The sequence below is a fragment of the Treponema sp. OMZ 838 genome (assembly GCF_000775995.1).
Classification (GTDB): domain Bacteria; phylum Spirochaetota; class Spirochaetia; order Treponematales; family Treponemataceae; genus Treponema.
Genome location: NZ_CP009227.1, coordinates 57,672 through 173,014, shown reverse-complemented (window position 1 = coordinate 173,014; position 115,343 = coordinate 57,672). Strand labels below are relative to the sequence as shown.

97 protein-coding genes, 2 tRNA genes and 1 pseudogene (2 of these 100 cut by a window edge) are annotated in these 115,343 nt (G+C 45.3%); 66 read left to right on the top strand and 34 right to left on the bottom strand.

From position 1 onward, the window contains the following. The 12 genes from QI63_RS00745 to QI63_RS00695 all read right to left on the bottom strand — a co-directional run. On the bottom strand, positions 1–1,551 hold the 5' portion of the coding sequence (locus tag QI63_RS00745) for a transglycosylase domain-containing protein (RefSeq protein WP_044012999.1). 1,077 nt of this gene lie to the left of the window's left edge; 1,551 of the gene's 2,628 nt are visible here — the first part of the coding sequence; the start codon lies at positions 1,549–1,551; its stop codon lies beyond the left edge, outside the window. Next, a complete protein-coding gene (locus QI63_RS00740) occupies positions 1,548–3,401 on the bottom strand; it encodes a glycoside hydrolase family 2 protein (protein WP_044012996.1) in 1,854 nt (617 codons plus the stop codon). The genes QI63_RS00745 and QI63_RS00740 overlap by 4 nt, the downstream gene beginning before the upstream one ends. Further along, on the bottom strand, positions 3,398–4,777 hold the full coding sequence (locus QI63_RS00735; protein WP_044012994.1) for an MFS transporter: 1,380 nt from the start codon (positions 4,775–4,777) through the stop codon (positions 3,398–3,400). The genes QI63_RS00740 and QI63_RS00735 overlap by 4 nt, the downstream gene beginning before the upstream one ends. Before the next feature lie 594 nt (positions 4,778–5,371). Beyond that, positions 5,372–6,073, bottom strand: coding sequence for a DUF2715 domain-containing protein (locus QI63_RS00730; protein ID WP_044012991.1), 702 nt, complete (start codon positions 6,071–6,073; stop codon positions 5,372–5,374). A 355-nt stretch (positions 6,074–6,428) separates the two neighbouring features. Next, the gene (locus QI63_RS00725; RefSeq protein ID WP_255347313.1) at positions 6,429–6,782 is read right to left on the bottom strand and encodes a transposase; all 354 of its coding nucleotides are present in this window, start codon (positions 6,780–6,782) and stop codon (positions 6,429–6,431) included. Positions 6,783–6,924: 142 nt separating this feature from the next. Further along, positions 6,925–7,035 carry a hypothetical protein gene (locus QI63_RS13175; protein WP_235619816.1) on the bottom strand — a complete coding sequence of 37 codons (111 nt, stop codon included), beginning with the start codon at positions 7,033–7,035 and terminating at the stop codon, positions 6,925–6,927. 472 nt (positions 7,036–7,507) lie between these two features. After that, the gene (locus QI63_RS00720) at positions 7,508–7,720 is read right to left on the bottom strand and encodes a DUF3791 domain-containing protein (RefSeq protein ID WP_044012986.1); all 213 of its coding nucleotides are present in this window, start codon (positions 7,718–7,720) and stop codon (positions 7,508–7,510) included. Continuing rightward, on the bottom strand, positions 7,714–8,214 hold the full coding sequence (locus QI63_RS00715) for a DUF3990 domain-containing protein (RefSeq protein ID WP_200877761.1): 501 nt from the start codon (positions 8,212–8,214) through the stop codon (positions 7,714–7,716). The genes QI63_RS00720 and QI63_RS00715 overlap by 7 nt, the downstream gene beginning before the upstream one ends. Beyond that, entirely contained in the window at positions 8,196–8,429 is a 234-nt protein-coding gene (locus tag QI63_RS00710) for a DUF3791 domain-containing protein (RefSeq protein ID WP_044016858.1), read from the bottom strand. Before QI63_RS00710 ends, QI63_RS00715 begins: the two co-directional genes overlap by 19 nt. A 20-nt stretch (positions 8,430–8,449) precedes the next feature. Beyond that, positions 8,450–10,063: an ATP-binding protein gene (locus QI63_RS00705; RefSeq protein WP_044012983.1), complete on the bottom strand. Its 1,614-nt coding sequence runs from the start codon at positions 10,061–10,063 to the stop codon at positions 8,450–8,452. 74 nt (positions 10,064–10,137) lie between these two features. Then, positions 10,138–16,224: an Ig-like domain-containing alpha-2-macroglobulin family protein gene (locus QI63_RS00700; RefSeq protein WP_044012980.1), complete on the bottom strand. Its 6,087-nt coding sequence runs from the start codon at positions 16,222–16,224 to the stop codon at positions 10,138–10,140. A gap of 229 nt (positions 16,225–16,453) precedes the next feature. Then, positions 16,454–16,527: transfer RNA gene (locus QI63_RS00695), tRNA-Arg, on the bottom strand. 48 nt (positions 16,528–16,575) lie between these two features. Between QI63_RS00695 and QI63_RS13395 the strand changes: the two genes are divergently transcribed. The 3 genes from QI63_RS13395 to QI63_RS00680 all read left to right on the top strand — a co-directional run bounded on the left by QI63_RS13395 (position 16,576) and on the right by QI63_RS00680 (position 18,319). Continuing rightward, positions 16,576–16,707, top strand: coding sequence for a hypothetical protein (locus QI63_RS13395; protein ID WP_255347312.1), 132 nt, complete (start codon positions 16,576–16,578; stop codon positions 16,705–16,707). A 186-nt stretch (positions 16,708–16,893) separates the two neighbouring features. Then, the gene (locus tag QI63_RS00685) at positions 16,894–17,523 is read left to right on the top strand and encodes a TlpA family protein disulfide reductase (protein ID WP_200877760.1); all 630 of its coding nucleotides are present in this window, start codon (positions 16,894–16,896) and stop codon (positions 17,521–17,523) included. Next, entirely contained in the window at positions 17,516–18,319 is an 804-nt protein-coding gene (locus QI63_RS00680; RefSeq protein ID WP_044012971.1) for a cytochrome c biogenesis protein CcdA, read from the top strand. The genes QI63_RS00685 and QI63_RS00680 overlap by 8 nt, the downstream gene beginning before the upstream one ends. A gap of 44 nt (positions 18,320–18,363) precedes the next feature. On the opposite strand, the gene QI63_RS00675 is transcribed toward QI63_RS00680, so the two are convergent. Both QI63_RS00675 and QI63_RS00670 read right to left on the bottom strand, forming a co-directional pair. Next, entirely contained in the window at positions 18,364–19,275 is a 912-nt protein-coding gene (locus tag QI63_RS00675) for a selenium metabolism-associated LysR family transcriptional regulator (protein ID WP_044012968.1), read from the bottom strand. A 28-nt stretch (positions 19,276–19,303) separates the two neighbouring features. Next, a complete protein-coding gene (locus tag QI63_RS00670) occupies positions 19,304–20,122 on the bottom strand; it encodes a M23 family metallopeptidase (protein ID WP_044012966.1) in 819 nt (272 codons plus the stop codon). Positions 20,123–20,245: 123 nt separating this feature from the next. Between QI63_RS00670 and QI63_RS00665 the strand changes: the two genes are divergently transcribed. Both QI63_RS00665 and QI63_RS00660 read left to right on the top strand, forming a co-directional pair. Continuing rightward, a complete protein-coding gene (locus QI63_RS00665; RefSeq protein WP_044012964.1) occupies positions 20,246–20,812 on the top strand; it encodes a redoxin domain-containing protein in 567 nt (188 codons plus the stop codon). Positions 20,813–21,116: 304 nt separating this feature from the next. Continuing rightward, a complete protein-coding gene (locus QI63_RS00660; RefSeq protein WP_044016856.1) occupies positions 21,117–22,421 on the top strand; it encodes an OmpA family protein in 1,305 nt (434 codons plus the stop codon). A gap of 134 nt (positions 22,422–22,555) precedes the next feature. On the opposite strand, the gene QI63_RS00655 is transcribed toward QI63_RS00660, so the two are convergent. Beyond that, on the bottom strand, positions 22,556–22,882 hold the full coding sequence (locus tag QI63_RS00655; protein ID WP_255347311.1) for a GNAT family N-acetyltransferase: 327 nt from the start codon (positions 22,880–22,882) through the stop codon (positions 22,556–22,558). Positions 22,883–22,935: 53 nt separating this feature from the next. Here QI63_RS00655 and QI63_RS00650 point away from each other — a divergent pair, with 53 nt between their 5' ends. From QI63_RS00650 to QI63_RS00635, 4 genes are read left to right on the top strand one after another with little or no spacing between them, the layout of a single operon-like run. Beyond that, positions 22,936–23,193, top strand: a complete 258-nt coding sequence (locus QI63_RS00650; RefSeq protein WP_044012959.1) for a hypothetical protein — start codon at positions 22,936–22,938, stop codon at positions 23,191–23,193. 23 nt (positions 23,194–23,216) lie between these two features. Further along, positions 23,217–24,188, top strand: a complete 972-nt coding sequence (locus QI63_RS00645) for a TRAP transporter TatT component family protein (RefSeq protein WP_044012956.1) — start codon at positions 23,217–23,219, stop codon at positions 24,186–24,188. Positions 24,189–24,226: 38 nt separating this feature from the next. Further along, the gene (gene dctP, locus QI63_RS00640; protein ID WP_044012953.1) at positions 24,227–25,258 is read left to right on the top strand and encodes a TRAP transporter substrate-binding protein DctP; all 1,032 of its coding nucleotides are present in this window, start codon (positions 24,227–24,229) and stop codon (positions 25,256–25,258) included. Positions 25,259–25,273: 15 nt separating this feature from the next. Beyond that, on the top strand, positions 25,274–27,100 hold the full coding sequence (locus tag QI63_RS00635; protein WP_044012952.1) for a TRAP transporter large permease subunit: 1,827 nt from the start codon (positions 25,274–25,276) through the stop codon (positions 27,098–27,100). Here the strand turns inward: QI63_RS00635 and pcnB are convergent. Continuing rightward, complete coding sequence (gene pcnB / locus QI63_RS00630; protein ID WP_044012949.1) at positions 27,081–28,262, bottom strand: polynucleotide adenylyltransferase PcnB; 1,182 nt, start codon at positions 28,260–28,262, stop codon at positions 27,081–27,083. The genes QI63_RS00635 and pcnB overlap by 20 nt on opposite strands. 127 nt (positions 28,263–28,389) lie before the next feature. Between pcnB and trxB the strand changes: the two genes are divergently transcribed. The 7 genes from trxB (at position 28,390) to QI63_RS00590 (ending at position 35,316) form a co-directional block, all read left to right on the top strand. Next, positions 28,390–29,343 carry a thioredoxin-disulfide reductase gene (gene trxB / locus QI63_RS00625; protein WP_044012947.1) on the top strand — a complete coding sequence of 318 codons (954 nt, stop codon included), beginning with the start codon at positions 28,390–28,392 and terminating at the stop codon, positions 29,341–29,343. 57 nt (positions 29,344–29,400) lie between these two features. After that, the gene (locus QI63_RS00620; RefSeq protein ID WP_016524044.1) at positions 29,401–29,718 is read left to right on the top strand and encodes a thioredoxin TrxA; all 318 of its coding nucleotides are present in this window, start codon (positions 29,401–29,403) and stop codon (positions 29,716–29,718) included. Positions 29,719–29,840: 122 nt separating this feature from the next. Next, positions 29,841–30,314, top strand: coding sequence for a glycine/sarcosine/betaine reductase complex selenoprotein A (gene grdA, locus QI63_RS00610; RefSeq protein ID WP_081984368.1), 474 nt, complete (start codon positions 29,841–29,843; stop codon positions 30,312–30,314). Between the two features lie 140 nt (positions 30,315–30,454). Further along, positions 30,455–32,875: a chemotaxis protein CheA gene (locus tag QI63_RS00605; RefSeq protein ID WP_044012938.1), complete on the top strand. Its 2,421-nt coding sequence runs from the start codon at positions 30,455–30,457 to the stop codon at positions 32,873–32,875. Positions 32,876–32,892: 17 nt separating this feature from the next. Then, positions 32,893–34,233, top strand: a complete 1,341-nt coding sequence (locus QI63_RS00600) for a CheR family methyltransferase (protein WP_052185570.1) — start codon at positions 32,893–32,895, stop codon at positions 34,231–34,233. Positions 34,234–34,401: 168 nt separating this feature from the next. Next, the gene (locus QI63_RS00595) at positions 34,402–34,866 is read left to right on the top strand and encodes a chemotaxis protein CheX (RefSeq protein ID WP_044012935.1); all 465 of its coding nucleotides are present in this window, start codon (positions 34,402–34,404) and stop codon (positions 34,864–34,866) included. A gap of 12 nt (positions 34,867–34,878) precedes the next feature. Further along, the gene (locus QI63_RS00590; protein ID WP_044012934.1) at positions 34,879–35,316 is read left to right on the top strand and encodes a response regulator; all 438 of its coding nucleotides are present in this window, start codon (positions 34,879–34,881) and stop codon (positions 35,314–35,316) included. Between the two features lie 96 nt (positions 35,317–35,412). Here the strand turns inward: QI63_RS00590 and QI63_RS00585 are convergent, their stop codons facing one another. Beyond that, positions 35,413–36,093: a helix-turn-helix domain-containing protein gene (locus QI63_RS00585; RefSeq protein ID WP_044012931.1), complete on the bottom strand. Its 681-nt coding sequence runs from the start codon at positions 36,091–36,093 to the stop codon at positions 35,413–35,415. 139 nt (positions 36,094–36,232) lie between these two features. Between QI63_RS00585 and QI63_RS00580 the strand changes: the two genes are divergently transcribed. The 19 genes and pseudogenes from QI63_RS00580 to QI63_RS12510 all read left to right on the top strand — a co-directional run bounded on the left by QI63_RS00580 (position 36,233) and on the right by QI63_RS12510 (position 56,085). Beyond that, the gene (locus tag QI63_RS00580) at positions 36,233–37,240 is read left to right on the top strand and encodes a GerMN domain-containing protein (protein WP_044012929.1); all 1,008 of its coding nucleotides are present in this window, start codon (positions 36,233–36,235) and stop codon (positions 37,238–37,240) included. A gap of 28 nt (positions 37,241–37,268) precedes the next feature. Beyond that, positions 37,269–38,864, top strand: a complete 1,596-nt coding sequence (locus QI63_RS00575) for a spiro-SPASM protein (protein WP_081984367.1) — start codon at positions 37,269–37,271, stop codon at positions 38,862–38,864. Further along, positions 38,836–39,801: a glycosyltransferase family protein gene (locus tag QI63_RS00570; RefSeq protein WP_044012926.1), complete on the top strand. Its 966-nt coding sequence runs from the start codon at positions 38,836–38,838 to the stop codon at positions 39,799–39,801. Before QI63_RS00575 ends, QI63_RS00570 begins: the two co-directional genes overlap by 29 nt. Next, the gene (locus tag QI63_RS13170) at positions 39,798–41,117 is read left to right on the top strand and encodes a cytidylyltransferase domain-containing protein (protein ID WP_235619732.1); all 1,320 of its coding nucleotides are present in this window, start codon (positions 39,798–39,800) and stop codon (positions 41,115–41,117) included. Before QI63_RS00570 ends, QI63_RS13170 begins: the two co-directional genes overlap by 4 nt. Beyond that, complete coding sequence (locus QI63_RS13165; protein WP_235619731.1) at positions 41,114–42,502, top strand: class I SAM-dependent methyltransferase; 1,389 nt, start codon at positions 41,114–41,116, stop codon at positions 42,500–42,502. The genes QI63_RS13170 and QI63_RS13165 overlap by 4 nt, the downstream gene beginning before the upstream one ends. 155 nt (positions 42,503–42,657) lie before the next feature. Further along, positions 42,658–44,499, top strand: a complete 1,842-nt coding sequence (locus tag QI63_RS00555; RefSeq protein WP_044012923.1) for an ATP-grasp domain-containing protein — start codon at positions 42,658–42,660, stop codon at positions 44,497–44,499. Next, positions 44,480–45,514, top strand: coding sequence for an N-acetylmuramoyl-L-alanine amidase (locus QI63_RS00550; protein WP_044012920.1), 1,035 nt, complete (start codon positions 44,480–44,482; stop codon positions 45,512–45,514). Before QI63_RS00555 ends, QI63_RS00550 begins: the two co-directional genes overlap by 20 nt. 371 nt (positions 45,515–45,885) lie before the next feature. Further along, positions 45,886–46,368 carry a GerMN domain-containing protein gene (locus QI63_RS00545; protein ID WP_044012918.1) on the top strand — a complete coding sequence of 161 codons (483 nt, stop codon included), beginning with the start codon at positions 45,886–45,888 and terminating at the stop codon, positions 46,366–46,368. A 69-nt stretch (positions 46,369–46,437) separates the two neighbouring features. Continuing rightward, complete coding sequence (locus tag QI63_RS00540; RefSeq protein ID WP_044012915.1) at positions 46,438–47,496, top strand: flagellar filament outer layer protein FlaA; 1,059 nt, start codon at positions 46,438–46,440, stop codon at positions 47,494–47,496. Positions 47,497–47,570: 74 nt separating this feature from the next. Further along, positions 47,571–48,800 carry a (p)ppGpp synthetase gene (locus QI63_RS00535; protein WP_044012913.1) on the top strand — a complete coding sequence of 410 codons (1,230 nt, stop codon included), beginning with the start codon at positions 47,571–47,573 and terminating at the stop codon, positions 48,798–48,800. Positions 48,801–48,848: 48 nt separating this feature from the next. After that, complete coding sequence (gene rpsT, locus QI63_RS00530; RefSeq protein ID WP_044012910.1) at positions 48,849–49,121, top strand: 30S ribosomal protein S20; 273 nt, start codon at positions 48,849–48,851, stop codon at positions 49,119–49,121. Positions 49,122–49,391: 270 nt separating this feature from the next. Then, a complete protein-coding gene (locus tag QI63_RS00525; RefSeq protein WP_044012908.1) occupies positions 49,392–49,730 on the top strand; it encodes an HU family DNA-binding protein in 339 nt (112 codons plus the stop codon). Next, on the top strand, positions 49,717–51,354 hold the full coding sequence (lnt, locus tag QI63_RS00520; protein ID WP_044012907.1) for an apolipoprotein N-acyltransferase: 1,638 nt from the start codon (positions 49,717–49,719) through the stop codon (positions 51,352–51,354). The genes QI63_RS00525 and lnt overlap by 14 nt, the downstream gene beginning before the upstream one ends. Before the next feature lie 61 nt (positions 51,355–51,415). Beyond that, a complete protein-coding gene (locus tag QI63_RS00515) occupies positions 51,416–51,757 on the top strand; it encodes a bactofilin family protein (RefSeq protein ID WP_081984366.1) in 342 nt (113 codons plus the stop codon). After that, positions 51,757–52,317: a CinA family protein gene (locus QI63_RS00510; RefSeq protein ID WP_235619730.1), complete on the top strand. Its 561-nt coding sequence runs from the start codon at positions 51,757–51,759 to the stop codon at positions 52,315–52,317. The genes QI63_RS00515 and QI63_RS00510 overlap by 1 nt, the downstream gene beginning before the upstream one ends. A 711-nt stretch (positions 52,318–53,028) precedes the next feature. Then, a pseudogene (rho, locus tag QI63_RS00505) lies at positions 53,029–54,294 on the top strand (transcription termination factor Rho); the annotation flags it as partial. A gap of 73 nt (positions 54,295–54,367) precedes the next feature. Then, positions 54,368–54,571 carry a 50S ribosomal protein L31 gene (gene rpmE, locus QI63_RS00500; RefSeq protein ID WP_044012901.1) on the top strand — a complete coding sequence of 68 codons (204 nt, stop codon included), beginning with the start codon at positions 54,368–54,370 and terminating at the stop codon, positions 54,569–54,571. A gap of 73 nt (positions 54,572–54,644) precedes the next feature. Continuing rightward, complete coding sequence (locus QI63_RS00495; protein WP_044016844.1) at positions 54,645–55,295, top strand: PAQR family membrane homeostasis protein TrhA; 651 nt, start codon at positions 54,645–54,647, stop codon at positions 55,293–55,295. A gap of 76 nt (positions 55,296–55,371) precedes the next feature. After that, positions 55,372–56,085 (top strand): hypothetical protein, encoded by a 714-nt coding sequence (locus QI63_RS12510; RefSeq protein WP_235619729.1) that lies wholly within the window; start codon positions 55,372–55,374, stop codon positions 56,083–56,085. Here QI63_RS12510 and QI63_RS00490 read toward each other — a convergent pair. Then, positions 55,982–56,968 (bottom strand): CobW family GTP-binding protein, encoded by a 987-nt coding sequence (locus QI63_RS00490; RefSeq protein WP_044012898.1) that lies wholly within the window; start codon positions 56,966–56,968, stop codon positions 55,982–55,984. The two genes, QI63_RS12510 and QI63_RS00490, sit on opposite strands and share 104 nt — an antisense overlap. A gap of 165 nt (positions 56,969–57,133) precedes the next feature. After that, positions 57,134–58,189 (bottom strand): NAD(P)-dependent alcohol dehydrogenase, encoded by a 1,056-nt coding sequence (locus tag QI63_RS00485; RefSeq protein WP_044012896.1) that lies wholly within the window; start codon positions 58,187–58,189, stop codon positions 57,134–57,136. Between the two features lie 206 nt (positions 58,190–58,395). Between QI63_RS00485 and glgA the strand changes: the two genes are divergently transcribed. Together glgA and ybaK are read left to right on the top strand one after the other, a co-directional pair. Beyond that, on the top strand, positions 58,396–59,868 hold the full coding sequence (gene glgA / locus QI63_RS00480; protein ID WP_044012893.1) for a glycogen synthase GlgA: 1,473 nt from the start codon (positions 58,396–58,398) through the stop codon (positions 59,866–59,868). Between the two features lie 137 nt (positions 59,869–60,005). Continuing rightward, the gene (gene ybaK / locus QI63_RS00475; RefSeq protein ID WP_044012890.1) at positions 60,006–60,476 is read left to right on the top strand and encodes a Cys-tRNA(Pro) deacylase; all 471 of its coding nucleotides are present in this window, start codon (positions 60,006–60,008) and stop codon (positions 60,474–60,476) included. 10 nt (positions 60,477–60,486) lie between these two features. Here the strand turns inward: ybaK and QI63_RS00470 are convergent, their stop codons facing one another. Beyond that, positions 60,487–62,139 (bottom strand): nucleoside kinase, encoded by a 1,653-nt coding sequence (locus tag QI63_RS00470; RefSeq protein WP_044012887.1) that lies wholly within the window; start codon positions 62,137–62,139, stop codon positions 60,487–60,489. Between the two features lie 326 nt (positions 62,140–62,465). Between QI63_RS00470 and QI63_RS00465 the strand changes: the two genes are divergently transcribed. The 3 genes from QI63_RS00465 to QI63_RS00455 all read left to right on the top strand — a co-directional run bounded on the left by QI63_RS00465 (position 62,466) and on the right by QI63_RS00455 (position 63,724). Next, positions 62,466–62,538: transfer RNA gene (locus tag QI63_RS00465), tRNA-Pro, on the top strand. A 606-nt stretch (positions 62,539–63,144) separates the two neighbouring features. Then, complete coding sequence (locus QI63_RS00460) at positions 63,145–63,336, top strand: type II toxin-antitoxin system HicA family toxin (RefSeq protein WP_044012884.1); 192 nt, start codon at positions 63,145–63,147, stop codon at positions 63,334–63,336. Between the two features lie 4 nt (positions 63,337–63,340). Then, positions 63,341–63,724, top strand: coding sequence for a type II toxin-antitoxin system HicB family antitoxin (locus QI63_RS00455; protein WP_044012882.1), 384 nt, complete (start codon positions 63,341–63,343; stop codon positions 63,722–63,724). A gap of 139 nt (positions 63,725–63,863) precedes the next feature. On the opposite strand, the gene QI63_RS00450 is transcribed toward QI63_RS00455, so the two are convergent. From QI63_RS00450 to QI63_RS00440, 3 genes are read right to left on the bottom strand one after another with little or no spacing between them, the layout of a single operon-like run. Then, positions 63,864–65,375, bottom strand: a complete 1,512-nt coding sequence (locus QI63_RS00450) for a MiaB/RimO family radical SAM methylthiotransferase (protein ID WP_044012879.1) — start codon at positions 65,373–65,375, stop codon at positions 63,864–63,866. Continuing rightward, on the bottom strand, positions 65,368–66,486 hold the full coding sequence (locus QI63_RS00445; protein ID WP_044012875.1) for a helix-turn-helix domain-containing protein: 1,119 nt from the start codon (positions 66,484–66,486) through the stop codon (positions 65,368–65,370). Before QI63_RS00445 ends, QI63_RS00450 begins: the two co-directional genes overlap by 8 nt. A gap of 37 nt (positions 66,487–66,523) precedes the next feature. After that, positions 66,524–67,210 (bottom strand): LolA family protein, encoded by a 687-nt coding sequence (locus QI63_RS00440; RefSeq protein WP_044012871.1) that lies wholly within the window; start codon positions 67,208–67,210, stop codon positions 66,524–66,526. 403 nt (positions 67,211–67,613) lie between these two features. Between QI63_RS00440 and QI63_RS00435 the strand changes: the two genes are divergently transcribed. The 4 genes from QI63_RS00435 (at position 67,614) to QI63_RS00420 (ending at position 72,375) form a co-directional block, all read left to right on the top strand. Continuing rightward, positions 67,614–68,126, top strand: a complete 513-nt coding sequence (locus tag QI63_RS00435; RefSeq protein WP_044012867.1) for a TIGR03546 family protein — start codon at positions 67,614–67,616, stop codon at positions 68,124–68,126. Between the two features lie 2 nt (positions 68,127–68,128). Continuing rightward, positions 68,129–70,303 carry a TIGR03545 family protein gene (locus tag QI63_RS00430; protein ID WP_044012864.1) on the top strand — a complete coding sequence of 725 codons (2,175 nt, stop codon included), beginning with the start codon at positions 68,129–68,131 and terminating at the stop codon, positions 70,301–70,303. Between the two features lie 64 nt (positions 70,304–70,367). After that, positions 70,368–70,952, top strand: coding sequence for a hypothetical protein (locus QI63_RS00425; RefSeq protein WP_044012861.1), 585 nt, complete (start codon positions 70,368–70,370; stop codon positions 70,950–70,952). A gap of 139 nt (positions 70,953–71,091) precedes the next feature. Next, positions 71,092–72,375: an ABC transporter substrate-binding protein gene (locus tag QI63_RS00420; RefSeq protein ID WP_044012858.1), complete on the top strand. Its 1,284-nt coding sequence runs from the start codon at positions 71,092–71,094 to the stop codon at positions 72,373–72,375. 41 nt (positions 72,376–72,416) lie between these two features. Here QI63_RS00420 and QI63_RS00415 read toward each other — a convergent pair whose 3' ends face one another. Continuing rightward, a complete protein-coding gene (locus tag QI63_RS00415) occupies positions 72,417–73,754 on the bottom strand; it encodes an MATE family efflux transporter (RefSeq protein WP_044012856.1) in 1,338 nt (445 codons plus the stop codon). Between the two features lie 304 nt (positions 73,755–74,058). On the opposite strand from QI63_RS00415, the gene QI63_RS00410 reads away from it, so the two are divergent. The 4 genes from QI63_RS00410 to QI63_RS00395 all read left to right on the top strand — a co-directional run bounded on the left by QI63_RS00410 (position 74,059) and on the right by QI63_RS00395 (position 78,678). Then, positions 74,059–75,609: an AbgT family transporter gene (locus QI63_RS00410; protein WP_044012854.1), complete on the top strand. Its 1,551-nt coding sequence runs from the start codon at positions 74,059–74,061 to the stop codon at positions 75,607–75,609. A gap of 139 nt (positions 75,610–75,748) precedes the next feature. Further along, positions 75,749–76,318: an HD domain-containing protein gene (locus tag QI63_RS00405; protein WP_044012851.1), complete on the top strand. Its 570-nt coding sequence runs from the start codon at positions 75,749–75,751 to the stop codon at positions 76,316–76,318. Positions 76,319–76,429: 111 nt separating this feature from the next. Then, positions 76,430–77,071, top strand: coding sequence for a TetR/AcrR family transcriptional regulator (locus tag QI63_RS00400; RefSeq protein WP_044016842.1), 642 nt, complete (start codon positions 76,430–76,432; stop codon positions 77,069–77,071). A 29-nt stretch (positions 77,072–77,100) separates the two neighbouring features. Further along, complete coding sequence (locus tag QI63_RS00395; RefSeq protein WP_044012848.1) at positions 77,101–78,678, top strand: L-lactate permease; 1,578 nt, start codon at positions 77,101–77,103, stop codon at positions 78,676–78,678. 18 nt (positions 78,679–78,696) lie between these two features. On the opposite strand, the gene QI63_RS00390 is transcribed toward QI63_RS00395, so the two are convergent. From QI63_RS00390 to QI63_RS00360, 8 genes are all read right to left on the bottom strand, one after another. Beyond that, positions 78,697–80,283 carry a peptide ABC transporter substrate-binding protein gene (locus QI63_RS00390; protein WP_235619728.1) on the bottom strand — a complete coding sequence of 529 codons (1,587 nt, stop codon included), beginning with the start codon at positions 80,281–80,283 and terminating at the stop codon, positions 78,697–78,699. Positions 80,284–80,316: 33 nt separating this feature from the next. After that, a complete protein-coding gene (locus QI63_RS00385) occupies positions 80,317–81,726 on the bottom strand; it encodes a TP0584 family protein (protein WP_044012842.1) in 1,410 nt (469 codons plus the stop codon). 147 nt (positions 81,727–81,873) lie between these two features. Next, on the bottom strand, positions 81,874–82,731 hold the full coding sequence (locus QI63_RS00380) for a carbohydrate ABC transporter permease (protein WP_044012839.1): 858 nt from the start codon (positions 82,729–82,731) through the stop codon (positions 81,874–81,876). Beyond that, positions 82,728–83,642, bottom strand: coding sequence for a carbohydrate ABC transporter permease (locus tag QI63_RS00375; protein ID WP_044012837.1), 915 nt, complete (start codon positions 83,640–83,642; stop codon positions 82,728–82,730). Before QI63_RS00375 ends, QI63_RS00380 begins: the two co-directional genes overlap by 4 nt. Before the next feature lie 293 nt (positions 83,643–83,935). Beyond that, on the bottom strand, positions 83,936–85,213 hold the full coding sequence (locus tag QI63_RS00370; RefSeq protein WP_044012834.1) for an ABC transporter substrate-binding protein: 1,278 nt from the start codon (positions 85,211–85,213) through the stop codon (positions 83,936–83,938). Then, the gene (locus tag QI63_RS00365) at positions 85,210–86,040 is read right to left on the bottom strand and encodes an alpha/beta hydrolase (protein ID WP_052185436.1); all 831 of its coding nucleotides are present in this window, start codon (positions 86,038–86,040) and stop codon (positions 85,210–85,212) included. The genes QI63_RS00370 and QI63_RS00365 overlap by 4 nt, the downstream gene beginning before the upstream one ends. A gap of 11 nt (positions 86,041–86,051) precedes the next feature. Next, on the bottom strand, positions 86,052–86,180 hold the full coding sequence (locus QI63_RS13390; protein ID WP_255347352.1) for a BrnA antitoxin family protein: 129 nt from the start codon (positions 86,178–86,180) through the stop codon (positions 86,052–86,054). 114 nt (positions 86,181–86,294) lie between these two features. Then, positions 86,295–86,939 (bottom strand): L-2-amino-thiazoline-4-carboxylic acid hydrolase, encoded by a 645-nt coding sequence (locus QI63_RS00360; RefSeq protein WP_044012831.1) that lies wholly within the window; start codon positions 86,937–86,939, stop codon positions 86,295–86,297. Positions 86,940–87,269: 330 nt separating this feature from the next. Here QI63_RS00360 and murQ point away from each other — a divergent pair, with 330 nt between their 5' ends. The 8 genes from murQ to QI63_RS00320 all read left to right on the top strand — a co-directional run bounded on the left by murQ (position 87,270) and on the right by QI63_RS00320 (position 99,619). Next, positions 87,270–88,172: an N-acetylmuramic acid 6-phosphate etherase gene (gene murQ / locus QI63_RS00355; RefSeq protein ID WP_044012828.1), complete on the top strand. Its 903-nt coding sequence runs from the start codon at positions 87,270–87,272 to the stop codon at positions 88,170–88,172. An 18-nt stretch (positions 88,173–88,190) separates the two neighbouring features. Further along, positions 88,191–89,108 carry an N-acetylglucosamine kinase gene (locus QI63_RS00350; protein WP_044012823.1) on the top strand — a complete coding sequence of 306 codons (918 nt, stop codon included), beginning with the start codon at positions 88,191–88,193 and terminating at the stop codon, positions 89,106–89,108. Between the two features lie 119 nt (positions 89,109–89,227). Continuing rightward, entirely contained in the window at positions 89,228–93,868 is a 4,641-nt protein-coding gene (locus QI63_RS12345; RefSeq protein WP_052185435.1) for an InlB B-repeat-containing protein, read from the top strand. Positions 93,869–93,940: 72 nt separating this feature from the next. Then, positions 93,941–94,771, top strand: a complete 831-nt coding sequence (locus QI63_RS00340) for a uracil-DNA glycosylase (protein WP_044012819.1) — start codon at positions 93,941–93,943, stop codon at positions 94,769–94,771. 3 nt (positions 94,772–94,774) lie between these two features. Next, a complete protein-coding gene (priA, locus tag QI63_RS00335) occupies positions 94,775–96,772 on the top strand; it encodes a replication restart helicase PriA (protein WP_044012816.1) in 1,998 nt (665 codons plus the stop codon). 74 nt (positions 96,773–96,846) lie between these two features. Then, entirely contained in the window at positions 96,847–97,743 is an 897-nt protein-coding gene (locus QI63_RS00330; RefSeq protein ID WP_052185434.1) for a type I phosphomannose isomerase catalytic subunit, read from the top strand. Positions 97,744–97,981: 238 nt separating this feature from the next. Continuing rightward, positions 97,982–99,085, top strand: a complete 1,104-nt coding sequence (locus QI63_RS00325) for an endonuclease/exonuclease/phosphatase family protein (protein WP_044012812.1) — start codon at positions 97,982–97,984, stop codon at positions 99,083–99,085. A 168-nt stretch (positions 99,086–99,253) separates the two neighbouring features. Further along, positions 99,254–99,619 (top strand): VOC family protein, encoded by a 366-nt coding sequence (locus tag QI63_RS00320; RefSeq protein WP_044012809.1) that lies wholly within the window; start codon positions 99,254–99,256, stop codon positions 99,617–99,619. Between the two features lie 201 nt (positions 99,620–99,820). Here QI63_RS00320 and QI63_RS00315 read toward each other — a convergent pair whose 3' ends face one another. Next, complete coding sequence (locus QI63_RS00315) at positions 99,821–100,573, bottom strand: HEAT repeat domain-containing protein (protein ID WP_044012807.1); 753 nt, start codon at positions 100,571–100,573, stop codon at positions 99,821–99,823. 243 nt (positions 100,574–100,816) lie between these two features. Between QI63_RS00315 and QI63_RS00310 the strand changes: the two genes are divergently transcribed. From QI63_RS00310 to QI63_RS00265, 10 genes are all read left to right on the top strand, one after another. Beyond that, a complete protein-coding gene (locus tag QI63_RS00310; RefSeq protein WP_044012804.1) occupies positions 100,817–101,464 on the top strand; it encodes a redox-sensing transcriptional repressor Rex in 648 nt (215 codons plus the stop codon). A 73-nt stretch (positions 101,465–101,537) separates the two neighbouring features. Next, positions 101,538–102,581: a class I SAM-dependent methyltransferase gene (locus tag QI63_RS00305; protein ID WP_044012801.1), complete on the top strand. Its 1,044-nt coding sequence runs from the start codon at positions 101,538–101,540 to the stop codon at positions 102,579–102,581. A gap of 115 nt (positions 102,582–102,696) precedes the next feature. Then, entirely contained in the window at positions 102,697–104,319 is a 1,623-nt protein-coding gene (locus QI63_RS00300) for an ATP-binding protein (protein WP_044012798.1), read from the top strand. Between the two features lie 46 nt (positions 104,320–104,365). Continuing rightward, the gene (locus tag QI63_RS00295; RefSeq protein WP_235619727.1) at positions 104,366–106,408 is read left to right on the top strand and encodes a hypothetical protein; all 2,043 of its coding nucleotides are present in this window, start codon (positions 104,366–104,368) and stop codon (positions 106,406–106,408) included. A gap of 1 nt (position 106,409) precedes the next feature. Further along, entirely contained in the window at positions 106,410–107,543 is a 1,134-nt protein-coding gene (tgt, locus tag QI63_RS00290) for a tRNA guanosine(34) transglycosylase Tgt (protein ID WP_044012792.1), read from the top strand. Between the two features lie 106 nt (positions 107,544–107,649). After that, positions 107,650–108,975, top strand: coding sequence for an ABC transporter substrate-binding protein (locus QI63_RS00285; RefSeq protein WP_044012790.1), 1,326 nt, complete (start codon positions 107,650–107,652; stop codon positions 108,973–108,975). Positions 108,976–109,007: 32 nt separating this feature from the next. Then, positions 109,008–111,137, top strand: a complete 2,130-nt coding sequence (locus tag QI63_RS00280; RefSeq protein WP_044012787.1) for a methyl-accepting chemotaxis protein — start codon at positions 109,008–109,010, stop codon at positions 111,135–111,137. Between the two features lie 259 nt (positions 111,138–111,396). Continuing rightward, complete coding sequence (locus QI63_RS00275; RefSeq protein WP_044016833.1) at positions 111,397–112,401, top strand: TAXI family TRAP transporter solute-binding subunit; 1,005 nt, start codon at positions 111,397–111,399, stop codon at positions 112,399–112,401. 12 nt (positions 112,402–112,413) lie between these two features. Continuing rightward, on the top strand, positions 112,414–112,917 hold the full coding sequence (locus QI63_RS00270) for a DUF1850 domain-containing protein (protein ID WP_235619725.1): 504 nt from the start codon (positions 112,414–112,416) through the stop codon (positions 112,915–112,917). A gap of 111 nt (positions 112,918–113,028) precedes the next feature. Then, on the top strand, positions 113,029–114,993 hold the full coding sequence (locus QI63_RS00265) for a TRAP transporter permease (RefSeq protein ID WP_044012784.1): 1,965 nt from the start codon (positions 113,029–113,031) through the stop codon (positions 114,991–114,993). Between the two features lie 79 nt (positions 114,994–115,072). Here QI63_RS00265 and QI63_RS00260 read toward each other — a convergent pair whose 3' ends face one another. Beyond that, positions 115,073–115,343, bottom strand: the final stretch of a protein-coding gene (locus tag QI63_RS00260) for a radical SAM protein (RefSeq protein WP_044012782.1). It continues 722 nt past the right edge of the window; the window shows 271 of its 993 coding nt (coding positions 723–993); its start codon lies off the right edge, out of view — the gene reads right to left on this strand; the stop codon is at positions 115,073–115,075.

Genomic DNA, 115,343 nt, shown 5'->3' with positions numbered 1-115,343 from the left:
GAGTGCAAGCGACAGTTTTACATCCGAGCCTTCCGTATCGATAGATTGAAAGCCGAGTTCCTCTAACGTGTGCAGATAGGTTTCGATGCCGAGTTCGTTGAGGAGATAGACGGCGGGGATGTTGAGGCTGGAGGCAAGCGCAATCCGTAAGCGGACGGGACCGTTAAACCGGTTATTAAAGTTGCGCGGGATATATGCTTCCTCCTTTCCGAACCGTATCGGAATATCCGGCAAGACATCCGACGGCTTCCATCCTTGTTCCAATGCGAGCGCATATAAAAATGGTTTGGAACTGCTTCCGCTTTGATTTAACGCGGTAACGCCGTCGATTTTTCCATTGCTTTCATCGTCAAAATATGAGTTCGAGCCTATCCACGCAAGAATATTTCCGGTTGCGTTTTCGATAACGAGAATGGCGCCATTGTGTACGCGGGCTTGAGGATTGCTTTTCAACTGAGCGCGGAGGAGCAGTTCAGCCTGAGCGGACAAGGCACTGTCTGCGGTTAAATACCAGTCGGGCGGCAATGCTTGAGGTGCGGCTTTGGGGGATGCCGATACGGACTGGTGCGCAGTCTGTGTTTGACTGGTCATCTGCGGGGAACTGCTGTCTTGCGTAATTTTCGGGCTGTCTTCCGGGTGCGGTTGAGTACCACCTTGCGCACCTTGTAGAACTTCCGGTTGTCGGTGAAAATCACCTGCTTTATATCGCCGCACAAGGTATTCGATGTAATGAGGCATCCCGAAGGGGTATTCAAAGCGGCGTGCGGTATGGGCAGCCTGCAGCAGCCGATCTGTAAGCAGGGTGTCTTGCTGTCCGTTCTGCCCTTCGCTTTCTTGCATAAAGACGGCGCGGTAGAGCGCGGCCGCTTTTTCGGCACAGGCTTCGGGATGCTCAAGCGGGTTGTAACCGGCGGGACGGCGGGGGATGACTGCGAGGCAGCAGAGCTGTTCCGCAGTCAGTTCCGAAAGCGGCAGTGCGAAAAAATTCCTTGCTGCCGAGGTAAGGCCTTCGGTTTGGAAGCCGAACGGAAGGCTGTTAAGATAGAGTTCAAGAATAGCCTGTTTTGAAAGGCGCCGCTCAATCCGGAGCGCGTTTCGAGCTTCGCGGAGCTTTGCAAAAAACGTGCGCCTTTTTGCCGGAACGACGAGGCGGGCGAGCTGCATCGTAACGGTAGACGCACCGCTGACCCGCTTTCCGCTGCTGATATTTTGATAAGTTGCCCGTGCAATAGCGGCAACATCGATACCGCGGTGGGCGAAAAAATCCTTGTCTTCCGCAGCGAGAAAGATGCGGACGGCATCGGGCGGGATCGCTTCATACGCCGTAAACTCACGCCGTATGCCGTCCTCCAGTGCGAGGATTTGAATAAGATTGCCGCCCCGATCATAGACGCGGGTACTCCAATCCCGCTGCATAAAAGCGTCCAGTTCCGGGAACGGCAAAAAGAGCGAAAGCCAGCCGCCGATACAGAGTACAATCAGCAACGCCGCCGTGCCGTACAGCAGCCGTTTTTTAGATAATCTGCGCGTATTACTCTGCCGTATTTTCATAACCGCTGATAATCGGCGTAGTTTTTTTTGAAAAGTCCATGTAAGGTTTCGGCAATCTGTAAGCTCAAATCTCCATCCAATTTTGTTTCTTTTCTGTCGTAAGTAAAAATACCGTTCACCTCATCTTCAACATCGCTCACTTGAGTGTAAATTGAAGCGCTCAATCCCTTTTCCATCGTCGGATATACATCGGTTTCATAGAGGTTCCGGATACCGTCGTTTAAAGATTGCGTATCCTTGAAGATTTTATAACCGTATAAAATATCGGAGGAGATATGACCGTCCACGGCCAGGCTGAACCCTCCGAATTCGGTTAAGGCTAAAATCCGATTCAACGGATCGGGTTTCGGGCGGAAGGACTTAAAATAAATATGATAGCTGTGGAAATCTCCTGCACCTTGATCAAAATAGCCGCTTGCATGATCGATGAGCCTCGTGGGATCTTGTTTATGGACGTATTCCGCCATTGAGGCTGCTTCGAATTGCCCCCATCCTTCATTAAAAGGAACCCATACCGAAAGGCTTACCGTATTGTACAGTAAATCGATGGTACATTCGGCATCGCGTAAAAATATGTTTCGACCCTTTTCGCTTTTGCGTCCGTGGAGGGCATAGCGGTTTTTCCTATCGTTAAAATTGAAGCCGAGCCACGGTGCATATTGAACGACCAACGGTTTATACGGACCGCCGCCGCTGACAAAATCCTGCCAGACAAGCATTCCGAGCCTATCACAATGATAGTACCAGCGGAGGGGTTCTATTTTAATGTGCTTCCTCAGCATATTAAAACCCATATCTTTCAGTTTTTTAATTTCCCAAATCATCGCCTCGTCGGAAGGCGGCGTATACATTCCGTCGCTCCAATAACCCTGATCCAAGAGCCCGTGATGAAAGATCGGCGCTCCGTTTAGACTGAGAACGGGACCGTGTTTGCCGTTGATGATCCCGAATTCCCGCATACCGAAGTATGAAGTTACCGTATCCTCTCCTGCACGGATTTCTACATCATAGAGGAAAGGCTGTTCGGGACTCCAACTCTTAAAATCGGCAGGCATTTTTATCCGCAGCGGATTGGTTGTGAGCGTGTCTTCCGCAATTACAGAACCGGAGTCAAAGATTTTAATGCGTATATCATTATCACGTTTAACATATCTATCATCAAGGCGATGCGAAGGGTGTCTATCGTTTCCGGTGACATCGGATCCGGTAATAAAAACCGAAATTTCAACTTCACCGGTTTGATAATGAGGCGTTATATTGATCTTTTCGATATGAGTGCCAGGAACTTTTTCGCACCATACGGTTTGCCAAATACCGCTCTGACCCGTGTACCAAATCTCTCCTCGGTTTAAGGTTTGCTTACCGTAGGCCTCATCACCGGTATCGGTATCGTCGGTAACTGCAATGACAATTTCCGTTGTATCACCGTTTAAAAAATTGCTGATATCAAAAGAGAACGGCCAGTATCCTCCCGAATGGGAACCTACTTCTTTACCGTTGACATAGACGGTACAGTGTTGATCTACCGCTCCGAAATGTAACAGGAGCCGCTCACTCAGTTTACATTGTTCAAAGTTGAATGTTCTGCGGTACCACAGCGTTTCACCCGGAAGTAACTGCCGCTGTACATTTGACAGGATTGTTTCCGGAGAGAACGGTACGATTATTTCTCCGTCCCATATTTTAGGCATCTGTTTATCGGCGGTTATCGCGTAGTCCCATGCTCCGTTTAAGCATTGCCATTCTTTCCGCGCCAACTGAGGACGGGGATAATCGTTTAAGGGCTTTCGCTTGTCGAGGGCTTCACCCCACGGTGTGAGTAAAGGTTTTATCGGTTTGTTTTTTCTCATGTTATTGTCTCGATGGTAAGGAGGTCGTTTCTGCGCCGGTTATACATTTTCGATGCGAAAAAGAGCGGAAAGAGCGCCGTTACCGCTAGAATTGCTCCCCACAGATAGATGGATTCTGCGGGAATATTTTCGATGATTCCGAATTCATTCGCGATGGAGCCTGCTCCGTTTTTAACAATAATGTTGCCTATCACGGTTCCGATAATCATCGGGGTGAGGACGAAAAAGAGAATACGGATACCTTCAAACTGACCGCGTGCGGTTTCGGGATAGAGTTCTTTAACCCAGATGGTCATCGATTGCGTAACAAGGATTTGTCCTGCACCTGCAAGGAAAACGGAAAGGAACAGCGGAATGTTTTGCACGCAGAATACCGTTTCCGTGTTAAAAGCTGCGGGCTTTGCAAAGAGCGATAAAATGCATAAGCCGACGATATTCAGAATAATTGCAAAACAGGCAAGCTGCGGAGTACGCCTCTTATTGATAATCCCGATTGCAGGAATCACCAGCAGGGACGCAGCGACTAAACTTAATCCTTGAATAATACCCATGTTCCCTGCGTTAAAGCCCATGCGGTAAATCATCCAGTTTCCCATGTGGACAAAATAAACATTGAACGAAACAAAAAAAAGCGCTGTTGTAATACACGCAAGCATCAATTCTTTTTGAGAAAAAAATCCTTCCGCTTTAAAGATCGAGCTTAATTGCTCCCAAAATGAACCCGTTTTGTAGGGTTTTAAGTTGGGAGCATCTTTTAATAGAAGAAGAGAGAGAAGCCCTGCAAGGATGACAAAGATACCCATAGACCAAAACAACCGTTGATAGTTATTTTCGCTGCCGATGAGCAAACCGCCCAATACGGTGCCGACGATGGTGCCGATTATCGGTTGAATTGCGAGCACGGCTCCGACTTGACCGCGGTTTTTATCGGTAGTCATGTCATTGCTCCATGCGTTGTATCCCGAATCGTTTCCCATAGAGCCGAAAAAGCTCATAACATCATCGGCTAAGATAACAAGAACTGCCGCCCAGATTGAAGCTTTTGCTCCGGTTCCGACCTGTCCGTGTCCTACAAATTCGGTAAGACCGAACAGAATCGTCGTCAATCCCCATACGATGTAGCCTATAGAGATAAATCTTCTTCTCGAACCTATTCTATCCGACAGTGTCCCGAATATGAAGGTTGAGAATGTTGTGACCAAAGCGCTGGTAATAACCATGAGCGTTACGATAGAGGAATCTTTTGCAATCTTTGCATACACAAAGGTATTAAACCATTGATTTTCGATATTCCAGCATAACTGCCCCGCAAGACCTAAGCCCCACATTAAAAACCAAAACCGTTTTGTTCCAATAAGACTTTTTTCAGTTTTCATCACGTCTATCCAAGATAAAGTAAGGAGTGTTAAAAGTTTGTAATTCGTGGTATGTTTAGATTAGAAAGAAAAAACAATACCACAAAAGAAATTACAGACCTAAATCAGTGTAACGCAAACTTAAGATAATTGCTATCCTTGATCAACTTTGGTGAAGTTGTTGCGGCCACTTTGAATACCTTTTGTTACGCCACACATAAAAATTGGATTATAGTGTTGAGACTATCGGGCTGATCCTCTTCGTACATCAGATTCTTAAATGGATTTCGTTCAGAATCACTCAAACGCAACAATATTATCGCACACACCTATGCTGTAAGTTTAAACCGCAAACCGGCAAGTGCTTTACGGCTATGACGGCAACCTAAATCTACAGAAAACCTCTCAAAACGGAAGTTTTTAGAGGTTTTCCTATACATCTGATTGGCAGTTTTATAGCAAAACATACGTCATAATTATGTATCCAATCAGCGATTTTGCTCATTTGTATGTTGCTGTATTTACCTATGGTAAGTTTTTCGTAAAATAAAGCTCTTGCTCAATAAAAAAGGCAGCTCATTTAATGGGCTGCCTTTTTGCGTAAAACAATTAAAATTAGAACTTTAGCGAAAGACCTAACTTTAAGTTTACACTGTTAGCAAGAATATCTTTTAGCTTATCTTTATTTGAAACATTGATGGATGTACTGCCAAGCTTGAAAGTTTTTTCAACCTTTAAGGGTACAAAATAGAAAGTATCAGCTATGCCGCCGTAAATGCCTATCATATCGGTAAAATAAAAACTTGCTAAAATATTTGCACCTAAACCGAACATAACATCCAACTTTTCGTATGATGCGTTAAGAGGTCCTATCTTCGCAGTTTCCGTCGAGCTCATCGCATTTAAACCTAAGCCGCCGCCTACAAAGAGGTTAAACCTTGATTTTTTAAAAAATGTATAACCTGCTCCAATCTGACTATCGAATATAACAGGACTCTTTTTTATAAAATTTGCTGTCTCGCTGCTTACATTATTAAACAAATCCTTATGGCTCTTTCCGGGAAAGGCAATTTGAGCCATTAGATAAAAAAATTCGGCTCTCAGATCCACTGCGATTCCAGCCGCATTGTTGCTTTCATTTGTAAGATTTTTTACTGCATTTTCTAAATTAGCTGAACCCAATGTAGCGACATCGCCTTCGTTTTTACTGTGAACAAAATAATTCGTAAAGGCAGGACCGAACGAAATCGAAAAATCTGCAAATGCAAAAACAGCAGATGCAAGCGAAAGAACCAAAACCATCTTCTTATGCTTCATAATTAACCTCCTATAAAACACATTTTTTCTATTTATAACATATATAAAATAGAACCTAGTATCATATTTTAAACTCTGATAACGGAACCTGCTCCAATTATACAAAATCTTAAAGGTAATAGCAAGCTTTCTGAAGAGTCTATTTAATTCTTATATAAATTAGAAGAAGTATTACCCCAAAAAACACGGAAATCAATTTTTGAAAAAAAGGATGTTTAAGGCTTAAAAAATATACTAAGCTGATAACCATGGGATGAGACGAATTAACAGATAGCCTTGATGAGCTGGAAACGAAGCGTGAATATGACGAATTTTTGGGCCTATCAGGAAAATTGTGTAAATGGATATATACGTATTAGCAGATTGGAACCCGTTTGTCAAATAGTATGGCAAACTGATTTACTGCTAATGCCCAATTTCTGATCGGCATCGTCCAGCGTTTACTCGCATTCCGTATCGCCAAATACATCACCTTATAAATCGAATCGTCATCTGGAAAACTTGATTTATTGCGCGTGATTTTTCTTAAGCTGAAGTTCAACGACTCAATAGCGTTTGTTGTGTAAATGGCTTTTCGTATGTCCATCGGGTAATTGAAAAACTCGATGAGCTCATTCCAGTTTCTCTCCCACGCCGCCTGGATCATCGGGTATTTGTCATCCCATAAAATTGAACAACTTCCAAAGTGTGAACTTTTGAAGTTGTTCAATTCGTGCGCGAAAAGCGCACACGTCAATAAGCGAGGTTTGCATTTATGCAAACTCGACGGTTAAGTTGGACGGCGCTATTTCAGACGGCCTACTTATACCTTCCATTTCTTCACGAATGCTTCCAATGCATCATGCCCGGCATCAGCTGTAATGGCTGAGTATACTTCTTTTAGGTCTTTGCATACTGCCTTGAGATCTGCATTGCCTAAAATAAGCGCTGTATAATCTTTGTAAAATGACGATCTTAAACATCATCACATAATCATACGCCGGTCTTCCGCCAAGACCTTTCGATTCTTTTTGTAACGCTTTCTTTAGAATCGGTCTAAATAGTTCCCAATTTATTTTTTATTTAGTCTCTCAAGGTTGTCTCCGAGCTTGCTCAATACCTTAAACCGCTCTTCTTCATCAAATAAGCCTCTGCCTTTCATGCTTCTACTTTAGCATTTTTTACATCTTTTTTAAGAGGTTTTTAGAGGTGCCCTATGGATTATTTCATGGTTCGAATTTCCGATATTCGGAATACTGTTTTTTATCGGTATTCCGGTATGTATCGTATTTGCTATCATGTATTTTACAAATACTAATCAGAAAATAAAGGATGAAAAAAAGGAGTATGAAGAATTTAAGGCGTGGAAAAAGAATCGGGAGCGTTCTAGGGAAAATAATTCTATAAACAAGTAAAATCGATTTTACAGAATATCCCTGCAAGGTAACCGGCTCACTACTTCTTTTGTATATCTTCCGCCTTCAATTCCTCCGTAAGATAGTCGTCGCTCATGCAATGCATATCGGAAATGCCGTTTTTCATCAATTTATATGTTACCGAATGATAGAATTTTTGTAAGGCTGCATCTAAACTGATATGCTCTTTTTCGGCATACAGAGCGATAACCCGTGCATATTTTTTTTGCAGCAGAACAGGATGTGCTAACATATGCTATAAAATCCTTTGTACTGTAAGTACGTATCAATAATGGACTGCGTTTTAAAGCATATCTGCCAATTCGGTTTTTCGTATTGCAGCCGTTTTAGCGCTTCTGCTTTATCAATCAATCCGTCAAAAAAAAGTTCCACCGTATTAAATACCTTATCATTTGCAATTCCGCCTTCAATTATATCATATCGATTATAATCACTTGGCATAGTACCGGCTCTGCAGTTCAAAATAAAATCAAGCCATGCTTCGGTATAGGCTTCAAAAGAGAGAACCGCGCATTCTTTATAAACAGACACATCAAGTTCGTAGTATGAGATGATCCCGTTTTTCCGCCGTGTTGTATATTTTTCGCACCACTTTTTTGCTTGCTCATAAAACGGTGTGGTATAAAATCCCTTGCCGAAATCCACTCTAAGCCGCGAGTGCTCGGTGTCAGGCTGAGCAATAATCCGATCAGAGCCGTGATACACGATTATACTTTTATCCCGCATTGATCCATCGCCTCAAGTATATCATTGATGATGTATTCCTTATCCTGAGTATGTAGTACATCATAATGTGCAACAATATAGTCGTAGAGAAAACTGCTCGACTCTGCGAGCGCCGTATAGATATGCTCGGCATCCGTTTTTAAGCGGATAGCAAGGTTCTCTATACAGAATATCGCAAATTCAAGTTCATCCGCGTTTTTAATTCGATCACTCATTTGTAACCTACTGCCACTCATTACCCATTAGCTATCTGCCAATCTCTTATTGTGCGTGCATCTTCGTCAAACGAACTTCCTATCAGCACAATCTTCTTATCGTCTACCTGATATTTTGCTGCATATTCTTTCTCTTCTATCTGATTGAGTGCGTCTTCTGCACTGCCGTTACCGGTGAGCTTAAACTCGAAGATGTAAACAGTATCGACAGTAATAACCACGGCGTCCGCACGCCCGGTAGCGCAGTGTACTTCCGTCTGTACAAACTGTCCCATCAGCGCAAAGACAAGGTAAACGGCAGTTTGATAGTTTTGTTCCCGCAGTTTCAGCTTTTCTTTCGGGAAATCATCATACGGTATGCTTGAGATAATCACTTGCATCCGCTCCATAAATTCATCCACATTGCCCTTGCGGATATCTTGTACAAAGCGTCCTACCCATACCCCTGTTTGCCCGAATGGTACGTCAGAGTATGCTGGTAAAAGGTTATGCAAAAAGCCGTACCGTACTTCATCATTCGGAAAGCCCAGCCGGTAGAGTCTTAAATCGCTGATGTATTCTTTAATCGTCAAATACCCTGCTTGAAATAGAATCGGTAATGTATCTTGTGCAACAGCCCGATAGGTTTGTAAGCCATCTTCATCAAGTTCAACATTTCCATCCAAGTCGGGAATATAATAGTGTGCTTCTTTGAGGTAATTAACTAAAAATGTCGGAGTTCCCGTGCTGAACCAGTAGCTTTTAATTTCTTTTTTGACTAATGCACTGAGTACACTATAGGGATTGTACATCCCTTCTCCTGCAGGGTGGAACAAGTAGCCGTCATACCACTGCTTTAAGGCTGCCAATGCTTCTTGATACGTGAGGTTTTGCTCATCGGCAAGTACCTGTATGTCCGGCTGGAAGTTCGTTTCAAGTTCTGTTTGTGTGATACCACAGAGACCGGCATATTGTTTTTCCATCGATATATCGCGGAGATTATTCAAATCGCTGAAAATGCTGATTTTACTGAACTTTGTTACCCCAGTTAAAAAGGCAAAACGGATATATTGATCACAGGTTTTAATCACGGAGTAAAATGCTTTAAGGGTATTGCGATAGTGTTCATTCAGTGTTTCATTTACCCCCATGGTTTGCAGCAAGGGTTTATCGTACTCGTCTACGAGGATGACGACTTGCTTACCGGTTTGTTGGCAGGCTCGTGTAATAATACCGGCAAAACGGAGTGCAAAATTTTGTTCGGATGGTTCAACCCCATATAGTTTTTCCCATTTGCAAAGATGACTATTCAGATTCATACCGAGCTCATCAGATTCTATATAGTTGCCCGTATTAAAATCCAGATACAATACCGGATATGCTTCCCATGCTGCCCGTTGTTCGAACTCCGCTTGTTCTTCCTCGGCGTTTTCAATATACAGGCCTTTAAACAGTTCTTTTTGGCCAAGAAAATATGCTGCGAGTGTTGAAAGAAAAAGGCTTTTCCCAAACCTGCGCGGGCGGCTGAGAAAATAGACTCGACCGCCGGTTACTAATCGCGCAAGATACTCTGTTTTGTCTACATAGAGATAGCGGTCATTCCGTAAGACCTTAAAGCTCTGTATGCCGACCGGCAGTTTTCGTGAAAAGTTCATACCGGTATTATAGCACGGTTATTGCCGTTCCGCAATTTACTCAGTCTGATACGTTTATCCTGCCGGTATATCCATCACTTAATCACATACAGCATTCCGCCGCTTCGCCCGAAGATTTCGTTTTCGTACATACACTCGGCGGTTGCGGGCGGGCAGGGGAATACGCCGCGGCGGGCTGCGCGGAACTTAAAGCGTACCGTGGTGCCGCCTTTGTCCCAACTGTTCCAGAAATACTGAACTTCGTTGTCGTATATCTGCTGCTTACTTGGATCCCGCCAATCAGTCCACGGCTCTTCCGTATCTTTTTCCTCGTAATCGTTTGATGCGGTGGTAACGAAGGCTGCGTCTAAAATTTCCGCGCCTGACGGAATGGGCGCCCGCAGTGCGACAAACGTATAGTCCTTTCCCGACGAGAGGCGGATTGCCATTTCGTAGGTTTTGCCGCTTTCGAGGGTGATCATCGAGCTGTTCTCCGAATTCGGCGTTACGATTTTATCTGCGGCGATGTCGCGGATAGTACAGGAAACGCCGAGTCCTTCGTCGCGCGGTTTCTGGCGTTCCTGCGGCAGTGCATACGCAAGCGAGGCTGTGTAGTAGAGCTGTCCCGTACCGGTTTTGGTAAAGCGGAGCGGCAGCAGGGTATCCCGCTTTGCTTCCGACACCGGCTGTTCTTTAAAGGAGAACATTTGGAAAGCCGGTTTTGCTGCCGCTCCTTTGAGCGCCGCGGTGAGCAGGTCTCCGCCGGGCAGTGATGCCGCAGCGGTGAGGTCGGTAGCATCAAGCTGTGCATACTGAATATATTCGTACACTGCTTCCAGTACGTGAGCGGTAGTTGCCGTATTTTGCCAATAACCGCCCTTTTGACGCTGGAGCAGGGTGTACAGCACTGCCCGTACCGCATCCTCGCGGCTATGGTCGGGCGCCGCTTTTACCAAGCTCTGCAGAATAAGCGCCAAGTCGAGGGAAAGGTCGTTCCCGTACCAGAATCGGTAGCCTTGTAACGGCGGCACCGCGAGCGATACGCTGCGGGTGGTAAAGCGGCAGGAGTTTATAATCCGTTCCGTGCACTTCGCCGCCTTCGCTGCATCTCCGGCGCGGTTCCGCTGCGTGTAGGTTAAGCTTAGCAATGCAAGGGCAGCAAGATCATTCGGCTGCGCAGTGTAGTCTTCCAGCTGAGGAATCACACGTGCCTGAACTGCCGTCAAAATGCTCTCATCAAAACCGGCGTTGTTCATTGCCAGTACAAAGCAGGCGTAGGCTTGTAAGTACGGCGAGAGTGCTTTCCTATTTGCAAGCAGCTGCGAGCGAATATAGTCGGTCAGTTTTTTTGTATTGACGGCAATATCATCTTGGCTGTATCCGCGCTGCTGTGCGGCGGCGCAGATATGCGCAATTCGTAAACTGACATAAAAATCCGTGTACCGGCCGCCCGGCCAGTAGGGGAAGCCGCCTTCGGATGTTTGTTCCCGCGCCCATGTCGCCATCGTTTTTTTGACCGTGTGCCGGACATTCGGTACCTTACTTTTAAGCGAGAATACGTCGATGTAGTTTTCAAACAGGACGAGCGGCAGAATACGGGCGGACTGCTGTTCCATGCAGAGGAACGGATAGTCGAATACGTAATCGATAGCCGATGACAGCGCACCGAGTCCGCTTGAATCCAGCGTCAGACTGAGCGATCCGGTATTTTCATCTGCCATAGACGGAATGATCAGCCCCTCAGCTGCTTCGGTTTCATCTTTTGCGATAGCGCCGGTTGAAGTTACGGTTTCAAAGACAAAGGGTCGTTCGATAACAAGCGGTTGTATCAGTTTTTCTTTGAGCGCATCGGAAGAAACGGTAAACACCGCCTCTACCGTGCCCGCCTTTACCGCTGCAATATCAAAGTAGACCGCAGCCTGCTGCCCGCCTGCAACGGTAACCGTATGCGTTGTTTCCCCGTCGATAAAGGCGTTGTCTGTCACTGTGCGATCGCCGGCAGTATCGGCCGTACCGTCTTGTGTCTGAGCAGCACGAACCGAGGCTCCTACCGTAATGGTGTGAGCGCGGGTGTCCACATTGGAAATGAGGACGCCGCATTCTGCAGTATCCCGTTCGCGGAGGCGGCGGGGCATAACCGGCAGAATGTTGACGGTGTTCTGCACGGTAATCTCTTCTTCGTGCAGGGCAAAAAGGTCGGTATGGGCTCCGACGGCGGTAAGCCGGTAGCTGGTCAGCGTATCCGGCAGCTTAAAGGTTGCCGTCACCTTACCGTTTGAATCCGTCTTTAAGATAGGAATAAATACCGCGGTCGGGTTAAAGTTGCTGCGTTCCGCTTCATCATCCCCTTTCCCGCCGTCCGAATCGCCGCCTGCAAGGGTTTTCGCTTCCTCCATAACGGGATCCATCAGCCACGCCCGGGAATCTCCGCCGATGACGTCGAGCTGGAAATTATCGGGATCATAGAAGAAATCAAGCGGATTGGGCACGTGATAATCTATTAAATCGAGGACACCGCGGTCTACGGCAAGCAGGGTGAGTTCCGCATTGGCGAGCGGCTTACCGCCTCTTGTCGCCGTTAGCGTAACGGTTGCTTCTTCTCCGGGCTTGTACACGGACTTATCCGCGGCGAGTTCGACGGAGAATGCTTTAACGCGGGCATTTACAAAGATCGGCGTCATACCGAAAATGCCTTTCGGCTTATCAAGGTCAAGTTCACCGTGCTTGTGCTGCGGCTCCTTTGTCCGTACTGAATACGACGACACCGCGACATACACCACGGGAACATAGTTGCCTGCGATGGGGATTTCCAAAACTTGCGTATTCCCGTCGAGTTCGCGGACTTCTTCCGTAAAAATACCTTCGCGCTCTACCGTGATGAGGTATCTTCCCGCAGGGAGCGGGCTTTGCATCAAAATGCGGGCGGTGTCGCCGGGGTTGTAGAGCGATTGGTCGGGCGTTAGGCGCACTGCATCTTCATAATCGCGATCCCAAAAACTCGCTCCTGATCCGGTAACATAGAAGCGGTAATCGGTTTTGAATTTCCGCCCTGCGGTATCGGTTCCGCTCATGCTCAGAATATATGAACCGGCATTTTTCGGCGTTACCTGTACCGTTCCCTTTGCAGCGGGTTTCACGGTTGCCGTATGCTCGGTGATGTTTTCTTTTTCGTAGTTTGAGTAAATGCTTCCGCCCGAACCGCGCTCCTGCACGAGTTTCCAGTTTTCCCTAATTAGCTCAACGGTAAAATCTCCCGCGGCTGGTTTGGTGTCGCCAAGCGGATTGCCGTCGGGGGAGGCGAGGATGAACGGGAAGGTGAGCTTTTGCCCCTTTTGCGCAAAGCCGGTAAGGTTTTCAGGCCGTGCAAGCCCGATGTAGAGCGCTGCCGGATGCACCATAACGGTATTCCGTGCGGAAATTTGCTGATTGCTGATGTCGGTTATCGAAACCTCGGCGCTGTAGCGATAGGGGAGGCCGATAATGCCTTCCGAAGCCGCCGCTTGGCAGGAAAGTTCCGCCGTACCCGTGTTCGACAGTTTTCCGGAAAACGATGCAACATGATCGATACCGTAGCCTTCTACTCCAAACCGATAGTCCTTTAATGCCGTATGTTGAGGGCTGAAAGAGGCGCCTTGACGCATCCAGCTTCCGCTGTATGCAGCCTTGCCAAGCCCCCCGCCCGAAAGGTACGAGGCGGATACTGCCGCTTTGACGGTATCTCCCATAATGACCGGCTGCTGCGGCATAGTTACTTCCGCCTGAAATTTCAGCTTTTCAAAATATGCGACGGTGATGGGGCATTCCTGCGTTCGGCTGTTTGCATCGTCAGCCCGCCGGTAGGTCAGGCTGTAAGATCCGGGCGCTAAATCTTCCGGTAACTCGAATGCTCCCCAAAAGCTCCCCGAATCGGTACAGGTACCTTCTTGTTCTGCAACGTCGACCTCATCACCTTCCGATGAATAACCGGATAACGTAACGATGTACTGCCCCTCGTACGGCGTGAAGGTATTGAATGTTTGTGTGCGGTCGATACCTCTGAACGAGACCGTTTCTCCGGGTTTATACAGCCCTCTGTCTGAAAAAAGGAATGTCCGCTGATGTGTTTCAGCAACTTCCGACGGATAGTACGCTGCAGGAATATCGAAGCGCCACGGGCTGTGGGTATGCGGATAGAAAACAGCTTTATCTCCGTCTTTTTCTACAAATACGGCAGCATAATTTTTCGCGTTGCGGAAGAAGCGGATACTGTTACTTCCGTATGGAAGGACGGCAAGCCCTTCTTTATCGGTGGTGCCGGAGGCAAAGGATTCTTGCGCACCTTCTTCGGGGCTGACCGCTTCATCCTTATCGGTTTTTGCGTCGTACAGGTATACCGAAGCGCCTTCAACGGGTTCCCCTGTCGAGAGCTTAGAAACCAGCACGACGGTTTTATTGAGCGCGGAACGGACGGTAATGCCGATGTCCGTTACCTGCACGGTCGAAGTTCGGCGGCTGACCCACGGTTTTTTATCTCGTGCTGAATAAGGCGGGAGCGTTACTGCCGAATCGATTCGTACAAATCCCTTGCCGTTTTCAAGGTAGGGGTCAAGGTCGGCGAGTTCAAACTGCCGTTTATTCCGCACTGATGCGTTTAAGGCTATAGCCTTTGAACGGTTGTATGCATCTCCCCAGCTGGAAAGATTAAGCGGGTTGCCGGTTTTTGCGATTGCATAGTCCGACGGGGAAAGGATATTTTGATATTCAAACAGGTATTTATGCGGATACGCCGCTTCCAGCATCAGATGTCCCGTATCGGTAAACTGCACAAAGCTCGGCGCATCGGGAACGGTAACCGTATAGGACGCTGCGGAGGCAAGAGCTCTGCCGTAGGTATCCCTTATGCCGTTTTGTACGGTAACGGTGTATGTTTCTTGGGGTGCGACCGGCAAGCCGTGAATAAGTACGGTTGAATAGTACGATGTTGCATTGTGCACTTCGATGTTTTTTTCACCGAATGTAAGCGCCGGTTTTATGGAAATATTGTTGAGTACGGTCTTTTTATCTACCGGATGGGAGAACCGGAGGGCTATCGGGTTTTTATAGCCGTAGTCGTTATGATAAACCGATGCGTCCTTGCAGGTAAACGGCTTGAGCGTATGGTATTGCGCCGTGGTGAGAGAACCGTCCGGACGCTTTGCCGCTACGGTAACCGTTGCATTAAAGGGGATTTTTCCATTGATATTCACCAATACGGTAAAGTCGTTTTCCCCTTCGGGGCGGGTGACGGTATAGCGGTATGGAACCGCTTGTTTTCCGGCTTCTTGTACCGATACGGAAAGAATCGATTGCAGTTCGGCAGGCTGAACCGGATAATTGAAGCTGAGCTGCACATCGTTTGCCGCTTCCGGAATCAGGTTGTCGGTGTTGATGGGTATCCACCGGTCGGAGTTTTTCCGCAGCATATAGCCGGGCTGAGAATAGGTGATTCGGAGCACTTCGCTGGTAACGGTGAACTGTCTTTTCCCTTCTATTTGTTTTCCGTTGAGCGCCCGTACGCTGTCTTTAACGGTTATCGTGTATTTCTGTCCGGGTTTAAGGTTTTCTTCAGGTTCAAAAGCAAGGTACCGCGAGCCGTACCAGCGGAATATGCCTTTTACGGCAGGACTAATCGATAGGTATGGAGACTCCGTTTCCGGTTTGCCGAGGGCGCCGATTGCCTTAACCGGCAGCGAGAACACGACATAAAAGGACGGCGAGGTTACCGCCGCGGGAATCTTGCCTTTTGGTCCCCAATCGGCAACCGTGAGCGCTCCGCTCTGCGGGAGATCGATGGTTTCCGCTACGCCTTTCGTTTGCTCGCCGGTCTCTGCCGTCAATTGAGGCGTATAGGAGGTTTTATATGCCGTAAGCGCCCGTACTCCGGGAATAACCGAGACATCTTTTGCCGATGATTGCGGCGCGGGCGCTTTAAACGCCGGTATCTTGGAGTTCTGTTCGGGTTCGGGCGTTTCTATTGCATACTGCGGTAAAAACTGCTTTTCAAAATCCGAAATATTCGGATCATTGTACTTGCGCTGCGTCTGTTCTTGCAGCTTTGCGATATACGCTTTTTGATTCGCATCGCCCGAACTTGAACCTTTGCCGCAGCCGGCGATAAGGGCTGCCAGGGTTATAATCATTAAAACAATACCGGATTTTTTCATCGCTCTTTGTACTCCATTCAACTCATCAGTAGTTGGGCCACTTAAAAACTAAAGGTTTATAAATGCTTCTATTATTATACAAGAGCCACAGTGAATATACAACACGGTATTTCACGGCTATTGGGATAATCGCCCGGAAGAAAATTTTGAGTTGATTATTTGTGCAGATGAAAGGTAAAAAAGATAATATGAAGTATCTTTGCTATCGGAAGCCGGCGGGATGATAAGATGAGACCGGCGGGATTCGAACCCGCCACCTACTGCTTAGAAGGCAGTTGCTCTATCCAAATGAGCTACGATCTCTTGAACTCGCAGTGTTCACTGCAAATATGTTATATGTATACAATAGGAGTGAAAAAAAGTCAAGGTTTATTTTCAGCCGCTGAAATAGCGCGGCTGAAAAACGCTGCGAGTTTGCTTACGCAAACATCGCTTATTGACGTGTGCGCTATCGCGCACGAATTCAACGGTCTCAAAAATTGATATTTTGTTCGACTGTTGAATTTTAAGGAACCTATCGTGCAAACGCATCAGACTGTTTCTAGTCGCCCCAATTATTTTGCACTTTTGCTCTACTCTACCTAATGCATTTGCCCTGCTGCTGAATTATTTAATTAAAAATCATTCCGAATATTTGACTTCTTGGCGTAAATATACTATTTTGTGTGCATGAAAATATTATCTTTATGTCTTGTTTTTAGTATTTTTGCGTTCGGCTGTTCCGCGAAACAAGCGCAGGCCGCCGCTCCTGTTACAACGCCGGATTCGAGGGCTCAGTCAAGCGCCGCTGCTTCTGCGGCAGTGCCGACCTCTGCGGCTCAACATACCGATCCCGTCTCGGCACTCAGTTCGCTCGGGTTTTATGTGTATGACCAGCCGATTGATCTGCCGATAGCGGCACCCATACCGGCACTTAAGGGTGAGTCTGTCAAAGTGAGCGATTTTATCGGTAATATCACGCTCCTCAATTTTTGGGCGACATGGTGTCCGCCGTGCCGTGCCGAAATGCCCTCTATCGAGCGTCTGTACAAGCAGATGAGCGGTACAAACTTCCGGATCGTAGCTGTCGATGCCGGTGAGCATCGTTCACAGGTGGCGTCTTTTATCGAAAAAAATAAGTATACATTCCCTATCTATTTGGATGAATCGAACGAATTGTCGTCCATTTTTGCGGCACGCGGTCTCCCTTCTACCTATCTGGTTAATAAAGAAGGAAAGGTTATTGCTGCGCGTATCGGGGCGATGGAATATGACCAAGCGGAATTGATAAAACTGCTTAAGGAACTGGCTGATGGGTAGTGCCTCTCTTCCCGGCCTGTTCGGGGCTTTTTTTGCAGGACTGCTTTCATTTTTAAGCCCTTGCGTCTTGCCGCTCATTCCGGTTTATCTTTCGTTTATTTCCGGTGAATCTTTGACCGAAATCCGTGAAGGCGGCAGCGGCCGTATGCGCCTTTTTCTGCGAAGTGTCAGCTTTGTACTGGGATTCACGGTGGTGTTTGTGCTGCTCGCTATTCTTTTCGGTACGGGTGCACGCTTTATCGGCAGTTCCGTACCGCGTATGATTATGCGGGGGGCTGGGGTAGTTGTTATTCTGCTCGGTCTTAATATGCTCTTCGATTTTATCCCTTTTTTACGCGGAGAGATAAAAGCACAGGCGCCGAACACTGCCGCAAGTTTTTCAAAGGCTTTTGTATTCGGTATGTTGTTTGCCGCCGGATGGAGTCCCTGTATCGGGCCGATATTGTCGTCTATTCTGCTCTTTGCGGCTCAGGCAGGTAATATCGCAAAAGCCGCCTTTTTGCTTGGGGCGTATTCGCTCGGGCTTGGAATTCCTTTCTTGTTGGTAGGATTGTTTTTTGATAAAGCGGAACCGGTGTTGCAGTGGTTCAAGCGGCATACGCGCGGAGTTAAGATAACTGCCGGATTGCTGATTATCTTCTTCGGTATATTGATGGTAACTGCCGGTTTAGCGAGTATTACAACCTTCTTTGTAAAGATAGGCTATGCGCTTGAAGAATATGCGCAGACGGGAACTCCTCCGTTTAGCACTATTGCCGGTGTACTTGCCCGCTGGCTGCTGTTCCAAGGTGTTTAGGGATTGTTTAAACTCAAGGGCATCCTTAAAAGAGAGAGATGCCCTCAACTTTTTGAAAACTTATTTTGAGAGTATTCAAGAGCGCAGTTTAAAAACTCCTGCAAATATGCCGGAAGCGTAATCTTTTTATTCCATACAAGATAAAGATCGCGGTATCGGTGCGGTATATGCTCAAGAGAGAATGCAAGCAGTTCTCCGCGGTCAATCATATCGTCTACGGCAATTTTGGAAATAAATGAAGTACCTGCTCCCTGCGCAACGAGCCGCTTTATCACTTCGATATTGTTAATCGAGGTGATAATATGGAGCGATTCTATAGAAATATTTGCAGCGTTGAGCATGAGTTCCATATTTTGCTTTACCGCAGATCCGCTTTCCCGTACGATGAGCGGTTCCTGTGCGAGCCGCTTTAAATCAGGCTTTGTCTGCTGTAAAGCTCGATAATAGGGAATATTGGGTGTGATAAAGACAAACTCATCCTGATAAATCGGCCGGAATTCGCAGTTTTCATCATCGGTTTTCATGCCGACAATTCCTGCATCAACCTTTCGGGCGGAAATCCTCTTAATCGTTTCGTAGCTGTTTTGTTCTTCTACTTGGATAAGAATATTGGGGTGGTCTCTTCTGAACCGGCTTAATATAAAAGGGAGAATATAGCCCGTCGGAATGGTAGATGAGCCGAGCCGTACTATCTTTCGGTTTGGATTGATAAAACGATCGATAAGCGACGAACGCTGTTGCAGCAAATCCTTTGCTTCGCGGTAGAGTATTGTTCCCTCTTCCGTAATTTTCAGCTCCCGCGTGGAACGGATAAACAGCGGCGTGTCGAGTTCTTCCTCAAGCTGCTTAATGTGCAGGCTGACCGTCGGCTGCGAAATATTCAGTTCTTCCGCCGCTGCAGAAAAGCTCAGGTTTTCGACCAGCTTTACAAATACTTCAAGGTGCTTGAATTCCATATTTTCTCCAACGGGTAACTCTACGGTTTTATTTGCCGCGCGGAGCCTTTGCAGGATCAAGCGGTTTATTGTTTGCGTATACCATAAAATAAAGACGCGGTGTACCGGTGAGGGAGTCTGCGGCAAGAGTACCGAGTTTTTGACCGACGGTAATATGCGCACCCGCTTGCGGGAGTATCTGTGCCAACCCTCCGTATACATAGACGTGTTTTGTTTTTGATTGAATAAAGATGACCTGCCCGTATCCTCGGTGCGGACCGATTGAAATGACACGCCCCGAAGCGATAGCTTGTACGGGAGCATTCGCTGTCGAATCGATAGCAACGCCGTAGAGTTTCCCGGAAAGATACGAAATATCGACAACGGAAACCGGCCACAGCAGGTTTTTATCGATTGATTTTTTTATGTAAGAGCGCGGATCCTCCCATGAAGCTTGAGCATTTTGTTGAGTGGTCGCAGTATTTTTGGGAACTGCAGCAACGGCTGTTTTTTCTCTTTCCGGCACAATCAATATTTTTCCGACTTTTAAGACGGCAGAGTCCGAAAGACTATTCGCTTTCCTCAGAGCTTCGACAGTAACGGAGAATTTTTTTGCAATACTGTAAAGTGTATCTCCTTTTTGTATTGTATATGTTTCGGGAATATAGATTTTTTGCCCAACCGTAATTTTCCCCGCATCGCTAATGTTATTCCGCTCTAGGAGGATAGCAACCGGCACCGAGTACTTGCGGCTGAGTGCATAGAGTGTTTCGCCTTTCTCCAATATATGGAGCGTATCTGATGAATGGACGGAGAACACCGCAAGAGAAAAAATAAAAAGACAGACGGAATAACAACGCTTAGGCATATTCGTCTACAATATCGGCGGATTACATAAAAAACTCAATACCGCGGTTAGCGCGTACTAGACATTTAGAGGGGCTTTCATTATCATCGTAACGATTATTATTTCAAGTTATAGGAGCATTTTATGGAAAATTTAATCGGAACAAAGATTATTGATTTTACCCTGCCTGCCTACTGCAAAGGAAAGTTTACCACGGTATCAAGTAAATCGTTGTTGGGTAATTGGTCTGTGTTTATGTTTTATCCCGCAGACTTTACATTTGTGTGTCCGACCGAATTAGCCGATTTAGGTAAGCTGTATCCCGAATTTCAAGAAATCGGATGCAAGGTATTTTCCGTCTCTACCGACAGCGAGTTTGTACATAAGGCATGGGCTGATGCAAGTGCAACAATCAGTGCTTTACCTTATGAAATGATTGCCGATAAAGCGGGTGTTTTTGCTGCTTCGTTGGGTATCCTTGTACCTGAGACATGGGTCGCACTCCGCGGTTCTTTTGTCATTGACCCTGACGGTATCATTAGAGCGTATGAAGTACACGATAACAGTATCGGTCGCGATGCTTCCGAATTACTGCGCAAGGTTCAAGCTGCTCAGTTTACTGCCGCACACGGCGATCAGGTATGTCCCGCAAAATGGCATCCCGGTGAAAAAACGCTGTATCCTTCTATTGACTTAGTTGGAAAAATCTAAAAGCGGCTGCTTGCAAACCTCTAAAAACTCAACGGTTTTTAGAGGTTTTTTATATATAACGGGTGGTGAACATTCAATTCACCTGCACTGTCAGCTTTGAAGCGAATGCTAGGTGTTCATTATCTGGAGGGCTTGAAAAAGAAAAAACCCTGTAGGCAAAAGGAGGAAAAAATCCTACAGGGCAACTGTAAAGGAGGTACATTGAATACTCTTTGATAGTACGTATCGCAATATACACCACTTAAACAGACAAAAAAGAAAGGTTACATATTTACAAAAAATTATGAAAATATTAGGGTACGGTATGCAATTACTTTTTTCTTTTTCGAGTACTATGAACAGGCTTAAACATTTTCCCCGGATGCGTTTTTCACGCCTTCTCTTTTTGAGCGTTTTTTTTGTAATAGGAGGATTATCTCCGCTGCATGCAGAAATCTTCCGGTTCAACTTTAGGGATGGGGATACCTACCGAATCAATTCTACCGTTACTGAAGATGTGTATTTGAACGGGCAATTTGCGCATCAGGCTTATATCACCAACCGTGTTACCGTGGAAGTGTCGGATGTTCAACCGGCATCAAACGGACAGCCTTCCTCCGCGCTTCATACCTGTACTTTTATGACAAGTGAGCAAAACAGCAACAGGACGTTCTCGTGGGGACGCGAATATCCGAGCGTATTCCGCCGAGATGAGTTCGGTATTTACACCATCGATGAACAGTATTTTATGCCGGTGGTGCGGAATGTGCCGGTTTTCCCTCAGCATGATGTAAAAATAGGGGAAAGTTGGCAGCACACTGCAAGCGAAGCACACGATCTGCGGGATAACTTTAATATTCAAAAGCCTTTTGTCGTTCCTATCGACGTTACTTACACATATAAAGGTCTTGCCGAGCATGAAGGAAAAACCTATCAGTTAATAGAAGTAAATTATGATCTTTATTATGATATTCCATTAAAAAATATCCAGAATAAAAGAAACGGAAGCGCAACATTGCCGATGCTGTATCCTGTCCGTACCATGGGCTATTCTAAGCAACGCCTCTATTGGGATAGCAATGCAGGTATGCTCCCCTATTATGACGAAGTATTTACCATCATGATGGAGTTAAACACGGGGGCGGTAATAGAATATCGCGGTACCGCACAGGCTGAAATTACGATGCTGCAGCGTATGAACAAGGAAAAAATAGCGGAAATGCTCGATAAACATATCCGGGATATGGGTATTTCGAATACAACCGTAGAAAAAAGTGATGAGGGGATCACGATAAGCCTTGAAAATATTCAATTTGAACCCGATTCGGCACGACTTCGTCCGTCCGAAAAAGAAAAGATTGAAAAAATAGGAAAGCTGTTGAGCGCATATCCCGATTATGAGCTATTAATTTCGGGACATACGGCGCTGGCAGGTACGGCTGAAGCAAGGCAGGTGCTGTCTGAGCAACGGGCAGCGGCTGTTGCAAATTATCTGGTAGAACTCGGTGTAAGAGAACAACACCATGTTTTTACACGCGGGTTTGGTGCGGAAAAACCGATTGCGCCTAATACTACGGAAGCGAACCGAGCACGGAATCGCCGTGTTGAAATCACGGTGCTGGAAAAATAACCGATATTTTCCGCACTGTCCTGCCGCTTAAGATTGTAGAGCATCTCTAAAAGCTATACCTGAGTTTTTAGAGATGCTCATTAATATATCTTGGAGCTCTACAACTGCCAACATATTGTGACAGTCGTTGAATTTTAATGTGCGACTAAATCCGCGTATTCCGAATGTTTATTGAACCAATCAGCTGCATACGAGCATTGAGGCCGTATTTTTTTTCCGTTCTTTTGAGCATAGTCTACGACTTCTTTAACAAGTTTACCGGCAACGCCTTGACCTCTCAACGAATTATCAACAAAGGTATGGTCGAGGCAAACCGTCGAATCACTCTCCTGCGGGAAGGTAACCTCGGCAATAACTTTTCCGGTATCGTTTTCGGCATAAATTCTATTTTCTTGGCGTATAAACTCCATCGTATTCTCCTTGCGGAAAGCAGTATGCCATAAAATAGAAAGAAATTTCAATATGTCTAGCTATCATATTGCATTCAACGATAAAAACTTCTATAATCAGCTTTATGTCCGAGATTGTTGGCTGGGAAGATAAAAAATATCAAGAGGTTTTCGATGATGAAACCCGTCTTCTTGTCAGGCGGAGAGCTGCCGATCAAAGCTGCTCCATCGACGATATACAAGGTATCCTCGACTCGCTCTATGTTTTTGATGGTAATAATGCTACAGGACGGAGTTCCGTGCAGCAAATCGTGCTTTCTGCAACCATCGCCGCTTATGAAGCCTTTATTCATCAATGGCAAAAAGAATTAACCCTTAAATAAAGACCGAGAAGGAGAGACTTCCGATGAATGTGAATTTGAAAAAGACATACGTTTACCTAATGGGATTATTTCTGCTTTTGAGCGGCTGCTCTATTAAACGTATTGCTTTCAACGGTATTGCAAATACCCTTGCACCTTTCCCTGCACCGAAAAGTGATGCTTCGGGAGGAATTGATGCTGCGGCAGCCCTCACCGGTGAAGATGATGTAAAGCTAGTCTCGGAAGTATTTCCGACAGTATTAAAAATGTATGAAACATTGCACCTCAGTAATCCTAAACACCGCGGATTGGCCGTTATGTCCGGTTCTCTCTATATCATGTATGCGAATGCTTTTGTTCAAACCCCTGCCGATTACATCCCTGAAACGCAGTTCCAAAAAAAGAATCTTGAGTATTTGCGTGCGAAAAAATTTTATCTCCGCGGAGCCGATTATGTGATGCAATCGCTTGACACCGCTTACAAGGGATTCGCAGAAGCGATGGCACATTATACGGAAGACAAAAGCGCTGCTTTCCTTACACGTTGTAAAGCCGCTGATGTTGAATCGCTGTATTGGGCAGGCTGCGGTATTCTTGGGGCGTTTGCTCTTGATCCGATGGATACGGATGTGTTTACCTCAGTGCCGGGCGCTGTAGCAATGCTTGAGCGGGCAGCAGCGCTTTACCCTGGATTTAATGCCGGTGCTATTTGGGAGACTCTTACGGCCTTTTATGCTGCTGCTCCTGAATCCTTGGGCGGAGGTGCAGATAAAGCGGAAGATGCATATCAGAGAACGCTGGAGTTGAGCGGCGGGCAGCGGCCGTCGGTATATGTCCTCTATGCACAGACCTTTTGTATTCCTGCACAGGACAGTGCCGGTTTTGACGAGGCCTTACGCAAAGCATTGGAAATTGATTCTGCAAACCAGCCGAATAATAAGCTTACTATCACCCTCAGCCAAGAAAAAGCTCGATGGCTGCAAAAAATGAAAGGTGATTACTTCTTAGGTGATTGATTTACCTGTGTATCAGTTATATTCAAGGAGAAGATACTGTGAGAAAAATTTTGACACTCTTTGTTACATTGTTTATTGCTTCAACGGCTCTTGTCAGTGCTGAAGAAATCGTATTAAAGATAGCAACCGTTGCTCCTGCCCGTTCTCCATGGGACATTGAGCTTAAAAAAGTTGCAGAAGAATGGAATCGTATTACCGACGGACAGGTAACGGTAAAAATCTATAATATGACAACCCTCGGCGGAGAAAAAGCCGGTATTCAAAAACTCAAAGCAGCGCGCCCCGGGCAGCAGGCTCCGTTGGATGGAGCAATTTTTACCATGATCGGTTTGCATGAATTAGTTCCCGATGCTTATATCTATACACTTGCACTTCCATTTTTACTCCAAAATCAGCAAGAACTCGATAAAGCACTCAGTGTATACGGTAAGAAAATAGAATCAAGAATTAACGCGGCCGGTTATGAATTGGTCGCATGGTCGAATGTCGGATGGCTTTCTTTTTATACAAAGGAACCCTACCAAACACTCGGCGAATTAAAGAAAATAAAATTGGCAGTCGCCGGTTTGGATAGTCCTATTTTAAGTGATAGCTTTAAACTGAGCGGCTTTAACGTAGTCGATGTACCTACGCAAAAATTCTCTCAAATGTTGAAAAGCAAGAACGGTATCAGCGGTTTTTTTGCCGTGCATCTTTTAGCCTATGTCGGAGGGTATTACAAAGATATAAGCTATGCGCTTGATACAAAACTGTGTCCTATTATGGCTGGTTTTGTTATTTCAAAAGCTTCATGGAATAAAATTCCTACGAAATATCATGCTGCGATGAAAGAAGCAATGGAAAAGGCAAGAAAACGTCTCAACGATGCACTTGATGATTCGGATGCCGACTGTGTACGTAAAATGGAAGCAAGCGGGGTTACGATGATTCGTCCTTCTAAGGAAGAACTGAAGAAGTGGGAAGAAGAGTTCAGTGTGAATATTAATGATATCCATCGGGCATTTCCGAATGCATTTGATATGGAGATGTATCAAAATATCCAAAAACTCATTGCTCCGATGCGTAAATAACTGTACGATAAGAATATGAGAAAGACTGTCAATATATTCGTACTTTTTCTGGTTGGTATATTAGTCGTATTGCCGATTATATTTTTTTTCATCAGCGATGTCGGCGGTATTCCGGTGTTAGATGGAGAGCGGGTGGTTATCCATGCGGTCTTTATTTTTGCGTGCTTTGCGGGTATGATTACCAGCGCGGATCACAAACAGTTGAATATCGAGGTCTTTAACCTTAAACTGTCCGATCGGCTTAAAACAATTGTCAGTCAAATCAATAACGGTATAACGGCAGCTGTTCTTACGGCAATCTTTTTTGCCTGTTTCCCGAATATATTAGTCGTAATAGACGCTTCCGATCTTTTATGGGGCCTGCCGGTACGGTTTATCTTTGCTGCGCTGCCGCTGATGTTTTTTGCCCAGCTCTTTTTATGTTTTAAAAAGCGCAGTTCTCTTGTTTCCTCTTTGGTAGGGCTTGCCGCCGGTTTGTTTATCAGTTGCGGCTCTATTGCCGTTATTGTATATACGCTCTTGGGAAAAGACATCCCGTTTTTTACTGCGTGCGCCTCATTTTGGCAGTCTTTGAGTGCTCCGTTGATGGTGCCGCTCGTTCTGGGACTTATTGTCGCAGGGCTTTTCGGATTGCCGCTTTTTATCGTATTGCTTGGAATTACATATACGGCATTCAGCCAAGGCGGCGGGTATGTCGATGTGATTCCGCTGGAAATGTATCACATTTTAACGGATACAAGTATCGCGGCCATTCCGCTTTTTACCATTGCAGGCTGTTTGCTCGCAGAAGGAAGTGCCGGAAAGCGGTTAATGGAACTTGTCCGCAATAGTGTCGGCTGGATAAGAGGCGGAGTGGTTATTGCTTCCGTACTCGTCCTCACTTTTTTTACCACTTTTACCGGCGCATCAGGGGTAACTATTTTAGCACTCGGCCCGCTTATCAGTGTTATTTTAACCGGAAACGGCTATTCAAAAGATGATTCCGAATCGCTTATTACCGCCTCCGGCTCGCTTGGCATCCTTTTCCCGCCCAGTATGGCAATTATCATCTTCGGCGTAACCAATATTATGACCATTGATATCTTCGATGTGTTTAAAGGAGCAATTTTTCCGGGGCTCTTGCTTACGTTGTCGATGATTGTTATCGGTGTAATACGGGATCGTTCAAAAACACGGATACCGTTTTCATGGGCTGTACTGAAAACAGCGTTCTTCGGCAGTTTTTTTGAGCTGTTGCTGCCGGTGTTTATTATCGTTCTCTATTTTTCAGGGCTTTTCTCGCTCCTTCAAACGGCTGCTTTCACTGTGCTTTATACCTGCGTATTGGAAGTTGTTATTCGCCGCGATTTTTCATGGAAAACGGCTGCTGCTTTTGTATTGAAAAGTATTCCTGTCGCCGGCGGGGTTCTTATTATCATTGGTGCGGCGAAGGGATTGGCCTATTATTTGATTGATGCAAATATACCGGCAATTTTAACGGACATCGTGCAGACGTATATACATTCAAAATATGTGTTTTTGCTGCTGTTAAATATACTACTGCTCTTTGTGGGCTGTATTATGGATTTATATTCTGCGATTTTGGTTGTTTCGCCGCTTATTATGCCGATTGCCGAATCCTTTGGTATTCATCCTATTCATACTGCCGTTATTTTTTTGATGAACCTTGCGCTCGGTTTTTTAACGCCGCCGATTGGGATGGATTTATTTATCGCAAGTTATACGTTCAATAAGCCGGTTATTAAGATAGTAAAGAATATTCTCCCCTTTCTTGGTATTCAAAGTATTATTTTGTTGCTGGTTACGTATATTCCGTGGCTGACTACCGCTTTGCTTCGGTAGGAGAAGATGCGGGTTTTCGCTTTCCCGATGCCCGCCCGCCTTGCTTTGTAGGAGTATTTTGGCGTATTGCGCCTCGCGGGCGGCGTTTAGGGGCTTCTTTTGTTTTTGCCGTACCGGTAAGCCGTATGTCCAAGCCGCCTTTCCTGAGGCAGTATTTTACTGCATATTCAAGCTCCGTTCGTTGCGGATTCATCGGCAGGACAAAATGGCGGCATTCGGCATATACCGCCTTATAAACCGCCCGCGGTTCTTCTTCCCAATCGGTAATCAGTTGTAAAAAATCACGGATGAGGTATACCAGTGCTTGTCCCTGCCGCTGAATTTTGTGTTCTGCAATTAATCCGTCAAGCTCTTCCATACTTGCAAAATAGTGTTCGGAAAAATGGGGCGAATCTTCGATAAATGAAAATGCAGAAGGCTGTAAATAGAGAAAAAGTTGATAATGCAGAAGCATTTTAAGAATCTCTGCTGCATGACCGCTCATGAGGATTTTGCTTATTTCCTCGGTTAAACGGGAAGGCGAGGTATATTCAATAAGCGGTGCATCGCGATGAATGCGGCAGCGGAGTAGCAATGGAATTGCAGCGCCCGTGATGGTTGCGTATTTGACGGCACGGAGCATCCGCACCGGATCTTCTGCAAAGATATGCGACAGATTGATAATCGGGTGCAGCTGTTTTTTGCGGATATCTTCCACACCGCCGACATAATCGACAATAATATTTTTTATCGGATCATAGTAGAGCGCATTTAAAGTGAAATCACGGCGCCGTACATCTTCGTCGATAGTACCGAATGTATTGCCGACGGAACCTTCTTCGATTGAGCGGAAGGTAGAAACCTCATATATTTTAGAACCGTAAAAAATATGCACCAACCGAAACCGCTTCCCGATGAGCCGGGAATTTTTAAAAATTTTGCGGATACGGGCAGGTTCCGCCGATGTCGCAATATCAAAATCCTTCGGCGTTTTTCCAATCAATAAATCACGGACAGCGCCGCCGACAATGTAAGCCTCATAACCTGCGTTATGCAGCCCGCTGATGATACGGATAGCCTCGCTATCCACCTTACGGGGATCAATAGAGTGTTCCGTTGCCGTATATATAAGCGCTTTTGATAGCTTTTTATTCGTATTATTTCGAGTATACCTTACTAACATTACAACGGTGTATTGTGCCGTGAATTTTCAATTCTGTCAATCTGATATGCGGCATCGGTTACGGCTCTGATTGCACCTAGCCAAAAGATATTTTTTGTGATAAATTGCTTCAATCATGGGGGAACCAATGAGTGAAAAGTATGATTTGATAATCGTTGGCGGCGGTCCGGCAGGGATGGCAGCCGGAATTTATGCTGCACGTTCAAAATTAAAGACCGTTGTTTTGGAACAAAAACGGAATACGGGCGGTCAGTGTTATATTACCGAAGAAATTGAAAACTATCCCGGCTTTCCCGAGGCAACCGGTCCGTCTCTCAGTGAGGCTTTCCATAAGCATGCCGAAAAGTTCGGTGTCGTATTTGTAAATACGGGAGCTGAAAAACTTGAAAAAAGCAATGACTCTCTCCATTATATCGTGCATGGAACCAATGGTACCGACTATGAAGGTCTTGCTGTTTTGATTGCAACCGGCGCCGGTGCTCGTACCCTTGGGTGTAAAGGTGAAAAAGAATTCAGCGGGAAAGGTGTTTCCTACTGCGCTACGTGCGATGGAGCTTTCTTTGAAGAATGCGAAATTGCTGTTGTCGGCGGCGGAGATGCGGCCGTTGAAGAAGCTATGTATCTGACAAAGTTTGCCGATAAGGTAACCATTATTCACCGCCGTGATGAATTGCGGGCAGCTAAGTCTATTCAGGAAAAAGCATTTGCCAATCCTAAGATGGCTTTTAAGTGGAATGCTGTTGTAGATGAAGTATGCGGCGACGGACTTGTGTCTCACTTAAAACTTCGGGATACGAAAACCGGAGAAATTTCCGATTTTAAAACCGAAGGTTTATTCATATTTATCGGGCATGATCCCGAGACTGAACTGGTAAAGGATATGGTGAAGCTTGATGAGGCGGGATATATTATTACCAACGGGCGAATGGAAACCAATGTGCCGGGCATTTATGCCGCCGGTGATGTTATCCAAAAAGAATCCCGTCAAGTAGTTACTGCAGCGGCTGATGGAGCATTGGCAGGCATTTGGGCAGGTAACTATATCGACGATATAAAAGCGCGTCAGAAGCTTTCAAAATAATGCAAGCACCACCGCTTGTCAACGTTAAACTGAGCGGCGGCGTATAGGAGGACTAAAATGGTTGAATTAACAAAAGATTCATTTGAGCAAGAAGTGCACGGATCAAAAGGCGTTACATTGGTCGATTTTTGGTCTCAGTCTTGTGTGCCGTGTAAGCAGTTGATGCCTGACGTTCATGCAATGGCAGAGCGCTATACCGGGAAGGTGAAATTCTGCTCATTCGATATCGGTCTCGGACGCAGAGTTGCGATGAAAGAGCAGGTACTTGGTCTGCCTTCAATTCTTATCTATGTTGACGGCGAAAAGAAGGAGCACCTTACCGGTGAAGGTTTAAACGCAAAACAGATTGAAGATACGCTTCAAAAATATCTGTAAAGCGTTTAGCCTAATTAATAGTGAAATATCAGAGAGAATATCTCTCTTGATAGATATGGGGAAACTCCGAAAAATCCAAGCAGGTTTTGAGAAGTTTCTATAATTTCGTTGGAGGGTATGCTATGGAATTAAAAGGCAAAAAGGTTATCATTATCGGTGACCGCGACGGCATTCCCGGGGAAGCCATAAAGCTTTGTGCTGAGACGGCGGGCGCTGAAGTTGTTTATGCGGCAACCGAATGCTTCGTCTGAACAAGCGCAGGCGCAATGGACTTGGAAAACCAAAAGCGGGTTAAAGATTTAGCTAAAAAGTACGGCTGCGAGAACACGGTAGTGCTTCTCGGCGGTGCCGAAGCTGAATCCTCAGGTCTTGCCTGTGAAACCGTTACAAACGGTGATCCTACTTTTGCAGGTCCGTTGGCAGGAGTCTCGTTGGGACTTTTGTGTTATCATGTGGTTGAACCGGAAATCAAAAATCAAATAGATCCTAAGGTCTATGAAGAACAAATCAGTATGATGGAGATGGTTCTTGATGTTTCTGCAATTGTCGCGGAAGTCAAAGAATATCGTGAGAAATACTGTAAGTTTTTGAAGTAAAAAATACTGCAATAAAAGCGTATCGGTTGCCATCTGTTAACCGGTACGCTTTTATAATAAACCTTCCTCAATCTTAAATTAGAATAAAATTCGTATAACGAGACCTTGACTAATCTTGAAAAGCAATTAGAATTATTGCTATGAGTGATTATCTGGATATCAATAATGAAGAGTTATTGAAAGACTTTTTTAGTGAAGCAGAACAGCAGGTAGAGCAGCTGGAAAGTAATATTCTTGTTATTGAACAGGATCCTACCAATAAAGAAGCTATTGATGAGATTTTCCGTGCGGCTCATACTTTGAAAGGCGGCTCTGCAACCGTTGAAATGAGTGAATTATCCGGTTTCACTCATGCCGTAGAAGATTTGCTTGATGCTATCCGGTCGAATCAAGTTACAGTTACAGAGGAAACCATTGACCTTTTGTTGCATTCTTTGGATATAATCAAGGATATGCTTGCAGCAAGATCTAATGGTGAGGTATATAGCCAAGATGTGTCTGAAACGGTTACAAAACTGCGGTCGTATATCCCTGATAAGAAAGATACTAAAAAAGCTGCTGCAAAAGCTTCTCCGCCCAAGCCTGCCGTTTCTAAGCCGGTAGCGCAGCCTCAAGCAAAAACTGTAGCTTCCGGCGACGAAGATGCCGTCGATCCGGCATCTTTACTTTCCGAATATGAAATCCTTGAATTACGCGAAGCGGTACCCGCCGGAAATAAGGTGTATGCCATTCGAGTGCAGTTTGATGAATCAAGTTTAATGAATACCGTTGGTGGTATTCAGGTGTTTGCAGCTTTAAAGCAATCTGCGATGGTGCTTAAAACCATTCCCGATTTTGATGCACTCTATGAAGATGAATTTCATTCTGAAGTTCTTTATTATGTTGCGTCAACGGCAAGCGAAAGTAGTTTGCTATCGATTGCAAATATTCCCGATGTGACGCTTAATGCAGTAATTGACGAACTAACCTTTAGTGCCGAAGGGAGCGCTTCAAAAACAAAAGCTTCAAAACCAGAAGAGCCTGCTCCAGCTGCAGAAGTACAGCCTGCTCCTGACACAGGATCGAAAGCTGAAACGCCACAGCCGGAAGCGTCCGCTCCTGCCGTGCAGGGAGATGCAGGGCATCCGAAAAAAGCTCCGGCCGCAGCCGCAAATGCCGCCCACGCATCGGGGTCGGTACTGCGCGTTGACGCAAAGCGTATTGACTACTTACTGAACTTGGTCAGCGAGACGGTTATTACCAAAGCATCACTTAACCAAAGCGCAATGGAGTTTAATGAGCTGTATGCGCTTTTCCAAAATGCGAACGGTGAATATAAAGATCGAATTCGTAAACTTTTGGATAAATTCCCGTCTTATCTTGAGAAGCTTCAACAAGGAGCAGATTTAAATACTATTAAGAAGGAACTTGCAGCAGATTATGCCGGTATGTTTGAGCTTTTTAGTCAGTTTGAAACATCCATGAAATATTCGGTTACTAAGTTCCGTTCTTCCGCACAAAACTTGGGACGTATTTCAGGTGAGTTGCAGGAAGGGGTTATGAAAATCCGTATGGTTCCCATCAGTCAGATTTTCAGCCGCTTCCCCCGCGTTGTTCGCGATCTTTCTAAATCGTTAAATAAGAATATCCAGCTTGTAATCGAAGGTGAAGATACCGAATTGGATAAATCGGTAGTCGAAGATCTTCTTGATCCGATTATGCACTGCGTGCGTAATTCGATGGATCATGGTATTGAAACTCCTGAAGAGCGGAAAGCACTCGGAAAATCCGAGCAGGGAATACTTTTGCTGAGAGCGAGCAATGAAGGTAACATGATTGTTATCGAAGTTGTTGATGACGGCAAAGGTATCGATGTTGATGCTGTAAAGGCAAAGGCCGTTGAACGTGGTCTTTTGCATCCGGGAAAAAATCTCACGGATGTTGAGGCATATCAGCTGATCTTTGCACCGGGTTTTTCAACTTCAAAAACGATTTCCAGCGTTTCGGGACGTGGCGTCGGGTTGGATGTCGTTAAGACGCATATAGAAAAGCTCAACGGAACCGTTACAGTCGTTTCGGAAAAAAACAGGGGAACCCGTTTTACTATCAAATTGCCGTTAACGCTTGCAATTATCCAAGGCTTGCTGATACGTGTCGGCGAAGAAGTGTATTCTATCCCGATTACTTCCGTTATTGAAAGTCATCGTGTGCGCAGTGAAGAAATTAACCGTATTGACAGTTATGAAGTATTTAATGTTCGCAATGAAGTTATCAGTTTGTTGCGGTTGAATAGGCTGTTCGGTGTTCCTTCTGCAGAAAAGGGCGATGACGGTCATCATTATATCGTTATTGTCGGAACAGCTGAAAAGAAAGTTGGATTAATGGTCGATAGTCTCATTGGTGAAGAAGATGTCGTTATTAAGCCTTTAAAAGATCAGTTCACCAATTCTCCGGGAATTGCTGGCGCTTCAATTCTAGGAGACGGTTCCGTTTCATTGATCATCGATGTCGGGCAATTACTTGATTTGGGCTTAAAACAGGAAATGCATGCCCGTGAACGGCGCGAGGCTTCCATCTGGTAAAAGGGGATTAAATGACTATGGAAAAAACCGAGTTGAATGCAAGCATAAATGAAGAACTGCAGGATGAGTATATAAGCGAACCTCTTTCGGTTATCGATTTTAAGATGATAACTTTTTCCCTCGCAGAAAAGGATTATGCAATCGATATTATGAAAGTAAAAGAGATAGCAAAAGCCAATAATTTTACTTATGTGCCGAATACAGCTCCTTTTGTACTTGGGGTATATAACCTGCGCGGTGATATCATTCCTATTATTGACTTGCGTATTTTTTTCAATATTCCGATTAAGCAGCGTGCGAAGGATACCGTTGAAAGTATGGTTATCATTAATGTTGATGATCAGACGTTTGGTATTGTTGTTGACCGGATTGATAAAGTAGTCGGTGTTTCAAAAAATACTATTCAACCGCCGCATCCTATTTTCGGTGATATAAATATTAAATATATTTATGGGGTTGTAGAAAATTCCGGGCAGTTGTATATTCTATTAGATGTCGATCGTATTTTTGCTTCCCGTACCGTAACGGAAACAAAAGAGACCGTTGCCGAAAGTGAGGCGCTGCCGGTTGACAATTCTGCGAAGCAAAGTCCTGGAACAGATGTTGCTCAATCAAATGATGCGCTTGATATCCGTTTTATTGGAGATACGCTTGCCGCTCTCGGTCAGTTCTATCCTTCTCCCGTCAATGCTGCATGGCTGGAAAAACGATACTATGAATGGCGGGATATGCGGGTCGCTTCAAGCATCCAAATACAATCTGAAGACCAAGCACGGGAGTTTTTGAGTAATTTTCTTTCGCCTAATACACGGCGCTTTTGGTCTGATTCATATATGAATACGGTATTGGCTGCCTTACCCGATAATGATGCGAAGATTATTACCGTTTGGAATGTCGGTTGTGATTCGGGATATGAGACATACAGCCTTGCGGTACTGTTGAAGCAAAAATATCCCCGCGCTGCAATCAGAATTTATGCCAATGATGCTGACTTGTTGGCTATTTCTAATGCGCCGATGCTGACTGTCCCTGAAGATCAGGTGATCAATAGATTTAAACCGTATTTAGTCAAAGGGGTAAATGATTCATATAGCTTCAATCAAGAAATAAAAGATATGATCTTGTTTGAATACCATGATTGTTTGCACCAAAATACCCTGCCGGATGTTGATATTATCCTTGCTCGTGATGTATTATCATTTATCAAAACGGAAAAGCAAAGCATCTTATTGGAAGAATTTAGGGATAAACTGAAAACAACCGGTGTTGTTATCTTGGGTGCAAATGAAATGATGCCGAAACAGAGCGGATGGATGCGGCAAGTGATGGGGGATATAACTACTTTCTCACGAGAGTAGATTGTAGCGGATAATCGAAGATCGATATCGATTTTTGATTATTGATAAACAGAGGGCTGGCAGCTGTTTGATAAACGGTTGTCATGCGCAGTTTGTATAAAACTGAAAACGGACCTCGTACCGTGACGGATGTTATTGTTCGTTTAATTTTTTTAGAAGGAGATTTTGATGCGTGTAGAGTATATCAATCCGTTTAGTGAAGCTGCCTATAACATCTTAGTGCAAGTGCTCGGCGGTGAAGTTAAACGCGGTGACTTGTATTTGAAATCTACTTGTATGCCTGTGATGGGCGTTGCGGCAATTGTAGGTTTGGCCGGTGATGTTGAAGGACGGGTTATTTTTGATATGACACCGGAAACGGCATTGAAGATCGCATCGGCGATGAATCAAGAAGAGTTCACCGAATTTGATGAACTGGGGCGTGCGACGATCACGGAACTTGCGAATCTCATTACCGCACAAGCAGTAACAAAACTGCATGATCTCGGGTTTAAATTCGATTTAACCCCGCCTGCTCTTTTCACCGGTGATAATATGTCAATATCGAGTAGTGATATTGAAGCATTGATTGTACCGATGGAAACGGCGCAAGGTAAAGTTGAAATAAACGTTGCTATTCGCGACAGAGCTTAAGAGGAGTAGGCTATGATTTCTAAACAAGATTTTCCGTCTATTAACGAACGTGCCCCGGGTGGTGTAAGAGCTGATGGTTCAGCTTATAAAGTCCTGGTGGTAGATGATTCTATTTTCGTTTCTAAACAGATCGGTCAGATTTTAACCAGCGAAGGCTACGAAGTTATTGCAACTGCTGCTGACGGTTTTGAAGGTGTTGAAAAATACAAAGAGTTGTGTCCGAATGTTGACCTTGTTACAATGGATATCACGATGCCCAAAATGGACGGTATTACGGCTCTTGAACAGATAATGGCCTTTGATAAAAATGCAAAGGTTGTTATGATCAGCGCACTTGGAAAAGAAGAGTTGGTAAAGAAATCTCTGCTGCTTGGAGCAAAAAACTACATTGTTAAACCGCTCGATCGCAAAAAGGTTCTTGAGCGCATCGCTGCTGTTTTATCGAAATAGTGAAAGTTTGTCATCTTACCGTAGATTGAACTCTTTCTACGGTAAGATATTGTTTTGTAGTTTTTCACGATATAGGGTGACGGTTTACAGTAATTGTCATTTATGGATACAAAATAGCTGGTAGGTGTGATTTTTATAGGAAATAATGTATTCATCGCCGAGTAGACGATTGAGCTTATTTCTAAGCCGGTAGATATGTGTTTGTGCATAGTTTTGACTGTTTTTGACCGTTTTGGCATTTAATAATTCAATAATTTCTTCTACATTTATTCCGTCTTTCTTTTCCAGTAACCTTTTAATCAGTTGTTTTTGTTTCTCTGTAAAATACTTCATGACTCGACTGACACTGCTCGCATTGGCAGAATAAGCCCTGATTGCTTGATGTTCTATTTCAGCTGCCGATTTTTCTTTTTGTTTCTTATACTTTCGAAGTCTCTTTTTAACTTTTTTAATCAGTTCTTTGTCTTTTTCGGTTGTAAATGGAAAGTAGTAATATGATGATAGGTAATGAACGGTAAAATCAAAGCTTGTTTCTGTTTCGGTATAGTCGATCACGGTAAAAGTTAAGCCGAGTTTTTCAAGTAATTCTTCAATGTCGATATTATAGTGCTGAATTCTACTGTGTTCGATAAGTAAAACTTTGAGTGACGGGCTTTTGAACTTAGAGAGAAAATCCTTTAAGCAATAAGCAGCCGCGACTTGTATGTTGGCATCTTCGAGATACCGGTGGAGACTTTTATTTCTTTGCAGATCTTGATCATATAAAAGCACTCTCATACTTTTATTTTCGGTTAAATACCCGTTATACTCAATCGTTTATCGGAAAGTGAGCAAAAACCACCCGAGTTCTTTGAGATGCACTATCTTATTTTCGGCTACTTGCATATAGGCTATAAAGTATCGTATGATATTACCTATGGCAAAACGTACAAAAAGAAAAATATCGCTCGGCTGTCTCTTTTGGATTGTATTTATTTTATTAATCGCGGTACTTTTTTTCTTGAATAAAGATACAATATCTTTTGTTTTAGATAAAACAAACGCGAGAAATATATTCTTAAAAGATAAAACCGAAACATCGCAAGAATCTTCACAAGCACTGCCTAACATTCAATCTAAAGAAGATAGCGGAGATAATGTCCCTGTAAAGGGAGACGGAAGTAAAGAACCTGAACAGGAAACCAACAGCGGATCTGCACAGCCGCATCAAGATACCCATAAGCAACCCGCTGCATCGGAAAAATCCGGAGCTTCAAATGCGCGTAATAATGAGCAAGTAAAGAAACCTCAGCCTGAAAATAATAATCGAGTTAATTCGCAGCAAAACAGCGGACAAACAACTGTACCAAGTCCGGCAACGCCCAAACCGGCTGATGAACGGACTTCGCCGCAGCGCAACAGCACTACAACCGCACAACAGCCGCAATCTATTGCTTCATCAGTCCAGAAACCTCATGCAGCAGCACCGGCAAAACCCGAAACCGATAAAAATCGATCGGCGGCGGTAAGAAAAGCGGTTATATATTGGGTACGGGTAGATGCGGACGGAAAACTCATTCCTAAAAGCGCGACCCGCTTGCTTCCTAAGTCCGATGCGCCGATGAGCGATGCGCTTGAAGCGCTTTTTGCCGCTCCTACTATGGACGAGTTAAAGCAGGGAGTGCGGACGCTTATTCCGCCCGGTACCAAGCTCCGTTCCGCATGGGTCAGAGACGGTGTCGCATTTATCAATGTGAGCGAAGAATTTCAGTTTAACCAATACGGTATCGATGGCGCCTTGGCGCAGCTCTTGCAAGTGGTATTCACGGCAACGGAGTTCTCAACCGTAAAATCGGTACAGTTTCTTATTGAAGGACAAAAGCAAGAGTATCTTGGAGCCGAAGGTGTGTGGATAGGCTCGCCGCTCTCGCGCACTTCTTTCTAGCTTGCAGCAGTTTACCGAAGGAGATTTTATGCCGATATTGGAGAGTATGAAATCTTTTGTTGTGCTGGCTGCGAACGGTATTTCCAATTATGCGCTGCGGCCGCTTACCCAAGGCGGTTGTACCGCTCTTGCTTCCGCATTGGAGCGTACAAGTCATTTCCCCGATTATGCGGGTACTATTATAACTGCAGCAGCCGAGCAATGTGCTGCAATTCAAAAATACTGCGATGATGTGTGTCCTTCCGCCCTGCCGCCGGTGCGGGTGGTTCCGGTTGCAGAGGAGACTGCTGCTGCTTTTTTTAAGGCGCTTATCCCTTTTGCAGCGGAAGCTGATCATGTCTTTATTGCATGGGCTGATGCTCCTTTTTTAGACAGCGCGGGTGCGGCGCAGCTCTATGCTCAGCATTGTACCTATAAGGCGGAATACAGCTTTGCGGATGGATATCCTGAAGGGCTGCTTCCGCAAATCGTTTCGGCAGGTCTGGTACCCATATTAGCAGCGCTGCCTTTTGCAGCTGAGGTACCGCTTAATCGCTCTTTTCTGTTTGATACCGTTAAAAAAGATATAAATTCTTACGACTTGGAAACGATGATTGCGCCCGAAGATATGCGGTACCTGCGGCTCGCTTTTTATACCGACACCAAGGCCTCATGGCTTTTGTGCAGTCATTTTACCGGCATCACTGCGGAGAACTATGCGGCATATATCACCGAGCGGCAAGAGTATCTGCGTTCATTGCCTGCCTACTACGGGATTGAACTCATTGCCTATCACCCTTTGCGTTCCATCTATCGCCCTAAGCTGTTCCCTGAAAAATTTGATGATTCTTGCTGTATGGACTTTGAAGCTGCCGCTCGGCTCATCGATGCGATTGCCGCTTTTTCCGAAAGCGCCGTTATTTCGCTGTCGCTCTATGGGGAGCCGCTCTTGCATCCTCAGTTTGTAACGATTGTGGAGCAGATATTGAACCATCGGCATCTTTCAGTCTTGATAGAAACGAGCGGTGTTGTAGAAAAAACGGCGGCTAATCTTGAGGCTTTTGACCGGCTTGCTCAAGTTTGCAGGGATGTACCGCCAAGAAGTAATGGGCGCTTGCCGATTTACTGGATTGTCGATATCGATGCGGCCGGTTCAAAAACTTATGGCACCGTGCATCAGCTTCCCGATGAGGATGCCGAACGGTGTTTAAAGCAAGCTGCGACGTTTGCCGACCACCTTGCAACAGTGTTCCCAAAGGCTGTGTGGGTACAGATGACACGTATGAACGAAAATGAAGCGGAATTGGAGCCTTTTTACCGCTTATGGGAAAAACGGGAGGCAAAGCCGCTTATTCAAAAATATGACCATCTCTGCGGGACTCTTCCAGACCGCCGTCCTGCCGATATTTCTCCGTTGAAGCGGCATCCCTGTTGGCACCTCAAGCGTGATTTGTCTATTTGTACGGATGGAACCGTTCCGCTTTGTAAAGAAGATGTCAGCCGTTCGGTTGTACTCGGTAATGCCTTTACGATGCCGCTTGAAACGATTTGGGAAAACGGCCGGCGTTTGTACTCCGATCAGATACAATCCTGTTATAAGGGGGTATGTGAACATTGTGACGAATACTATACCTACAACTTTTAACGAACGGAAAGTTTCTCATACCATTATCGGCGGTATGCAGTATCGGGGAAAAGATAAGACAGAAGACTTTTGCGTTCTAGTGTTAAACCGCGGCAGAAAGTATTATCGGCAGCTCTTTTTTGAGCAGTTGTTAGCTGAAGGATTTACCTCTGTTATTTCGATAGAGTCAAGTGCTGATGTTAGTGACATGGAAAGCCTCACGGGAAAATTTCCGCAAGTACGCTTTTTATTTCCCCAAGAAAAACTCACCGTCGGGGAGATGATTAATCTCGGCTTTGCCGAGACGTCCGCTCCATATGTTATGGTATTATGGAACGATACACGTATTCCACCGGGAAGTTTTACCGAGCGGGTACTTGAAAAGATTAAACAAGAGCATTTATTTTGTGCAGCGCCTGTATTGGCAAATGTGCGTGGTGAAGCGGTACCTAATCAAATGGTTCCCAGTCTGAATGGAAATCGATTTTCGACTGAACAGCTTTCCTGTATCAAAAATAAGACGGCAACTATTTATCCCTATGATTTTATGGGAATCTATAGTAGAAATAAGTGTATGCAGCTCGGTGGTTTCGATTATACGATTCAGAATCCGTATTGGCAAAATCTCGATTTCGGTTTTCGTGCTCACCTTTGGGGAGAGTCGATACGGATCTTTACTTCGTTCCGGATTCACTATGAGGGCGAGCCTCCTCCTGAGGATATTTCCGTTGATGCCTCGTATCGGCAGTTTTATCTTAAAAACCTTGCACCGGAATTGACGGACGGGGAGGCTGCTATTCCTTGTAAGTTATTCTGGAGCTATCTGCATAACTCAGGTTTAAATCCGCTGCATGCATGGCAGCATTTTTCTGAAGCACGGCGATGGACTCAACTGAATAAAAATCGGTTTATAACCACCGCCCGTACATTAATAGAGCATTGGGAGCCTTTTATATGAGTGTTTATTCAGGTGTTGCCGTTGTTGTACAAGCACGCCTCAATTCTTCACGGCTGCCGCGTAAAGCGCTGTTGAACCTTTGCGGCAAACCGCTTCTTGCCTATACGCTTGAAGCAATGAGGGAGATTCCGGCAGAGCGGTATATCCTTGCTTGCGACCGTGCTTCCGCGGCTGATTTTGCACCGATTGCAGAACAATTCCATTATACTCTCATCAGCGGTTCGGAGACCGATGTACTCGGCCGTTTTTGTTCGGTTATCAGGCAGTTTGAAACTTCGCTCCGTCCCATTACAACGATTATCCGTGCAACGGGCGATAATCCCTTTTTGTTTACCGAAGCCGCCGAAGCTTCCGTTAAGCGGTTTGTGGAACTTGGTGAGCCTGATTATTTTACCTTCACCGGTCTTCCGCACGGCAGCGGCGTCGAAATTATAAAGGCGAAGAGCCTTCTTACCGCAGAACGGCTTACCGATGATGCGTATGATCATGAACACGTCGGCCCCGCCCTGTATCGGCATACCGACACTTTTATCTGTGTAAAAGAAACTGCTCCATTGCAGTGGTATGCGCCGCACTTGCGGACAACAGTCGATACGCAGGATGATTTTGAATGTGCGGAATTGATGATGCAATATCTGCAAAGGGAAAAAGCCGTAATGCCTCCGTCTGCGTCCGCAGTTATGAAGGCATGCCGATATGCCGGTAGAATTGCCGTGTTTGTTCCGTCGGTACGGGAAGGGCAGGGAACGGGACATCTCCGCCGTGCGTGCAGCTTGATGCAAGAGCTTGCGCCTCAGTTGCGCTCAGTGTTGTATCTCGGTGCAGCATCTGAGCCTTCATTTGTGCAAGCTATCATTAAAAAGATAGGAAATATTGAGACCGTCAATGAAATTCCCGAGCAAACATGTGTCTTTATCCTCGATAATTTTAGGACACAGGCGGAAGAAGTGCGGCAGCTTAAAAAAATTGCACCGGTCGTCGCCTTGGATGAAGGAGGCGAGGGGAGGGCTTTTGTCGACTATCTGATCGATATTCTTCCTGCCTTACCTCATCCCATTGAGTTGTCTGACGTATCGGTGCCGAAGCCTTCGTCGGATTCATCAAGTGCTTCAAATTCTTCGCAACCATCGCGAAATCGTACCGCCGATCACTCCGAACGCATTCCAGATTATTCTGAGTCGGTTGAAGCCTTCAGGGCGAATCTCACCGAAGTCAACTTTATTGCACTGCCGCAAAAGCGGAAGCGGGACGGGGCTTTAAAAAAATACGAAAAAACGGGAAATACTTTTTTCCCATTGAAAATGCAAAGCTCTTGATTGTCTGCGGCGGCGAAGATGCCGCTCACATGGGGCTTCCGCTTGCTCATATCTTTGCCGAGCTCGGTGCGGAAGTGTCCGTTATTGAGCCCAATGAAAAGAAATATTCGCAGCAAAAGATGAACCTCTATGTCTATCCTTATTTGGAAAATCTGCGGGATAGGCTCTGCGAATGGGATATCGTAGTAACACACTACGGCTTTACCGCCTTTGAAGCGCTCGCCGCAGGTTGTGCGGTTATTCTTGTTTCTCCGACCGATTATCATTATCGGCTGGGACTCAATGCGGGATTTTCAACGATGTCCGCCGGTATGCCGGCCGCTCAGGATATTAAAGCGTTGTTCAAGGCAGGTATCGATATTCCTTCCATCGTTACACCGCAGTCAAGGGAAAAAAGCCTAGCCGAGTTTATCTTGAAGCTTTCTGCAGCAACCGCGCACCGTTGTCCGCTCTGTGATGAACCGTCTTCACTGCCTCCGGAAGGCAGGGCAGAGAATAAGACTGTTTCGCGTTGTCCCGTCTGCGGGATGTACTATCCGTCGTTTATTGCTGCAGAAAAAAAGGACTACAGCGAACAGTATTTTTTTGAAGAATATCAAGCGCAGTACGGAAAAACCTATCTGGAGGACTTTGAATCGATTAAACGGCAGGGGTTACGGCGGATGTCGATCATCAATGCAATCTATGCAAAGGTCTTTAATGGAGGCAAGGAAGAATCGCTGTTTGAAGGCCTTCATCACGGTACAAAGCGGATTCTCGATGTGGGTTGCGCCTATGGTCCCTTCCTTGCAGCTGCAAAGGAGTCCGGGTGGAATCCGGTGGGAACCGATATTTCAGCGGAAGCGGTGCACTATGTTTGCAAGACGCTGCAGCTCCCTGCGTGTCAGGCGCCCTTCCCGGTACTTCCGGCACGGTTTTCTTTTACGGTTGAAAAAACATTCACCGAACAGCATAATCAGCCGCTCAGTATTCCGCTTGAAGCAGGCGGTTTTTCTGCGGTAACGATGTGGTTTGTTATCGAGCATTTTCAGGATTTGAATTCGGTGCTGCAGAAGGTTTCCGATCTTTTGATCGGGGGCGGAATTTTTGCTTTTTCTACGCCTGCACTGTCGGGCGTTACCGGCCGGTGGAACCGCCGCCTCTTTTTTTCGCAGAGTCCGACCGACCATTATACTATTTGGGATAGACGGCAGGCAAAAAAACAACTGGAACGCTACGGTTTTACCGTAAAAAAAATTGTATCCATTGGGCATCATCCGGAGCGTTTTCCCCATGCGGCCAAGATAAAAAAAGGCGGCTTTCGCTGGAATATACTGATGCTGGTTAGTAAGCTCTTTAAGCTTGGGGACAGTATGGAAATTTATGCGGTAAAGATGGGCATGTAAACCAAAGCCGTACAAATAGCACGGCTTTGGTTTACACAAGTTTGCACAAGCGCAAACTTGTATTATTATATGCACGTTCTCACTTCGTTGCGAACGTGCGTAAAAAGTCAATCGAAAGTTGAAACTTTCTTCTTGACTTTTTATGGGAGCGTTTGATGACTAAAAAACGGGTGTTTATGCTCGGCGCAGGTTTTATGCAGGGTGTTGCGATACGTGCAGCCCGCGCACTCGGCTGCACCGTTGTTGCAGCCGACGGAAATCCGTCCGCGGTATGTGCAGCGGAAGCCGACGAGTTCGTATGCATCGATTTAAAAGATACCGCGCGCCTTATCGACTATGCGCGGTATTTACAGCAGAACGGCGGACTCGATGCGGTATTTACCGCCGCGACGGATTTCTCCGCCGCAGTTGCCGCGATTGCTGCTGCCTGCGGCTTGCGCGGGCACACGCTCGAAGCAGCGCTCAATGCGACGGATAAGGTACGGATGAGGGAATGTTTCCGCAAAGCCGGCGTACCGTCTCCCGCTTTTATCGAACTGACCGCCGCCGACCTTGCAGCTCCGGTTGGTGCTGTGGAGAATTCCCGATGCAGTGATGCGGATACAGCCGTGGCTGATGCACTTAAACGGCGGCTCGGAGAGCTCGCAGGGCGTTTTCCGCTGGTAGTTAAGCCCGTCGATAACATGGGCGCCCGCGGTTGCTCGCTGGTTCAGGAGCTTTCCGGATTGCGGGAAGCTGCGGAAACCGCATCGCGGTATTCGCGCAGCGGGCGCGTCATCGTTGAAGAATACATAGAAGGAAGTGAATTTTCGATTGAAGGGCTGGTTTTCGACGGGCGGCTGTACATCACCGCGCTTGCCGACCGGCATATCTTTTTTCCCCCGTATTTTATCGAGATGGGGCATACGATCCCGTCGGAATGCCCGCAAGAAATTGCCGATGAGGTTATATCGGTGTTTGAGCGCGGTGTTCATGCGCTCGGCTTAACCGACGGAGCAGTGAAGGGCGATATTTTGGTGCGGAACGGTAAGGCCTTTGTCGGAGAGATCGCCGCCCGCCTTTCCGGCGGCTATATGTCGGGGTGGACGGTGCCGTACAGCTGCGGCTTGGATATTACGGCGGCAGCGTTGACCCTGGCACTCGGCGGCTCGCCTCGACTGCATACGTGCGGGAAGGATTCTTTTGTTATCCCGCTTAAGCAAAACTGTCAGTTTGTGTCTGCGGAACGAGCCTGGATTTCCATTCCCGGGCAGGTGGCGGCTGTCAGCGGCTTGGAAGCCGCGCGCGCAGCGCCCTTCGTCAAAGATGTGTTTCCCCGAGCGGGTGCGGGCGATACGGTGGTGTTCCCGCAGAACAATGTAGAAAAATGCGGCAATGTGCTGAGCGCTGCGCCGAGCCGCCGGGAAGCGGTGCTGGCAAGCGAGGCAGCCTGCCGTAAAATCGTACTACGGCTTAAACCCCATGTTGCGGAAACCGATGCTTTTTTGGCGGAGCTGCGCTTCCCGGCGGAACAGCAGACCTTTCCACCGAATTTTTTGCAATTTACGGAACCGCTTGCCGGCGCCGAGTCTGCGGCAAAGGTAGCTGCCGAGGTTCTTACCGCGGCTCCTACGGCGGATTGTAAGGGGCAACGCAGCGGAGGTTTTTCAGCAGCCTCAAGCGCTTTTTTTGACCGGTTACTCGCAGATGCCGTTTATGAAGAAAAAGGAGGCTTTGTACTGCCGTACTTTTTAGCGGCAGCGCTTGGTACCGCCCGCGATCTGCAAGGCAGGCCGCTGAGGGAATTGCTGCGTCAAGCGCTTGAGGAGGAACCGGGGTTGGCTTCCTTACTGGGCGTCTCCGGTTCGCCGGAAAGGAGCGCAGTGAGTGCTGTGTCTCCGGCGGAAAGCGATGTCCCCTCCTCGGTAGATGTGCAGCGAAAGAACGAATATTGGAAGGCGCTTATCCGCGGCGGACTGCAAGGATTACTCTATCGGTATGACTGTGAAAAGGCATAACAGCACTCTTTTTATTGCCGGTATTTTCCTCTTTTTATTGGGTATTGTCCCCGCTTTCGCTGCGGAGAAAACCGTTTCCGCACTTGACGCGGCAAAGTCACTTGGCGCCGACCTGTCATGGAATCCGCTGTCACAGGAAATTACGTTTACGGTCGGAGACCATACGGCACAGTGCCGGGTTGGTATGCCGCTTGTGTTTTTTGACTACCATGAAACGATAATCACTCAAGCTCCTCTGATGGGAACAAATGCTCAGCCTCAGCTTTCCGCAGCGCTTTTTACGCAGCTGGAAGATTTTTTTAAGCAGTTTGATACCGGTTCGTTTTTCCGTGTCGGTGCAATTCTTATCGATCCCGGTCATGGAGGAAAAGATCCCGGTACCATCGGTTCTTACGTTGAAAACGGTAAAACTATCCCTGTCTACGAGAAAAATATTGCGTTAACCGTTTCGCTTTCTCTCTATGATATGTTATGCAAAACCTATCCCGATAAAAAAATCTTGCTGACTCGTTCCGATGATACATATCCCAGTTTGGAGGAGCGGGTCGAAATGGCGAATAAAGTTTCCCTCAAGAAGAATGAAGCCATCCTCTATATTTCGATACATGCAAATGCATCTCCGTTTAACAAGGCTCCTTATGGTTTTGAGATCTGGTATTTGCCTACCGATTATCGGCGCGATGTAATCGATAAAAATGCAACATCAAAAGAGATTGCTCATATTTTAAATATAATGCTTGAAGAAGAATTTTCTACCGAAAGTATTTTGATCGCCAAGAATATTTCCGACGGACTGGAGGCTCAAATCGGTAAAGAGAGTAAAAACCGCGGTTTAAAAGAAAAGGAATGGTTTGTCGTGCGGAATGCAAAGATGCCGAGCGTACTCATCGAGCTGGGCTTTGTGACCAATCCCGAAGAAGCAAAACGCCTCAACACTCCTTCCTACTTGCAAAGATGCGCACAAGGAATATATAATGGCCTCACTGCATTTATCTCTCGCTTCGAGGGGCAATAGGTAAAATCGGGTAACCGGACGAGAAATATTTGAGCGGTTACCTTCCTTTTGCACGAAATTTTTTCGAAAATTTCGTGCGGTTTATTGTTAAAAGAAGGGTAATTGCATCAGATAACTAGATAAAAATCGCAGAATAATGGACTGTTTTTGAAAATCTTTCCGTAAGCCTTTTAAAAATAGGCGGAGCAGATGCTAGGAGCCTAGCCGAAATAAAACGGAGACGTATCTGGTATACGGCGAGTATTTATTTCGGCGTAGCGACAACGCAGATGCCCTCATGTTTTTAAAAGGAACGGTTGAACAGCCTTAATTATTCTGCGGGGATTCTCAAAAAATATCTGATGCGATTGCCCTGATAGGTAAGGTATGAGATGAGTTTTTTTACAAAACCGAGGATGGTATGCTGGCTGCTGCTCAGTGTAATCGCCGGAGTGTTGTTTTTATCGTATATGACAAGTCCTAAACAAACGCGTACTTTGTTGTATTTTCCGCAAAATGATGGCGGTACCGGTATTGAAGAACGGTATTTACCGCCGTTGTCAGAGCCGGAGTTTGCAGTGTCTCTCGTAAATGAGTTGCTGCTCGGTCCTGCCGATCACCGTTTTTTACGTTTTGCCGATCCCGAACTACTACCCCGCAGCTGTTTTGTGCGTGATAAGGCATTATATGTTGATTTTCCTGCTCAAGTCTTAACGCCGAATGTTAAAACGCCCGACTTTTATACCGTTTATACTTTGTTCCGGAAAAACATTGCGGTAAACTGTAAAAATATCACTACCGTTTATTTTTATATCGATGGTATGCCGATCTATGTAAAAAATTCCCATATTTCAACCGATAATAAAAAGAGTTGACAAGAATAGGTATCTTTCGTATACTTATTTTCAACAGGGCATTCTTAACAATGGAAAAGGAGCTTTTGAATGAAAAGAACAAGCATACTTGTAGCAATTGCACTTCTCTTTATCGGTGCATTTGCGGTTGCTGAAGAAGCAATTTTGGTTGACTTTGCGTTATTGAACGCAGATATCCTTGCGGATAAGAACGGTGCTATGACTCAGAACCGCAGAACGGTTATGGATTATGCTACCGTCGCAGGTTCTACCTACACCGATGAGCAGAAGGCTCTGATGAGAACATCTTTGGCTATCGGTCAGTGGGAAGTAGTTTTGAACTCATCTTCCCGCAATCCGACTTCGGTTGCCGTTTCTCATGCTACTGAAGCAAAAGTCAGTGATGAAGCAAAAAACTTTGCAGGTCAAACCTTAATGGGTGTACGCATTGAGTTCCCGCTGTGGGCGCATAATGCAAGTGCAACAATTGAACCGACTTTTGATATACCGATGTATGAACCGCTTGCGCAGGTTGATGATCAAGGCAATCTTCAGGAGCCGACTGATGAAGAAAAAGCTTCAGGAAAAGGACGCTTTGAAGACGGATACGGTGTTGTTCGTAATACCGGCGTTATTAAGTCCATTGCAGTTAATACTTATGGTATGAACTTCCCGCATGGGCTTTATGTACTCATCCGTAATGAAAAGAACGAAGTAAAGCGTTATTTCATGGGATATTTGTTGTTTGACGGTTGGAAAGAGCTTGTGTGGAATAACCCTGCTTATTTGACCGATGTACGCAGCCGTGAAACTCGTATCTATCCTGCTTATCCTACATCACTTCCTTATAGCACCTTTGTAGGTTTCTTGGTTACCCGTGATGCAGCACATGAAGGTGGAGCATTTGTAGGTTACTTCAAAGATGTCAAGCTTATCTATGATAAGGCTGTGTTGAACACTGTACGCGATTTTGCTGATGAAGACATCTGGGGTATTCAGACAAAACTGAGCAATGAGCGTATGCAGCGTGAAGTTGCCCGTTTCGGTCAGACCCAAGTTCTCCGCTTCTTAGAGCAGGAGAAGATGGCAACCGAAGCAGGATTTACTCCTTCTGAAGGTTCTGCTGCAGCTGGAAATACAAATAACTAGCTCATTAAGCTAATGAACTAATAGGCGGTATCTATAATAATAAGTACCGCCTATTTTTTGTTCTAAATTTGGTTATGTCATTTAATACCGTGTGGATACCCGATAAAAATCAATTAAAAAAACACTACAATGAGTACCACCCCCATTTTACCGTCTTATTAAAACGGCTTGAGGATCATTTAAGATCAATCGTTAAAGTATCTGCATTACCTGCCTATAAAACAAGGGTCAAGAGCTTTGACAGTTATTATGAAAAATTATTAAAATTCCCGCCTACTGATCCGGGAATCCGGTTTCCGCTTGTAACCGATTTAATCGGTATTCGAATTGTATGTCCTTTTTTACAGAATCTCAGCGAAGTGGAAAATATTCTCGTAAAGAATTTTACTGTTCGAGAGGTGGAACGGAAGGGAGCTGGCCGTACTTTTTGTGAATTCGGCTATGAGTCTACTCATGTTTTAGCGGATATCCCCGAAAGCTTTAAAGTGGGACTACTACTGCCGGAAAATTTAATTTTTGAAGTCCAGATTAGAACAATTTTACAAGATGCATGGGCAGAAGTTGAACATGAGCTTATTTATAAATTTGAATTTTCCCCCTTTGATTTTCCTCTTAAGCGGAAGTTTGCTTCTATTAATGCAAGTCTCAGCCTCGCAGATATACTCTTTCAAGAAATTCGAGATGCTCAAAACAGCTTGAATACGGAACTGGATAGGCGACGTGAACAGTTTTATCTGCGTGCCGATGAATTTACAAATGGATTGCTCGGTGATCATTCGGAAGCCGAAGAAAAATCCGATATGAACTCCGCGAATACTTCCGCTTTGGAAACAATTGATAGTATGATTTTTCATGCTATCAAAGCACATAACTGCGGAGATTTTCCAACGGCGGAAGCATTATATACGAAAATCTTAAATCAAAAACCGAATACATTGGTAGCATCCATTGTCTATAAGCATCGCGGTATGGCTTTTTTTGCTCAAGGTGCATATGACAGTGCATATAAGGATTTTTGTGCCAGTCTGGATGAAAATCCTCAGAATTTCCGCTCATATTATTATGCAGGTATCGTATTGATGATGATGGATAAAAATTCAGAGGCAATAACGATGTTTACAAAATCTCTTGAAATAAACGGATATCAAGCGCATGTATATTTTAGGCGTTCACTGGCTTATTTTCAAGAAAATCAACTTATCTTGGCCTTGCATGATCTTGATAATGCTGCCTCACTTGGGCTCCCTGTAGAAGAAGAAAAGAAATTACGAGCAGCTATTGCAAAAAAGATTGATATGGTTTAATATCATTATTCTGTATTGTATGCTAATAATTTTATTGGAGGTTTTTAAATGGCAAATAATGCATCTGCTATAAAACGTCATAAACAGAGTGAAGTACGCCGTATCCATAATAAATCGGTGAAGTCGGCAGCACGTACATGTGCTAAAAAATATACACTTGCTGTTGTTGAAAAAAATGCCGAATCTGCTATGACGTTATTAAAAGAACTTGCGCATCAGCTTGATAGCGCTGCTCGGAAGGGAATTATTACAAAAAATGCTGCTGCACGAAAAAAGTCTCGTATGCAAAAGTTGTATAATGTAACTTTTTCACAAAAATAGCGTATTTATCTTTTTACATTTTCATTATCCCTTATCCTTTTTTGGTTTTATCGTTAGAATGACGGAAAGTGTTGCTATATGTGTTTCTATTTGCCGGTACTTAGTGATGGAATGCAATGAGGATAACGGGTAATATAATATAAATGACATCTCCTTACGCTTCTACCTTTTAAAACAGCAGCCGGTTTTTGTTATAGCCGGTTATTTATATTGCTGTCTTACCAAGGTTGCTTTTAAGAAAAATTTTGTATGTCGTCTGGAAGGTTAAAGATGAGTAAACATAAACAGGTAAGTAAACAAACAAAAACAGGCATTGTCGATGCAATTTATAAAAAAACAGATCATATGTTGAAGGATATTCATTCTATCAGTGATTTGTTCTTTTCGGAAATGTTTGACGCTCTGCAGCGAGGTGAAACAATAGAAATTCGTGGTTTCGGTACATTCTCGGTACAATTCCGTAAGGGGCGAAAGGGAATGCGGAATCCCAAAACGGGAGCATTGGTTGACACTACAGATCACTCGGTAGTTGTATTTCGGCCGGGAAAGATATTGAGCGCAGCTGTGCGTCCGCTTGTAGGGAAGCAGGTTTCGAATGCAAAGAAGTAGAAGTCTTGCCTATTGGGGGGTTAATGCAGCCCTGCTTGTAAGTTCTTCTGCGCTTTTTGCTTTTTCGCAGCCCGGTTTTTTGATCTCAACAGGGTTGCCATTCCTCGCCTATATTATTTTTATACCTCTTTTTATTTTAGTTCGTAGAATTTCGCTCCCTTCTTCTTTTTTGTGGGGCGGAATTTACGGCGTTCTTAATTATTGTATTTTTAGTTATTGGCTGTGGGGATTTCACCCTCTTGCAATGTATATTGTTGCACTGGAATACTTTTTTTACTATATGTTAACGGTGCCCCTGCTTAAATTAGCCGATATCTGTTTTCCTCGATACGGTTTTATCGTACAATGGCTGATTTGGATTGGATACGAGTATGTTAAGACACTTGGATTCCTCGGTTTCTCGTATGGTTTGGTAGGCTATTCGCAGTGGCAGTTTATACCGCTCATTCAGATTGCATCGGTTTTTGGTGTGTGGGGCGTTTCCGCATTGGTTTGTTTTCCTTCCGCATGGATTGCTGCCGGTATAAAACCGTATTGTACAGAGTCGTTGCGGAATTGGCTGCGCGGTTTCCGTGTATTTGCCTATCAAGAACGTATTCCTGCTTTGATTTGGTGCCTCTGTGTTATTGCCGCATTGATTTACGGTGTGTCTATTCAACAAGATTATAAAGATTTACCGACTGCCCGTATTGCCCTTATTCAGCCAAACTCGGATCCGTGGGTAGGAGGAGTCGAATCATACAAAAGAGATTTTAAAACGCTGAAAAAGCTGTCGGATCAAGCGATTACCGATAATCCGGATCTTGCACTGGTCGTATGGCCGGAAACTGCTTTTATTCCCCGTATCGATTGGCACTATCGGTATCGCGAGGATCGAAATACCTTTGAACTTGTACATGAGCTTTTAGCCTATCTTGATACGCGTCCGGTGCCGTTTTTAATTGGAAACGATGACGCTGTAAAGACGGTAACCGATGCAGGGGTAGAAGATCGATTTGACTATAATGCTGCTCTGCTGTTTCGCCCTCAAGAGAACGTGTTGCCTCCACAGCCCGATCGATATCAAAAGATGCATTTGGTGCCCTTTACCGAGCATTTCCCATATAAAAAAACTTTTCCCGCTATTTATGAGGCATTGGTTGCAAACGATACCCATTTTTGGGAAAAAGGAACCGATCCAACGGTTTTTTCGGTGAACGGATTGGACTTTTCTGTGCCGATTTGCTTCGAAGATACGTTCGGCTATATTACGAGACGTTTTGCGCGTCATGGAGCAAAGTTATTTGTCAATATGTCGAATGATGCATGGGCGAAGAGTGTTGCCTGCCAATATCAGCATTTAAGTATGAGTGTATTTCGGGCTGTAGAAACTCGTCTGCCGATGGTGAGGGCAACAGCATCAGGGCAAACGGCGGCAATTGACCCGCACGGACATATTACTGCGATGATGCAGCCGTTTATTGAAGGATATCTGTGTGTTGATGTTCCCGCGTTTACAACAAACTCGAATACATGGTATGTGCTTTGGGGAGATATTTTGGGGCTTGCAGCAGCAATAGCCGCTGTTTGCCTCTTGATTATCGGTTCAGTACGGACTATACTCAATTCTAGGAAAACTGCATGAAAAAAATCGATAAAGAAAAAAACTAACCGTTTTAGGGAAAGAGACGGTATTCGACGGTTTTTTGAAATTTACTGAAGATCTGCATATTCAAGGTACTTTTTCGGGCGCTATAGATGCGCAAGGTTTCTTATTGATAGAAAAAGGTGCAGTTTGTAAAACTCAGTATATTAGAGCTGCTTCGATTGTTATTGAAGGTACCGTGTACGGCTCTTTAACAGCTGCCGATAAGATAGAGATGAAGGCCGGTAGTATTGTGCATGGAGATGTCCATGCTGCCCGTATTAAGATTGCAGATAATGTATCCTTTGAGGGTGCCGTGCACATGATACGGGACAATGCGGGAATTGATGCCAATCTCTTTTCAATGCATCCCGAACAACTCAAGCAAAAGCTGCGCGGCTAATGTTTTTGCAGATTCATCATATATTTGACGAACTAAAACGTAGAAATCTTTTTCTTGCAACGGCCGAATCATTAACAGGCGGCTTGATCGCAAAATACATTACGGATATACCGGGAGCTTCCGCTGTTTTCTGGGGCGGATGGGTTACCTATTCGGTAGAGGCAAAACAGCATATATTAAATGTTCCCGCTGAAGTTTTGGAAGGCTTTGGCGTAGTGAGCATTGAAACTGCTGCCGCGATGGCTCGGGGGGCATTAACCATCGCTTCGGATTCTTCAGGCAGACATGGATATGCCCTTGCAGTAACGGGACTTGCAGGGCCGGCCGGAGGAACCCCACAGCTGCCTGTCGGTACGGTATGCATTGCCTGTGCGGGGAATGAACATACTTCTTCCGTATATTCTGAAAAGTATCTGTTTAGCGGTACGCGCGATGCTATCCGTGAACAGACGTATACTGCTGCAATGCAAATGTTGTTACAGCAGCTGAATGGGATACATCACAATCAATCGAGTTATGATAATCCCCTTGACAAGATAAAAAATAAAAAGGTAGAATAAAGGAGTTGCCGGTTAATCCAATGTGTAGAGTAATCGGTGGTAACTTTGGCATTTCTTATTTCACAATGGGTATTTATTACAACGGTATCTATTATTGTAAGTGAGTCTTATTGTGAGATAAACGGAAGCACTCATTCCGCGATGGATGCAGTTATTCCAAACAGAAGTAAAAAATGTCGGTAGTATAGAATGTGCCGTTAGCAATGTACAAGATCGTGTGGTCTTGATAAAAGCTTCTGTCTTGAAACACAGTGTTTCCTAAAACAACTTATCAAAGCTAATCTTTCTTAGAGAATACTCCGTATCTTCTTGATATTTTTTAACTAAAATTTACTATGGAGAAATTTTATGACAATCTTAAAAGTACGCCGTTCGCCTTTTACTGCTGACGGAGCCGCTCCGGATTTTTCAGGACAGCCTGAGTTGAATCTGGAGCAACAAGAGGCCGCGGGTACCGTGTCCCCTGAAACCGAACGGTCTATGCATCAAACAGACAGTGATGCTGAACATCCTATTGTATCCGATGAGCAGCCTGAAAAAAAATTAGTAGTACGGTCGCGTATGCGCAGAAAACCATCCGGTGACGGAACTGCGCCTGAGGCAGAGAAGAAACCACGTCGCCAATCTTCTATGCGAAGAACCTATAATCGAACACAAGATGCTGCTGTAGATGGAAATAGCAGTTCCGAAGACAACGAAAATAAACTGAAACTGGTTATTAACGATTTGACGCGTATGGGGATGCATGCCCTGCGTGATTTAGCGGCGCAGTACGGTATACCGCATGAAGATATGGTTGCGATGAAAAAACAGGAAATTATCTTTTTTATCTTGAAAAACCATACGGAAAACGGCGGAATTATTTTTGCCTCCGGCGCTTTGGAAATTCTGCCGGACGGATACGGCTTTTTGCGTTCGCCGCAGAATAGTTATCTGTCCGGATCAGACGATATTTATATTTCGCCGAGTCAGATACGGTTGTTTAATCTTAAAACAGGAGATACCGTATACGGACAAATTCGTTCACCCAAAGAAGGGGAGCGCTTTTTTGCGCTGCTGCGGGTTGAATCGGTAAACTTTGAGGATGTATCCATTGCTCAAAGCCGTATTCCCTTCGATAACCTTACCCCTCTGTATCCCCGTCAAAAACTCAATCTGGAAACAACAAGCGAACTTTACTCAACCCGTATTATGGATTTGTTCTGTCCGATCGGAAAGGGGCAGCGTTCTTTGATTGTTGCGCCTCCTCGTACCGGTAAGACAATATTGATGCAGCAAATTGCAAATGCCATAACGCAAAATCATCCCGAAGTATATCTGATTGTTTTGTTGATTGATGAGCGGCCTGAAGAAGTTACCGACATGGAGCGGACAGTACGCGGCGAGGTTATCTCGTCAACCTTTGATGAACAGGCGACAAGGCACGTTCAGGTTGCAGAAATGGTATTGGAAAAGGCAAAGCGGTTGGTTGAACATAAAAAGGATGTAGTGATTTTACTTGATTCCATCACACGTCTTGCCCGTGCATATAACCAAACGGTGCCGACTTCCGGTAAGGTGCTGTCCGGCGGTGTTGACTCGAATGCATTGCATAAGCCCAAACGGTTTTTCGGCGCTGCCCGTAACATTGAAGAAGGCGGTAGTCTGACTATTATCGCGACTGCGTTGATAGAAACCGGCAGTCGTATGGATGAGGTTATCTTTGAAGAATTCAAAGGAACGGGTAATATGGAAATCAATTTGGATCGCAGGTTATCCGACCGCCGTATATTCCCTGCAATCAATATCAAGAAGTCGGGAACCCGTAAAGAAGAACTTTTGATTGATGAGGCAGATTTGCAGCGGATTTGGCTGCTGCGGAAGGTTATCAATCCGATGGATGACCTTGAAATTATGGACTTACTCCTTGACAAAATGAAGAAAAGTAAGAATAATGAAGTGTTCTTGAAATTGATGAATTCCGGAACTATGCAATAATATGGTCTCGGCTGATTGAGACTGAAGCGGTATAGTAATGCTCCTTTCGGGGCACTGTGTAAGAGGTATTATAATGAAAAAAGATATTCATCCTAACTACGTAGAAACAACGATTACGTGCGCATGTGGAAATGTTATTCAGACCCGGTCTACTGAAAAAGATATTAAAGTTGAAATTTGCTCTGCGTGCCATCCTTTCTTTACCGGCAAACAGAAGTTGGTAGACACTGCCGGACGTATCGACCGCTTTAAGAAGCGCTATAGCATTAAAGACTAAAAGTCCGTTATTCTATAGGAATAAAACACTAAAACGGATGAGTTTTAGTGTTTTGTTTTTTATGGGAGATATGATGGCACAAGTAATTACGAAGCGGTATACAACAGGAGAGGAAATTGTCAATGCTATAACCCATGGTATTGGGACTTTGCTTTCGATTGCAGGGTTGGTGCTTCTTATTATTCGTGCCGTTCGTTATGCGCCTGACGAATATAGAGCGCGGTGTATTGTTGGGTTTACGATATTCGGTGCATCGTTAATCATTTTATATTTGTTTTCAACGCTCTATCATGCTTTACCGCTGGGTGCAAAAAAAGTATTCGGCATATTCGATCACTGTTCAATTTATATTCTTATCGCTGGAACCTATACGGCCTATTGTCTTACAGCATTGCGGGGAGCAGTCGGTTGGTCTATCTTCGGTGTTATTTGGGGTTTAGCGGTAGTCGGTATTGTGCTCTATGCTATATTCGGAAGCAGGGTGCGCGTATTATCGGTTGTTACCTATATCCCCATGGGGTGGCTGATTATATTTGCCGCAAGGCCGTTGAAAGAACAGCTCCCTTTGTTAAGCTTCCGTTTTTTAATTTTAGGCGGTGTGCTCTATACCATCGGTTGCGTTTTTTATGCAATGAAAAAAATAAAATGGATGCACGGTGTGTGGCACCTCTTTGTACTCTCCGGAAGTATCATGCACTTCTTTTCTATCTATTACAGCATATAGCGTCTGATGTGGTGTAAGAGTAACCTCTTAAAATACTTCTAGTGTGGTTGCTTTGAGATTGAGAGAATTTGTTATTATGAAAATACTATTTCGTACATTATGTTGTCTTGCTGCCGTTTGCATTACAGCGGCCTGTTCTTCTTCTGCCCATATCGTTATACGGGATAATGCGGATTGCCGCTTCACTGCGGAATTTATACCGAGCAGCTTGTTAGAAAAGAATATTACGCATTTGCTGAAACAAAAAGTCGAGCAAACCGGCGAACAATCGGTTTTCAATACTCAAGAGTTGAAAGAAGCGCTCACAAAATCGGGGATAGCGGTTAAAGAAGTTACCGCAAGAGGGGTAATGGGATTACGTCTCGTGTGCATGGTGCCGCGAAATCATGATTTGCTCAAAGATGTTATTAATTATAATATGAAAGAGCGGAAAGTTGCGGTAACACTTTCACCGAAAAATATCGCATTGTTTTTAGAGATGCTGCCGCAGGAAAGCCGTGATTTTATTGATATGCTGATGGCTCCGCTGTTTACCGGCGATGCAATACCGCTTGCGGAATACGAAGAGCTGATTGGTGCTGCTTATGGAAAAAAGATTGCAGCCGAACTCCGTAACGCTGAATTCGTCTTAACCGTCGATGTTCCGTATAAGGTGCAGACGGCACACATTACTCCCGTCGGAACGGTTACCGTACAGACGATGACGGGAAATACTTCCCGCGCTTCGATACGTATTCCGCTTCCGGATTTGCTGTGTACGGTCGGTACAATAGAGGTGCAGCTGCAGTAAACGCTTTGTGCAACCGTGTCCAGTCGAGATTTTGTCCGATTATCACGGCTTTTGATTCAGGCATCGGGTCGCAAACAGTAACGGTGTACTGTCTATCGACAATATCGAATTTTGTCCATTGTCCGCCGATAGACACAAATCCTTTTGCGCGGTAGACAGCGCCGAAGTACCCGCGTAGCAATGCAGTCAGCAGCTCCAGAAGCTCGTTAACGGTATCAACGGTAATGCCGGCAATACTGATATTTTCCAAATCAAGCGCGTGGTCTTTTTCAGGGAGTACTATTGTACGCTGTTTATTCAGCGGAGTTTGCAGCAGCCGACGCCACCATTCCTCAGGTTGATTTTGATACGGGGTATTGAGGATTTCCGCATCAGGATTCACCGTGTGGAGTATCGCGGTAATACGGTTTAACTCTTCGGCAGAAGTATTTTCTATTTTAGAAAGAAGGATACGCGGCGTATTTTTCAGCTGATCGGTATATATGCCGCCGAACTCTTTTAGATAATGTTCTACGCAGTGTACGTCCGCGACGGTAACCGGTTCAAGGAGCTGTATGCGGTCATATTCGATTTTACCGATATTGTTCATCACCGCGCTGAGTAAACCTACACCGGTTGGCTCCACGATGAGATATTCGGGAGCCAACGTATTTGCAATTGTCAATATGGAGGAAGCAAAATCGGATTTGAGCGAACAGCAGATGCATCCTTCAGTCAACTCCCACACCTTTAATCGGTCTCGCTTCAAAAGGGTTCCGTCGATACCTGCTTCGCCGTATTCGTTTTCCATAACGGCAAAGTCTATGCCTGTTTTTTGGGAAAGCATTTGAATAAAGGTTGTTTTACCGGCTCCTAAAAAGCCTGAAATCACAAAAATCTTCATAACAGAAAAATATTCACAGCATCAACAAACCCGACGCAAGCGTTGCCGAGGACGGCGGGTATTAAACCCTCCGCACGAATAAAACAAATACCGTCGGTCAATTCATATTCGAATCAGCCGACGGTATTTTTTAGCTCAGTATCCGCGCAGAGGCTAGTGCCGGCTTTAGATGATAACAACCGGTTTGATTAAGTCGGCCGGCTTATCCTTCATTAAATAGAGCGCTTTTTCGACATTCTCAAAGCCCTTGAAGGTATGGGTGATGAGCTTTGACAGGTCAAGCTTACCGACTGCAACGAGGCTGCTCAGTTTTTCCATGCGGAGGCGTCCACCGGGCATTAACCCGCCGTTGATCTGCTTGTGTCCCATTCCGACACCCCATTCTACGCGCGGAATCTTGATGGAAACGCCTGATCCGAGATAGTTGACGTTTCCGATTTTGCCGCCGGCCTTTAACGCTTTAACGGCTTCGTCAAAAGTATCAACGGTGCCGCCTGCGATAATAACCTTGTCTACGCCTTTACCGTGGGTAAGGTCGAGCACTTGCTTATCGATTGGGCCGTTCTTGTAGCTGATAATATCGGTTGCGCCGTAGAACTTTGCCGCTGCAATACAGGCGGGGCGGGTACCTACCGCATAAATCTTTGAAGCGCCGCGCAATTCGGCTCCCGCAACGGACATTAAACCGACCGGGCCGATACCGATTACCAGTACCGAATCTCCGTACTGAACATCGGCAAGCTCGGCGCCATGAAATCCGGTAGGAACCATGTCGGACAGCATCGGTGCATGTTCGATTTTTACTCCGTCCGGAATATGCGCGAGGTTTCCGTCAGCATCGTTGACATGGAAGTATTCGCCGAATACACCGTCTTTAAAGTTCGAAAACTTCCAACCGGCAAGCATACCGCCTGAGTGCATCGAATACCCTGCCTGCGCTTCCAGCGAATTCCAATCGGGAGTAATCGCAGGAACCAAGACCTTGTCGCCCGGTTTAAAATCTTTTACTAGAGAACCGACTTCGACAACTTCGCCGCAGCCTTCGTGTCCTAAAATCATATTATGCCGTTCGCCGATTGCTCCCTCCCATACGGTATGTACGTCGGATGTACACGGAGCAAGAGCTAACGGCTTACAAATTGCATCAAGCGGGCCGCATACGGGGCGTTCTTTTTCGATCCAACCCGTTTCGCCCAATTTAAGCATCGCAAAACCTTTCATAACTGTCCTCCTATAGGATGATGATATGTTATTATGTATAAAAATATAAAACTACGCAAGCAATAAGTTGCATCCGAGTAACCAGAGTCAATATTTCCAATGCAGAGTGCCGGAGTATTAAACTTTCTGCACGAATAATGGATACTTTTCTTTTCTCTTTTATAATTTTGTAAGCCGTGCTATAATTTGACAAGGAGGGTATTACCATGCGAATATTAATGATAACCAGTGAAGCGGTTCCTTTTGTGAAAACAGGCGGCTTAGCCGATGTCGTATCTGCCTTATCCTATGCATTAAAAGAACTCGGGCATGATGTCAGGATTGTTATGCCGCGTTATTATAGAATTGATAAAAAGAATTTAACGCCTATTCCCGGCGCGATGGGGGTATCTATCGGCGATAGGGAATACTGGACGGAAGTGTTTGAATCGACACTCCCTAATTCGGATATACCGGTGTATTTTATCGATCATGAAGAAAGTTTCGGCCGCGACGGGTTGTACGGTTCCGCTTTTGAACCGGATTTTAATGACAATCCCAAACGGTTTTCGATATTAAGCCATGCAGCCTTCCAGATCTGTAGAAAGCAGCATTGGATTCCCGATCTGATGCACGCGCATGATTGGCAGACGGCGCTTGTGCCCGTGCTGTTAAAATTCAACACACAGTATCTTGATTTTCAAGAAACAGCGAGTGTTTTTACGGTACACAATATCGGCTACCAGGGAATTTACAATAAAACGAATTATGTGGATACGGGACTTGATTGGATATACTTTTATTCGGCCGGTTTTGAGGATTGGGACAGAATGAATTTCTTAAAAGCCGGATTGCTTTCTGCCGATCGGCTGACAACAGTATCTCCTACTTATGCCCAGGAAATACAACGTGCGGAGTACGGTTTCCGGATGGACGGCATTCTCCGTTTCCGCAAAGAGGCTTTAACCGGTATTTTGAACGGTGTCGATACTTCCGTGTGGAGTCCTAAAACGGATAAGCACATTCCTTTTAATTACACCGCCCGCTCTCTTGCGAAAAAAGCGAAGAATAAAGAAGCCTTGCAAAAATATATGGGACTCCCACAGGATGAAAAAGTTCCGGTGTTCGGTATGATAACACGGTTGACCGATCAAAAAGGGATTGCAGAGTTATTCGGGCCGTCTTACGGTGCGGCATTCAAGATATGTACCGATATCAATTTACAGTTGATTGTACTTGGTGCCGGTGACCGGTGGTGCGAAGATGAACTACTGGCGCTTTCAAAACGCCTGCCGAACTTACGCGTCTATATCGGCTATGACGAGAAGTTGAGCCATTTGATTGAGGCCGGAAGCGACTTCTTTTTGATGCCGTCGCGATATGAACCGTGCGGGCTTAATCAGATGTATTCGCTGCTATATGGAACATTGCCTATCGTACGCAATACCGGCGGGCTTGCAGACACGGTAGAAAACTATGATGAGCAAACGGGAGACGGAACCGGTTTTGTGCTGGATCTGCTTACCCCCGACAGTATTTATAATACCGTTAATTGGGCGGTAAATGCGTGGTTTAAGAACCCCGAACATATCGTTAAAATGCGGAAGCGGGGTATGGCCAAAGATTTTACCTGGGATACGTCCGCAAAACAGTATCTTGCCGTGTATCAAGGGGCTATCGATAGGAAAAAACCGCAATAAGCATTAAGATTGGGCAATCGCACCAGATACTTTAATTGAAGATGGTTCAAATGGTTTCACATCCTCTTTATTTTGCGATTTCTATTTATTTATCTGATGTGATTGCCTTGAATATTGATACAGACAGGCTTTAAATCATGAAAAAGACGAATGCAATGCGTATTTTGGAGGCAGCAGGTGTTCCTTATAGCAGTGTCGAATATGCGTGGGATGAGGCGCATTTAGATGCGGTATCCGCTGCGCAGAAGTTGAATATTGAACTCGATATGCTTTTTAAAACGATTGTCATGATAAGCGAGGATAATGACGTTTTCGTTTTTTGCGTACCCGCACCTTCTGAAGTCAGTTTGAAAAAGGTACGGAATATAACCGGTAAAAAGATAACACCGCTTAAACTCGATGCGCTGCAAAAAACAACGGGCTACATCCGCGGCGGCTGTTCCCCGCTCGGCATGAAAAAGCATTTTCCTACTTTTATCGATGAAACCGCACAGCTGTATGACCGTATTTATGTAAGTGCCGGGAAACGGGGGCACATGCTATGCATTGCCCCTGCAGATTTGCAAGAAATCTGCGCTGCTGCTTTTTGTGATATCACCGAAGGGTAGCGTGTAAACATCAATGGTACGAAAAGTCGCTGTCGCCGATAAACTCCCGTAAAATGGACTGCCCGTGTACAAATGACGGAGAGACCGAAAGGAAGTTGTTCAGGAAGATGAGCAGCCGAGATGCTTCGCTGTATGCCGGATCGGTGGGCTTTACTGCGCGGAGCAGCGGTTCCGCATAAATTTTCAGTACCGAAAGTTCATAATCGAGTGCCGTATTAAAGATAACGTCGGCGGTATTTTGGTACGGGAAAATATGTTTAGCCTCTCCCGCCCGCACATCAGACCACATACCGATGGTAATCGAAGCGGAACTTCCTCTAAACTGCGCATCGCGCACGATACGCCGCAAGAGCCGGTTATCGGAAGTCGGTATCCGGTTGTGATCATCTAAGGTCAGCTGTGTTAATGCCGAAAGATATATCTTAAATTTAAGCGAAGCGTCTATCTGTGGGGTTAAGTTGTCGTTTAATCCGTGTATTCCTTCCAAGATAAGAATAGAGCGGCTGTTAAGGCGGAGTTTTTTTCCGGTGTAAAATCGCTCACCTGTTTTGAAATTATACGAAGGCAGTTCAACTTCTTCACCGGCAAACAGCTTCAGCAGCAGCTCATTTAAAAGCGGGACATCCAATGCTTCGAGGCACTCAAAATCAAATTTTCCGTCCTTATCGCGCGGTGTTTTATCCCTGCCGACATAATAATCGTCGAGGCTGATAACATAAGGTTCATATCCTACGACTCGCAGTTGCATTGAAAGTTTTTTTGCCGAGGTCGTTTTTCCTGAACTTGACGGTCCCGCAATCAGAATTACTTTGACGTTTCCCTTATTTTTGATTTGTTCGGCAATATGTGCCAATTTATTATTCTGTAACGTTTCCGTGATTTCAATGAAGTCTTTGGTTTTACGGCTTTCGATAATTTCATTTAATTGACCGACGGAAGAAACGCCAATCATCTTACCCCACGTTTTATATTCTTTATATACGGTGAAAAGCTGCGGGATATCTTTAAATTGAGGAAGTGTGTCAGTGTCGGCGGTTGCAGGAAAGCGCAGTAAAAAGCCGTCTTCATACTTCATTAATCCGAATACTTTTAAATAGCCGACACGATCCATCAGCGGCTGGAAGTATAAGTCGTAATAATCGTCGAGTATGTTGATTGTGATTTTCGGTCTACTGTTGTAGGAAAGTAGCCGGTACGCATCGGGCTGATTGGTGTTTGCGAAGAGCTCCAAGGCTTCGGCATAAGCGACGGATTGCGTTTGTATCGGTAAATCCGCATCGACCATTTCGTGCATTTTATCTTCGATTAGTTTGAGATCGATATCGGAGGCATGGGCGCCTTCAAAGGTGTAATAGTACGAGTAGCCGAAGCTGTGTCCGACCAAGAGCCGTAAATCGGGATATACCTTTCGTGCCGCGGCGGCTAACAGAAAACACAGTGTGCGTCGATAAATATTCGAGCCGTCATAAGTCCCTTTTAAGACAGGCTTTATAGTAGCGCGCACATCGATCATCTTGTTTAACGGAACCAATTCGTTATTTACTTTCATACCGAATGCAACCGTCTCCGGCTCTCTACAATACGCCAATGCGGCACGTGCAGAAATCGGTTCGACAAACTGTTTTTTTGAACCGTCCGGAAATGTAATCTCAAACCCTTTCATAAAAGCCTCCATATCTATCAGAAGAACCGCATCAGTTTCCTTTTAAAAATATGAGGGCATCTTCTGCGTTGCTGCGAACAAATTAATCCTCAACGTATCAAAGATACGCCTGCGGTTAATTTGCTCTTGCGCCTTGCATCTGCACCTCCTATTTTTAAAAGGCTGACGGAAAATCTCTTTTCAAAAATCACAGATTATGCTTTATTCATCTGATGCGTTTATCCTGCGACCTTCCGCTTGACAGGATACTTTATTTTCAGTAAAGTTACAACTCTTACGAAGTAACTGGGTGTATGCGATATGTCAGTTACCGGTAATTTGTATAACGGGATGTAGCCTAGGGGCTAAGGCGTCTGGTTTGGGACCAGAAGATCGGGGGTTCAAATCCCTCCATCCCGATAGTTTATTTCAGCGATGATTACGTTATGCTTTTGCAAGATGAGCAAAGGAAGACCCCCTGTATAGGAGCGAGGGAAGCTGCGGCGAGGGCAGTTGGTTCAATTCCAACCGCCTTTGCTCATCGTATCTTTTCATTTTAATGCTCCATCAGTTACTTGATAATACAAGGGTACCTCTAAAAACCCGAATTGTAGGCTTCTTTTCTTAGACAAATCACGATTTTATACAGTTTTCTCGTATTCTTAGTTGTTTATTCGATGGCGGGTATTAAAGCCGACTGCAACCACCTCGTCAAAAATATACATCCTTGTACATTTTTGACTGCGAGTTTTTTACAAAGCAAAAAACTCGTTTCTGTTTGGAACCACCGGCATCCGTGCCAGATCGCACACACAGTGCGAAACATTGAGCACTGTGCCCCGACGCTTGCGTCGGGGTTGTTGATTTCTTGGTAAATACAAGGTTTTTTTCATAAAAAAGCTTTTTAACGTAAGTTAGTCCTTACATATACTGGAAATAGGGAACGGTGCAATTGTGTGGTCCTGTTTTCAATTATCCACTTCTGATAAACTTGACTGAATGCGTATTTATGCGTATTATCATTTTATGAACTTTAAAGAAATGGAGAAGATGATAAAACAAGACGGATGGATAAAACGTGATATAGTTGGGTCACATCATCACTATGAGCATCCGATTAAAAAAGGGAAGGTTACTATTCCATTTCATGGTAACAAGGAGCTTTCGAAGTTTGTAGTAAATAGTATTCTTAAACAAGCAGGATTAAAGGAGGAGTAAGACTATGTATATTTATCCGGCAATGTTTTATAAAGATGAAAACGGTTATTCGGTTGTATTTTATGATATAGAACTTGCAACGATGGGAGACACATTGGAAGAAGCGTTGATAATGGCAGAGGAAGCATTGACAGGACGTATCTCTTTGCTTTTAAAGGATGGAGAGACACTGCCCAATCCGACAGCTATAGAGGATATAGAAAAACCGAAAGATGCGGAATTTATTACACTGGTAAAAACCGACCGTAAATACCTGGCACAGGAAAAAAGTGTTCGTAAAAACTTAACAATTCCTGCATGGCTTGCTGAAGCTGCCGAAAATGCAGGATTAAATTTTTCGCAAGAGTTGCAATGTGCTCTAAAAACGCGCTTGCATATTGGCATATAAATTTTTTCATAAAAGTTAATAACTTTTATGAAAGAATTTTGTAGGCTGTAGGATTATAGAGGTGATATAAAAGAAAGCATTAACTTACAGCTATGGCACATATATACGGATTATCATATCTTTAAAAAGCCGGTTAAACTCAGAGTGCGTCCGCTTCGAGGTCAATCCCGCGCAGGGCGGTAATCCGTACTCGAACCAGACTGCCGGCAGTTATCGGCTGCCCTTCGCTGTCTTTTTGCGCTTTGGAAAAATTGACAACTACAGCCCCGTCTACTTCCGGCGCTTGAAACCATGCCCGACCGAGCGCAATGCAGCATTGTGTGTTTTCTTCTTCATGGTTTTGCTCTTGCGGGATAATCTCTTCGATAAGAACGTCCGTTTCCAGTCCGCAAAAAGCGGCAAGTTTTTGTTCGGTAATCTTTAATTGCAGTTCGTTAAGGGCTGTCTTGCGCTGTTCGGCAATTTTTGCCGGCACCTGTTTTTTCATATCGGCAGCCTTGGTTCCTTCCTCCTGCGAATAGGCAAATGCTCCCGACCAGAGAGTCTGGGCTGCCTGTAAAAAGGCTGCCGTCCGCTCGAAATCAGCTTGAGTTTCTCCCGGAAAGCCTGTTAGAAAGGTGGTACGGATAACCGCCTCCCCGTAGGGACTTTCCGCCGTGCGGAAAGCTGCGCGGATGGTTTCTATTAACTTCAGGTAGGTTTCGGCAGAACCGCAACGGTTCATCGCACGGATGATCGGATCTGAGCCGGACTGAAAGGGAATATCAAAGTAGGGGAGAAAGCGGGTGTCGGCAGTCATAATCGGCAAGATATCCGGCGGAAAATGATCGGGGTGGATGTAGAGCAGCCGGACGCTGAATGTTCCTTCAATACCGGAAATCGCGCGTAAAAGCTGTGCTAATCCCGAATGCCCCTGTTTCGTTTGAACCGGCAATGCGGGTAGGCTGTTGTTAAGCCGGCTACTGAGCTTATCTAGAGGCGGTGCGGCGTCATACACTGCCAGGTCTTGCCCGATAAGATTAAATTCTTTATATCCTTGCTGCACAAACCCCCGTATCTCATCGACAATACTGTCAAGCGGCCGGCTTCTCACTGAGCCGCGTATCAACGGTATCGCACAAAATGAGCAGCAATTATCGCAGCCTTCGGTAATTTTGATAAAGGCGGAACGTGGAAAGTTTAATAATTCAGAGCGCTGTCCGCAGCATACGCCTTCCTGCACCGGTTTAAGAAATGGCCGGCTGTGTTCGGTAGAATGAATCGATTGATCATGTTCGTTCGGCGATTGTTGCTGCTGAGCAACCGGAAAGAGTTGGTCGAGAAGTATGGGGAGCTGCGATAAGTCCCCGTTACCGAAAAAGGCATCGGCTTCTTCAAAGTCGGTTTTAAAGATGTCGCCATACCGTTCCGCCAAGCAGCCTGCCAGCAAAATTTTTGCCTGAGGATAGGCTGTCCGGGCGGTGATAACGGCTTCAATCGATTCTCGTTTCGCCGGTTCGATAAAGCCGCACGAATTGACAATGATGAGATCGGCGTTTTCGAGTTCGATAGTTTTTTGCCAGCCCTTATCGGTTAAGATACCGATAAGCAGCTCACCGTCTACTTGATTTTTAGCACATCCATGCTGATCAAGAAAGAAACGCTTAGTCAACTTCCATTACCACAAATTTATAACGTCCCGATTCATCATCTTTGACCCATTTTAAATCCTTAACGATGACTTCGCCCGGACGGCTGACTTCTATATCGATAGTTTTTCCGCCTGCAATAATTTGCATTTTAACGGCATTTCCATTTGATGCCCAAATACGGATACCGTTATTTGCCTGAACCGTCAGCTGTTCCGATTTTTGATAGTACCGTTCGTCACGGTTGGCTTTGTCCTGCTCATAGCGGAAAAGACAATAGCTTCGGAATGTTGCATTCAATGTTACCGGATATGCAGAACCAGCATCGAACAGTACTTTGTATTTTGCAGATTCGGGCTGAACTGCCTGATCGGGAATTTTTATTGCGGGTGTTTCTGTAGAAACCGGTTCCGAAAAACCTGTGGTGAGTATTTCCACCAATGCGCCTTTCGATTCATCGGATGTATCGATATCTTCAACGGAAATTTTCACATCGGCAGTAACATCGCCGTTCAGATCCAATACAAGGCTCTGACCTAATGCAATGATTTGTGTTCCGATATCCGTTGCAAGATACAGTTCAGGTGCTGTTTTTTCAACTTGTATTCGGTAATCTTTTCCATTGATGGGGAGTGTAATCGTATCGCCCTTAAAGAGCCGTTTTTCAAAGACTTCTTGGGAAAGCGTGTAGGCGGCATTCTCTTTTTTTTCTATAATTTCCGTTTGCTTAGCCGGTTGTACGGGTCTGTCTTTCATCGCTGTACCGATTTTTGTAATCAATATTTTACCGACGAAAAAGATTGCTATTAAAAGCAGGAATGCTCCTATTCCGATAAATACGCTGCGGGGAACGGTAAATGACTTTTGCGGGATAAGTGTTTCAGGTGGAACCGCTGTTTCTTGTATTCTTGCCTGTTTATACAATGTAACACATTCATTAGGATTTAAGCCTAAGTATTCTGCATAATTCCGTAGAAATCCGACAACATACGGCTCTCCGGGAAAGACTTCATACATACCGGTTTCAAGCGCCTCTAAATAGCGGCGGGCAATATTTGTTTCCCGCGAAGCCTGTTCAAGCCCTATTTGTTTTTCATTCCGTGCTGTTTCTAATACATTGCCTATATCCTGCATCTATTCCTTCCTATATTTCGGCGGGGTAATTGTTCCATTATTCTTCAAATAAAAAATTATTCATCATATCCGCATTCGGCGGTATATCGTATAAAAAGCGGGAATCCGGAATTCCTGTATTCAATCGATAATATGAAAAATCAAATGTGATCTTGCTGCCCGAAATGGGCCATGCTTCAATTCGTCTGATAAGCTTCGTTTCAGGCGAAACAAGCAGCCGGATATTTCTAAAAGTTTCTGAAGCCGACCGTCTATTAAGAGCAAGTACCACGACCTGCTCGGAGGAGCCTTCTTCCAAAGGCTGAGGTGCGGCTCCTGTTTCATACGCAATGGTGTACGAGCGTTTCAACAGCGATAGGCCTTGGGGCGTGGCAAGGTTGGCTGTACCCGCAGAGGAATCTTTTTCTATCGTTTGGTTTAACACCATCCGATAGGAGGGAACATAAATGGTCAATGTGTCGCCGGTGAAAAGAATGACCTGCTCGTTCGGTTTGGTAAAATCAATGCGGAGCCGATTCGGCCGTTTAAAGTAGACGGTGGCTTCCATTGTCTGAACCTTTGAGCCGGAGCCGGTTGAAACGGTGAGATTAGCTGTGTAATCCGAGAGTGCACCGTATTGTTCGGACATTCCGGCAAAAAAGACGCTTGCGGTCGTAATGGATTGACAAAATGCTGTTATATAAAAGCCGAATATAACGGCAGCAAAAACGATTGCTTTTTTCATTCGATCAGTAAAGCAGAAATGAGCGATAAAGTCAATATTTGGAAAATTGCTCTCGAAAATTACTTATAGGTGTTATGAAATAAGTTATTTTATTATAATGATTTATTCGTTCGCATGATTTAATTTCCCGATGCTCTGACAACATCGCATTCCGATATTTTTTTCGGATACGGCGCACGAATCACTGATAGCTCAGCAACGGAGTAGACGCGGTTTCGGGGATGCGGCAGCATTGAAAGATTTGATAAAAAGCGGTATCATCTTCCAAAGATGCTGATGAGTGTCTCAAATGAATGAGCTGTAAAGAAAAGCATAATCGATACGGTAATGTTGAATAATATACCCGCAAAAAAATGCGAAGAGCTGTAAAACAGCTTTATCGAAACTGTAAAACGGAGAAAATATGTTTTCGTACATTGTAAAACTGCTTAAATCGCTCAATACGAATTCACATCCGGGGGAAATCGCTCACGCCGTTGCAATCGGAATGCTCCTCGGTTTTATGCCGAAGGATAACGTGCTGTGGTACCTGCTGTTTGTGTTTTTTCTTTTTGTGCGTGTGAACAGGGGAGCCTTTTTGCTCACGGTACTGGTTGCAAGTTTGTTCGCCCGATTTTTTGATCCGCTGTTCGACTCGTTAGGCTATGCCGTGCTGACCTTTTCGTCGTTGAAGCCGGTCTATGCCGCTTTGCTCGACATTCCTTTTGTCGCCTTTACGAAATTTAACAACACGATAGTCGCCGGATCTATTGTATTCAGCTTGATACTGTATATTCCGGTATACATTGTGATAAGGATTTTCGCTAAATCGTGGCGCACATATCTTGCGCCGGCGCTTGCACGGAGTAAATTCGTGCAGGCTCTTTATCACGTTCCCTTTGTCGCGAAAATTGCCGGCTTTTTTACCGAGGTATAAATATGACACAAGAACAAAAGAAGATACCTTTCAAAAAACTTCCCTGGATGTTTAAAAAGACATATACGGAAAAGGCGCTCGAAAAAAAACTGCTTAAAAAGCTCTATATACCGGCAGACCGCGAATTTGTTGCGGCACAGTTTTACGCCGATGAAGAGGATCCGGCTAAATTGCGGATTCATCGTATCGAATACGACGTAAAAGATTTTAAGCGCTTAAAAATTTTAAGCAAACAGATAAAGCGGCAAAAAGGACGCATAAACCTCGTGCCGCTTGCCGCCGTTGCAGCTGTTGTTGTCGGTGTTGTGCTTGCCGTTCTTATGTTTAAAGATCCGCTTGCAAAGCGTGCTTTAACGGCAGGTTTGCAAAAAATCACGGGTGCTAAAGTCGATATCGCTTCGGTTCACGTCGGTATCTTGGATGCATCGGTTACCGTGCGCGGTCTTGCTGCTGCGGATAAAAATGCACCGATGAAAAACGTTTTTGAAGCGCAAAAAATTCAGCTCGATTTTAATTTAACGCAGCTTTTAAAAAAACGCTTTGTGTGTCAAAACCTCGAAGTTTCCGGCATGGCATTCGGAACCGATCGCAAAACATCGGGCGAGCTTCCGGCGGCTGTAAAAAAAGCGCAGGATAAAGATGCCGGTGATAGTAAAATAGCGTTGCTTATAAAAGAGCGGCAAAAAGATGCACTTGAACAGGGCAAAAAAATCGTTTCGTCGATGTTCGAAAGTTTGAATCCTCAAAAGTTTTTGGACAACGCACTTAAACAGCTGCAAACGCCTGCTGCGGCGCAAAAGGCACAGGAGACAGTCGCTCAAATTGTAGCGGTGTGGGAAAAGCGTCCTGCAGAACTGGAATCTGCCGTAAACGATTTTCGAAAAAGCTCGGAAAAAGTCATCGGGCGCGATTATCAGGCAATTAAAGACATTGCCGAATTGAAGACGGTCTTGGAAGAACTTAACGCTGCGATAAAAAACGGTCAAAAACTTGTAGCGTTGAGCGACGCGACGGTTAAGGATTTGCAAAAAGACGGTAAGGCCGTGCAGCTTGCCGCAAAGGAAGCGTTCAACGCAGTAAAAAAGGATACCGATTTTGTTAACGGAGAAATCAATAAAATCCGCTCGTTTACGGTTGCCGACGGAAAAAACATTTTCGCACAAACTATAAAAGCCGCTGCATACAACGTCCTCGGAAAATATTATCCGTATGCGGAAAAAGCGTTTAATGCTGCGCTCAATTTCAACAAGGGATCAAAAAAGGCGGCAAAAAAACAAAAGACCCGTCAAGAAGTCCGGCGGCTTCTGGGCAGAACAATCCAATACCGCGCAGACATATATCCGTCATTTTTAATTCAGCAAATGCTTGCAAACGGAACGGGTTTTGAAGGACGCATAAACGATATTTCAAATGATCCTGACCGCTGGGGAAAGCCCGTATCGTTCAGTGCTCATTTTGACGAAAGTGCTTTTTTCGAAAGCAAGCGTATGCACAATGGAGAAGGACTCGTAAATGTCGGAGAGAAACTCAATTATCCCTTATTGAAAATGCAATATACCGGAAGTGGCTATAGCGCTGCGTTTAATCCCTCTTCAGCTTTGCAGGCGATCGGCGCTTCCGTACTTGACATTGCCGGCGTTCCGTCTTTTGAGGGCAGGGCGAAAATACAGGCGGGTATACAGGCTGAGCGCGACGGGCATGTTGGTATCGACGCGGATTTTAGCTTCGACGAAGTGCGCCTTACGGCTGATTCGTTTGAACCCGATTTTATTTCGCGCATTTACAATGAGTCGCTTGCAGCGGTTAAAAATATGCGGTTTAAAATCAAGGCGGAGTTTTCCCAGTCTGATTTGAATATGGACATTGCAACCGATGCGGACAAGGTTTTTCTTGCTGCGCTGCAAAAAGGAATCAACAAAGAACTTTCAGCCATAAAGCAAAAGGCGCTTAAAGAAGCTCAAGCCGAATTGGAAAAATACACCGGTCCTTTAAACGAAAAGCTGGGTGATTTCGGCAGTATTGAAAAACTTGTTATGAATCAAAAACAAGCTGCCGATATGCTGCAAAAAAAACTGGAAGAAAGCAAAGCCGAAGTTATGAAACGCATCGAGCAGGCAGGCAAAGATGCGCTCAAAGATGCGGCCGGCAGTACGCTAAAAGGTTTATTCGGCCGGTAAAATAATGGGGCATTTTAAAGCGGAAACTACTTGACAAAAAATAAATTAAATACCATTTTTAGGCATGCTCCAATCTATTTTTAACGATATCGATATGCAACTGCCGGAACAAATACATAAGGCCGCCGTTGAATATCTTCCGGCGTTTCTCTCTTCAGAGGATGCCGAAGCACTTGCCGTACAAGCGCTGCTTATTGCCAGGGCTTTTCATGCAGGGGGGACATTTGAACAGGTGTTTACCGGTGCTGAACCGATTACGCAGCACTATCAAATCAACCTTATCCGCAGCTTTGAAAAAAACGTACGGCTGCTTGTCGATAAGATGTGGGTAGAAAAAGCCGACGAAGATGTCAAAGAAGATGTGCTTTATCGGCTCCGCTGTTTTTGTGAATCCATGCAGCAGGCGGAAAATCCTGTTGATTATGCGGAATTATTGCCTGAATGCCTCGGTGTCTTGCATGATGTGGTGTTATTGCTTTTCGGATCGCAAATCGACAATGAAGGGTTTTTAGAGTACGCGATTCGTATTGATCCCGATTTCGGACTTTTTTGGTATTACCTTGAATGCCTTACGGCGCAGCCTAAGCTTTCGGCAGAGAAAGCACGTTTGGCTATCTTTCTCGGTATTTATTTTCTTGCTAATTTTTAAATTGTCTTCTATTCTTACTCTATTGATTTATTTATTTTAACAGATTGACAGATACCGTTTACCGGTGTAAGTTACGGGTATTTTTACAAAAGATTTGAGAGGGATTAATTTTACTCGCCATAATTGAGGAGGGGAAAAAATGCGGAAACGAGTAACCGCAGGTATACTGAGTCTTTTGATGATAGTAAGTGCCGGCTTGGTCTCTATTGGATGCACAAAAAGCACGGAAACGCATACAAAAAAAGGCAGTACCGAAAAGGTTGTTTTAACACTAGGTTCATGGCGCACAGATGATTCGGAAGCGTGGAAACGTTTGCTTGCTGAATATGAAAAAGTGAGCGGTGTATGTATTCAATTTAAGCCGATTAATCCTACCAATTACAATGCTGAGCTGCGTTCACAGCTGGACAATGGAATTGGACCGGATTTAATGTTTGCCCGATCTTATACAGCGGAAGAAGAGCTGTATGAGAAAGGTTTTTTTGCAGATATAAACGATTTGCCCTATTTGCAGGAAAATTTTTCCGAAAGCAGTAGAGAAGCATGGCGTGGTGCCGACGGTAAATCCTTTGCGGTTCCCATTGCCGCCGTTGTGCAGAGTATTTACTATAATAAGGAGATTTTTGCAAGGGTTGGGCTCCCTATTCCTACTACATGGGAAGATCTGTTGCTTGCCTGTAAAGAGCTAAAAGATGCCGGGTATACCCCGTTTGCAAACGGACTTGCCGATGGCTGGGATATCAATGAATGTTTTATGATGGGGCTATTACCGAACTTTATCGGTGGTGAAAAAGGCCGGCATAAATATGAAAACGGTTTGCGTCCCTTTAACGATAGCGATATGATTGCCGCCTTTACTGCAATGAAGGATATTGCCCCTTATTGTCCGGAAAATTTTGCGTCGTTAACGTATACCGATTCAAATATGCTTTTTGCAACAGGTAAAGCAGCTATGTATGCCGATGGGTCTTGGACACTCGATAGCTTTAAAGAGTTACCATTTGAATGGGGAAATTTCGCTTTTCCGCCTCCGGCCGGAAAAAAACCGGAAATTTGCTTCCATGTCGATGTCGGAATAGCGATGAATGCGAACGGAGCGCATCAAAAAGAAGCTTGGGACTTCTTAGCGTGGCTTTGTACGACCGAAGGTACCGCCGTTGTCTCAAAATATCTGCCGAGTGGTTTTTATTCCATGTTCAATGGGACCCATACTATCACAAGTCCTCAAAGTGCCGAGATATACGCACTCCTTACCGGACGGGGACAGGATGTTCGCTTTGTGTGGCCTAAGTTAATGAACGGGACACCGTCCGGCTATACTTTGATGAATGAGGGAGTAATTGCCGTTATGAAGGGTGAAAAGACTCCTCAGCAAGCTGCTACCGCTTTTGCAAAAGGTCTTGCAAAGTGGTATAAGCCTTGATCCCTTTTGAAAATAAACGACACAGCTGCATCAGTAAAATATTACTTTTTTGCAAGGTCGGTTGCGAATATCTTTATCATGATGATGACGGAGAGCACGACGACAATTCCGTCAACAAGCGGCATTGCAAGCCATATTCCCCGCGCTCCGAAAAAATGAGGAAGAATAAGCACGGCAGGCACAAAAAGCACGAGCTGGCGGGAAATTGCCAACATACCGGCGGGTTTCGGCTTTCCGATAGCCTGAAAGAGCGTCATGTTCAATATCATAATGGCAAGCGCAGGGAAGATGATCATAGCGGTAACGGTATTGGTTTTTCCCTGTGCTACGAGTACGGGGTTATCAATGAACAAGCCCAATACCTTTTCGGGACTCAGCAAAAAGATAGCCCATGCCGTTATTGCAAGCAAAAGACCGAAGCCGTAGAACATACCGGTTCCTTTTTTTACCCGGTCAAAAAGTCCTGCGCCGAAGTTTGTACCGACGAAGGGCTGGTATCCTTGGCTTAATCCCCACAGCGGAATAAAGCTCAGCATCAAATAGCGGAAGAATGCACCCATCAGAACTACTTGATCTTCTCCGCCGTATTTTTTCAACGTCGAATACATGACTGTTTGCTGTACCAACGAAAGTACCTGCATAATCATACCGGACATACCGATTGCAATTGTTTCTCCGACAATCGATTTATCCAATTTAAAGGTTTTAAAGCGGACATTTTTGCTGAAACATAAAAAGTAGAAAAAGCTGAACAGTGCAAAAACTGCCTGAGAAATAACCGTCGCAACGGCAGCTCCTGCAAGCCCCTGCTTGAATACGATGATAAAGAGCGCATCGAGCACAATATTCAGCACGGCGCCTGATCCCATGATAATCATCGCAAGCGCAATTCTTCCTTCGCCGCGCAGCACCATATTAGAAGCCTGTCCGAAGTTGACAAATATGGAGCCAAGGTACACAATCCGTAAATACTGCACGCCCATTGCATGCATTTCCCCTTCCGCTCCGATAAGGCTCAACAGTTGCGGTGCAAAGATGTAGCCGACGACCATCACTGCGGACGACATCATCACTGCCAGTACAAAGACGTTACCCATCACCGCATCGATGGTCTCTTGATCTTTTCTGCCGACTGCCCGCGACAAAATCGAGGCGGAGCCCATCCCGATCAGTACCGCAATACCGTTATTCACCAACGTAAAAGCATACGCAACGCTGATTGCGCCGAGTGCTTTTTCACCTACATACCGCCCGACAAACATTGCATCGACAAAGCTGTACAAGCTGATCACCAGCATACCGATAATGCCCGGTATACCCAACTTTAGCATGAGCTTGAATATATTTCCCGATATAAGCTCTTCCCGTTTATCCGTCATAAGAACTCCTAAAATAGAAACCGACGATATCGTCAGTTATTTGATAAAAAGAACTATATATAAATGGAAATAGATTGTCAACCATATATAACAGTTCATCAATTGGGAACTTCTAAAAACTTTCATTTTTAGAGATGTCTAATAGTACACCGCATCAACCGCTTTTCGCGGATTACGGTAGATTTATATGGGAAAAAAATATTGATATTACTAAAATTTATATTTGCTAATACGGGAATCATCGTATATAATATGACAGTATTATCGCATTATGATATGCGAAAACCATTTTCTAGGAGTTCTTATGAGTACAAAAAAGAACAAGGAAGTCTCGGGCTTTCTCAAAGGTGTTGAAAGGATCGGGAATAAGTTGCCTCATCCGGCGATGCTATTCTTTATTCTCAGCATTATCGTTGTCTTTATTTCTGCCATTGTAGCGGCTGTCGGTGCGCCGGTTACCTACTTTGACGCGAAAAAAGGACAGGAAGTAACCATAAAGGCTATTTCACTTTTGAATGTCGAGGGATTTCGCTATATTTTGAACAGCGCAACGAAAAACTTTACCGGTTTTGCGCCGCTCGGTACAGTATTGGTCGCAATGCTTGGTATCGGCGTTGCCGAGTGGACAGGGCTCATCAATACCTCGTTGAAAAAGCTCCTCACCAATGTTAACCCCCGGCTGATGACTGCTGTTGTCGTTTTTGCCGGTATTATGAGTAACATTGCTTCCGATGCCGGTTATGTTGTAGTTATTCCGCTCGGAGCTATTGTATTTGCGAATGCCGGACGGCATCCGCTCGCAGGTCTTGCTGCAGCCTTTGCCGGTGTTTCCGGCGGCTTCTCCGCAAACCTCGTTCTGGGAACCACCGACCCGCTGTTAACCGGTATCACTATTGAAGCGCTTCACAATGCCGGTATGGATATCCCGCTCGATCCTACCTGTAACTGGTACTTTATGATGGCTTCAACAGTATTGTTGACAATCGTTGGAACTTTGGTAACCGAAAAAATCGTAGAAAAGAACTTAGGTGAATATCACGGAACGTATAAGCCGGACAATATGCCTGTTTCCGCAGAAGAAACAAAGGGATTAAAACTTGCCGGTATTTCCATTCTGATTATGGTAGCCGTGCTTCTCGTCGGGATGTTCGGTTTACCCGGTCTTCCGTCTCTCGCCATCTTAAGCGAAGTAAATCCCAAAACAGGTGTCAGTTCTCTCAGCAACTTTATGCACGGCGGTTTGCTCCCCGTTATTTTACTCCTTTTCTTGATACCCGGTTTAGTATATGGTAAGAAATTAGGAAAAATTAAGAGTTCCGGAGATCTCGTAAAAGGAATGACACACGGAATGAGTTCAATGGCCGGCTACCTCGTACTGGCATTCTTTGCGGCACAGTTTGTCAGCTACTTCGGTAAGACAAACCTTGGAACAATCATTTCCGTAAACGGCGCCAACTTCTTAAAGAGTATCGGTTTTACCGGTTTGCCGTTAATCATCGCATTCGTAATTATTTCCGCCTTCTTGAACCTCTTTATCGGTTCCGCTTCTGCAAAATGGGCTATTATGGCGCCGATCTTCGTACCGATGATGGTAAACCTCGGCCTCTCACCGGCTTTAACGCAGGTTGCATACCGTATCGGAGATTCCAGCACCAATATCATTACTCCGTTGATGAGCTATTTTGCGATGATCGTTGTCTTTATGAAAAAGTATGATGATGACTCCGGTCTCGGAACATTGATTTCGATGATGTTACCGTATTCAATCGCGTTCTTGCTTTCATGGATCGGTTTGATGATTATTTGGTATGTAACTGGCTTACCGCTTGGGCCGGGAGCATTCTTAACGTTATAAGGCATTTAGGGAACCGCTTGCGGGAGCCGGTATTTGCTGGTAATATATTGAGGAAATATTAACAGGCCGCATACAGGCAGCATTGGTTAAATTTTTTTTAAGTTGCTGCCTTTCTACAAAATTTTTATAGGAGTCATCTATGAACATTGAGAGAGATACGGCAGAGGCATTACTCAATCAATATGTTACGACAGAGCATATCATAGCGCATTCGTTCGCTGTTGAAGCTGTTATGCGTGCGCTTGCAAAACGGCTTTCGCCGGCGGATGAAGAACTGTGGGGGATTACCGGTCTGCTCCATGATTTGGATATGGACGTTTCCAATTGGCAGGAGCACCCTGAACGGCACGGCCCCGTAACGGTTGAGCTGTTAAAGAAACAGAATTTCGGCTGTGAGGAAATGTACAGCGCTATTATCGCTCATAATCCCGATACGGGCGCCGTACCGCAAACACTTTTTGAAAAAGCGCTCTTTGCAGCCGATCCTATTACCGGATTTATTACTGCCGTTACACTTGTTTATCCCGATAAAAAGATTACAAGCGTTAAGGTTAAATCCATTGTCAAGAAAATGAAAGCAACCGGATTTGCAGCCGGCGCCGATAGAGGTGCGATGATGTCGATAGAAAATATCGGGATACCGTTTCCGGAATTTGCTGAATTAGCCCTTGCAGCGATGTGTGCTATCGCCGACAAGCTCGGACTTTAGCGCGTGTTGACGTGTGAGCTTTGCCCGCCTGCGTTGAAGAGGCTCTTTGACTTCTCGCGTTAACTCCTTTAAGTCTTGCGGGCTGTAAGCCTGTCTGATATTATACAGCTTATGGCTAAATTTAAACGGCAGTCAAAATCCGCCCGCGAGGCGGAGATACAGGAAGCTGCAAAAAAAGTATTTTTAGAGAAAGGCTTCCGCTATACGACAATGGAAGATGTGGTAAAACACACAACGCTTTCCAAGGGCGGCGTATACCAATATTATAAAACGACAAAGGCAATTCTTTTCGATATTATGCAAAACGGAAATTATTTCCGGTATGAACGAACCGAAAAGATTGTGCAGGAGTCGGCCGGTACCGAATCGCTTGCCGAGGTTATGACAGATGCTTGTATGGCGAAGCTCTTTGATGAAGTACCCGAAAAAAAACTCTACTTGATGTTTTTAGCGGAAATTCCTTATGACCGCGATTATGAAACATTGTATTTTCAATTGGAGAAACAAGCCTTTGAGCTATTGATAAAAACCTTACACTACACTCCCCAACAAGAACTGGAACTTCTGGATATTATCCGGCATCAAGAATATTTTCTGTTTAAAATTTTTCACGGTATGCTGGTTATGCACGAATTATTCAGCGATAAGGATGTATTTAATCAAAATAAAGAAAAAATTCGTACAATAATTCTTAATGCCATGCAAAATTTTTTCGACCGGCATCAAGATTTGTTCAACCGTTTTAGCCGATAATGCGTTTACCCTGAAGGATGAAATAATATATGATATTGATTAATTTTATACTTGCAATGTTGCCAATTGTCTGGCTTATTATTTCTTTAAGCAAACTCAAGATGAGCAGTTGTAAAGCCTGCGGTATTGCGTTGCTGATAACGGCAATGTTAGCGGCACTGTATTGGAACTTGCCTCCGCTACATATCTCGTCCGCTATGTTTGAAGGAGCTGCCTATGCGCTCTGGCCTATCTGTTTGATTATTGTTGCCGCTCTTTTTACATACAATTTAACGATACACACCGGCGCGATGGAAAAGATCAAAGGAATGCTGATCGGTATTTCCGATGATAAAAGAATACTGATGCTGATTATCGGCTGTGAGTTCGGTAATTTTATGGAGGGTATGGCTGGGTTCGGGACTGCGGTTGCTATTCCCGCGTCGATTCTTGCCGGAATAGGTCTTAATCCCATCAATGCGGTAACGGCTTGTCTTGTTGTAAATACGACGCCGACTGCGTTCGGTTCGGCAGGAGTGCCGACAGCAACACTTGCTTCCATTACAGGGTTAGTCTTGCAGCAGCTTGCTGCAAATGCCGCACTCATACAGGCTATTCATACATTTCTTTCGCCGTTCCTTGCGGTAGTCATCTGCGGAGGAGGAGTAAAGGCATTAAAAGGCGTATGGCATATTACGTTGATCGCATCGCTGTCGTTCCTTGTTCCCTATCTTCTTTTTGCGCAATTGTTAGGCCCCGAACTTCCGACTATTGTCGGTTCAATTTGTTCGATGCTCTGCGTAATCCTTGCGGCAAAATTCGCTAAAAGGAAACGTAATGAGGCTCCCGGTACCGCAAAAATCGAATCGGAGTATTCCGTAAAAACTGCCGCAGCAGGGACAACAGTACCGGCAGCGCATATCGGCTTTGCCGAAGGCCTTAGAGCGTGGGCGCCGTTTATGCTCATCTTTGTATTGTTAATTCTGACCTCAAAGCTCTGTCCTCCGGTGCATAACGCCATTAAGGATTTCAAACATTCGTTTATGATTTATACGGGAGAAGGAGGTAAGCCGCTCACATTTAGCTGGATAAATACTCCGGGAGTGGTGATATTTATAGCGGCTATCTGCGGAGGGCTTATTCAAAAAGCTTCATGGTTCGAAATGGCAAGTGTGTTGGGCTTTACCCTAAAAAAATATTGGAGAACCTTCGTAACGATTTGCAGTGTTTTGGCAACTGCCAAAGTGATGATATACAGCGGGATGATTTCCGATATTGCCCGTTCGGCTGTTGTTGCAACCGGGCCTGTGTATCCCTTTGTTGCGCCGCTTATCGGGGTATTGGGCGCGTTTATAACAGGGTCGGGTACCTCTACCAACGTCCTCTTTGGGAATTTACAGCTCGAAACCGCTCTTTCGCTCAATCTAAATCCCTATTGGATTACTGCAGCAAACGTGATGGGAGCCGGTATCGGTAAAATGGTATGTCCGCAGAATATTGCAATCGGTGCAGGAGCTATCGGTATTACCGGTTCCGACAGTAAAATTCTTGCGGCAGTGTTTAAATACTTTGTTGTGTATGCATTGCTTGCGGGTGTAATCTGTTTTGCCGGCTCGTTTCTGATGTGAGCCGCTGCACATTTCCGTTCAGCGGTTCTCTTTGGAATGTAATGCAACTCCGGGTAAGGGAGCCGGCTGTGCAAAGCGGATACATTTAAACGGATGGATATTAACTGCGTTTACATACCAGCCTTTTATATCACTTAAATCAATGACGTTGATTGCAGGAACATGAGAAAGCGGAATGATAACCGACGAATCTAACAGCAATTGTTCCGCTTTTGCAAGATATTCGAATCTCGCTTTGCGATTTTGTTCCGCCGATGCCTTTTTGATAAAGTTTTCGTAGTTGGTATTATGCCAGCCTGAATCATTTAAAGTCGAATCCGATCTGAATAATTCCAGAAAAGCAAGCGGATCCGCAAAATCGCCAATCCACGAAATAACCGCTAAATGATAGTCATCCGTTTTTAGTCGGTCATAGTATTCTTCAAAAGGAACGGTTGTAATTTCCGTTAAAATTCCGATTTTTTCCCATACGGTTTTTAACAATGCCGCTTGTTCGGTATAGAATGCCGTTTGCGGTAAGAGAATTTTTACCGGCTGCGGTGATGCGGGTTGCGGTATATTTTTTAAAAGGTTTTCTGCCTTTGTCGTATCCTGTTTATCAACACCGGGTACGGCGGGATATCCTGTGAGGGGAAATACCAACGTCTTAGCAGGAATTAAATAATCTTTACGCAATTCAGCATAGGGGAGTGCGGCGAGCAGTGCTTCTCTGAGTGTTTGATTATTGCATGGCGCTGTGTTTGTTTTAAAATAGAAAAATTCGGTTGCAAACATCGGCGTAATGTGAATGGTATATGCCGCTGCTACTTTATTTAAATTGACAGATCCGCAAAGCCAGTGAATAGCTCCCTGATTAAACGCTTCGGTCATTTTATCGGCATCTTCATCTAATAATATGCTGATTGCAGGGAGCTGTACCGATTCGAAATCCCAATAAGCGGAATTCTTTACGAGGCGGATTTTTTCGGCGGTAAAACTTTCGATTTTAAAAGGCCCGCTTGCAATCGGTTTAAAAGCTTCGGAAGGTTTCATAAATGAACTTTTTCCCGCATAACGGGTTATTGCTTTGAGCTGTGAAGGGTGTACTGCCGAAAATGCATGATGGCAGAGTATATTGGCCAACTGTTCCGCCGGATAGACAAGCGAGATTTTTAATGAAGTATCGGACTCCGCATATAAACCGATAGCCGATGTGTCGGAGCTTTTGCCGGTGCGGTATTCTTTTACGCCCTTAACGCAGTCTAAAAGCGAGGCATACGGTAAATCAAGTTGAGGGTTTAACAAATTGATAAATGAATCGCAAAATACTTGAGCGGTAATAGGATCACCGTTTTCAAATGCGATCTTATCCCGTAGTGTAAACGTCCATGTCAAACCGTCTGCACTGATCTTCCAATCCTTTGCTAATCCGGCGACCGGCTGTAATGTATAGGGATCGTAGGTACACAGTCCCTCATATAAACCGGTTAGAATTTGCGCTTCATTTGCATTATATGCAGCATGAGGATGTAAGTTCGGAATACCGGTAGTAACCGAAACGATAAATTCTTTTTGAGGATAGGGTTCACTTTCTGCACATGCTGCAACAGATACTACAAAAGGCACTATACATAAAGTAAGAAACAGTAATATGTTTTTTTATTCATGAATCAATCCAAGTTCTTTCATATTTGAATATTCTTCAACGCTCGCATTGTATTCCGCTCTGCATTGATTTGCTTTTATAACTGCATTTCGGATTGTTGTCAATTCTATTTTTATCCCTTTCATTTTTGAACGCAAGATAACATCACCGGATTTATAATAGTCATCCAATCCGCCGAGTGTTTTTAAATATCCGTTGCATATAACAATATATTTGTTTAACAGTTCAAGTAATTGTTCATTATTCATACCCGTTAAACGCTGCTGCAGATCGGAGGTGCCTGACGCAAGGACTTTAAAAATACGAATTGTTTTTGCTAAATTATCAGTAAAATCTTCCAGTACGATTATTTCTTTCTTTTGCAAATTACTGATAGGATCCTTAATTGATATGGTAATTTCATGTTTTTTTTCTTCCATATTGAACGCACGTCTCAGGGCTTCTAAAAACTTGGTAAAAATCGTCATACGCGATTTGTATATTATTTCTTGGTTAGCCATGAGTTTGGTGAGGCAGGTATCAAAATGATTACCGGTCGTACCGAGGATACGAAGCCCTGTTATAAGTACCGGCCGCATATTTTCTTGTTTATTGGTTTTTATATCTTCTTTTTGCGATACGTTCAAATGACGTAATATTTCCCGTTGCAGATGTTCCGAATCGGGACCGTAATCTTCTTTAATAACTTCCATTACAAGCTCATGATAGAAGGGGAGTTTTTCGTCGTTTGCTGCGAGGGCTTTTTTTAGAGTTTTTAATAATTTAATCGGGCTTGCGATATCGGCTTGTGTAACCGTTAAATCGGGCGGCATATTTTTTCTGACCGTTAGTTTATATTCTTCTCGGTGTAGACGGGCAAGCTGACGGAGTGTTTTATTGATGTCCGTATCGAGCTTCGAAAGGTGTCCGAGCGAATCTCTCAAGAGTCCGCCGGTTAGCGTATCGGAGACGGAGTGAAGCGATTTACAAATCTCCGCTAGTGCGCGGGTGTTTGCAAGTGTTGAATTTTCATTGAGTGCCGACCACTGGAATGTTTTATTCAATGCGAGCATGGATGCAATACGCTGCGGTGTCAGGAATGAACAGTTAAATTGATAGGAGTTAGTTAAAAAATCGAGCATCGTTTGATACTGTGCCAATCTGGAACCGACGACGGCAGCACGCTCACCGTCTGAAAAAGCTTCATTGCTGGGGACTTTTATTTCGGTCATACGGCTATCGTATTTATACGGATCGTCATAGACCAAGCCCTTTTTCAGCAAATTGCTGCGGAGGATTTTTACCACACTGCCGAGTGCTGTATAATTTTGCTGTAACTGCGGGAGTAAATGCCTGTTGAACTCTTCCCGTTGTATGGCTATGTGATGTTCTAACTCTTCAGAAAAATTTTTCGTAGATTCCATACCATCATCATCGGCAGTTTAAAAAAATTTTTATATGATTTATGGAATAACCGCCTTAAAAGCGAAGTGTGGGAATAAATGTAACTTAAAATATACAGCACACTACTGTGCCGTATATTTTTAGAGGGTTTTGTGCTGCGCAATCCGTTACTTTATCGCGCCTGCTGTCATTCCTTTGATAAAATACTTACTCATAAATAGATAGAGAATCATCATCGGGAGGATTGCTACCGTTAATCCGGTAAAGAGGAGCGTCCAGTTGGCACTGTGTTGTCCGAAAAAGGTACTGAGACCGACCGGCAGGGTTTTGAGACTTCTGCTATGTAAAAAGACAAGCGGAAAAAAGAAGTCATTCCAAATAGGAACTGCATTGTAGATAGTTACCAACGCAATTCCCGGTGCAATGACCGGCATCATAATTTTGCTGTAAATACTAAAATCATTGCATCCGTCTATCCGTGCCGCATATTCGAGGTCTACCGGAATAGCTTTAAAGAAACCGGAAAGGATAAATATCGTTGAAGGAATACCCATTGCAGTAAAAATCAAGATAACCGACAAAAAGTTATCCATAAGCCCAAGTTTTCTGATGATCATGAAAAGCGGTATAATAGCAGCTTTCAGCGGCAGCATGATACCGCTTAAAAAGATCATATACAGCAGGGTATTTCCTTTAAACACATATCGACTGATAGCGTACGATGCCATCGATCCGAACAGCAGAACCAATACCATAGAGGATACCGTTACGATGATGCTATTGATAAAGAAGGTACTGAATCCCATATCAATCCAAACCCGTTTATATGAAGAAAAATCGGGATTGGCCGGTAAGGCGAACGGGTGTTGGAGGATTTCCCGTGTAGGTTTTAACGAGGATATGACCATATTAAAAAGCGGATACGCAATCAAAATAACATAGACAATCATCAGTGTTAAAATAGCGCCGACTGCAAAGTTCTTTACTGGAGAGGCGGCAGTCTTAATGCGCAAATTCATGTTCATACCTGTGTCTCCTTTGCTTTTCCGATTGCGACGGATACGAGCGAAATACAAAAGGTCATAATATAGATGATAACGGCGATGGTACTTCCGATCCCGATTTCGGGGTTACCGGTATCTACCGAACCGAAAGCTGTGCGGTAAAAAAGCGTGCCGATGGTGTCGGTACTGTAGTTCGGTCCGCCGCCAAGGTCGGTCATGGTGTATATCTGTTCAAAAACATTTAAACTGCCGATGATGGTTAATACCGTGATAACCGTTATGGACGGAATGATGAGCGGGAATATAATTTTCCAAAATAAGCCCATCTCGCTGACGCCGTCTATGTACGCAGCTTCGATACAGCTTTGATCGATAGAGTCGATGGCTGCAAGGAACACGAGCGAAGGGAAGCCTACCCAGCGCCAAATATTAGTTGCGATGATAGCGAAGGTTGCGGTGTTTTCGTCACCGAGCCATGCCCGCCGGAGGGATGAGAGATCGAGGAGGTTCAAAAAGCTATTGACCAGCCCATCGCTCTTTAAATACATACCCCACAAAAAACCGACCGCTACAATAGAAAAAAGCACCGGTATAAAAAATACCCGTTTAAAAAAGCCATGCCCTGCAATCTTTCTGCTTAATGCATATCCGAATAGCAGGCCGAGGCTGTTTTGAATGAGCATTGTACAGCAGAACCAGATACCGTTGTGCTTTAATGCATTCCAAAAGCGTTCATTATACGGAAAGGTAAAAAACAACTTTTTAAAATTACCAAATCCGGTAAATGAGCCGCGAAGAAGCTGATTCCAGTCAAAGAAACTGTTGAACAAGCTCATAAAAAGCGGCAACAAAATAAAAACGCTGACAATCAGCAGCGCCGGCGTTACGAAAAACGCGATCCATAAAAATTTACTTGTTTTTGATGTTATCATACTTTCTATCCGGAGCAATCACATCAGACTACTCTTCAATAGCCCCGCAGAATAATATAGGCTGTTCAACCTTTCCTTTTGAAAACAGACGGACATCTACTTCGTTATTTCACAAAAATTAGTCCTCGACGTACAAAAAGTACGCCTGCGGGTAATTTTTGTTCATGCCTCGTATCTGCCTCGTCTCTTTTCAAAAGGCTAACGCAAAAATTATTTTTTAACCATTAGCCCCAATTATTCTGCGATTTTTATCTATTGTGTCTGATGCGATTGCTCTGAGCGGCTATTCCTTTTTACTTTTGAAAAGGTTTATAATAGGTAGCGATACCGGTTTGTACGTTCTTACATGCTTGTTCTGCAGTTAACGTACCTGCCAAGTATCCCTGTCCTGCAGCCTGCCACAGAGCGGAGCCGGTCGGCTGTTCATAGCGGAACGGAACGAGGAAAATATAGCTGGTGCTGTTTTTCATCAGCGTGATGACCTTTCCGACGAAGGGATCCAACGAGGTATCTACACCAGGGGTAGAGCTGATCATTTTCAGATCGGAAATCAGCATATTGCCTACTTCCGGGGAACCGAGGAACTGCAAGAAGGTGAGCGCCGCTTCTTTATGTGCTGTTTTGGCATTGACTGCCCAGTTCATATCGGCATAGAAAGTAACGTACTGTTTGCCTGCCTTTGTGCCCGGTACGGGGAATGCATCGAATTGAAGGGAGGGATTGTTTGCTTTAAAGGTTCCCGCTTCATACGAACCGCCGATCATGTGTGCGGCCATTTCGTTCATAAAAGCGCCTTGAATATCGGTATAGCCGACACCGGTGAACAATTCCGGCATATAGGGGCGTAATGCGCCGATTTTTTTGACTGCATCCACAAAGCGCGGGTCTTCGAAGGTTGTTTTACCGGCAACGACTGCATCGAAAAAGTCGTTGGCTCCGTAAAAGTTGGGGCCGACGCCGCCTAAAAGCGTTTCCACCGTCCATCCGTCCTTCGAACCGTTTGCAAGTGGGGTAATCTTGTTCTTCTTACAAACTTCAAGATTGGAAATGAATTCATCCCACGTCGCCGGAACCTTTAAACCAAGCTTTTTGTAGATATCTTTGTTGTAGTAACAGAAGATCGCTTGGCTTAATGCGGGCAAGCCGTACATTTTACCGTCTTTAATGCTCCGTGCACCCTGCTTTGCCGGTTCGGAGTAATCCTTTAGATTGGGGATAAGGCTGTCAAGTGCAAGGAGATACCCGCTGTCCGCAAGTGTCTGTAAACCGCCGTACGCTCTACCCATAAACACATCCGGTCCGCCGCCGCCTTGCAGCGATGCGCTCACGATCGTGTTATACTCGGTATTTTTAATGGCGGTTTGCTTTACCGTGATGTTCGGATGCTTTTTTTCAAAGGCTTTAATCACCTTCTCGTAGAATTCCACATCCTCGGTACGCCATGTCCAAAATTCCAGCGTAACTTTTTCGCCGGATCCACTGCTTTTTTCACTTGAACCCATGGCCGTTAATGCACATGGCGTCAAGAGAAAACATGCTGCCAAAGCTGCAATGATTTTGTTTTTCATCATTTGCCTCCTTTCTTACTATCAAAAATTTCTATATTAGCCGATTTAAAAAATCGGTTAATAACCTTTTTAATACCGCTGTCCCACAGCGGCCATTCATGCCCGCCGGGACTTTCTTCATAGTAATGCTCGATACCCTGTTCCTGTAAAAAACGGTGAAAGTCCCGATTAATACCGATGAAACCGTCCGAGGTACCGCATTCAAGGGAGAGCTGCGGATAAGCCTTTCCCTGCACGGACTTTTTCATTTTGAGCACCGCATTTTTATATTCGCTTTCCATATTCTCTATACTGCCGAATATACCCTTCGCCCATTCAGGGGTAAAGACGGGATGTTCGGGTGAAAGCTGCTCCCTCGTCAAAAAAGCGGAGGAAATGCCCGCCGCGGCCCCAAAGTTATGCGGATATAAACACGCTGCCCGTATCGCCCCTGCGCCTCCCATCGAAAGCCCTGCGATAACGGTATCCTCCCGCTCCGCTGAAAGGCGAAACAACCTCCGTGTTAGCCGTATCAGCTCGTCCCCGACAAAAGCGCCGTACTGCTGCCCGGGCAGTTTACCGTCGATATAAAACGCATTTTCCGCCGCCGGCATAATGACGGCAATATGTTTTTCCGTTGCGTAGCGGCGTATATTTGTAAGCGTGAGCCAGTCCGTATGGCAGCCATACAGCCCGTGTAGCAAATAAAGCGTTTTGAGCGGTCTGTTTTCCTGCGCCTGCGGTCTTTGCCCGGAAGCATCGGGCGCGCTTTCTTCCGCCGGAATAATTGCGCACAGTGAAACCGGACGCATAAATGATTGTGCAAAAACTTCGGTATAAACAAGTGCCATCTTACTTTTTCTTATCCTAAAACTGCTTGCCTAAGAATATCATTTATTTTTGTTTGATATCCTTTTCCCGTTGCTTTCAACGCCGCAAGCACATCGCTATCTATCCTTAGATTATATTCTGTAGATACAGGAAGTGTCAATGTAAAAAATTCAAGTAAAAAATTCAAGGTGATAACGGCAAAGACACAAAGGGTATCTCTAAAAACTCGGTTAGGTTTTTAGAGGTTCCCTAAAAGCTTATAAACGCTGTTTGATTATTCGACTTTGTTCTTTATCCAATAATCGCAGTCTTCGTATCCTTCGGCAACGGTATGTTCCCTGTAAAGAGTGCCGCCGAAATGTTCCATCACCGCCTTATCCGTTTCGCAAAAATACGGCATCAATTCGCTGTATCCGTTCTTTTTTGCAAAATCGGCGATGGGGCATCCGAGCAAATGAATACTGATTCCTTCTTTGCGGTTTAGTGGGTTTATTTTCATCCCCCATGTATTGTTCCATGAGCCGTCTTCTTTGTGCTTATTCAATTTTCGTGCCCTGAGCGCAAAAAGCCCGTGAAAAAGTTTTTGCACGAGCCTGTTGTTGAGATTGAACCGCGAAAGCTGTCCACCTTTTTTATCGCCGATCATCATACCGTAACACATAGCCGTAATCTCATCAGGCGACATATTGCGGTTCATACATTCATAATACGCAAAGGCAGAGAGCGCACCGTAAAAGTTTTTCGACATCGGATTGTCTTTACCACCGATGCTCGGTGCCTCATTTGCAAACTTTTCATAGGTTTCAATAATCGCTTGGTACTTCTTTTCCGCCTCATCCGGTTGGAATTTTTTATTCAGTTCATTCCTGATCCAATTCGCAGACATTTGCGGAATTTCAAAATTTATTTTCATTGCCATCCTATTTCTCCTTGTGCATACACGCGCGATCATTCCCTCGTAAATAGCATATCTATCATTTTTGTATCTTCAAATTATACAATATTTTATACTTTTTTTCTATCTGTTAAAAACCTTCCTTATAATCTGTGAGCTTTTTATAACAATAGAAAAAAAGACTTAAAAATGATATACTCGGAAATCTTTTTATGGGATCCCCGCTACACAAGAACCGAAGATTTGATTAAAATCGCATAATAAGAGTGTACCTTGAACATTTATTTTTGTGCAGTAATGAAGTAGACGGTATGCATATTTTCAAAGGCCACTAATAGGAGATGATGGATTATAATGAAAGAAATTCCCGTAACGGAGCAGCGCAATCCTGCTTCATATCAAATCGATACGAAAAGTACGGCAGAAATTTTAACGATTATCAATAATGAAGATAAAAAAGTTCCCGAGGCGGTTGCGCAGGCGATTCCGCAATTGACGCGGCTGGTCGATTGCGCGGTTGAGGTGTTTCAAAAAGGCGGACGGCTGTTTTACCTCGGTGCGGGAACCTCCGGCCGTTTGGGGGTGTTGGACGCCTCAGAATGTCCGCCCACCTACGGCGTGTCCCCCGATATGGTGCAGGGCTTTATCGCAGGCGGGGATGTTGCGCTCCGCCGTTCCATCGAAGGCGCCGAGGATGATGAAAACCACGGTATCGATCAGCTGCGCGGCGCAGGTTTTTCGTCGTCAGATATGTTGGTTGGTATTACCGCCTCCGGCTCCGCGCCTTATGTGCTGGGAGCGCTCCGCTATGCCCGTTCGCTCGGCTGCCCGACCGGTGCAATAAGCTGCAATAAAGATTCACGCACCTTCGAGCTTGCCGATTATCCTATTTATCTGCCGGTCGGACCAGAAATCGTTACCGGCTCCACCCGGATGAAGTCCGGCACTGCACAAAAGCTCGCGCTGAATATGATTACCACCACCGCGATGATTCGGCTGGGAAAGGTATATAATAACTTTATGATTGATTTGATGCCGGTGAACGCAAAGCTGGTGGAACGGTCGAAACGGCTGATTAACGAGATTACCGGATGCGGGGAAGCGCGTGCCGCGCAGATATTTGAAGATTCCGGACGGAAGATACGGACGGCGGTAATTATGGCCTCGCTCGAGGTATCGAAAGAAGAAGCGGAAGCGCTGCTTAAGCAGGGGAACGGCAATATCAACAATGCGCTCGATGTGTATAAACGAGGGTAGCGGGGAGTTCGGGAAACGATGAAGCACTTATTTTTCGGGATCGACGGAGGGGGAACACAGTCCCGGCTCGGTATCTGTGATGAAACCGATCGGCTGATTGCGCAGGTAAAGGGCGGTTCTACCAACCGGTATGCGGTAGGCTTCGACGCAGCTTGCAATAATCTCCGCGAGTTGATTCAAAAACTGAAAACCGAAAGCGGTATCGACGTGCAAAACTGTGCTGCAGGCTGCTTTGCTTCCGCCGGTATGAGCACGGAACAAGAGACCGAAGATTTTCGCCGTTTTTTTACCGACGAAGGAATCCGCTGTCCTCTATATCTCTGCAACGATGCACTGGCAGCGCTTGCAGGCGGTACCGGAACGGCGGAAGGCATTATCGTAGTGAGCGGCACCGGCTCTATTGCCGCCGGATTAGATAAGAACGGGAGAACCGCCCGCGCCGGTGGGCTTGGCCATTTGATTGGGGACGAAGGTTCCGGCTTTAAGATAGGATTGGACGGGATTAAAGCCGCCGCCGCCGCTTTGGAACGGCGCGGAGGGAACACTCTATTGGCTCCGATGCTGTTTAACCATTACGGTGTCAACACCATACGGGAATTATTCCCCTTTTTGTATACAAACTTTGATAAATCGCGGGTGGCCTCTTTTTCGCCCTGTGTATTTCAGGCGGCGCAGCAATCGGATGCAGTTGCGGCACGTATTCTGGAAACCGCCGCTCAAGACCTGTCGCTCCTTGCCCGCAGCGTATACGGCGCTCTCTTCGACGGAGCGGAGGCGGAATTGGTATTCTCGGGCGGCATTTTGGAACATCAAGCCTCTTTTGCAAAACTGACCGCTGCCTATATCTGTGATGCGTTGCCGCAGGTGCGAATTATCCGCCGCCGTTTTGAGCCGGTAGTCGGTGCGTGTATTCTTGCCCGGCTTGGCAGATATTAAATTTCAGTGTCAATTGCATTGGAAATATTGTAAGTATTTACCTTTCTTTTTTGAGTAATATGAGTTAGAATAGAAAAATACTGCTTTTGTAGCCGTTTCGAATTCTGCCGGAGTTTTACATGAAAAAAGTTGTGCGGATAGTTATTCTCTCAGTTTTGGCGTTTTGCCTTTCCATAGCCTGTAAAAACTACACGGCAGATATTGAAGATTATTTAAGCTATTGGTCAGCCGGTGTATCGATTATAGATTTTCCTTTTGACCTGAAAGTGCAAACCGATGACGAAGGTATGCAATGCGTTTCCTCCACAGAAAACGTAATCCTTACATTTACCGTACGTAATCCTAAAAATTTAGATTTAAAAATGCCGGGAGATTCCGATGCTCCTGCCGATATTATCTCATTTCCTTATATTCCGGATGCCCCCGGTAAAAGCGCTGCCACACCGCAATTCGGCAAAGATTATACGTTTGAGAAAATTTCAAATACCGAGCTGAAGCTTACCTATACAGCGAGCTTTTTGAAGCAGTATGAATGGGGCAAGGGAGATATAACTCCTTCTATTATACTTTATACCACGGACGGCAGAGTGTTTAAGCAAAACATTCCGTTTAAGCTCAAAGTAAATACTCCTCCTCCGGCTATTCAAAAATGTATTATTGGACAGACAAAAACCGCTTCCTCTTCCGAAACTTCTTATTATGTTCTGTGCTTGCAGCTGCCGTCCACCGAAATGAACCGAGAATTCAACGGCAGTCTTTTGCATAAGGATATTGCCGGTATTGAAATCAACGGAACAATATATCGTCTTTCGGTAAATGAGGCGCAACATACATTTATCAAACCTAAAGATACTGCTTTTTTAGCTGTAACGGATGTAGAGAAACTTGAAGCCAATGCGGATGATATTCCTTCCGATTGGACGCTGTATTTTAAAACCGATGTTGAAGTAAAGGATGGTAGTCCCCAAAAAGAGTATACGGTGAGATTAAAGGACGCAAAAGGTTTGATGTCACCGGCGTTTAAAGCGGCTACCAAACCGAATACTCTGCAGCAGGAAACGCGGACTGTAACCTTTAATCTTGCAGGCGGAAATATCGGCGGCAATATACATGCTATCACCATGACTGGTGTGTCGGGAACACCGTTGACGCAACCTCCAAATCCTACTAAAGATGGCTATACCTTCAACGGCTGGACACCTGCACTGTCTGCATCCCCGACATTCCCTGCAGCAGATATGACATACACTGCGCAGTGGACGCCAAAGACCTATACCGTAACATTTAAAGTAGACGGTGGACATGGCTCTCTAAAAGGCACACATAATGGCACATCTAAGGTAGCGAGCGGTTCAGATGAGCTGAAATTTGAATCCGTTCCGCATAATAGTACGATCACCTTTACCGCAACGCCGGCAAATACAACTCTCTATAAGGTTGGGGATTGGACTTGTTCATCTTCGACAGGCTTTACGGGCGGAAGCGGACAGTCAATTGCTTCGCTTACAGTAACGTCAAATACAAGTGTGAGTGTGCAGTTTGTACCTCTTAATACTTTAACCCTAACTGAGCTTAAAATACACGGTCAAAATGCTTCGACCGGTTCCGTTACCCTGCCGTATACCATAACTCAAGTGGCGCAAAGCAATATCAACCTTGAGTTTGACGGACACCCAGGGATGTCGTTTACCGTAACTCCTGCATTGCCGCTGGCCTTAACGCCGGGAACGCCTCAAAATATTACCATAAAAGTTGCGGCAAGTCCGGGGAATTATCCTGCATGGGAAAAAACGGTACGTATAACCCGCGCAAAAAACAATGTTGCAGCCTTACAGAGCTTTAAGCTTAACGGAGAAGCTAAAACTGCGCCTTTTACTACCGAATACACGGTAGATTCCGGCACGGCAACAGTAACGGACTTTACCTTTGGTGCCGGTAGTGATGGAGCAATCGCGACTGTTAGTCCAGCAGACAACAATATCCCCATAGGTACCGGAAAAAGTTTTACCATCACGGTAACAGCTCAAGACGATACTGTAAAACAGACTATAATGTTTACGGTAAAGCGCCGAACCTACAACGTAGTCTACAGTGTAGACGGTGGTGTAGGTGGCACGATTCAAGCCAATTCAGGCAGTCCGATAACAACGAACAGTAGCATTTCGGTCGAGTACGACGGAAGCGTAACCTTTACCGCAACGCCGAGTGGTGGTTGGGAAGTAGAAAAATGGATGCTTGATGGCAATGAAGTCCCCGGCCATACAAATACGAGTTATACTCTTTCCAATGTAACCGGCAATAAAAACGTAAAGGTGAAGTTTAAGAAAAAGCAAGGTATAATAGACGGCAATACGGAGACCCATGCATGGAAAGAATTATGCGAGCGGGTTGCCGCTGCCGATGACGGCGCTGTTATCATGGTAAAAAATATAATAGCAGCTTCCTCCGCCGCCGGTAACAACGGTGAAATTGTCATAAATAAGAATATTACCATTCAAGGTACAAATAAGACTTCCGAAAAACTGGATGCCGGATCGTTCAGCCGTATTTTCCGTGTAAAAGACGGTAAAACCCTTACGCTTCAAAACATAACGCTTACGGGGGGCAATACCCAACATGAACAAGGTGATAAAAATGGCGGCAGCGTGTATATAGAAAACGGTTCGTGTACGATGGACAATGTACTTGTCGTTGAATGTACTGCGGATGCAGGTGGCGCCGTGTATGTTAAAGACGGTACTTTCAGCATATCCGGTAGTACTCGTATTACCCCTTCAACCGGAGAATATGAACAGACCGCCGGTAAGAACGATGTGTATCTAAAGGGTGGAAAGCTTATCACGGTAACCGGCACTTTAACCGGAACTACTCCTATCGCTCGTATTACACCGGAAAGCTATCCGACAGGCAGCACTGCGGTTAAGGTTCTCGATGGTGCTGCTGTTAATACGCAACATTCAAAGTTTACGGTAACCGACCAAGCCGGTATGCCTTCTAAAAAATGGAAGATAAACGCTTCCGGCGAGCTTGAGGCAGTTGGCGGTCAGAGTCCGGCAATAGAGGCAACTAGTTGGGAAGACTTACGGACTAAAGTGCAAAGTGCTTCCGACGGCACCGTTATCGAAGTAACACAGGATATTACGTATAAAGGGAACAGCTCTGAATCTACAATAACGATAAATAAGAATATCACCATAAAGTCAAAAGGCGGCGATACGTATACTCTGAACGCAGATTGTACGGGAACTGTTCCTACTTATGCTTCAAAGGTTAAAAGTATTTTTAAGGTTACGAGCGGTAAGTCATTAATACTTGAAAACGTAACGCTCAGCAATGCTAAACAATATGCCGTCTCTGTTGCGGAGAATGGTTCCCTTATGATGACGAAGGTAACGATTAAGGATTGCGAGACCCAAGATCAGGCAGCCGGTATTTATTTTGAGAAAGGACGGAATCTAACGCTTACCCGCTGTACAATTGCAAAGTGTAAGGGAACAGGTTCCGCTTCTTCCGGCGGTATGTATATTCAGGAACCGACGGGAACGGTGAGTATAAAAAATACGGAAATTAAAAATTGTGAAGCACAACACGATGGAGGCGGTATACGTCTTAGTCAAGCGAACTGTACGTTGGAGAATGTGAATATTCAAGAATGCAGTGCTGCTAACGGAGGAGGAATTTATAATAGAGGTAGCACTCTTACGATAACGGGAGGTTCTTTTATAAAGAATAAGGTATTAGGTTCAGGTGCAAATCGTCAAGGCGGTGCAATCTATAGCGAAGGCGGTAGTCTTACCTTAGACGGATTTACGATCGGCGGGGATAATCAGGAAGACGGTAATACGGCAAAAAAGGGAGGAGGTATCTACCTTAAAAATGTGGTAGTAACAATGCAATCTGTAAAGGTAAAAAATAATAAGGCGCTGACCCAAGGTGGCGGTATCTATCTTGCAGACGGAGAGCTTAAGATACCCAACGGTACTACTATCGCCGATAATAGTGCCATCGACAACACTGCTGGCAACCATAACAGCGAGGCCGGTGGCGGAATTTATGTTGAAAAAGGAACGCTTACGTTGAATGGAGGTATTATCTCCGGTAACAGAGCCAATGCTAATAAGGGCGGTGGCGTTTATCTTAAAGCAGGAACATTTACAATGAATTCGGGAGAAATTAAAAATTGTTCTGCAAAATACGGCGGAGGAGTTTCTCTTGCCGGTACGAGCACCTTTACGATGACCGGAGGAACTATCACAGGTTGTAAGGCAGACGTCGAAGGAGGAAAGGGCGGTGGTATTTATACAGAACTAAAGACAAAGCTGACTTTAGAAGGGGCTGCTAGCAATCCGGTCGTTATTTCCAACTGTACGGCAAAAGAGACCGGCGGTGGTATGCATATTTATACGCAGAATACGGTAACAGTCAAAAATGCTCGTATTGAAGGAAACTCTGCAAATAGCGGCGGTGGTGTGTATTTAGAGCAAGGGACATTTACTATTGCCGGCAGTACCCGTATTACTCCTTCAACTGAAACAACAGCTGGAAAGAATGATGTTTTCCTAGAAGAGGGAAAGTTTATCACAATAGAAGGAACTTTAACTGAAACAGGAACCGTTGCACGTATTACGCCCAAAAAATATGAGAACGGGGTAAAAGTTCTCCAAGCGTCTTCTACGGAGTGTGCTAAATTTACGGTAACGCCGAAAGGCACGGAAATATGGTCAATAAATAATAATGATGGGACTTTGAAGAAACCGTGATGCAACCGCCTCGTAAATTGCTTCTTTGCATTTTCTTGCAATTCCGTGTATAATGCGGTGGCCATGGTGAGTATGGAAACGGAAGCGTGTGAAGTATTATATCGGTTTTTTAGAACCGCATCGGAATATATCGAAGGGTACCGCAGCGATGCACCGTATCCCGAATCGTTTGCATTTGCCGGAGATTCAACGGCTCTTGTTGCGACAACGAGCGCTGCGGTGAATGCAGTTTCTGTTGAAACCGGTTCTGCGGAGATTGTAGGCACTGTAACCGGCACTTCTGCTGCGGTTTCGGCAGGGAGCGGCGGAACGCTGTTTCGGTCGATGCAGGAAATTTACGCTGCGGTTGCACAGTGCTCCGCCTGTGTGTTGGGGCAAACCCGTACTCATCCGGTGGCGGGAGAAGGCCCCGAAGAGCTGTCCCGCTTGACCAACTCCGTTGAGGTGATGGTAATCGGCGAGGGGCCGGGCGCGGACGAAGACCGGCAGGGCAGACCCTTTGTCGGTAGGGCGGGGCAGCTTCTCGACAAGATGCTGGAAGCTATTCAGCTTTCGCGCAAGACCAATTGCTATATCACCAATGTGGTTAAATGCCGTCCGCCTCAAAACCGCGACCCTGCGCCGGAAGAACGGAGCTGCTGCGCCGCCTTTTTGGATGCGCAAATACGGCTGCTCCGCCCTAAGATGATTCTGGTGATGGGGCGCATTGCCGCGCAGCATTTGCTGCAAACCTCCGACGGTATCGGAAAGCTGCGGGGGCGTTTTTTCGACTATCAGGGGATACCGCTGATGCCGACCTATCATCCGAGCGCGCTGCTTCGGGACGAAAGCCTCAAACGCCCCGCATGGGAAGACCTCAAGCGGTTCCGCGCCCGTCTGCACGAGCTTCACGTACAAGGCTAATCTATGGCGCAGTGGCTTGAGCTTGTCTTTAAGCTTCCTTTATATCAATCATTTTTTTACCGGAATGCCGCTGCGGACGGGCAACAATCCTTGGCTGGCAGGCGGGCGGCGGTTCGATTCGGCTCGCGCAAGCTCGTCGGTTTTATTGTTGCGGAATATGAAACGCTGCCCAAGAGCTGCCCCTTTGCGGAAGCCGACATAAAGCCGATCGACCGCATCATCGATGCGGAACCGCTTTTCACCGATGAGCAGGCGGCGCTCGCCCGTTGGATGTCCCGCTTTTATATCTGCGCCGAGGGGATTGCGCTTTCCGCAATGCTGCCCTCCGGCAAACGTGAAGCGGGGGAGCTGAATACCGACGGGATCGAATTCGCCGGAACCGATTTTTCCGCCTCGGCACTTACGCTTTCGGAAGAACAACGCTTCGCCGTAGAAGCAATTTCCGACTGCACCGGCGGCGAGTTCTTCTATGTGTACGGCATTACCGGTTCCGGTAAAACCGAAGTCTTTTTACAGGCCGCTTCTCGTGTGCTTGCTGCCGGAAAATCGGTTATCTACCTTGTGCCCGAAATTACGCTGAGCCATCAGGTTGCGGAAACCGTCAAAAAGCGTTTCGGCGACCGCTGCGCGGTGCTCCATTCGGGACTAACCGGCAGCAAGCGGCTTGCGGAATGGCGGCGTATTGCGCGGGGCGAGGCGCGGATTGTCGTCGGAGTACGCAGCGCCATATTTGCCCCCGTCCGTGATTTGGGACTCATCATCATCGACGAGGAACACGACGGTTCGTATAAGTCGGGTTTTGCGCCCCGCTACCACGCGCGGCAGGTTGCGATGTACCTCTGCAAAAAACACGGTTGTCCGCTGGTGATGGGTTCGGCAACGCCGTCGGTAGAGGCATGGCATTTGATGAAAACCGGCGCAATCCGTACTCTGCGGCTGAGCGAGCGGCTTTCCGGCGGGGCGCTGCCCCATATCCGCATCGAATCGCTGTTGCATACGGCCGGAGCGTTAAGCACTGCGCTGATCGATGAAATGCGCCGCACCAAAACCCAGGGGGAACAGACCATTCTCTTTTTGAACCGCCGAGGCTTTTCTCATTTCTTTAAGTGTAAGAACTGCGGACACGAGCTCTTGTGTAAAAACTGTTCGGTGCCGCTCACTTTTCATAAAAGCGAGGGGCTGATGAAGTGCCACTACTGCGGATGGACGGCAAAGCCGCCGAGTGCCTGCCCCGAATGCGGCTCCATCGAGGCGGGCTATACGAGCATCGGCACGGAATATATTGAAGAACAGGTGCGGAAAACCTTCCCCGACTGTACCGTTCAGCGTATCGATACCGACGTTCTGCAAAAAAACAAGCAGGCGGTTCACATCTTAAATAACTTTCGGGACGGCACTATCGATATTTTACTCGGTACGCAGATGATTGCCAAAGGCTTAAACTTTCCCGGCGTGCGGCTGGTTGGAATTGCGCTTGCCGATACCGGCTTGCAGATGCCCGATTTTAGAGCTGCCGAGCGCACTTTTTCGCTCATCATGCAGGTAGCGGGCAGGGCAGGGCGGTATGTTCCGGATGGGGAGGTTATCATTCAAACCTATAATCCCTATCATCCTGCAATTGTCTGTGCGCAGCACAACGATGTGGAAGGTTTTTATACGCAGGAGCTGCAGCAGCGGCAGGCGTTGGAATTTCCGCCCTTTGCCCGTCTTATCCGGCTGGTGTTCCGTAGTAAAGATCAACACAAAGCGGAAGAAGCCGCTTTCGGCGCACGGGAGCTTTTACCGCAGCTGTTTCCGCCGGATGCTGCGGAAGGCATAGAAATACTTGGCCCGTCCGACTGTATGCTTTCACTTGTAGCGGGCAATCACCGGATGCAGCTGCTGTTGCGCGCCGAAACGCTCGCACCGATGCAAAAAGCCGTCTACCGGTTTATCACCGAATACAAAGCAGCTGTGGGTGTGTATATCGAAACGGATGTCGATCCTGTCAGTTTATTGTGATGGTGTCATCTGTAAAAATTCAGATATAGTTTTTTAGAGGTGCCTCTGTATGATATGCAGTTGAGAGGTATGATATGCAGCAGAATATAACGATGTTTAAAACACAGCCTTTTGTTTCCGAAAAGGTTTGGGGATATGAGCGGTGGATTGTTTCCGTTCATCCGGCGGGGCAGTCTATTGTAGATGATACAACGCCGCAGATAGGCGGAACACCGCTTGACGCTATCGTCGGCGCTTCGTATCCGCTTTTGATTAAGATTATTCAGGCGAACGAAACGCTTTCGGTGCAGGTACATCCCGACGATGACTATGCGCGCCTCCATGAACACAGCGCCGGTAAAACCGAATGTTGGTATGTGTTCGATGCAGTACCCGATGCAAAGATTATTTACGGATTGCAGAAGGATTACCGCCGCAGCGAGCTGGAAACGGCCATTCGGGATAATACGATTGAGCACTGTCTCCGCTCCGTTCCCGTCTCGAAGGGAGATTTTATCTTTATCCCTGCCGGAACCGTCCATGCGATACAAGGCGGCTTGCGGCTTTTAGAGGTGCAGCAGTCAAGCGATATAACCTACCGGCTCTATGACTGGGGGCGTCCCCGTGAGGTGCATGTACAAAAAGGGCTTGATGTATTGCGGTACTTACCTGAGTCGGCGCTGACACCGGAACATCCTTTTAGCGGGAAATCGGTGTGTCCGTATTTTAGGCTTGAAAAAAAAGATTTTCCCGTTGCGGGGACTCTTTCGTTTTCGGCATTTGATACCCCTGCTGCAAAAACGGGATGGTGCAGCCTCTTTATCATCGCCGGAAGCGGTACGCTTGAAATTGCGGAAAACGGCATACTTGAAACTGCCGGAGCTCCATCCTTGCAGGTAAAGGCTGAGGACTGTATTATGGTGCGTCGGGAATCTACCGTTTCGGTTATTCCAAATCAAGGCTCGCCTCTTTCGATTATGCTGATGGGGTAGTAGCAATTGAACGGATGCATCGTATAACCGGCAAGGAATCCCATCTTGTATCAGGATAACTGCATTAAAAATATTTTCCGCGGGGTTACTAAAAAAACGGCCTGATGCATTTACCCCGATAAAACAATGTTGACAGAATGAATATCAAAGTTGATAATCATTGTTAAGAAAAAAAGAGAAGTTCGCCGGTTAATCGATGTCGGTAAAAATCGGCAGCTTCATGTAAAGGACGGTCTATATGAAAATGTTTTGGGTACGAATGAGTCTTTTGGCATTAAAGGTGATCGGCGGAATTGTAGGTGTTGCTGCCCTATTGTTCATAATTTTATTACTGTTTATTACAATAACTGAGTATCGCCCTGACGCTCAAGAGCCTGCTGAAGTCATAGGAGAAGCTGCCCTTACGAAAGAAACCGTTGCGTTTGGAAAACCGATCGATATTGTCAGTTGGAATATCGGCTATTGCGGACTTGGTGCTGGACAGGATTTCTTTATGGATGGCGGTACTATGGTACGCCCTTCGGGCAAAAAAGAGGTGGAAGAAAACCTTGCCGGAGTTATCGAGACGCTGAAACGATATCCTTCTGATTTTTATTTTATTCAAGAAATGGATAAGTCCTCAAAGCGTTCTTATTATATCGATCAAACGGCGGCACTTGCTGACTCGCTCGGTACAGCGCTTACCTATACCTATAATTTTAAGGTCTCGTATGTTCCGTATCCTCTTCCTCCAATCGGGAAGGTAGCGAGCGGAGTCGGCCTGTTTACGCGGTATCCCTTTACGAACACCTATCGTTTTGCGTTGCCGGTGCCGTTCAAGTGGCCGGTCAGAACGGTTAATTTAAAACGCTGTATGCTGATAACCCGTTTCCCGCTCGAATCGGGTAGGGAGTTGGTAACCGCGGTATTGCATCTGGAAGCGTACGATGACGGAGAAGGCAAAATTGCTCAAACCAATGCGCTTATCGATTTTATCCGTGCCGAATATGAGGCAGGTAACTACGTCATCGCGGGCGGTGATTTTAACCAAACCTTCCCGGGCACACAGGCTCGTTATCCTCTTTACGATGAGTTTTGGAGGCCGGGCGCAATCAGCGGAGGTTCATTGCCGGAGGGGTGGCAGTTTGCCGTCGATGACAGGGTTCCTTCATGCCGTCTTAACAATGCACCGTATACGCCTGCGCTTACCGACGAAAATATCCGTAACAAGTGGCCGTACTACGTTATTGACGGCTTTATCGTTTCTCCGAATATCTCTGTTGTGTCGGTCGAGACACTCGACGAATCCTTCCGCTATGCCGACCATAATCCGGTAAAGCTGCGTGTCGTCTTGAATCCCTAATGCCGTAGAGAGGACGGGGTATTAAAGGGTATCCCAAAAATAAGATTTTGGGATATCCCCTAAACTATCCTCATAGATAAATATCTTTCTTTTGCAAAATTGCCCATTGTCGGGTATACTATAGGTATTGCAGATGCAGGAATACTGCTATTTGCCAAGGAGTAAAAGATGCAGATGAATAGTGTGGTTATTAGAACCGACAACATGGAAAAATCATTGCAGTTTTATGAGAAAGTGCTCGGGCTCACCTTCGAGTCTATGATGTCTGCTGCACCGGGTAAGCAGATTGCCTTTTTGTATGATCCTAAATCGAATGGCCGTTTGGAACTGATCCATAACGATCGTTCAAAGGTAAAAAAGGAAAACTCTATTTCGTTGACATTCACTGTGAATCAGATTGGTGAGACGGAAAAATACCTCCGCTCTAAAGATGTCCGGATTATCATGGAGCCGCGAACGGTAAAGGATGGTAAAAAGATATTAACAGCAGTCGATCCCAATGGAATCGAAATAGATTTTATTGAAGCTAAATAAACAGAAGGATATCTCTAAAAACCAAAGTTTTTCGAGATGCCCCGATGTTCTGAAAGATTTTCATAAAAAAAGCGTTGTAAAGTATTTACAACGCTTTTTTTATAGCAAGTTACCGGCGATTACAGCCGGATTCAATCCCCTTTGTTCGGCGTAAAGCACGGGGTATTCACTCATCCGGCTGAATCAATAGACCAATAGAAATTACTTATTCTTTTTTTGATCCGTATTGGAGTTGGAACTTGAAATGGTGCGCATTACTTCGTAGGCTCTGGTTCTTACCGGAGTTACATAGTTATAGTTATTTGCAATACGCATTACCGTCTCAAACATTTCCTTTTTGTTTATAATTGAGCCGGACATCTTTTCGAAGGTATTCAGGATTTCAAGCGCGAGCGAACTTGTCGGATTAACCGTATCGAATTTGCGGGCAATCCAGTTAATCATATTGAATACTTCATCATTGTCATTTTTACCGATTTCGCCGAGCGATTTTACCGCTGCTGTGATAACGGAGGGTTCATTATCGGTGTACATAACCGTAATCAATGAATCCTTTGCCTTGTCGGTACCCATTTGTCCGAGCAGCTCACATGCACGGCGTCTTATTTCCGGATAATTGTTTACTACCCTGCCGTCTTCTCTCACAACGGTTGAAAGCCCTTCGGTTGCTAACGTACTTAACGCTACCTGAATTTCTTCCGATTGGCGGCCTTCATTCAATGCCTCTTCGATATACTGTAAGGCAACCCGTTTTGAATCGCGCCCTTCAGCGGCAACCATTTCTTTAATCATAACGCCTTCAATTGAATTGAGGTATGCCTGTTCGACGGTAATCATACCGTCGGATTCGCTGTTCTTATCATTTTTCTTTGCAGCGTCTTTATTTTGCGCGCAGATAAGCGGAGCAGTAAGCAGGCTTAAAGCCAGTGATAGTATCAATAATTTGTGCCGCATGGTAACGACCCCCTTCCTTTGTTCAAAGTTGGTATTTACTAGAATACCAACTTATTGTCAGTTATTTTTTTGCAAGTGTCAAGAGGCCGATTGTTTTCGATTTTCGGATTCCAATATATTTGATAACCGCCGGCAATTTTACACGATAATTATTACCGCTTGACCTTTCATTCTTTTACTTATATCATAAAAGAGGATTGTAAAACTATTGATCCTTGAGTTTCAACAAGTAAGGTGAGTCGAATGAAAAAGTTAAAGATACCTGCAGTGCCGTCAATCAGAAGATTACCGTCCTATTTGCATATAGTAAAGCAAGCCCAATCCGATGGATACCCCTATATTTCCGGTACCGTTATTGCTGAAGAGCTGCACCTTGAACCGATCCAAGTACGGAAAGATTTAGCTATTACAGGCATTATCGGTAAGCCGAAGAAAGGATATCCGGTTGAAGATCTCATTTCAGCTATCGAGCATTTTCTTCGCTGGGATACCTTGCAAAAAGCGATTCTTATCGGAGCAGGGAATCTTGGTACCGCGCTCACCGGATATCAGGGATTTAGAGATCACGGGTTGGAAATCTGTGCGGCTTTTGACAGTGACAAAAGTAAGATCGGAAAAAAAATTCATGGTATTCCGATTTTTGCAATGAATAAATTGACCGAAGAAATTAACACTTTGCATCCTGCCTTAGCAATTTTAACTGCACCTTCACCCAGCGCACAGGCGATTGCCGATCAATTGGTAGAAGCAGGTATTGACGCAATCTGGAATTTTACGAATGTTAAAATCAAAGTACCCGATAACGTCCTTGTTCAACAGGAAGATCTTACTTCAGGCTATGCGCTTTTAGGCGTTATGATGAATACCCGTATTCAGCAAGCAAGCGAATAGCTTAGTTGATTTAAAATTTACGTATATGGGACTTTAAGGAGTATATGCGTTAAAGTCCCGTAGTAAAACTGCTATGAACTCTTCCGAATATTCTCAACAGGCGGCTCTTTTTTATAACCGCCTCGTAAAACGGTATAAGCATTTAAAAAAATATGCACGGCGATTAAACCTCTTTGCCTATCGGCTGTATGATAGGGATATTCCCGAAATTCCCGTTGCCGTTGATCTCTATATTGAAGATACAACCGGAGTGCTGTTCGCCGTGCTTACCGAGTATGAACGGCAGGTCTATAGGCACGAAGATAAAAATGTTGCTTCTCTTTCGGAGCTGGCGGAAGCGTTATGTACTGCTTTACAGATTCCTTCGGAGCAAGTATATGAAAAATGCCGAAAGCGGCAGCGCGGTGAAGCTCAATATGAAAAGATTGCGGACAGCGGAAAGCGGATTATCGTGCGGGAAGGTAAGTGCCGCTTCTTTGTCAATATATCCGATTATCTCGATACCGGTTTATTTCTTGATCACCGTCCGGCTCGGCTTGCCGTTGCCGACAGTGCTGCCGGTAAGTCCGTGTTGAATCTTTTTTGCTATACTGCTTCTTTTTCTATCCATGCGCTGGTAAACGGAGCGCGGCGGGTTTGTTCGGTTGACTTGTCAAAAAACTATTTGCAATGGGCGGCTGAAAATGCTCAGCTGAATGGGGTCGCCGATTCCGAACGCTGCCGGTTTGTGCAAAGCGATGTCCGTCTTTTTCTGGAGCAGGCTGCAAAACGGAAAGAACGGTGGGATATTATCATCTGCGACCCGCCGACATTTTCCAATTCAAAACGTGCGCCCCAATTCTTCGATGTGAATCGGCATTGGCAGGATTTAATCCGCAGTTGCTGTCAGGTATTGGCGGCGGAAGGCATTTTATACTTTTCGACCAATTCACGAACGTTGCGTTTTGACACGGCGGAACTTTCGGATAGACCGGATCGCAGCATGGGAGAGGATAAGTTTATTTACAACAATACGCTCTTCACCGTGCAGGACATCAGCGCACAATCGATACCGGAAGATTTTCGGAATAAAAAAATTCACCGGTTGTGGAAGATAAGCCACAGTACGCCCTTTTGAAAATATACGGTGTATCACTGTATTTTATTTCTAAAAACCTCAGTTTTTTAGAGATGCCTAGTTGGTGGTTTACATCGAAATTGCCTGACCGGACAAATCCTGTTATACTTACTCCATGAACTTTCCACGAAAATTGCCGATCGGCGTACAGAGTTTTAAGGTATTACGGAATGACCGTTATCTCTATGTAGATAAGACGAAGTATATCACTCAATTAGTAACAAGCAGTCGTGTTTATTTTCTCAGCCGTCCGCGGAGATTTGGCAAGAGTTTGTTCCTTTCGACATTATCTGCATACTTTCTTGGAAAAAAAGAGTTATTCAAAGACTTATACCTTGAAACAGCTGAAGAGGAACTTGCTTTACAAGAAAATCGATCTGCATGGCAGGAATATCCTGTTCTGTATTTTGACTTTAATATCGGAAAATACACGGATAGCGGTGCCTTAAATGAGCGGCTGAATGTTATGTTATCTGAAGCAGAGGTTTTATACGGTATTTCGATATCGAAAGAAGCACAACCGTTTTTTGCTTCACGCTTTGAAAAACTCTTGAAAGGCGCATACCTGCAAACCGGTAAGCAAGTAGTCATTCTTGTTGACGAATACGATAAGCCCCTCTTACAAACGATGGGCGTAAATGAGGCCTTGAATGAAGATTACCGCAATACCCTCAAGGCATTTTATTCGGTTATTAAAACCTGCGATGAATATATCCGCTTTGCCTTTTTAATCGGTGTTACTAAATTCAGTAAGATTAGTATTTTCAGTGATTTGAACAATCTTCGGGATATATCGCTGGAAGAAGACTATGCCGGCATTTGCGGTATAAGTCAGACAGAACTTGAAGCAAACTTCCAGCCGGATATACAAACACTCGCAATGCGGCAGAACATTGACTATCCGGAGGTATTGACAGCCTTAAAGCAGTGGTACGACGGTTACCTGTTCCATCCCGCAGGAGAGGGAATGTATAATCCCTATAGCCTTTTGAGTGCTTTTGTGAAAAAAGAAATCAAAAGCTACTGGTTCAATACGGGAACACCGACTTTTTTAGTCAATTACCTCAAAGAAGCTCACTATTATATCCCCGACTTGGATGGAAATGTTGAGCTGGATGAAGAAGGCTTGCAAACGTATCGAGCTATTGCACAGGATACCTTACCAATTCTGTTTCAAGCGGGATATTTAACCATCAAGGAATATATAAAAGATTTACGGTTGTATCGGTTGGGCTTTCCGAATGATGAGGTTCGGTACGGCTTTTTGAATAATCTTTTACCTGCATATTCTGATGTACCGTTCGGCCAAACAGGGGTATGGGTTGGGCGGTTTGTACAAGACATCCGCAAGGGTGATGTGAATAGCTTTATGGAACGGATGCAGTCGCTTATTGCCGGTATCTCGTATGACAACTTTAGCAGTAAAGAGCTGAAATTGCGGGAGCAAAACTACCAGACAGCGGTATACCTTATTTTTAAACTGATGGGGCAGTTTGTACAGACGGAAGAGCATTGCTCTAAAGGCAGAATAGACTGCATAGTGCATACAGCGGACAATGTTTATCTTTTTGAGTTTAAGCTGAGTGGCAACGGCACTGCGGAAGATGTACTCGAGCAAATCAAAGAGAATGCCTACGCCGCACAGTATAAGACGGATGGAAAAAAGATTGTATTGATCGGTGCGGGATTTGATGAAGTAACACGAACGATTAGAGACTGGAAAGTAGAACAGCTATGATACAAACTCAATCCTGTTTTTCGTGGTGGAGAATATGTTTGAAAATATGAGTCCGATAATACTACATCAGATAAACGGAGCGGCGTATTGCTGTCTTGCTTCGGGGATGGAGCCGCGTGCTTTTGCGCATTCGGCTGTTACCGATTATCTTCACGACGCCTGTTTGCGTATCGCCTCTGACGGGACGGTGCAGGAGTTTTATCTTAACGAAACCGTTACGTTTTTTAATACGGAAAAAGGACGGGATGAAGTTGGGATTGTGTTGCTGCTGCAGGAAGCGCAACCGCTTATCGGTTTGGCTTGTCTCGATACGGATGCTGCTGCCGGTGCGTTCCGTGATCCGCAGGCGCTTCTTCGTGCAGAGGCTGTATTACGAAAGTTATACCGGCTTTTTTCTTACCTTATCGCAGCGTATAAACGAGGCGCAGTCAGCGAAGCTTTTTTCCGAGCAGCTATGTCTGCCCCCTTGTGTTTGCTGGCGGAGAGAGGAACGGACGGTGGCGCTCAAGACCTTATCGTGCTTCCGCCTCGATTAGTACTCCGCTGCGTTACTGCCGAAACCGCGGTGGCGCTCCGCTTCCATTATCCATGGGTACATCCCGATGCGGAACGAGTGCCTCTTAACGATGCTGCGTCCTTTTTCTTAGCAACGCTCAGCTATGCCTGTATAACCGGAGCGCCGCCTTTTAACAGTGCCGCCGTCCCGTTTGCAGCGGTAGACGGGGATGACTTTTGCGCCAACGGTGCGGTGGAACAGCTTGTGCAGAATATACGGGACGGCATTTATGTGCCGGTTGAACTCCGCTGTCCGGCGCTGTGTCCGCAGTTTGCGCGGCTTATCGATGACGGGTTATCGGCAGCTGCGGGGCAGGGGAGTGCTAAAACTACGGGCCGGCATGGTAGTGCCAAATCCGCCGCATATAAGAGCCTCGGTCTTGAAAAAACTACGGGCAGCGATATAATGCCTAACTGCCGTACCGCGCCGCTACTGCCGTTTGTAGAACAGCTCTGCAGCTGTTGCGATGAATCGCTGCCGTTCTTCACCGGTATACAGGTAGACGAAGTACCGGCGAAGCAGCCGAACACGCAGAAGGCCGGTATGCAGGAGCAAGCGGCGCCAATCGAAGAGGCTGAGGTACAGGCAGCTGAGGATTCAGCACAACAGCAGGCGGCGCTCAATGCTTTTATTCAAAAGGCGCGGAAGCGCATCAGCCGAAAACGCTTTGTTAGACGGAATTCCGGCAAAATTGCGGCAGCGGCGGTACTGTGTGTCGCGCTTATTGTCGTAATGGCAGCGGTGGTAGTGCATCTCCGTAAACCGCCTGAGACGGCAGGTATGTCAGCGGAAGCGGTAATACGCGGTTTTTATACCGCCGTCGGAACACTCGATCAAACGATAATCGGCGCTTATACCAAAAACAAAGCCGCTGCCTTATACGACGGTCTGATGGTGCATTTGTATGTAACCGGCAAAACACGCGAGGCCTACGAGCGCAAAAAGATTTATTACACGCCTCAGGAGTTCTTCAACCTCTGTGAATCTGCGCGGAGTGCCGATGTCGTACCTGCTGCTGATACCGTACCTGCTGCCGATGCGGCAACGGGGAGCAATGTCGCCGGAAGTCAGGTTGCGAGTGCTCCACCGGAGCAGGAACGGGAGCACGATATGGAAGCGCACCTCATTCACTATAAAAAAGCGGTTATCAAATTGCTGGGCGGAGGTTCCATCTACGGTATTTCCGGCTTAGAGATTGTTCCTGCTGCCCAGACCGGGTGGTTTGACGTGAGGTTTTATCACTGGCTGCCGATTTTTTCATCGGAAGAAGCTGAGGCGGTGGCACAGGCTATGGAAAAAGCGCTTGAAACTCCTGTAAGCGCGTCCGATGCGGAGCTTTCGGAGCGGGGTGCTTTTCCCGTACAGGTACTCTATAAGCATGACAGGGTACAAGTCATATCGGTTAAAGGCAGCTTTTTTATCGGGGTAATCGAATCGGCGGAAAGTACGGTTGCCGCCGATTCCAGTGATGCATTGCTCGAAGATTGTGCGTTACCGCCTGCCAACAGGCCGGCCTATTTAAAAGGATTGTAATATGAGAGAACGAAAAAATATCTATACGCTTTTACATCAGGATGCAGGTTTAGCTGCCCGCACGGGAGTGATACGCCTGCCTCACGGTACGGTGCAAACCCCCGCCTTTATGCCGGTGGGAACGGCGGCGACGGTAAAGGGTATAACCAAGGATGATTTACACGAAATAGGTTTTGAAATCATTTTAGCGAATACCTATCACCTCTTTTTGCGGCCGGGTATGGACGTTATCAAGCAGGCGGGCGGGCTGCACGGGTTTTCCGGCTGGAATAAAAACTTTTTGACGGATTCAGGCGGATTTCAGGTATTCTCGCTGTCTCAACTACGGAAAATTAAGGAAGAAGGCGTAACATTTCAGAGCCATATCGATGGCAGCAGGCAGTTTTTAAGCCCCGAAATCGCGGTACAGGTGCAGGCCGCCTTTAACAGCGACATTCAAATGCAGCTCGATATCTGTTCCCCCTACGGTATTCCCAAAAAGGAAACCGAAAAAGCGCTGACACTGACAACTGCGTGGATGCATCGGGCGGTGCGGGAATGGGATCAAACGGAAGGGTACGAGGGAAGCCTTTTCCCGATTATACAAGGCGGTTTTTTTGAAGATCTCCGTATCAGAAGTATCGAATCGATTATGGAATGTGATCCGCACGGTATCGCAATCGGCGGTCTTTCCGTCGGCGAGCCTGAGGAAGTGTACAAGGAATTTTTGGCCTTTACCGCCGCGCATGTTCCCAAACATAAACCGCTCTATGTGATGGGTATCGGCACCCCCGATTATATTTTAGAGGCGGTAAAGAACGGCGTTGATATTTTTGACTGCGTGCTTCCGTCGCGGAATGCGCGGAACGGAAACTTGTTTACTCGTACCGGGCCCATCTCAATTAAAAAGAAAGAATATGAATACGATTTCGGCCCGATCGATCCGAGCTGCTCCTGCAAGGTATGCCGGAATTACAGCCGCGCGTATCTGCGGCACCTGTTCCGCTGTAAGGAAATTCTGTATTCGATGCTTGCAACCTACCATAACTTAGCATTCCTCCATCGAATGGTTGCCGAAATCAGGGATGCAATTACCGCAGACCGTTTTTCGGAATACTACCGCAGCTTCCTTAAAGATTATTACGGACGGGCTTGAGAGCCTGTGAACAATTAAATCGATACCGATTGTTATATTTTACCGCTTATGTTAAAATGCGCAGATTTATGAATACCTTCGTAAAATAACATATCAAGGTGCTGTAATGAGGAAAGCTTTTCACGATTTATTACAAAAAAATGTATCTGTGCTGTTTATGCTGTTAGCGGTGTTTTGTACAGGATGTATGAATGCTAAAACAACCGATACCGCTGCGGAGATTGAATTTTGGTCGTTCCCTAATTTTACCTCCGATACCGGTGTCGAAGGCGATTTTGAAAAGAGTTTAATCGCGGCGTTTGAAAAAGAAAATCCTTCAATTAAAGTACATTTTACACTGATAAGTTTTACCGATGGAGCGGAAAAGATTGAAAAAGCCATAGCGGAAGGCAAGGCTCCCGATATTATTTATGATGCCCCCGGCCGAATTATCGGATGGGCGGGGAAGGGCCTGCTTGAACCGCTTGATGATGTTCTCGCAACTGAAAAACCGTATATCACGACGGAGCTTTTGACTGTTTCTGCCGGTAAAGATAGACGCACCTATATGTACCCGATGCACGAAGGTGCTTTTTCGATGGCGTTCAATAAAGAAATGCTCGAAGATCTGCATCTTATCGATTTGCTGCCGTATAAGCGGAGAGACCGCCAGTGGACGGTTGAAGAGTATGAAAGGCTTTTAACTGCCCTTAAAGAAAAGCTTCCGGCAGGAATTGTCCCGGGTGTTTTCTACTATAAGAACATGGGCGGCGACCAGGGTACCAGAGCGTTTTTGGTGAACCTTTATGGAAACGCAAATCTGTTAAATGGAGATTATTCAAGTTATATCTATAATTCTGAGCAAGCGGTACGGAATGTGGACTGGACGGTACGTGCAATGAAGCGGGGACTTTTGCTCGACGGAAAGGATCTTACTTCAAACGATGCGATTGCAATGTTTGTTTCCGCAAAAGCTGCGCATACTATCTTGTATTCTCCTCAGCTTAATAAAATGAATGACGGCAAACGGCGGTATAAAGGAAAAGATTTTACACCGATCTATATGCCTTTCCCCAATAATGCCGGCGCTCCGCTTCTGGAATTTTTAGCAGGCGGTGCTTGTGTCTTTAATAACGGCAATGTAAATAAAGTTAAGGCAGCCAAGAAGTTTCTTCATTTTGCCGCTACCGACGAAGTATGGGCACCTAAGTTGATAAACGCAACCGGTGGCTTTCCGGCAAGCTCTAAAATTCAAATAGAAACTGAGGATGCCGAAATTCTCTATAATTCGGTACTTCAGCGTTTTTTCGGTCAGTATTACAATAACATTACCGGCTTTGCCAAGATGCGGGAATATTGGAATGCGCTTTTAAAAGAAGCTGCATCGGGAAATGATATTCAAGCTACGTTGAACCGCTTTGTGCGAGATTCCAATGCTACGCTGAAAGAGTAAGGCATCGTCTAAAAACTTTACGGGAGAATATAATGGCACATACGGTTTCAAATACACAGAGCAAACTTTCATTTTTTTCAATTAGGAATAAGATGATAACCGCTTTCGCCTTTTTTTCGGTGTTCATTTTGCTGGTAGTCTATATTGTCGCGGTATATCTTGCATCCGTATCCCTCATGAATAATACCGAATATTTTTTAAAGGAATTGGTTAAAAATTCGTCAAAAGTTTTGGACGAACGTTCCCAAGCGCTTTTCGGAAAATTGGAGGCTTTTTCCAACTTGCCTGCCATTCAGGATGAAACGATACCATATCAAGAAAAAATACAATTATTTAAGAATGAGATACAGATGCAAAAGCAGCGTGGCTGGCTCAGCTTCGGTATCAGCGGGCTTGACGGTATGCTCTATCGGACAGATAACACGGTTGAAAAAGTTGCCGGTACCGATTGGTTCCAATCGGCGCGTAAAGGAAAGTATGTAATTACCGAACCTGCGGCGTCCTCTGCCTCCCGGAAGTATATATTCACCGTTGCAATTCCTATGCGTGATTTACAGGGAAAAATCATCGGCGTTATCAACGCAACTATTTTGGGTGATGCGCTTTCAAATTTGATTAGCGATATTATCATCGGTGAAACCGGGACTGCATATCTGGTGAGTTCGTCCGGCACTATCTTAGGAAATCGGCGTCCCGAAATTCTTTATAAGAGTATTTACAGCGAGATAATCGGAAGTGAGACAAATGCCTATGCACAGTTTCTTAAACAATCGCTTGCGTCGCATAAGTCCTCTGTGAATGTATCTGAAATAAAAGGCGTTAAGTATATATCTGCCGTTGCGTCGATGCGGTATGCAGATTGGACGCTCCTCTTAACTGCTCCCGTGTCGGAGTTTATGGCGGAGAATATTTCGAATTTGATTAAAACATTTATTCTTATCGCGTTAATTCAGTTGGCAGTTGCAATAGCGCTTGGTTTCTATATTGCACGGAATATCACCCATCCCATCAAGCACGTTATTGCAGCGCTTCGAAATATTGCACAGGGAGAGGGAGACCTTACCATAGAGCTGCCTGCGAGCGGTAAAGATGAAACGAGTGTATTGTCATCATACTTTAATCAGACTATTGCGAAATTGAGAAATTCAATTCAAAAAATCGGTATCGACTCTCGTGAGATGGAAGCGGTCGGTTCCGATCTTGAAAGTAATATGATGTCGGTTAGTGAGGTTGTTTCAAATATTACTGCCGGTATTGAAGATTTAAAACATCGGTTCGTCGAACAGGAAGAAAGCGTATCCGGTACGGCTTCTGCTATCGAGCACATCATAACGACGCTGAGAGTCTTGGATGAAAGTATCGGCAAACAGGCCGCTATGGTTACCGAATCCTCATCTTCATTTGATAAGATGTCTCACAGTATCGATACCGTAGGAGAAAACGTTGCAGAGACCAGAGAGGTTATTCGTCATCTTTCTACGGCTACGAACGATGGCCGCGAAACACTGGTAAAAGCAAATGAGGTTTCACAGCGGATATCGGAAGCGTCGGGCGATTTAATTGAGGCCGGTGCCGTAATAGAAAACATCGCGAGTCAAACGAACCTGCTTGCAATGAATGCTGCAATCGAGGCTGCTCATGCGGGAGAAGCCGGTAAGGGATTTGCCGTTGTTGCCTCCGAGATTAGAAAACTTGCAGAAGAGTCCAGTACGCAGGGTAAAAAGATTTCCATCACTTTGAAGAATCTTTCTGTTGAAATCGATACGCTCGCGAGTGCTGCTGCCGGTGCTGTTGAAAAGTTTAATATCATTTCCGGCTACTCCAAAGGCTTAAGCACCTCTATTGAAGGGGTGGTGCAGGCGATGGATGAGCAGGAAGAAAATGGAAAAATTATCTGGGGTATCATCAACGATGTTACCGGCGTGACAAACGAAGTAAAGAGCGGTTCCGGTGAAATGCTTACCGACGGTGAGAAGGTTGTTTCGGCAACAAAACGGTTGGATGATTTAACGCGTATTTTACGGGAAAACATAGAGGATATTGCCTCGCAGACGGAGCTAATCAACGAGGCTGCACAAGAGTCTCTTGAAATTGCCGTCAAAAATAAGCAAAGTATAGACGGTCTTGTCTTGGAAGTAGGCAAGTTTAAAACAGAGAGATAATCAAAGAAGGTTTGCGTTGCAAACTCGATTATTTGCGGATGCGCGTAACGCGCATGACTAAAAGTTTTTTTGGATGTTGAAACATCCGAAAAAGACTTTTATAGGAGATATGATAAAAAGTACCGTCTGAAATGGCGCCGGTACTTTTTATCTCAAGTTTGCGTTGCAAACTCGATTATTTACGGATGCGCGTAACGCGCATGGCTAAAAGTTTTTTCGGATGTTGAAACATCCTGCAAAAACTTTTATAGGAGAAGGTATGAAAACAGTAAGAGTAACTTTCGGATTGCTGTGTATGGTGGCATTGATTGCGATGACAACAATCGGCTGTGAAAAAAGCGGCAGCGGCGAAAAATCCGAGCATCACCTTGACAGAACAAAAGAGTTTGTCACAGTTGCAACAGGCCCTACAAGCGGTATTTATTTCCCGATCGGCGGAGCTTTCGCAGAAGCATTAAAATCGGCTGGGTATAATACCAGTTCACAAGCGACCGGCGCATCAGCCGAAAACATTTCGATGATCTCGAAGGGTGAAGCGGAGCTTGCAATCGCAATGCAGGACTCCGTTATGCAGGCATATAAGGGCTTCGGCGCCTATGAAGGTAAAGCGAATCCTAAGCTGACTGCTTGTATGCGTTTGTGGCCGAATTATGTACAGCTCGTAACACTGCGCAAATCCGGTATCAAAACCGTTGCAGATTTGAAAGGAAAACGTGTCGGCGTCGGTGCTGCAAACTCCGGTGTTGAGTTAAATGCCCGTATGATTTATGAAGCCTACGGTATGACGTATGCCGATAGCAAGGTTGACTATCTGTCATACGGTGAAGCAATCGATCAAATGAAAAACGGTCAGTGCGATGCAGCTTTTGTTACGTCCGGTCTTCCGAATGGAACGATTATGGAGCTTGCTACCAGCTATGATATGGAAATTGTTCCGATTGATGGAGCAGGTCGGGATGCTCTGATTCAAAAGTATCCGTTCTTCTCACAGACGATCATTCCGGCAAATACCTATAACAACACTGCAGATGTTAATACCGTTTTTGTATATAACATCATGCTGGTAAACAGCGAACTTTCAGAAGAGGTCGTATATGATATGCTGACTGTTATCTTCGATAATATTTCGACGATTAAAGCATCGCACAATGCGGCAAATAAGCATATCGATTTGTCCTTCGGTGTAGAGGATGTGAAAATTCCGCTGCATCCGGGCGCTGTAAAATTCTGGCAGGAAAAAGGTTTTAAGACTCCGCAGAATTAACGGATACGTTGGATGGAACGGCTTTTTGCTGCATTGTGGCTCATGCCTACGCGGGCATTCTTGCATAAAGTGTGCCTGCTTATTGTCGCCGTACTGCTGCCGTTAGGCTGTTCCTCCGATGAGACTATCGAAATTTCCAATCAGGTAACGAAAGAACGGTATTGCATTCAAACAGTGCAGACAGGCGATGTTCTTTCGTTTGAGTGGGAACATTCGTTTGAACATGTCTTATGGAAAGAATTTTATCGGGTAACCGATGAACATACGTTTAAACTTTTTACCATTGCCGTTCAAGGTTTCGGCGCCGGTATTCCGGCGGAGATGGACTGTACCTACCGATATGAGGACGGGTTTATCTATATGGAAAATATAGAAGGCAGTGTGTTCAAAGAGTTTAATTGGATCCATTCGCAAAAACATCTCAAAAACATCACGATAAATGATACCGTGCTCATACGGGGAGAAGAGCTTCCCCAGCGAGCAAAAATACGGTTAGGCTTACAGAAGAAGCGCTGATACCGTCGTAAGACTGTACCGCTTCTTCATTATGATCGGGCAATCGCTAAAAACGTGATTAGATTTGCTTCGTATCCTTCGGAATAGCGATGCCCCATTGAGGAGTACATCTTGGCTACAGAAAAAACAATAGACCAAAAGGCTCTCTTGGAAGAATTTGAACGGGAAAGTAGAACTCGAAACTTTGTTAACCCGATTTTTACAAAAATTCTCAAGTGGACAGCACTGCTGGTTACCTTTTACCATTTGGCGTATGCTTCCGGCTATATCCGGCCGGAGACCTTGCGCCATCGTTCCATTCACGTCGGCATGATTTTGTTGATGACTTTTGCAATCTATCCTGCATTTAAAAGATCGAGTAGAAAAGTTATCGCATGGTATGATTACATACTGATGATTTTGTCCGTTATCATTCCCGTCTACATGTGGGTGAATTATCAAGCTATCATTGACAGGGTAGGGGATGCAAACCTGACGGACGTTATCATGGGGACCATATTGGTTGCATTGGTAATAGAGGCTGCACGGCGGATTACGGGTTGGGCATTACCGGTTATCGGCATTATCTTTATGATTTATGCGCTGATGGGCGCTCGTCAGGGGCTTATCCCGATAAACGTGCCGGGTCTGTTTTTGCATAGAGGTTTTAAATGGCCTAAATTGATTGGGCACCTCTTTTCCAATACGGAAGGCATTTACGGCACGTCGGTCAACGTTTCTTCAACGTACATTTTCTTATTCATCGTATTCGGCGAAATTATGAATAAATGCGGAATGGGAAAATTCTTTAATGACATTGCTATCGGTTTGGCGGGGCATACGAAAGGCGGCCCTGCAAAGGTCGCAGTTATTGCAGCGGGCTTGCTCGGAAGTATCAATGGCTCTGCAATTGCGAATGTCGTTACTACCGGTTCGTTCACCATTCCGCTTATGAAGAAAATCGGGTACAGCAAAGAATTCTCCGGTGCGGTTTCGTCAACTGCTTCCGTAGGTGGTCAGCTCTTACCGCCGATTATGGGTGCAGCCGCATTTATTATGGCGGAAACGCTCGGTATTAAATACAAAGAGATTGTCGTTGCGGCGGCTATCCCCGCGCTGATTTACTATTTGGGTATTATCTTCCAGATTCAGCTGCGTGCGTCGAAGGACAAACTCGACGGTATGCCGAAAGATCAGCTGCCCAAGGTGAAAGAAACGCTGAAAATGTACTGGCATCTGACCATCCCGATTTTATTCTTGGTGTATATGCTGTTCTTTAGCGGTTATACCGTTATCAAAGGTGCTTTTTTAACCATCATTTTGACAATCATTATTGCGCAGCTTAAAAAAGAAACGCGCATGAGCTTAAAAGATATAGAGGCTGCTTTTGTCGCTTCCGCAAAATCGACGGTATCGGTTGCGATTGCCTGTGCTTGTGTCGGTATCGTTATCGGTGTGTCGAGCTTAACCGGCTTTACCATCAATATGGCAAGTGCGATTATCTCGCTCGGCGGAAAGAGCTTGTTGCTGACGCTTGTCTTTACGATGGTTACCTGTATGCTGCTTGGTATGGGCTTACCGAGTATTCCTGCGTACATCATTACCGTAACGATTGCGGCTCCTGCGCTGATAGAGCTCGGCATTGCGCCGTTGGCTGCCCACCTGTTCTGCTTCTACTTTGCGATGTTCGCCAATATTACGCCGCCGGTTGCGCTTGCCTCATTTGCCGCAGCAGGTATATCGGGCGGTAATCCGATGAAGACGGGAATTGTATCCATTAAGCTGGCGCTCGCCGGTTTTATTATTCCGTATATGTTCGTCTACAATAATCAGCTGCTATTAATGGATACGAATATTTGGCAGGGTATTCAGGTTGCGCTTACCGCATGCGTCGGCGTCTTTTTAATCAGCGCCGCTGTAGAAGGGTATTTCCACACTAAGGTGAATATTTTCATGCGGCTCTTGATGCTTGCAGGAGCGTTCTTGCTCATCGACAGCGCCTTATTAACCGACCTTGCCGGCGTCGGGATCTTTGTTGCGTCTATCTTTATCCAGCGCATACTCGCGCGGAGAGAAGCACGGCACGCAGCCGCCTAGGCATCCGGAGAACAGAGGTAACGAAGTTAGACTGTACTTCGTTACCACGGAACTTAAAGGATGCAGCTGAAAATAAATGTTAATGTACCCAGCCGGTTTTCCAATGCCAGAGCGGTTTTGACAGTGCGGAAGAAAAGGTATGTACACGGTTAAAATCGGGGAGCCAATCCAAGTCGCTTACCAATTCTTGATAAAAACCGTCGTCGATGTTTAAATCTTCAAGGAAGGTACGCAGTTGGATATCCTCGGATTCATCGAGTAAGCGGTTGGAAAAAGCGTCGATGCGCCGTGCTTTCGGATTTGCCGTAATGGGCGTGTACTGAGTCATCAGCGAAAGCAGCGCCTTGCCT

Excerpts from the sequence above, each read along its gene's own strand:
- QI63_RS00540 (WP_044012915.1), top strand. The coding sequence starts at position 46,438 with ATGAAAAGAACAAGCATACTTGTAGCAATTGCACTTCTCTTTATCGGT.
- QI63_RS00340 (WP_044012819.1), top strand. The coding sequence starts at position 93,941 with ATGGAAACGGAAGCGTGTGAAGTATTATATCGGTTTTTTAGAACCGCA.
- QI63_RS00650 (WP_044012959.1), top strand. The coding sequence starts at position 22,936 with ATGTCCGAGATTGTTGGCTGGGAAGATAAAAAATATCAAGAGGTTTTC.
- QI63_RS00320 (WP_044012809.1), top strand. The coding sequence starts at position 99,254 with ATGCAGATGAATAGTGTGGTTATTAGAACCGACAACATGGAAAAATCA.
- QI63_RS00400 (WP_044016842.1), top strand. The coding sequence starts at position 76,430 with ATGGCTAAATTTAAACGGCAGTCAAAATCCGCCCGCGAGGCGGAGATA.
- QI63_RS00700 (WP_044012980.1), bottom strand. The coding sequence starts at position 16,224 with ATGAAAAAATCCGGTATTGTTTTAATGATTATAACCCTGGCAGCCCTT.
- QI63_RS00395 (WP_044012848.1), top strand. The coding sequence starts at position 77,101 with ATGATATTGATTAATTTTATACTTGCAATGTTGCCAATTGTCTGGCTT.
- QI63_RS00285 (WP_044012790.1), top strand. The coding sequence starts at position 107,650 with ATGAGGAAAGCTTTTCACGATTTATTACAAAAAAATGTATCTGTGCTG.
- QI63_RS00595 (WP_044012935.1), top strand. The coding sequence starts at position 34,402 with ATGCGTGTAGAGTATATCAATCCGTTTAGTGAAGCTGCCTATAACATC.
- priA (WP_044012816.1), top strand. The coding sequence starts at position 94,775 with ATGGCGCAGTGGCTTGAGCTTGTCTTTAAGCTTCCTTTATATCAATCA.
- QI63_RS00325 (WP_044012812.1), top strand. The coding sequence starts at position 97,982 with ATGAAAATGTTTTGGGTACGAATGAGTCTTTTGGCATTAAAGGTGATC.
- QI63_RS00580 (WP_044012929.1), top strand. The coding sequence starts at position 36,233 with ATGGCAAAACGTACAAAAAGAAAAATATCGCTCGGCTGTCTCTTTTGG.
- QI63_RS00705 (WP_044012983.1), bottom strand. The coding sequence starts at position 10,063 with ATGAACTTTTCACGAAAACTGCCGGTCGGCATACAGAGCTTTAAGGTC.
- QI63_RS13170 (WP_235619732.1), top strand. The coding sequence starts at position 39,798 with ATGAGTGTTTATTCAGGTGTTGCCGTTGTTGTACAAGCACGCCTCAAT.
- QI63_RS00740 (WP_044012996.1), bottom strand. The coding sequence starts at position 3,401 with ATGAGAAAAAACAAACCGATAAAACCTTTACTCACACCGTGGGGTGAA.
- QI63_RS00735 (WP_044012994.1), bottom strand. The coding sequence starts at position 4,777 with ATGAAAACTGAAAAAAGTCTTATTGGAACAAAACGGTTTTGGTTTTTA.
- QI63_RS12345 (WP_052185435.1), top strand. The coding sequence starts at position 89,228 with ATGAAAAAAGTTGTGCGGATAGTTATTCTCTCAGTTTTGGCGTTTTGC.
- QI63_RS00440 (WP_044012871.1), bottom strand. The coding sequence starts at position 67,210 with ATGAAAAAAGCAATCGTTTTTGCTGCCGTTATATTCGGCTTTTATATA.
- QI63_RS00730 (WP_044012991.1), bottom strand. The coding sequence starts at position 6,073 with ATGAAGCATAAGAAGATGGTTTTGGTTCTTTCGCTTGCATCTGCTGTT.
- QI63_RS12510 (WP_235619729.1), top strand. The coding sequence starts at position 55,372 with ATGAAAATACTATTTCGTACATTATGTTGTCTTGCTGCCGTTTGCATT.
- QI63_RS00600 (WP_052185570.1), top strand. The coding sequence starts at position 32,893 with ATGGAAAAAACCGAGTTGAATGCAAGCATAAATGAAGAACTGCAGGAT.
- QI63_RS00310 (WP_044012804.1), top strand. The coding sequence starts at position 100,817 with ATGAAAAAGTTAAAGATACCTGCAGTGCCGTCAATCAGAAGATTACCG.
- QI63_RS00455 (WP_044012882.1), top strand. The coding sequence starts at position 63,341 with ATGTATATTTATCCGGCAATGTTTTATAAAGATGAAAACGGTTATTCG.
- QI63_RS00535 (WP_044012913.1), top strand. The coding sequence starts at position 47,571 with ATGTCATTTAATACCGTGTGGATACCCGATAAAAATCAATTAAAAAAA.
- QI63_RS00350 (WP_044012823.1), top strand. The coding sequence starts at position 88,191 with ATGAAGCACTTATTTTTCGGGATCGACGGAGGGGGAACACAGTCCCGG.
- QI63_RS00380 (WP_044012839.1), bottom strand. The coding sequence starts at position 82,731 with ATGAACATGAATTTGCGCATTAAGACTGCCGCCTCTCCAGTAAAGAAC.
- QI63_RS13175 (WP_235619816.1), bottom strand. The coding sequence starts at position 7,035 with ATGTTTAAGATCGTCATTTTACAAAGATTATACAGCGCTTATTTTAGG.
- QI63_RS00270 (WP_235619725.1), top strand. The coding sequence starts at position 112,414 with ATGGAACGGCTTTTTGCTGCATTGTGGCTCATGCCTACGCGGGCATTC.
- QI63_RS00605 (WP_044012938.1), top strand. The coding sequence starts at position 30,455 with ATGAGTGATTATCTGGATATCAATAATGAAGAGTTATTGAAAGACTTT.
- QI63_RS00305 (WP_044012801.1), top strand. The coding sequence starts at position 101,538 with ATGAACTCTTCCGAATATTCTCAACAGGCGGCTCTTTTTTATAACCGC.
- QI63_RS00545 (WP_044012918.1), top strand. The coding sequence starts at position 45,886 with ATGAGTTTTTTTACAAAACCGAGGATGGTATGCTGGCTGCTGCTCAGT.
- rpmE (WP_044012901.1), top strand. The coding sequence starts at position 54,368 with ATGAAAAAAGATATTCATCCTAACTACGTAGAAACAACGATTACGTGC.
- QI63_RS00280 (WP_044012787.1), top strand. The coding sequence starts at position 109,008 with ATGGCACATACGGTTTCAAATACACAGAGCAAACTTTCATTTTTTTCA.
- ybaK (WP_044012890.1), top strand. The coding sequence starts at position 60,006 with ATGAAAAAGACGAATGCAATGCGTATTTTGGAGGCAGCAGGTGTTCCT.
- murQ (WP_044012828.1), top strand. The coding sequence starts at position 87,270 with ATGAAAGAAATTCCCGTAACGGAGCAGCGCAATCCTGCTTCATATCAA.
- QI63_RS00485 (WP_044012896.1), bottom strand. The coding sequence starts at position 58,189 with ATGAAAGGTTTTGCGATGCTTAAATTGGGCGAAACGGGTTGGATCGAA.
- QI63_RS00715 (WP_200877761.1), bottom strand. The coding sequence starts at position 8,214 with ATGCGGGATAAAAGTATAATCGTGTATCACGGCTCTGATCGGATTATT.
- glgA (WP_044012893.1), top strand. The coding sequence starts at position 58,396 with ATGCGAATATTAATGATAACCAGTGAAGCGGTTCCTTTTGTGAAAACA.
- QI63_RS00495 (WP_044016844.1), top strand. The coding sequence starts at position 54,645 with ATGGCACAAGTAATTACGAAGCGGTATACAACAGGAGAGGAAATTGTC.
- QI63_RS00420 (WP_044012858.1), top strand. The coding sequence starts at position 71,092 with ATGCGGAAACGAGTAACCGCAGGTATACTGAGTCTTTTGATGATAGTA.
- QI63_RS00375 (WP_044012837.1), bottom strand. The coding sequence starts at position 83,642 with ATGATAACATCAAAAACAAGTAAATTTTTATGGATCGCGTTTTTCGTA.
- QI63_RS00620 (WP_016524044.1), top strand. The coding sequence starts at position 29,401 with ATGGTTGAATTAACAAAAGATTCATTTGAGCAAGAAGTGCACGGATCA.
- QI63_RS00525 (WP_044012908.1), top strand. The coding sequence starts at position 49,392 with ATGAGTAAACATAAACAGGTAAGTAAACAAACAAAAACAGGCATTGTC.
- QI63_RS00680 (WP_044012971.1), top strand. The coding sequence starts at position 17,516 with ATGGGTAGTGCCTCTCTTCCCGGCCTGTTCGGGGCTTTTTTTGCAGGA.
- QI63_RS00430 (WP_044012864.1), top strand. The coding sequence starts at position 68,129 with ATGACACAAGAACAAAAGAAGATACCTTTCAAAAAACTTCCCTGGATG.
- QI63_RS00435 (WP_044012867.1), top strand. The coding sequence starts at position 67,614 with ATGTTTTCGTACATTGTAAAACTGCTTAAATCGCTCAATACGAATTCA.
- QI63_RS00510 (WP_235619730.1), top strand. The coding sequence starts at position 51,757 with ATGTTTTTGCAGATTCATCATATATTTGACGAACTAAAACGTAGAAAT.
- QI63_RS00470 (WP_044012887.1), bottom strand. The coding sequence starts at position 62,139 with ATGAAAGGGTTTGAGATTACATTTCCGGACGGTTCAAAAAAACAGTTT.
- QI63_RS00460 (WP_044012884.1), top strand. The coding sequence starts at position 63,145 with ATGAACTTTAAAGAAATGGAGAAGATGATAAAACAAGACGGATGGATA.
- trxB (WP_044012947.1), top strand. The coding sequence starts at position 28,390 with ATGAGTGAAAAGTATGATTTGATAATCGTTGGCGGCGGTCCGGCAGGG.
- QI63_RS00415 (WP_044012856.1), bottom strand. The coding sequence starts at position 73,754 with ATGACGGATAAACGGGAAGAGCTTATATCGGGAAATATATTCAAGCTC.
- QI63_RS00370 (WP_044012834.1), bottom strand. The coding sequence starts at position 85,213 with ATGATGAAAAACAAAATCATTGCAGCTTTGGCAGCATGTTTTCTCTTG.
- QI63_RS00685 (WP_200877760.1), top strand. The coding sequence starts at position 16,894 with ATGAAAATATTATCTTTATGTCTTGTTTTTAGTATTTTTGCGTTCGGC.
- QI63_RS00635 (WP_044012952.1), top strand. The coding sequence starts at position 25,274 with ATGAGAAAGACTGTCAATATATTCGTACTTTTTCTGGTTGGTATATTA.
- QI63_RS00405 (WP_044012851.1), top strand. The coding sequence starts at position 75,749 with ATGAACATTGAGAGAGATACGGCAGAGGCATTACTCAATCAATATGTT.
- QI63_RS00300 (WP_044012798.1), top strand. The coding sequence starts at position 102,697 with ATGAACTTTCCACGAAAATTGCCGATCGGCGTACAGAGTTTTAAGGTA.
- QI63_RS00425 (WP_044012861.1), top strand. The coding sequence starts at position 70,368 with ATGCTCCAATCTATTTTTAACGATATCGATATGCAACTGCCGGAACAA.
- lnt (WP_044012907.1), top strand. The coding sequence starts at position 49,717 with ATGCAAAGAAGTAGAAGTCTTGCCTATTGGGGGGTTAATGCAGCCCTG.
- QI63_RS00365 (WP_052185436.1), bottom strand. The coding sequence starts at position 86,040 with ATGGCACTTGTTTATACCGAAGTTTTTGCACAATCATTTATGCGTCCG.
- QI63_RS00585 (WP_044012931.1), bottom strand. The coding sequence starts at position 36,093 with ATGAGAGTGCTTTTATATGATCAAGATCTGCAAAGAAATAAAAGTCTC.
- QI63_RS00675 (WP_044012968.1), bottom strand. The coding sequence starts at position 19,275 with ATGGAATTCAAGCACCTTGAAGTATTTGTAAAGCTGGTCGAAAACCTG.
- QI63_RS00330 (WP_052185434.1), top strand. The coding sequence starts at position 96,847 with ATGCAGCAGAATATAACGATGTTTAAAACACAGCCTTTTGTTTCCGAA.
- QI63_RS00410 (WP_044012854.1), top strand. The coding sequence starts at position 74,059 with ATGAGTACAAAAAAGAACAAGGAAGTCTCGGGCTTTCTCAAAGGTGTT.
- QI63_RS00645 (WP_044012956.1), top strand. The coding sequence starts at position 23,217 with ATGAATGTGAATTTGAAAAAGACATACGTTTACCTAATGGGATTATTT.
- pcnB (WP_044012949.1), bottom strand. The coding sequence starts at position 28,262 with ATGTTAGTAAGGTATACTCGAAATAATACGAATAAAAAGCTATCAAAA.
- QI63_RS00660 (WP_044016856.1), top strand. The coding sequence starts at position 21,117 with ATGCAATTACTTTTTTCTTTTTCGAGTACTATGAACAGGCTTAAACAT.
- QI63_RS00445 (WP_044012875.1), bottom strand. The coding sequence starts at position 66,486 with ATGCAGGATATAGGCAATGTATTAGAAACAGCACGGAATGAAAAACAA.
- QI63_RS00315 (WP_044012807.1), bottom strand. The coding sequence starts at position 100,573 with ATGCGGCACAAATTATTGATACTATCACTGGCTTTAAGCCTGCTTACT.
- QI63_RS00670 (WP_044012966.1), bottom strand. The coding sequence starts at position 20,122 with ATGCCTAAGCGTTGTTATTCCGTCTGTCTTTTTATTTTTTCTCTTGCG.
- QI63_RS00720 (WP_044012986.1), bottom strand. The coding sequence starts at position 7,720 with ATGTTAGCACATCCTGTTCTGCTGCAAAAAAAATATGCACGGGTTATC.
- rpsT (WP_044012910.1), top strand. The coding sequence starts at position 48,849 with ATGGCAAATAATGCATCTGCTATAAAACGTCATAAACAGAGTGAAGTA.
- QI63_RS00575 (WP_081984367.1), top strand. The coding sequence starts at position 37,269 with ATGCCGATATTGGAGAGTATGAAATCTTTTGTTGTGCTGGCTGCGAAC.
- QI63_RS00275 (WP_044016833.1), top strand. The coding sequence starts at position 111,397 with ATGAAAACAGTAAGAGTAACTTTCGGATTGCTGTGTATGGTGGCATTG.
- QI63_RS00665 (WP_044012964.1), top strand. The coding sequence starts at position 20,246 with ATGGAAAATTTAATCGGAACAAAGATTATTGATTTTACCCTGCCTGCC.
- QI63_RS00710 (WP_044016858.1), bottom strand. The coding sequence starts at position 8,429 with ATGAGTGATCGAATTAAAAACGCGGATGAACTTGAATTTGCGATATTC.
- QI63_RS00295 (WP_235619727.1), top strand. The coding sequence starts at position 104,366 with ATGAGTCCGATAATACTACATCAGATAAACGGAGCGGCGTATTGCTGT.
- QI63_RS00555 (WP_044012923.1), top strand. The coding sequence starts at position 42,658 with ATGACTAAAAAACGGGTGTTTATGCTCGGCGCAGGTTTTATGCAGGGT.
- tgt (WP_044012792.1), top strand. The coding sequence starts at position 106,410 with ATGAGAGAACGAAAAAATATCTATACGCTTTTACATCAGGATGCAGGT.
- QI63_RS00385 (WP_044012842.1), bottom strand. The coding sequence starts at position 81,726 with ATGGAATCTACGAAAAATTTTTCTGAAGAGTTAGAACATCACATAGCC.
- QI63_RS00550 (WP_044012920.1), top strand. The coding sequence starts at position 44,480 with ATGACTGTGAAAAGGCATAACAGCACTCTTTTTATTGCCGGTATTTTC.
- QI63_RS00590 (WP_044012934.1), top strand. The coding sequence starts at position 34,879 with ATGATTTCTAAACAAGATTTTCCGTCTATTAACGAACGTGCCCCGGGT.
- QI63_RS00490 (WP_044012898.1), bottom strand. The coding sequence starts at position 56,968 with ATGAAGATTTTTGTGATTTCAGGCTTTTTAGGAGCCGGTAAAACAACC.
- QI63_RS00360 (WP_044012831.1), bottom strand. The coding sequence starts at position 86,939 with ATGGCAATGAAAATAAATTTTGAAATTCCGCAAATGTCTGCGAATTGG.